Genomic DNA, 82485 nt, shown 5'->3' with positions numbered 1-82485 from the left:
ACTGGTCTAAACAAGGGTCTTTGCGCCGAAAATGTAACGGGGCTCAAGCCACGAGCCGAAGCTGTGGGCGCAGCAATGCGCGGTAGCGGAGCGTTCCATAGGCCTGTGAAGGGTGATCCGTGAGGACGCCTGGAGGTATTGGAAGTGCGAATGCTGGCATGAGTAACGACAAACAGTGTGAGAGACACTGTCGCCGAAAGTCCAAGGGTTCCTGCGTAAAGTTAATCTGCGCAGGGTTAGTCGGCCCCTAAGGCGAGGCTGAAAAGCGTAGTCGATGGGAACAAGGTGAATATTCCTTGACCAGTGGGTAGTGACGGATCTCTTCCGTGGTGTGTTCTTATTGGATTGAGCATGCCATCACGAGGTTCCAGGAAATAGCTCCCACATGAGACCGTACCCGAAACCGACACAGGTGGACTGGTAGAGTATACCAAGGCGCTTGAGAGAACTATGCTGAAGGAACTCGGCAATTTGCCTCCGTAACTTCGGGATAAGGAGGCCTCGTTTGTGGGCAACCACGGGCGAGGGGCACAAACTAGGGGGTGGCGACTGTTTAACAAAAACACAGGGCTCTGCTAAGCCGCAAGGCGACGTATAGGGTCTGACGCCTGCCCGGTGCCGGAAGGTTAAGAGGAGAGGTGCAAGCTTTGAATCGAAGCCCCGGTAAACGGCGGCCGTAACTATAACGGTCCTAAGGTAGCGAAATTCCTTGTCGGGTAAGTTCCGACCTGCACGAATGGCGTAACGATCTCCCCGCTGTCTCCAGCATAGACTCAGTGAAATTGAATTCCCCGTGAAGATGCGGGGTACCTGCGCTTAGACGGAAAGACCCCGTGCACCTTTACTATAACTTTACACTGGCATTCGTGCTTGCATGTGTAGGATAGGTGGTAGGCTTTGAAGCCGAGGCGCCAGCCTTGGTGGAGCCACCCTTGAAATACCACCCTTACGATCATGGATGTCTAACCGCGACCCGTCATCCGGGCCCGGGACAGTGTATGGTGGGTAGTTTGACTGGGGCGGTCGCCTCCCAAAGAGTAACGGAGGCGTGCGACGGTGGGCTCAGAGCGGTCGGAAATCGCTCGTCGAGTGCAATGGCATAAGCCCGCCTGACTGCGAGACTGACAAGTCGAGCAGAGACGAAAGTCGGCCATAGTGATCCGGTGGTCCGTTGTGGAACGGCCATCGCTCAACGAATAAAAGGTACGCCGGGGATAACAGGCTGATGATTCCCAAGAGTCCATATCGACGGAATCGTTTGGCACCTCGATGTCGACTCATCACATCCTGGGGCTGGAGAAGGTCCCAAGGGTTCGGCTGTTCGCCGATTAAAGTGGTACGTGAGTTGGGTTCAAAACGTCGTGAGACAGTTTGGTCCCTATCTGGCGTGGGCGTAGGAGAATTGAGAGGATCTGTCCTTAGTACGAGAGGACCGGGATGGACGTACCTCTGGTGGACCTGTTGTGGCGCCAGCCGCAGTGCAGGGTAGCTATGTACGGTCGGGATAACCGCTGAAGGCATCTAAGCGGGAAACCCACCTCAAGATGAGTTCTCCCTCGAAAGCCGTGGTAGACCACCACGTTGATAGGCCGGGTGTGGAAGCGGAGTGATCCGTGCAGCTTACCGGTACTAATAGCTTGATCGGCTTGATCGCTCTCATTTATCGATACTCACACAATGTGAGACAAAGTGACCTTATCGCGGCATGAAACCATGTCGATGCGGTCACGCGTAACGATCCCTTCGGGATCGCAAGGACCATCTTATGCGCTTCTCGTGACAGACCCTGCGGGCAACCCCCGCGGAGTTGTCACTGCGCATTGTCGACGGTTTGCAGATGCAAATCGCGACGGCTTCAATTGTCTTTCGCCGGCCTGGTGGCACTAGCGAGGAGCCTCAACCCGATCCCATCCCGAACTCGGCCGTTAAACTCCTCAGCGCCGATGGTACTATGTCTCAAGACCTGGGAGAGTAGGTCGTTGCCAGGCCTGCCAAAGACAATCTCGCATCACCATGAAAACAAACAACCAAACCCTTCGGACACAATGTCCGGTCACTTGCGCAAAACTCGACGACGCCACCGCGGCGTAACAAGCGCGTCCTTCGTCCCGACGCCCGTCAAGCACAGCGCACATTACCTCAACGCGGGGTGGAGCAGCCCGGTAGCTCGTCAGGCTCATAACCTGAAGGCCGCAGGTTCAAATCCTGCCCCCGCAACCAACGTTCCCTGCAAAAAACCCCCGCCCCCAAAATGGCGGGGGTTTTTGCGTTTGCGCGGCGCCAATTGGGAGATGCTCGCGGGGACCTCACGGAGCCGCGCCGATCAGATCCTCCAAGGTGATATCCGATACGCCGTCTTCAACGAAGGCACGGAGACCTGGGACCAGCGCGCGTACGACATGGACGTCCTCGACGGGGCCTGGCAAATCGAAGAGATAGATGTCCGGATATCCGGCATCCCTGAGCTTGCTCGCGACGATGTCGAGTTGCGCCCCGGAAGTGAGCATCCCGGTTCGCTGGGACGAGGGGGGACTGTAGCGAGCGGCGAATTCCGAAAGAAACTCCCCAAGGGGATCGGCGGGACGCAAAATGGCCTCGATCACCGACGGAAGGACCACAGCCAATACCACATGCAAGGCAAACCGATGCTGGTTCGGTTTGTTCCGTTTGCTAGCCGGCTCGCTAGCTGAACGATTTATCGCTCGCGATCTGCTCCGTAATCACCAGGAACTTTCGGAGATTGTGAGGGCCGAACGTGTGGAGCATGGGTATGTCCATAGCGTCACGTCCTCGAGCGACCAGGATGCGTCCAATACGCGGCATGTTGTGACGAGCATCGAACGTGTACCACTGCCCGCCGAGATAGGCTTCGAACCAGGCGTTGAAGTCCATCGGCGCCGGATCGGGTGGTACACCGATGTCGCCGAGGTAGCCGTTGCAGTAGCGAGCGGGAATGTTGAGACACCGGCACAGTGTGACCGCGAGATGGGTGAAGTCGCGACACACACCCACCTGCTCGTTCATCGCGTCGGCAGCAGTGCGAGTCGCCCGAGCGCTGCCGTAGTCAAACCGTAAGTGGCCGTGCACGAAGTCGCAAACGGCTTGGACCTTGGCCCACCCTCCCTGTACCCATCCAAACTGGTCCCATGCCGTCTGCATGAGAAGATCCGTTTCGCAATACCGGCTTGCCAGAAGATATGGCAGCGCGTCGGAGGGCAGATCGGGGATGGGTGTTTCCGATGCCCAAGGGAGCAGAGTATCGGGGGTCCCGTCAACTTGAATGATGCCTTCCGACATGATCCTAACGGTGCCGGGAAACCCTTGGATGCGTCGACAGGTATTGCCGAAAGCATCGGTATAAAGCTCTGCAGCGACACCGCACGAAACGGAGAGAGGCCGTTCTTCCACAATGTCGACGCGTCGCTCCGGGGCCACATCCATCAAAGTCACAAGATGGGTGGGCTGGGAGATGTCGATTTCTATATCGAACCCGTAGCGAATATGCATGCGTTTCTCCCTGTGGCGCTCTGCAACGTTGGGGGAGGCATGCAAGTTCCGGACCCTTCCGTGGGCTGAAGCAAACGGGGCGTCGGGACCTTTCCAGCCGTACGAGGCTATTAGGTCAGCACATCACGTGCTCGACCTTGGACTTGCCACTCCAATGTACCGATAGAGGCACGCGGCGAATCGGGAATAGGGCGCCGATGATCCTGTTCAGAAGGAACTAGGGAACACCAGCCGCGGTTGCAGCAATGCCAGGAGCTGACCTAAACCAAAAATATAAAGGCGCAAAATATGCCATTCAGGGAGATTCGGCTGATGACTGCTCCGCGCAGCCTAGTGGCTGGCCATCGGCTACACAGACATGCGGCGCGGCTTTCCGAGCCTAGCCGGGCAGGTGCAGGAAGTGCTCAAACGTGATCCGCTCAATGGGCATCTATTTTACTTTCGAGGGCGCCAGGGCAATCTAATGAAGGTGATCTGGCATGATGGCCAGAGTGCTTGTCTATTTGTGAAGCGTCTGCTCCGTCTTCCTGAATAGGTAGACAACTGATCCGGCGGCAGAATACTCAGCCTTGGATATGCCGAACTTGTCGACGAAATAGCGAAGCACGATGATCGCCGCTGCTGGCGAGAGCATTGGCTTCCACAGCCAGATATCTTGTTTTCGATCAATCGAGTGCGCCTCAAACAGTTCCACCTCAGGATCGGTGCCTGTGCCCACGCGCCACTCGTTCGTCGACCCTCCGAATTCCTTGATGTAGGATAGGAACTCGAACTTGATCTGCTGCACGCTGTAGACCATTGGCTCTACCCTGGTGCCGGCATGATGCGGGCGAGCCGTGAGGTGTCGGCCGTACGTGAGCGCCAGCGTTCCACCAACGCTGAGCCCTTGCGCTTTTCTTCGACCGACATCTGCCCAACGACGCCCTCAAGCGCATTCAGGGCACTGCCGATGCCATGCTGAGCGGCGAGAGAGAACCACACGAAGGCCTCGACGCGATCCTTCCCAACGCCGATGCCGTTGAGATAGGCGAAGCCAAGCCGCGCCTGGGAGGGGTAGTGTCCGGCTTCGGCCGCAGCTCGGTACCATCGGGCCGCCCCAGCCTCGTCGCGGGCGATGCCTTCTCCCTTTGAAAGCAAGGTCGCGAGGTTGTATTGGGCGAAAATGTCGCCCTGTTCGGCGGCCCTCTCCAGCCATGCGGCACCAGCGGCCGTATCTTGCGGCACGCCTTGGCCCATCGCCAGCATGGCGCCGATATTGGTCTGCGCCGGAGCGCGGCCGGCCTCGGCGGCGACGAGGTAACAGCGGAAGGCGTCGGCGAGGGATGTCGGAACGCCGTCGCCATGGGCGTACATGGTGCCCAGCCACATGCTGGCGTCGGGATCGCCCGCCTCGGCTAGCGCCAGCAAACGCTCGAAGGCCGTCTCGAAGGCACCCTCTTTGTAGGCGGCGATGGCATCGGCCAGCATGCCGGCATTCCCGACCTCGATATGCAGCGATAGCACGGCGTCACATCCTCGGATTTTGGAAGAGGGGCATCGCGATCTCCTGACCGGACATCCGCCGCACGCGACCGGCGAGAGTTCGCTGGAGGAAGATCCCCTGCGGGTGTGTCTGGCGCGGCAGCGGCGCGCCGATCGTGTCGGGGCGGGAGCCGGTCGCCCAGCGCGCTGTCTCGACGTGCTCTTGTTCGGCGCTGGCAGCGCGTATGGCGATCTCGGCCTGCCAGAAGGCGTCGTTATTCGTGCCCTCGCCATAGACAAGGACACGGCAGAGCGTCTGGTCGATTGCGGTCGGTTGCAGCACAACCGCGCAAGTTTCGGTGTCGGTTGCGATGAACACGAGGTTTGGAAACAGCCAGGCAGTGCGCGCTTCACGACCGTCGGAAAGAACGGTGCGTGCGAGCAGGAGGCCTCGCTCGGCGTCTTCCTCGACGGTGGTGCCTGCGCTGAGGTGCTGGGCGAGGAGCTTCCAGTTGGCTTCGAGCTCGATCCACTGTTCCGGGCGGTGGATCCGTTTGTGGTTGCCGAAGAAGGCGCCGGCGCGGTTCAACCGACACAGCATATCGTCGATGTCGGGCGGACGGACGTCGAGATTGACGAAGATCAGAGGTCCCCAACTGCGCACATGGGCGGTGAGCAGGCGCTCGGGCCTGAGGCCCAGATATTGGTGCATCTGCGGCGTGCCGTCGCCGAGCTCGCCGGCGGGAATGGCAGCGCGGTCGCGGCTGTAGCCGCAAGAGGTAAAGGAGCAACGTGTCTTGGCGCCGGTCTGACATTGCAACGGCACGACGCGGCAACCGCCATGCTGGGCCTTGTTGAAGCGCGCAGCAAGTCCGGTCTCCATGCGCTGGACATGCAAGCCGTGGGTGCCGACCGTGAAAGGCAGAAGGTCACCGATGCCTGGGATCGCCTCGTGCGCGCCGACGCAAATCCAGTCCCTCGTCCAGATCGCCTCATCTTCCAACTGTGTAAAGGTGAGGGAGCGGAACGCCGCGGGCGGCAGCACCGATGGTTCGACGTCAGCCGCGATGCTGGCTTCGTAAAAGGTCGCACTGGTGAAATCGTGGCCCTCATCATAGTAGCCGAGGTCGGGACGATGCAGCATGGAAACGCCTGTTCGCTATGGAAGAGCTACCCCGGGGGAGCCCCCCGGGGAGTGGTTCGGGCGAAGCTCAGGCCTTCGCGAGGGCAGGCGACTCGTAGTCCGCGCGGCCGCGGTGCTTGATCGCATCTGCCGGGGGGGGCGGCAGCGGCCCGTCCTTCGAGAAGCGGTCGAGCACGTTCTTCACCAGAGTGGAGACGTTGTTCTCGCCGTTGTTCCACGGCAGCGAGCCGCAAAAGGCGATGGACGAGAAGGAGAAGCACGCGCCGCCGTTTGGCGTTTCATGATAGGCGATGTCGCCGCGCACGCGCGGATGGGTCGTGCCGTCAAGGCCCTGCTGGTTGAAGCCAAAATCCTCCATGACGAGAAGATAGGCCTCGGTATGCCGTCCAGCGGAGGTGGCAACCGCCAGAGTATGCGGGGGCGAACCCAGCGTGACGTCGACAATATCAAGTTCCAGGCCGGCACAGCCGCCGCCGACCAGGCCGAAATTGCCGATCGGTTCGTCATAGTTGATACCCTCGAAGGCCCAGGTGACGCGGGGATCCAGGCTGTCGGGGGTACGGCTGTAATATGTCGAGATGTCGAAGCCTTCGTTGGTCATGCCGACGCCGGCCACCGAGTAGAGCGAGCGGCCACGATAGCGCCACATGCCACCGAGTTCCCCGGTGCCCTGATGATAGTACTCACCAGGCTCGGCGCGCCAGGTACGGATGCCGGATTCGCAACGCCGCATCTCGGTGAGCACGCCGCGGCCGAGGTCGTCATATGCCGGGTGGTAAGAATGCACCCAATACCAAGCATCAGCCCCCATATACATCAGGCGGCCACCCCTTTGGGTATAGTTGTGCAGCGCATCGAGTTGGGTACCCGAATTGTGCTCGGGATGTGAGCCGGTGATGATGACGTTGTAGTTCTCGAGCCGGGCAAGGCCATCATAGGTGACGTCCTCGTCGGTGATGACGTCGTATTCATAGCCCAACGTCTCCAGCCAATAGATGAGGTGGAGATCGGCGGGATATTGCCAGGGCGCCTGCGCGAGAAAGTGGTCGTATTTTGGCCGGATCGACAGGATTGGACGCAGCCGCGAGGACAGGCAGATACCGGAACCGTCGGTGTGGGTATCGTAGATCGAGCCACCATATTCCCGGTGCTCGGCCAGAAACATGTTCTGGTGCTGCATGATCGGCACGCGATAGACGAACAATTCCGCGCCACCGGCGTTGCAGGCCACGTGCTCGTTGGCATAGGCCATGTAGCTGATGGTCGGCACCATCATCGCAATCTTGGACTGCTCCTGGCCGACCCGGCACACGACCCAGAACGGGATGTAGTCCTCGTCGCCCTCGGCTGTAGTGATCTTCAGCGCATAGAAACGGCTCTTGATCTTTTCAGGAACGGTCCAAGTAATATCCGCTTTCCAGCGGGCATTATCGACGTCATCGTCGTGGAAGTGGATCGCGCCATATTCCTTTTCGGCATGTTTCCAGTCAAAATTGACGCCGCCCCAGTTGTAGCCGGTGAGTGCGCGGGTCGGGCAGTTCACCAGCGTGGCGTCGAAACGGTAGGGACCGTTATCCTTGGCGACGATGGTGCTGATGCCGTCGAAGAAGTCCCAGGCGGCGACGATGACGCTGGAAAGATCGCCAGTGGGTCCTGAATTGCGACGCTCGGTGAGACCAGGCTGTGCGCCTGCCTTCATCTGCTCGATCTCGAAGCGGTTGAGTGCGCGCTTGCAGATGCGGGGGCTGTCGATCTTGCCATTGTACTTGCCGGTAAACCAGACACCGGCTGGCAGCGAGGAATCGGCCAGAGGGTCATCGTCCATCTTCTCGACATAGGCCGCGAGCGCGATCGGGGCGGAAGTGTGGACGATCTTGGTCTTGAGCATGGTCTTTATCGGCTCGATGACCGGATCGAGCGCATAAACGATCTGCGGTTCGTGATACAGCACCACTTCGCCGGTTGCGGCGTCGAAAGTCGCAGCGACGAAGTGCCAGGCGTGATCCCGGATCGGTACGCCCGTCGTGATTTTATGCTCATTGATGCGCAGCTCGATCTGGCCCTCTTCATTGATGAAGAGGCCGTACCCTCTGCCATTTGTCCATTTGGTTACCAGGCCTTGAGCTCCGTGCTTCCAATAGCGCGGATGTGTCTTGGGTGTGGTCGGCCAGATCCAGCACTGGAGTGTAAAACTCTCGATGTGAAACTGTGGGGCATCCTCGACATAACCATAGGAGCCACTGTGGATAATCTGTTTGCGGCCTTTGTAAGGGCCGGCAATGTCGGATTCTATTGACTTCTCGATAAAGCCTGGGCCGCGGGGGTTCGTGTCGCCGTGGATCATCTGGACGATCTCGGCCTTGTACTCAGTCGGGCCGTCGCAATTGACATAGAATTTGATCTTGTCGCCGGGGTGGACACCGAATTTGTCGGCGTAGCCGGTCAGCCGCATGGCGCACATCGCGTTTTCTCCAGAATTTCGACAGGGGGCGAGCGGCAACAACTAGCCACTCGGCGCGGTGGCCGCTCATCAGGATCGGAATCAAGCGGCTTGGACCGCGTAGGTTGGAAGGGGACGATTCAGGTCACAGGCCAGTTATCGTCTCTGTGCTTCCAGCCCTCGTGATAATGTTCGGGCATGCCGGCATTTTCCGGCAGTTCGTCCAGCCGCATCAGAAAGATGTCATGCTGGATCTCCTGTTCGTCAGTATAGACCCTATCGTTGACGAGTTCGGGGGGCACTCCACGGATGCCGGACAGTCGGCCAATGCGCCACTCGGCATCGACTTTGGTGCAGATTACGACCAGCTTGCCTTTAGGGGACTCACCGCGCATGCGCAGCAACACGCGGCGCAGGTCAGGGTGCTCGTGCACCCCTCCTGTGACGACCGTGGTATCGCCAGGCGTCGCGCACTTCAGGACGGAAAATCCGGCGACGCCCTTCATCGAGTCGACGCATTCTCTATGTTCCTTGATCATAGCTTCGCGCTCGTGCGTGCCTTTCTTCGGAATTGAGATCATTTCGGTCCTCTCTGAATTAAATCAGTCTTGGTGGCAGTTTATTGAAATAATAAAAAAGTATTTTATGGCCACTCCGACTGAATTGTGGCGAGATTTACTTTTTTATTACTTCTAGGTTATCGCGAAATTGGTGATGGGTCAATGTGTTCAGATAAAATTATTAGATGAAAAATCTATATATCTAGATGGTTAGATGGCGTTCAACTAGTTCGTCTGTCATTTCTTCGATCGGTCCGCGGGCGACGACGCGGCCATTATCAACCATGATGAAGGCATCGCCGAGCTTACGAGCGACCTTTATGTGCTGTTCGGTCAAAAGCAGGCTGATACCGTGCTCCTTGTTGAGCATTTTCAGGATTTCACCGATTTCGTGAACAATGTTGGGCTGGATGCCTTCGGTTGGCTCGTCGAGCAGCAGGATCTGAGGGTTCACGGCGAGGGCGCGGGCGATGGCCAGCTGCTGCTTCTGGCCGCCGGAAAGCAGGCCGGCGCGCCGATCGAGATTCTCCTTGAGATAGGGGAATATCTTCAGGCAGATCTCCGGAATATCGGAGACCTTGTCGGTGCGGGCAAAGGTGCCGAGTAGAATGTTCTCGCGTACAGTGAAATCCGAAAGGATGCCGCGCCCTTGGGGAACGTAGCCGAGCCCGTAAGTAGCGCGCTGGTGCGGCGGCTTGCCGCCGATCTCCGTGCTGTTAATTCTGATTGCGCCTGTTGAGCGAGAGGTCAGCCCCATGATGGTGCGCATCAACGTCGTCTTGCCGACGCCATTGCGACCGAGAACGCAAAGACATTGCCCCTTTTTTATCGCGAAGGAGAAGTCCTTGAGGATGCGGGTCGCACCGTAGTAGGATGTGACGTTGTCGAAAGTGAGTACCGGGCTCATGCAGCCTCCTTCTCGCCGAGATAGACGTCGCGGACGCGGGAATTGGCTTCAATATCCTTGATTGAGCCATGAGCTAGCAGCGATCCCATGTGCATGACTGTGACGATGTCCGCGATCTCGCGAACAAAGCCCATGTCGTGTTCTACGACGACGAGGGTCGCTGTCTTGCGCAAATCCCGGAAGATGCGGGCGGTCTTCTCAATCTCGTTCTCGGTCATGCCCGCTATGGGCTCGTCCATCAGCAGAAGTCGTGGCTGTTGCATCAGCACCATGCCGATTTCCAGCCACTGGGTCTCGCCGTGAGAAAGGATCCCGGCGCGTTCATTCAGGCGATGGGTAAGGCTTGCGAGCGTCGCAATCTCGTCGAGCTTCTCCCTCAAGCCCGCTTTGTGGAACTTCAAAAGGTTCCAGAATGGGTTGGTCTGCCGACTATACGCAACCTCCAAGTTCTGGCGGACGGTAAGGTTGCGCAGTACGGCCGGAACCTGGAATTTGCGTCCGATGCCGGCGCGCGCGATGAGATGCTCGGTCTTGGCAGTGATGTCCTCACCGGCAAACAAGATCTCACCCGAGGTCGGCTTGATGCGGCCGGTAATGAGGTCCAACGTTGTGGTCTTCCCCGCGCCGTTTGGGCCGACCAGACAACATAAGGTGCCTTCGACGACTTCCATGCTGAAGTCGTTGATGACTTTGGTAGCCTCGAAGCTCTTCGACAGGTGGCGGATTTCGAGAAGTCCGGGCATCGTGTTCCTCCCTATTCCGCCGGCATCGACTTGGAGTCGCCGTTCGGCTCGCTGGTAGGGGCACTTTTCTGTGCAGCCGAAAGCAGGCCCAGCGCAGCTTCGACCAGACTGGCGAGACCGTTTGGCAGGAAGCGGACGACAAGAATGAAGAAGCCCCCAAGGATCAGCAGCCAGGTCGTGAGGAAGGTGTCGCCGAGATAGCTTTGCGCACCCTGGATCAGAAATGCGCCTATCATCGAGCCGAGCAGCGACAGCCGCCCGCCGATTGCAGCCCATATCACGATCGAAAGGCTGTAGCCGACGTCGAGCTGGGCGGGCGATACATACTGTACGAGCATGACAAGGCAGCACCCTGCGATCGCCGCAATCATGCCCGAAATCGTATAGATCACCGTCTCGTAGCCCGCGACGCTATAGCCCAGGAACCGGACGCGCTCGGCATCATCGCGGATCGCTTGGGTGACGAGACCGAACGCGCTCTGGGTGAGAAGCTTGGCGATTACCGTTGCGCCCGACAACAAGCCGAACACGATCCAATACGCGGTCGGGCTGTAAGGGTCGATTTCCACGCCACTGATCTGAAGCGGCGAGGGCGGCGTTATGCCATTGACGCCGCCGGTATAAGGCTGGCGATCGAGGATGATCGTGTAGAAGGCCGACAACATCGCAAGTGTCATGATCGCGAAGAAGGGCCCCGATACCCGCGCCCGGAACATGATGCCGCCGAAGACGGCGCAGAATAGGGTCGGTATCGCAACCGCGAGGAGGATACCGAGGGCCGTATTCGAGAACGGCTCCCAGAACCATGGCAGGTGGTTGAGGCTGTTGTTCAGCATGAAGGGCGGAATCGGATTGGACGCGTCCTGCGCCTGCATCTGCATCGTCATCGCCATGCCGTAGGCGCCTAGACCGAACGCAATGCCTTGTCCGAGGTTCAGGATGCCACCGAAGCCCCAGCACAAGCTGATAGACAGAGCCAGCATGCCGCAGACACCATAGGTCGCCAGTTGGTTCAGCAGGAAGGAGTCCGTGACCACTATCGGAACAATGGCGAGCATCGCGAAGAATACCGCGTAGGTGATCCATTGTGCGGTCTTGTTATGGTAGAGGTTTCCCATCGGGTCATCGGGCTCTTTTCGTGGGTTTCCGAAGATCTGGGCCGTTATTCATCGTCTGGTGCCTGCTTGCGCGAACAAGCCTTGCGGACGGAACCAGAGGAAAACGACGATCAGCACAAAGATGACAAAGCGGGCGAGGGTATCATTTGAAAAAAGGGCGAGCACTGATTGCAACTCGCCGGTGACGCCGCTCGCCGCAATGGAGCCAGCAAGAGACCCGCCGCCGACGACAACCATCAAAAAGGCCTGCACGACATAGCTTGAGCCCATGGTTGGCAGCACGATCGCAAGCACGCCGAACAGTGATCCGGCAACACCGGCCAGGCCGGCGCCGAGCGCGAAGGTCAGCATGTAGACGCGGCCGGCATTGATGCCGAAGGAGGCGGCCATCTCCTTGTTTTGCATCACCGCGCGAACCTGGACGCCGAAGCGCGTCTTGTAGAACAGGAGCCAGAGCGCGAAAATAAGCAGGGCCGTGACGGCCAGGATAATGACCCGAAAGGTCGAGATCGAGGCAATGCCAATCGAAATAGTCGTCGAAAAGATCGGTGAGACGGCAAGATATTTCGGATCACTGCCAAAGATCAGGCGTACACCCTGCATGAGGACCAGCGATACGCCATAGGTGGCCAGGAGCGTATCGAGCGGCCTATTGTAGAGGTAGCGTATCAATCCCCGTTCCAGTACGAGTCCGATCGCTGCTACGATAACGAAGGAGGCCGGAATGCATAGCGGATACGGCAGGCCGAAATAGGACTGCAGCATATAGGAGCTGTAGGCACCTAGCATGATGAACTCGCCATGCGCCATGTTGATGACGCCGACGGTGCCATAGATGATCGTCAGCCCTAGCGCCGCAATCAGCCAGATACTGGCAATGCTCACGCCGAGAATTACGGCGTTGAGGAGTGAGCCAAGATCCATCGTCTCATCATCCACTCGAGTTCTGAACGTCCGTCGCCATTTTTGGTCTGGCCACGAACGCCGATATGGCAATAGGGATTCCGCGCCACTAACGCGGCGCGGAATCGAACGACATCAGATGACGCTGGTGCGGACTTTGCCGTCAGGCGCCTTCAGGCCATCCTTGGTGCAGACGCCTGCGTCTGGATAGATCGAGTACGGATCCGGTGCGACTTGGGCGTCCGATGCCTTTACCACCTTGAAGGTGCCATCGGCCTGGCACTGGCCGATCTTGGGCTTGAGCCAGGTGTTGAAGTTATTCTCGTCGATCCAGATCAGACCTTCCGGGGAGATCGCGTCCTCAATGCGGATACCACCGGAGTTGTCGCGGATTGCTCGCGGCGTAACGTTTTCGAAGCCGACGGCAGCTGCGGCCTTCTCGAAGCCTGCCTTGAAGACATAGGCCGAGAGATAAGTTTCTTCCATGTTGTAGTGGGTGACGCCGTTCTTGCCGTATTTGCTCTTGAGGAAGCCTTCGACGAACTTGTTGTTGGTCGGATTGTCGAGAGTCTGGAAGTATGGCGCCGAGAGGAAATGACCGGCTCCGAATTCGGCACCCATGGCCCGGGTTTCGATCTCGCCCGTCGTCAGCGAGGCAATCGGCATCTCGTCGACCTTGAAGCCTTCCTGCTTGAACTGCTTGTGGAAAGCGATGTCAGACGCACCGACCACGGTCGAGAAGATAAAGTCCGGCTTCGCGTCACGAATTTTGCCGAGCACAGGTCCGAACTCGGAACTCCCAAGCGGGATGTACTCCTCGCCAAGAAGCTCGCCGCCGGCCTTTTCCAGCCAGACCTTGGCATTCTTGTTCGATTCCTTCGGCCACACATAGTTCGAGCCGACGAAGAAGACTTTCTTGCCGAACTTTTCAACCATGAAGGGAATGAGATCCTTCGAGTGCTGGTTGGCGAGCGGACCTGTACAAATGGTATTCTGTGTACACTCCGCACCTTCGTAGCATGTTGGGTAATATAACAGGTGATTTCTTTGCATTACCGTCGGCAATATCGCCTTTCTGCTAGCCGACGTATAACAACCAAAGAGTGCTATGACCTTGTCTCGGAGAATAAGTTCCTTAGTTTTTTCGGAATATACGTTAAAATCCGACTTTGCGTCGACGATTACCGGTTCGACTGGTACGCCGGCGACGCCGCCATTCTTGTTGATTTCGTCGAAGGCATATTGAAGGACAAGTGTGGAGTCCTCTTCCGGCACTGCAAGCGCGCCGGTTATCGAGAACAGCAAACCGACCTTGAGCGGTTCGCCTTTTTTCAAAGGCGCCGCATAAGCTTTGCTGGAGGTGACGATATTCGGGATGGCGAGTGCTGCGGTGGCAGCGGCGGCGCTTGCAAGCAAGCTGCGACGCGTGAAGTCCATGGGTCCAGTCTCCCCTGAGACAGCGATGGATGGATCGCTAGAGCAGCGATTTAATCGAAATTCGCAGTGGCGCCGCCGCGACATCTAGATGCTATGATAGGAGCGCGCGAACCGTCAATCACTTTCTCTATAGGCAGAAATGTTTCCCTGCAGGGCGGCCTTCGATTGCTTTCTTGCTGTGCAAGAGGCGAGTGATCTGGGCAGAAACGGCCTATATAATAAGCATTAAGCGAGATTGGCGACCATTCTGGCGGTTCCACTAGGCAGATTGGAGCGATCAAAAATATCCTACAATCCCTGGATATGGGGGCATGAGATCCGTCGAAGTGCCGATTTTAATCTAGACGTTTCGATTAGTTTGTTCCACAATTGACAAAGATTGTGGGGGATCATTCTTCCAGGCTCTGGAAAGAGGTGTGCAATTGGGAGATAAGGCTACGCGAACGCGAGGTAATGCGACCCTCGTTCCCCTTATTGCATCTAAAATGCGGCACATGCTCATATGAAGATACTAATCGCCGATGACCATTGGATCGTGCGAGAATCTCTCAAACAGGTCATGCGTCGTCTTCAAGAGACGCTAGACGTTTTCGAGGCTGAGACCTTCGCCCAGGCGGAAGCAATTTTGCATCGGCACCCGGACATCGATCTCATGCTTGTCGATCTGGTCATGCCGGGGTTTGAGGAATTCGATGGACTTCGCCGTTTACGCGCCTCCTTCTCGGACGTGCCGGTCGTCGTTATTTCCGTGCATGAGGACGTTGAGCACGTCATGCGATCTCTTGAACAGGGAGTCATCGGCTACATCCCCAAGTCCGCAGGCGGACCGGAGGTCGAGCGGGCACTCGAACGCGTATTGGCGGGGGAAGTTTCGTTTCCGCGAAAGATTCTCGAACGCTCCACGTCGCCGGCAAGGTCCGTCTCCCCGCCTGCACCACCCACTCCTTCCGTGCCCGAACGCGACGCCGACAGCCTTACCTTGCGGGAAAAGGACGTGCTGCTGCTCTTGGGGCAAGGCTACTCGGTGAAGCGGATCGCCGACGAGCTCGACTTGTCGAGCCAAACCATTCGTGTCCACCTCGGCAACGTCATGAAGAAACTGAATATGCGCGACCGCTCCGAAGCCGTGCACTACGCCATAAGCCACTACGGCACGCCTGCGGCTTCGGAACGTGGCTGACGACCCGGCAGAGGATCGCTCGGTGGGCCCACTCGACGACACGATCCGCGCCGGGCTTGATGCTCTACCCAACGGGATCGCGATTTGGGCGTCCGACCGCACGCTCGCCTATATCAACGAGACGCTGAGGCGCAGCCTCGACGTAACGCCCATGCCTGGCGAGCAATTCGACGACTTCATAGCCAGGGTCGCGCAATCGCGTGAACTCGTCTTGACTGAGCCCGACATTTGGATTGAGAGCGAAGCAAGCGATTTTGGCCGGGAGAAGTCGGTCGACTATGTCCTGGCGGCCGGGACCGTGATGAATGTGTCCCAACGTCCGACGCGCGACGGCGGCATGTCCGCCATTTACTCGGATGTAACGACGATCAAACGGAACGAGCAAGCACTGCGCGAGGCCAAGGAGAGTGCCGAGGCCACCGACGAAGCAAAATCGCGCTTTTTACGTGCCGCAAACCATGATCTCCGGCAGCCTTTAGCATCGCTGAAGATCCTCATTTACAGTTGCATGCGGGAAGAGGATGAGGCGCTTCGCGCCGAGATGCTTCATGCTATGAGTGTTGCAGCGCTCATCATGGAGGATCTGCTCGGGGCGTTGCTGCAGATCGGTCAGCTTGACGCGGGTCGAATCCAACCGCGCGTCACGAGTTTTCAGCTTTCTCAATTGTTTGAGCGCCTTGATATCCAATTCCGTCACCAAGCCGAGGAGAAGGGGCTGAAGCTGCGCTTTGTGGTCCCACGTGGAACGGTTGCAACGGACCGCGCGCTGCTGGAACGCATCCTGTCGAATTTCGTCGCGAATGCGATCCGCTATACGGAAGTTGGAACGGTGCTCATCGGATGCCGTAAAGAAGAACGGGGACTGCGTATCGAGGTGATCGATACAGGCCGAGGAATCCGTGAAGCTGATCAAGAACGTGTGTTCGATGAATTCTTCCGCGCGGCGGAGGAGCCGCGGGGGAAAAAGAGCGGCCTTGGTCTCGGGCTGAATATCGTCAAGCGCCTAGCCGAGTTACTCGAACACCCCGTGCAGCTTCGCTCCAAAGTCGGCAGGGGGTCGATATTCTCAGTCTCCGTACCGCTCGGAAACATCTGGCACAGCGAGGGAAGCGGCGTCGAAATCAGTGAGACGGTGGCGGGCGAGTTCGTGGGCACACCGGTTCTTCTGGTGGAGGACGACGATATCCTGCGTCGGAGCATGACGCAGCTGCTTCAGCGCTGGGGGATCGAAGTGCATGCGGCGTCGGGTGAAGCAGAGGCCGCGGAGCTCGCTCACGGCGGGCTGTCGGTCCGCCTGATCGTTGCCGACTACAATCTCAAGAGCCGAACCGGCATCGACGTCGTACGGGCGTTGCGGCACGAATTCGGCGCCGATACGCCGGCGATGATCGTGACGGCGGACGCCGAGCCGCGCGTCCTCCAGAGCATACGTGAGGCGAATCTCCCAGTCCTGATCAAGCCAGTCAGCCCTCCGAGGCTTCGAGTCTTGATGCACAATCTCTTGTTCGAGCCAGGATTAACCTGAACCTGGCGTGGTGATTTCGAAGTTAACATTGCGATATGGCGTCAGGAGCGACCATCGAGATCAAAACCACGCCAGAAATCAAAGAGGTAGCGGATATCCCGGTTCTGAGACCCGCAGTTTGCGTAATATCGGGCTCAAGCTCATCTCACGATCGGGACCGAAGTCCAAATTGCCATCCGAGGGGAGCTAAATTGACAGGCGACCAGACGACCATTCCGATCGGAAGCATGGTCCCGTTGACGGGACCTTCCGCCGCCGACGGCGCAGAGTTTCGTAAAGGCATGATTCTCGCCGTTGAGGAATTGAATGCACGCGGCGGATTGCTCGGCCGCAAATTCCAGCCGATCTTCGCCGATACCTGCAGACAAACGGCGGAGGAAGTGGTCGCTGCCGCGCGTAGGCTAATCGAGAAACACCAAGTTCACGCGATCATCAACGGCTATAATATCGGGCCACAAAATTCCGAGTACGAACCGATTGCGGATGCCGGCATCATTTACATCCATGCCAATACGCTGCTTCAGCACCACGACACGGTCATGAGCGATCCCGATCGCTATTTCGGCTGTTTCATGGCCGATCCGGCCGACTATTGGTATGGTCCCGGCTTCATCAAATTCATCTCATGGTTGAGAGATTCTGGCCAGTGGACGCCGAATTCCGATCGGCTCGCAATCATTTCCGGTTCAAAGCCTTATAGTATCGTCATTGCACAGTCGATGGCCAACGCGGCGTCCGACTATGGCTGGCGGCTGTGCTTTGGCCCGAAGATCGTGCAGACGCCCACCAATCAGTGGCGCGAGGTCATCGCGGAGGTCCGCACAACGCATCCCGCCGTGATTGCCAACACGCACTTCTATGCAGGGGATCTCGCATATTTTCAGCGGCAATTCATGGAGAACCCAATCGATTGCATCGTCTATCTCCAATATGGAGCAATGCATCGCACTTTCACCGACATCGCTCAGGAGAGCAGCACCGGCATCATCGTCTCCTCAGTGATCGGGCTGTTGCGGGACGAGATGGGAAAGCGCTTCGAGGCTCGCTACAATGCCCGCTTCGGTGAGGGCTCCACCGCGACGATTGGCTGCCAGTCCTACAGTCATATGCATCAATACGCCGTTGCCGCGGCCATGGCGGGCGGTTCCGGACCGCCCGGGGACTTTGAGCAGAATCGCAAGGTTGCCTTCGCGTTAAAGGGAATGATCTACCGCAGCGTGCATGGTACCATTCGCTACCATCCGGAGTGGCAGGCGGCAGTACCCTATCCGGTCGTCACGCATGACCCATCGCTCGGCATGCCGCATATTTTCTATCAGATCCAGGATCATCGAAAGCCCCTCTCGATGATCGCGCCGGAACCCTACAATACCGAGCGTTTCATCCTCCCGCCCTGGATGAGCGGCCGCAGTGCGCCTCGAAAAGCCACTGCGAGCAATTCGCGTGGGCTGACGAACCTCTGACCTGCGGGGAAGCTCGAAGCGGCGAGTTTGATCAGTGTTAAACGGTCGTTGCTGTCGCAAAGGCCATGGTGTCCATCAGTAGGGCCGCGTGGCTCTCCGGCACAGGCGCCGGTCCACGCCAGTTTTATTCGCCAGTGTCCAAAGCATCTCAGGATCCGGAGTGTCTGATGTCGGCAGATTTGCAAACCGTTCTAACCACCCACACGATCCGGGACGAGCCGTTCTACCGGCCGGTTGGCGGCGAGGTGGATCTTTTTGCTGCTGCCTATGCGGGCCGTCTGCCTGTCATGCTCAAAGGGCCCACTGGCTGCGGTAAGACCCGTTTCATCGAACACATGGCTTGGCGGCTCGCCAAGCCACTTGCCACCGTCGCCGCGCATGAGGATCTGACGGCCGCCGACCTCGTCGGGCGCTATCTACTCGCACCGGAAGGAACGGTCTGGCAAGATGGACCGCTGACGGCCGCCGTGCGTCTGGGAATGATCTGCTATCTGGACGAGATCGTGGAGGCTCGCCAGGACACGACCGTTGTCATCCATCCGCTGACCGACGCGCGGCGTGCCTTGCCCCTGGAACGGAAGGGCGAACTCCTTCAGGCCCATCCCGACTTTCAGCTGACCATTTCCTATAATCCTGGCTATCAGAGCACAGTGAAGGATCTGAAGGAGTCGACCAAGCAGCGCTTCGTCGCGATAGAGTTCAGTTATCCCGAGCCCGCCGTCGAAGCTGAGATCATCGCGCGAGAGGGGGGTGTCACACCATCGCTTGCGAGCGACCTGGTGGAAGTCGGACTACGATCGCGGCATCTTCGCGCCCATGGCCTGCTCGAAGGTGCCTCGACGCGCATGCTCATCCACGCGGCAAAACTCGTTCAGTGCGGTGCAAGCATCGACGCCGCGCTCCGCGCTGCAATCCTTCTGCCGATCACCGACGAACCCGATATTCGCGAGGCGCTCGGTGCCGCCATCGCGGCAGCGCTGCCGGAAGGGTTTCGCCTGCAATGACACTTGGCACGCTGGATGCTGCCGCGACAGGGCCTAATCGCACAGCGATCGAGCGACTGCTTCTCGATCGCACGGACGTTGGTCAAATAGTTGCGCAGACGCTTGCTCGGCTTGACCAGGGATGGGGTAGGGAAAGGGTTGAGATCTGGGCAGAGGGCGCTCTCGCACTCGCCCATGCCAATGTCGGCGGCCAGAGCCTTGCAGCCTTCTTCCGTCTGTCGGATGCCTTCTATCGTGACCAATCAGCCGAGGCACTTGCTGCCGATGCGCGCGGTGCAGCCGAAATCGCCCATTTTGCAGGCTCTGCCGCGGCGCTTGCCTGCCTTGAGGCGACGCCGGTTGTTGTCCGCAAACTTTCTCCATACCGAGATCGGACGCGCTGGTGGGCAGGCTTGGCACGGATTGCCCACGAGGCGCCGCACTGCGTGACGCTTGTGACCGCCAATATGTCGACCATTCTCGACATCGGTGGTGGCGAAGCGTTCGAGAATTTCGTTGCGGCGGGGTTGAAAGCCACCGGCAGCTCCCGTGCTCGACAATACTCGTTTTTCTCGCTTGCCGATCCTGGGGCACGAACGCTGTTGGAGCGGGCGAGCGGCACTGTCGGCTTCCAGAACGTGGAGCACCGCCTGAGAGTCTTTGGCCGCGCCCTCTGGGGCACATGCCCGAGGTTGATTCAGCTCGAGGGTATCGGCAATGCTCCTGCGGCCCAGCGTTGTTCAATCGTAGGCGATCTGGTGCGACTGCCGCATGTCTATCGAGGCATTGCGAAAGAGCGGGCGGAGGTGCTCTACCGCGCCGCGCTCGCCCATGCCCAGGCTCATCTCGCTTTCGGCACACGGCAGCGGGTTGGCGCGCTAAGGCCGCTTCAACTGGCTCTGATCGGCCTTATCGAGGATGCCCGGATCGAGATGCTCGCGATGCAGCGCTTTCCAGGGCTTCGTGCACTATGGATCCCATGGCACGAGGCGATGCCCAGTGCCGCCGTCACGGCCCCCGCCCTGATGGCGCGTCTCTCCCGCGCACTGTTCGATCCGAGCTACCAAGACGATGACGGGTTCGTGGTCAAGGGCCGCAGGTTATTTGCCGAGGCCGCGGACCACCTCGATGATCCCCTGTTGGCTCGGGCAATTGGTGGCCTGCTCGGTAACGATCTCGGCCAAATGCGACTGCGGTTCGACGCCAAGGCCTATGTCGTCGAGCCGCAGTACCGGGACGACAATCTGATGCTCTGGGAGTTCGAGGAACCGCCGGACCAGCAAGCCGAGGAGATCGACAAGGCGATCGAAGCCGCACGCCCAAAGCCCGAGGAGGGCGACGACGGCCGGCAGTCGAACGAGGCGCCGCAGGAGAAGGCGGGACGGGCACGTCAGGCCACGGCCGAAAAGCACAATTTGACGATCGCAACCTATCCCGAATGGGACCGTGCGGCAGGCGTCGAGCGAGCGAACTGGACCACGGTGCGCGACACGCTGGCTACGCACGGGGACGCTTCGGCACTTGAATCCCGTCTCGATCAACTCAATGGCTTCAGCCAGCGCATCGCACGGCTGGTGCGCGGCGCTCGGATCGGCCACGCCGTGCGGCTGAAGCGGCAGGTCGAAGGCTTCGATTTCGACCTGGACGCCATCGTGGATGCTGCAATCGCGATCAGAGCAGGCGACCTTCCCGACGACCGCATCCACCGTGCGCCAGGCAAACGCGCCCGAGACATCGCGACCACCTTGCTGGTCGATGTGTCGGAGTCCACTCGCGATCGCGTCGGCCCGTTCTCGGTGCTGGAGATGGAAAAGCTCGCGGTGGCAGCGATCGGTCGGGCGATGGATATGATCGGGGATGTTTTTTCGATTCGCGCCTTCGCATCCTGTGGCCGGGACGACGTCCGTCTCATCCGCATCAAGGATTTTTCCGATCCCTTCGACGGAACTGCGATAGCGCGGCTTGCCGGGACAAGATCGGGCTTGTCGACACGGCTCGGTGCGGCGCTCCGCCATTGCGGTGTGGAACTCAAAGCGATGCCAGTTCATCGCAAGCTTATCATCGCCCTCACGGATGGCGAACCTTCCGACATCGACGTTGCAGATCCTCTTGATCTTGCAGAAGATGCGCGCCGAGCGGTGCTTGATCTGAAGCGAGGGGGCGTCGACGTATGCGGCGTAACGCTCGGCCTTGCGCAAGCCCACCACGTGTTCGGACGCGCCAACACCATCGCTGTTCAGCAGCTCGAAGAACTGCCGGCCAAGCTATCGGAACTTTACTTCCGGCTGGCGCGGCTCTGAGCCAGGCTCATTTGCGACGCGGGGCAGGGCGAAAGCCAAGCATTGCTTCGACGCCGAGCGCAAACAGTAATTCCGTGCCCTGGGTGATACATCCGCCGTTCGCCGCGATCATGCGTACGCCGAGCCCGGACTCATTCGGTAGGGCCGAGACACCTGCACGGCAGGCGACCGCGTCGAGCGCGGTTTCGAGCGCCGCGCCCGACGGGAGCCTTGGCTTTGCCCCGAGCAGCATTGCCGAGCCATACGCTCCCCCGTTCAGGCCAAGAAGCGAACGCTCGCCGACCAATTCCGTCCCGTACACGGTGGAGTGGTCGCGAACCAGGATTTGGCCGTCCGCATTGGTCACGATGGTTGTCGTTGTGATCGAACCGAAAGGGCGATTTTCACCCGTGAAATCATGCCAGGCGATGCCGTCGGCAATGATGCAGGCTGCGCCGGCCGCGAGGTGGATCCTAGTCGAGACCGAGAGCGCCGCACCGGGGAACAATACCAGCGGGTCGAGGGTAAACGCAGCGAAAGCCCCCTCCGCAACGCCTATGACCGTTGTCTGGCTCGCCGGTTGTGTACCGGTGTCATGGACGATGGTTGCAGCCTGGCTCGTGACGTGCGCCGCGGCACCAGCCCTCACCATCAAGGTTAGACCAAGCCTGTCGGCACGGTATATCCCCCCGGAAGCCGACTGCAGATAGAGCGTCGCGAGCTCCGGGCGGGCACGATCGAGAGCGAAGGGCCTGGTGATGTGGAACGGGTAGGGTGTGATCTGCCGGACCAGCGTGGAGCGGCCGCCGCCCAGAGCGAAGACCAATTCGGCGTTGCGACGGCGCCCTCCAATGGGGTCGAGGCCGGCGTCATTCATCGTTTTCATGCGCGGAACAGCACAGCGCGCGAGATCACGTCGGCGACGGAATCGACGCCATCTCCTGAGCGGGCATTGGTGGTGAGCACGGGCCTGCCGGCGCGCACGCGATCCGCTTCTTCAAGCATGAGCAAAAGGTCGACGCCGACATGAGGGGCAAGATCGATCTTGTTGACGACCAACAGGTCGCTTTTCAGCACGCCGGGTCCCTTCTTGCGCGGAATGTCGCCGCCACCGGCGACATCGATCACGAAGATCCACCAATCGACGAGCTCGAGCGAAAAGGTTGACGCGAGGTTGTCGCCGCCGGACTCGAAGATCACAAGCTCGAGCCCCGGAAAGCTCGCCTCGAGGTCATCGCCTGCGGCCATGTTAAGCGTTGGATCCTCGCGGATCACCGTATGGGGGCAAGCGCCTGCTTCGACGGCAAGGACACGCTCCGGTTCGATCAGGCCGGAACGGCGCAGGCGCTCGGCATCCTCCTTGGTTACAAGGTCATTAGTGACGACGGCGAGATCGATACCGCGCCGGCGTAGCACCGGAATCAATTGTTCGATCAGTGCGGTCTTGCCGGAGCCGACCGGGCCACCGATGCCGATCCGCGCCGCGCTGCTGCGGGGTGCAGTGTTTAGCTCGGGGGAATGGACTTCCAACATTGGCCTCACCTCAGCATGTAGCGCTGCGCCAGCGGCAGCTCGGCGGCGGGTTCGCAGGTCGCAAGCTCTCCGTCCACGAACACATCAAAGGTCTGGGGGTCGACGCGGATATTCGGCAGGGCGTCGTTGTGAAGCATGTCGGCTTTTTTCAGATCGCGCGTGCCGCGGGCCGGCAACAACAGCTTCGATAGGTCCAGCTCTTCGCGTAAGCCTCGTTCCATTGCCAGCGGATGGACGAAACACGCCGAAAGGGCTGCAGCGGCCCTGCCGAACGCTCCCCATTGCGGGCGAAGCAACAACGGCTCACACGTCATCAGCGAGGCAGCGCTGTCACCCATCGCGCCCCAGGCGATAAAGCCACCTTTTATGACAAGTTCCGGCTTGATCCCGAAGAAAGCCGGTCGCCAAATCACGATGTCGGCCATTTTACCGTCTTCGAGAGAGCCGATATATTCGGCGATGCCGAATGTCTTGGCGGCGTTGATAGTATATTTCGCAATGTAGCGCTTGATGCGTTCGTTATCACCGAAGCCGGCCTTTTCCTCCGGCAGGCCCCCGCGTTGCTCTTTCATTTTGGAGGCGAGCTGCCAAGTCCGGCAGATCACTTCGTGGATGCGTCCCATGCCTTGGCTGTCTGAACCGAGCATTGCGATCGCACCGATATCGTGCAGGACGTCTTCGGCAGCGATGGTCTGTGCACGGATGCGGCTCTCGGCAAAGGCCACGTCTTCCGGGATCGCCGGATTGAGGTGGTGACAGGTCATGGTCATGTCGAGATGTTCATCGAACGTGTTGACCGTATAGGGGTTGGTCGGGTTGGTCGACGACGGGAGGCAATGGGCGATGCCGGCAACCCGGATAATGTCCGGCGCATGGCCGCCGCCTGCGCCTTCGGTATGATACATGTGAATTGTCCGCCCTCCGATGGCGGCCAATGTATCTTCCAAAAAGCCGCTCTCGTTCAGCGTGTCGGTATGCAATTGTACCTGATAGTCAAGCTCGTCGGCCGAGCGTAGGCAGGCGTCGATCGTTGCCGGCATCGCTCCCCAATCTTCGTGGATCTTCAGGCCGAGACAACCAGTCTCCAATTGTTCCTTCAACGAGCTGGGAATGTGGCTGTTGCCGCGACCGAGAAAACCGAAATTCATCGGCCACGCTTCCGAGGCCTGCAGCATCTTGCCCGTATTAAACGGACCGCCGGAGTCGATGCCGACCGTGATCGGCCCGAGTGAGCCGCCGAGCATGGTCGTGAGGCCGCTGGCGAGCGCGTGCTCCACCAGACCCGCCGAATCGAAGTGCACATGGACATCGATGCCACCGGCGGTGGCTATCAGGCCTTCGCAGTCGCGTACCGTCGTGCCGGCTCCGACAATGAGGCGTGGATCGACGCCAGCCATCACTGCCGGATTGCCGGCCTTGCCGATGCCGGCGATCTTGCCGTCCTTGATCCCGAGGTCGCCCTTGACGATGCCCAGGACGGCATCGATCACGGTGACATTGCAGAGCAGGAAATCCAGCGCTCCGTCGGCATTGGTAATCCCGGCCGCGAGACCCAGGCCATCGCGTAGCGTCTTGCCGCCGCCATGCAGGCATTCGTCGCCATAGGTTGTGTAGTCTTTCTCGACCACCGCGACGAGGACGGTGTCGGCGAGCCTGAAACCGTCCCCGACGGTCGGCCCATACATGCTAGCGTAGTCCCGGCGGGTGATCTTGACCATGTTTCCTGTCCTTCAGGCGCCGCGGAAGCCGCCAGCTCGGGCGTTTTCGAGCGCGGCTGCCTTTGCCTCATCGCTGGTCGTGTCTCCACCGAGACCATTGAGGCCGCCGACGAAACGCTTGCCGCCGAAGGCGACCAGCGTGACCTCCTTTGTCTGACCGGGCTCGAAACGCACGGCTGTGCCGGCGGGTACGTCGAGCCGCATGCCAAAGGCGATGGCACGGTCGAATTCCATGGCACGGTTGATCTCGAAAAAGTGGAAATGCGAGCCGATTTGTACCGGGCGGTCGCCGGTATTGGTGACAACCAGGTTGATGCGTGGCCGACCTTCGTTGAGTTCGATCTCGCCCTCGACCGTCATCGTCTCTCCCGGTTGAAGCGGATCGGAGGTTGAGCCTTCCGCCGGGCGGATTGGTTCATGCACGGTCACGAGCTTGGTTCCATCCGGAAAAGTGCATTCGACCTGCAGGATCGGTATCATGGTCGGCACGCCCGGCATCACCTCGTCGCTCGTCAGCACAGTTGCGCCAAAACCGATGAGTTCTGCGACCGAGCGGCCCTCGCGTGCGCCCTCCAGAATCTCATCCGTGATGATGGCGACCGCCTCTGGATGGTTGAGCTTCAATCTTTTCGCTCGGCGTTTACGGGCAAGTTCCGCAGCGGTGAAGATCGTGAGGCGCTCCAGTTCGGTGGGCGTCAGCAGCATGGATTCAATCGCTTCAATTCGAGAAAAGGCGAAGTTCGCCGCGAGCGTGGCGTGCGGCGGCGATGTCGAGCAGGGGCGCGAAGCTCTCAATTCGCTTTGGAACATCCCCTGCAGCGAGCTCGGCAACAACCGGCAAAAGCTGTCTGACAACCGATTGTGCGGCGATCGCACCGATGAGGCCGAGGCGGACCGCCGCGGTCGTGAAGCCCGACACGACCATATAGCCGGAAGCAAGCACGGCTCCGTCACGGCCGAGTTCCGCGCCACGCCAGACGACACCTTGTGTGGTTGCAAGGTGCCCGGGAGTTGCGCCTGCGTGGATCCGCGCCTGCCATTCGGCGGCGCCAGGTGTGAGAAGTCGGGCATGTGCTGCCAACAGGCCGGCACCGTTGCGTCGCGAGCCGGAACGAAAAGCTTCCGACAATGTGGTAGCCTCGACCTCATGATCGAGTTCGACAACGGTATCGAGATCGCGGGCATGATCGAACGCCCTGAGCAGTGCAACGCGATCGGCCGTCGCCCAGCGGCGACGAAGCGCTCCCTCGATCACGAACCCGAGCCGCACCGTGGTCATGCCGCCTTCGATCGCCGCCAATCCTTCAAGACCGTTGGAGAATGCGAACGTACCGCTCGGAAACGCTGCATCAGCCTGCCAGATGGCGAGCAATTCCGCGATCATGTGGCCGCGGCCTCGTCGACGAGCAAAGTTCTGACGTATCGCCCCGCAAGAATGTTGTCGAGGCGGGCTTGGTAGGCCTCGACTGGTCCCTCGAGCGCGATCATTATGCATTCGTTCTTGAAGCGGACCCGCCAGTGCAGGTTGCCGACATGGTAGCCCAGTTCGAGGGCTTGTGCGATGGAACCTGGCTGGATCTGCAGCCAACGCTCGATTTCCGCTCGCACCACGATGGCGCGCACGTTATCGATCATGAGCACGGCCCCATCGAAGAGTTTCTGGTCGCGGTGCAGGGCGATTGCAAGATCTACCCCCTTCGGCGTCGTGATCCGCAGCCGCCTGCGCGACATGTCGGCACGCGGAATCGTCACCTCGTCGACCGCGCCGTGGTGTTCGAGATGGTGGAGGCGCTCGTGAAGCGAGGGGTCGGCGCTGTCGCCGACCACGCCGTTGATCTGCAGCATGGGATATCCGCAAGAGAGGGGATGGCGTGGCTGAGAGGGTACGTATTTCGGTTAGCGGTGGGGCGTGGCGGCTGTCGGCAGACCTTCTATCGGGCATTCGCTGACGCCTATGGTCGGGCGCGTCATACTCTCGACCATCTCGCGCGTGCCTTCTGGGTCGGCAATCCAGCGCTTGTAGAAGTCGTAGGGGCATTCTGCCGCTCCCTTGTCCCCATCGCCGGAGTTGATCATACCCGTGTAGCCTCGGTGAAGCAGCTTGAAGAGATGGTTGTTGGACTGGCCGGTTCGACGCGCGTCGCGAATCAGTGAGGTGGAGAGCTGCGCATAGTTCACGCCGTTCTCCTCCGTTCCACATTCACCGAGCGTACGGCCGTCGAAGCCGACAATTGCCGAGTGCCCGAAATAGGAGTAAACGCCGTCGAAGCCAGTCGCATTCGCAACCGCCACATAGACGTTGTTTGCCCATGCCATGGCCTTTGCCATCACGACCTGCTGCTCTTTGGCGGGATACATATAGCCTTGGCAACGAACGATGAGTTCCGCGCCGCGCATGGCGCAGTCGCGCCAGATTTCCGGATAGTTGCCGTCGTCGCAAATGATCAGGCTGATTTTCAGACCCTTTGGGCCTTCCGACACAAAGGTGCAATTGCCGGGATACCAGCCCTCGATCGGCACCCAGGGCATGATCTTACGATATTTCTGGACGATCTGGCCCCTGTCGTTCATCAGGATCAGTGTGTTGTAGGGTGCCTTGTTGGGATGATCCTCGTGACGCTCGCCCGTAAGCGAGAACACGCCCCAGCATTTCGCCTGGCGGCAGGCGTTGGCGAATATCTCGGTCTCCTCGCCGGGAATAGCCGAGGCGGTGTCGTACATCTCCTTGCTGTCGTACATGATCCCATGGGTCGAGTACTCAGGGAAGACCACGAGATCCATGCCCGGCAGACCGGCCTTCATACCGACGACCATATCCGCGATCTTCCTCGCGTTCGCCAGCACCTCGGCCTTTGTGTGCAGGCGCGGCATCTTGTAATTCACGACCGCAACGCCAACGGTGTCCTTGCTTGATCCTATATCGCCGTGAAGCATTCTGAAGTCTCTCTCTCACTGGAGGGGGCGGTGGAGGGCAGCCGGCCTATGCACAACCAATCTCCTGGATCGGCGGAAGTCATTGGGCCTCATAGTCCTACGACATGCCGGTTGTGGCCGAGCCTCTCCACATGCGGCCTGTTTACCCGTCTGTAGGAACAAAAAACCGCCGCTTCCTCGTCCGAGGGTTTGTTGAACTGCGTCGCTGATCACATACGCCTCGATATCAACATATCATCTAGGTGACATATCTAGCTAAGCACTATTGATTTTGAAATTCAATAGTTGTTTCTCGGGCAGGGAGCTAGCGCTCTTGTCTATAAAAACGGGCTCCACGGGGATGCATCCTCACCCATATCTCCGGGTTGTCACCAACGGACCCAAACGGCGATGGATCTCACGGCTTAACCAACGCGCACGGGCATACCGTCGGATGCCCCTAGCCTAACAAGGCGGCACTAAAATTTCTCAGCACGTATTTGCAGGCATGCTGCGTCGAGGCGTAGACAATTGTTAAGTAATTTATATGTATATTTGTGATGAAAAGTCTACTTTTTTGAGAGTCTATAAAACAATAATTGCACTTACGGACGATTAATTTATAGTATGTGCTTCCTAAATGGCTAATTATATTGAATATTCGTCTCGGCGATTGCGTGCTCCTCGCAATCAATGATCCTTGCATAACCCCCACCTTTTTGGAGCGCGGGTTTTTGTCGTTCCGGCAGCCGGCACTCGTTGCAGTGTTACCAAACGCCGATGACCTGACCTTGTTTGTCCGCTTGTCAGGTCCTGATGCGCGCGGCACCCCAGTTGAGCCATTGCTCGGGCCGCCGGCGCAACAGGGCTTCGATGTGTCCCACCATGGCGTCTAGCGTTTCGGTTGAGCCGATCACATCAGGGTCCAGCAACGGGCAGGGCGTTATCATCAGGCGATCCGCTTCCCAGTCGTGCGCGATCGGCGCCAGCGGGATTCCCAGGTCATGAATCTTGTTCAGCAGTGTCGTCTTGATGCCGAGCCGCGGGCTGATTCCATCAAGAACGCGAGTGCCCGCAGCGCCGGGCGCCTGGGGACCATCGGCCAGTATCAGCATCCTACGGATCGAGCCCGCCCTCAGGCCGGCGAGCATCTCTCTTAGTCCCGCGGGGCTGGTGCCCAGCACTTTGACTGTTTCCCCGATCCAGCGGTTACCTTCTGTGCGTAGCCAGCTCAGATTACTGCGCGCGACTAGGAGATGCAGCGGACCGTCATGCACGTTCGCCCACGCCGCGCCGACCAGAATGCAGACCAACGGAAAGGCGGCCATGTGGAAGACGGTGGTCACCAATTGCGGCCGTGACTCCTGCTGCGCCAACGCTGCCCAAATTCGCGCGTAGGATAACGGAAAGTGTTCGCGTACAGCGTCGAAATCCCAGGTTCTGGTCCCCAAGGCAGACGGCAGATACAGATGCCATAGCGCCATCGGCTCGAGGCATTCCTGCATTCGTTGCTCGGACATGGCCATGTGGGCGGCCATCGATTGCGCGCTCTCGAGCAGGAAACGGGGTGTCGCCGGCGATCTTTCGTACGCCGCCTGCCGGCGGAGGCGTGCGCCGTGGAGCAACGCGGCCAAGGTGGCCGCCTCCCGCGCGTCGGCCGCTGCATCGACAAGGCCTTCGCTCATCGCCCGCGCTCCGGGACGATCAGGGTGAGCATTCGATCGACGGCGCTGGCGAGGGATGTCGTTGTGGCAAAGCTCTGCTGCAAACGTGTCGCCGCCGCATCGAATGCCGCTCGTTCGCTCTCAATGCGCGTGAGAGCGGCGGCCACGCTGTCGGCAGAGACCATGTCGCGCTCGATGACCACCGCCGCGCCGAGGTTGGACGTCTGCCTCGCAACGAAGTGCTGATCAACTGCTTGCGGGACGATGATCATGGGCACTGCCTGCGCTATCGCTTCCGAAACGCTGTTCATGCCCCCATGGGTGACGAACAGCCGCGCCTGGGAGAGCACGCCGATCTGATCGACGAAGGGGTGCACCTCGACATGCTCCGGCCATGGCCGCCGCTCCACGGCGGAGGCGTCGCCAAGCGATACGATTACCCGCCAACCGCGCGTTGCAAGCGCCTGGCTGATAACGCGCACGAGGGTCCGGTCGCGATTGAATATCGTGCCCAGGGAAACATACGCCAGCGGCCGTTGTCCCTCAACGCGGATCCGATCGCCGACGCGGGGACGCCGATCGAGCAGGGGGCCGAGGAAGAGATGGCTTTCGTCGAGGAAGCGACCGGCCGGCTGGAACGTGCGGCTGGTGTAAACGAGCTTCAGGTCCGCCCTCGGCGTCATGAGGTCCAACTGGTCGGTGAAGTTCGCGTCATAGTCCGCGTTGACCTGACGCAGGATGGCGTGTCCCCACTCCGGCATCGGTGGCGTGTTCAGCATCTGCAGCATAACCCGGGTCATGGCGAAGGTGGTGATCGACGCCACGCTTCGCCGGCCGAGCCGGCGCGCGATGACATCGCCCCATAGTGCCGAGCCGTCGAACATCACGAGGTCGGGCGCCTGGGCCTCGGCATCCGTCAGGAGCGTCGGCAGCAGGCTCCGCGCCGCCGCCAGGGTTCGAGCCAGATGCTCGCCCGTATCCGCTGGCCCTTCCAGCAGCCCGTGGGGATCGGGAGGATAGGCGGTGAAACGGGCGTCGGTATCCTCGATCAATCCTTGGAAGGCGCGGACGGAATGGTAGTTGACATCGACGCCGCGCCGCGCCAGTTCCGCCACGACAGCCAGGCTCGCAGTCGTGTGGCCGCGCACAGGAAAGCCATAGAAGACGACGCGAGGCATGGCCTGCTCCCGCTCGGATCAGAGGCCGGCGTCGCGGACGCAGCCGGCGGCCAGCTCGCCGACCGTCGGATTGGTGACGATCCGCTCGATGTCCAGTTCGTGACCCAGCAGCTGGTCGAGGCCGAACTTCAGTTCGACGATCTGGATCGAGTCGATCCCGATATCGGACAGCCGGCTCGAGGCGTTCGCCGCCGGGGTCGTGTTTTGGTGGAAGGCTGCAATCGAGGCGAGCAGATAGGCCTCGACAAGACGCACGCGAGCTTCTGCGGGAGCGGCGGTCAGTTGGGCGTGTGTCAGTAACGCGGGATCGTGGTTGCTCATGGGGGATCCTGGAGGAGTGACTAGGAGACGGTCAGTTGATCGCCGTATTGGGCGAGCAACTGCAGTGTGCCATCGAATAGGCGCTGCGCCGTCAGCCGGCGCTGCAGCTTGCCGCTGGTGGTGCGGCTGAGCTTGCGTGGAGAGACAAAGGCGATCGTGCGCACGGCGAGGGAATGGGTTGTGAAGAGTCTGTCGCGGATCGCCGACACGATATCGTCGGCCTCGGCGATTGCGAACGGCGGCAACTCGGCCACTATGGCGATGTGGGTCTGAGCACCGACATCGACGCCGACCGCCACGCAGGCCTCCGCGGACAGCAGCTTGTGGCTGGATGCCGTCGTCAGCTCCAGGTCATGGCACGCATAATTGTGGCCGTTGACGATGATGAGATCTTTTAGCCGATCCACGAACACGAACTCGCCCGTCTGTGTCACGAAGCCCAGATCACCGGTCCGCAGCCAGTGCGCGCCATCATCTTCGCCCAGGAGCGTGCCGAAGGGGTCGTGGTCGCCCCGCCGGTTCCAATAGCCGCGAGCGATCTGCGGACCAGCGATCCACACCTCGCCGATCCGGCCCGTCGGCAGCACCACGTGGCTTTCCGGATCCACGATGCGCAGCCTTGTGGCGGCGGTAGGATGGCCGCACCCTGTCAGCGTCAGGCTCGCCGGATCATCAGAAAGATCAACGTGGCCGCGTCCAGCAGCCTCGCGCGCCAGCCGGTAGGTGGCGGGCGCTACGCCGGCCCGTTTGCAGGTGACCAGCAAGGTCGCTTCGGCCATCCCGTAGCAGGGCGTCATCGCGGAACGGGCAAAACCCTCGCTGCGGAAGCGCTCGGCGAACGCATTCAGCGTAGCCATGCGGATAGGCTCGGCGCCGGCAAAGGCGCTCCGCCAGCAACTGAGGTCCAGGGCGGCGCGCTCGCCTCGATCCGCCCAACGTGTGCAGAGTTCGTAGGCGAAGTTGGGGGCGCCGCTGATCTCGGCGCGATAGTCGGAGATCGCCTGCAGCCAGCGCATCGGTCGGAGCAGGAAGGACCGGGGCGACATGAGGATCGACTCTCCGTCGCAGGTCATGGGCCCTAGCAGGCCCGTAACGAGCCCCATGTCATGGAAATGCGGGAGCCAGGAGACGATCCGGGCACCTGTCACCGGCTCGAACGCCTCGGCTAGCATATCCAGGTTGTGAGCGATGTTGGCGTGCGTCAGCGTCACACCCTTCGGCTCCGACGTCGATCCGGAAGTGTACTGAAGCAGCGCTATGTCTCTAGGAGACACCGGCGGGAGCGACGGAAGCAGATCGGTGCTGTCGTTTGAGGCGCCGGTGGCCTGCCACTCCAGCCGACGCAACGGGGAGTCGGCCGAAAGCTTGGCCAGGATTTTTGCCTGCAGGTCGCCGGTGGACAGGATCAGGCTTGGCGCGCAGTCGTCGACGACCCGGCCGAGGCGATCGAACTGGGCGGCGAACTGCGGCACGGGTACTGGGACGGCGATGGCACCGGCCAGCAACACGCCCAAGAATGCGAGACCGAATTCGGGCCCGGCCTCGTAGAGCAGCAGGATCGGGCGCTGGCGCAGGTTGCGGACGGCTAGCCGACCCGCGAGGTCGCAGGCGCCCCGCCAGGCCTGCCGGCGGCTGATGCGGACTGGCGGCTTGTCGTCGAACATGAGATGCGTGTAGAGGGTCTTATGCGGTTGCTCAGCTGCCATGCGCTCGAGGCGCTGGCCGACCAAAAGCGATAGCTGTTCGGAGTCTTGCACCGATCCGGACTCTAAAGAGGCCGTCATGCTCCGATGTCTCCACTGTAGCCGTATCGGTCCAGGAAGGGCCTGAAGGCGGCGCGGCGCGTCTCGTAGGCGGCCAGCACGTCCGCAGCGATCGCGCCGGCGCGGGGCCGCGGCGTCTGGGCGGGCGGCGGTAGCGCGGCGCCGAGGAAGTCACCGACGCGGGCGAAAGTCTCTACCTGCCGAGTGCACATGTCTTCGTAGCGCAGCGTCAGGATCGACATATCCGGCTGGCTATCCAACCAGGCCAGGAAGCCCAGATGCGCGTTGAGGATGTTGTCGGCGAGCAGGCCGACGCCGGCCGGAGAATGTAGGAACAGACCCGCGCGAATCCGGCGGGCCGGGTCGTCGAACAGCGCACGATAGCCACGTTCGAGTATGCTCAGGTAACGGTTCTCGCGCAGCACCAGGCGACGCCAGGCGTTCACCTGGGATTGCAGGGTGCGAAGCGGGTGCCGTTGCATGACGATGAGGCGCGCTCGGGGCCAAGTCGCGGTCAGCAGGGGCAGGGCTTGCGGATAGTCCGGCGGGGACTTCAGGAGCAGCGGCCGTTCACGCCCCTCCAGCAGCGCCTTTTTTGCGCAGAGTTCGCGCAACCGCGGCAGGGTGTCCGGCGTGGTGTCTGGCTGGCTACCGCGCAGGGCTCCGTCGCCGATCAGCAGCCCGTACTCTTCTGGTGTGTTCGAACCGGCCGGGATCGTGTCTATCCCGCGGTCCGTTTCCGATCCCAGGAGGCTGTCGTCGAATGCGGTCCGCGCTTCCTCGGCCACACCGCGCCGATGGTTGTGCACCCATTCCCCGCGAGCGTGGGCGCGGACATCGTAGGCGCTGATGAAGCGGAACGCACCGCTCTGGGCAAGTTGCAGGTGCAGCCATGTCGTACCCGACCGCTGGCAACCGACCAGGAAGACCAAGGCGCCAGGGTCGTCTTCAAACGGGCGCCATTGGTCACGGTACTCATCGTCAGCGCAGACGGCTGGTATCGGCGAGGTGATGGTCACGCCAAGCCTTTCAGCCGGAACAGGATCGGCTCGCGCGGATGCACCGAATAAGTCGCCGGCAAGACAATAGGCGCGTCGCCAATGGCCTCGAGTTCGAAGCGGGCCAACGTTGCGCAGGCGACGGCCGACATCTCCATCAGCGCCAGGCCGCGGCCGATGCAGGCGCGCATGCCGGTGCCGAAGGGGATCAGGGTCCGCGGCGTAACGGGAGGGTCTGCATCCGGCAGGAAGCGCTCCGGTCGATATTGGTCGCTGTCGGACCACAGCGACGGCATGCGATGCAGCACGTAAGGGCTGCAGATCACCCGGGTGCCGGCCGGGATGTCGATGTCGCCGACCCTCACGGCTCGTCGGGCGACCCGCCCCACCAACCAGACGGGGGGGTACAGGCGCTGGCTCTCGTTGAACGCCGCCGTCAGGAACGGCGGGGCGTCGATCGGCACGCCGCCCGCGCCGGCGTCGGTCTCGGCCAGGATTTCAGCGCGCGCCCGCGACTGCGCCACCGGGTGCTTGGCCAGCATATAGAACGCCCAGAAGATGCTCTCGCCCGTGGTGACGTAGCCGGCGGACAGCAGCGTGGCGATCTGGTCCGATATGAAGGAAAGCTGGCGTTCGCGATCGAAAGACTGGAATGCTTCCGTCGCGATCAGGTCGCTCATGACGTCGTCGCCCGGCGTGTCGCGCGCCAGACGCTCTTCGGCCGCCGCCCTGGCCAGGCTGTTCAGGCGCTTCAGGGACTCGCTGTGGGCGCTGGGCGAGAAGCCGCCTCGCACCTCCTTGCCGAAGCTCTTGATGAGATAGTTCAGTCGGACGGTCTCGGGGCTATCGACTTCGCCCAGGGTGTTGAACAGGCCTTGGGAGAGCGGCGTGTCGCCGATGCCCAGAAGGCCGATCGACACCACTTCGAAAGCCAGCCGGTTGGCCGCCGCCAGGATGTCGAGCGGCTCACCGGGGGGCAGGGCGGCCCACGTCTCCATCAGGCGCGTGACCAAGCCGGCGATCAACGGCTCCAGCCGACGGATGCGGCGGCGGGCGAACAGCGGTGCGAACATCGAGTGCTGCTCGATCCACTCGTCGCCTTCGACGCTGAGGATCCCGTCGCGCCAAAAGACACGGGGGATTTCCGTCAGGGCGCCTTTTTCGAAATCCTCCAGCTTACCGTTCATCACCGCATGGATCGACGTTGGATCTGAAAGGACCATGAAGGTCTCGTCGTTCATCCGGAACTGCGCAGCGGGACCGCTGATGGCCGTGTCCAGCAGGAATTGGTGCGGCGCCTTGCAGAACTGCATCACGCTATCTGGCAGCAGCGCGGTCATGCGTTTGCCGCCGCGCTCTGCTGGAAACTATGATTAAGGCTCAAGTCAAAACGGTAGGGCACGCAGGAATCCATACATGCGCAAGTACTGGGCCGGCGGCGCCCCGCGCCCGACCAAACGAGTCGGCAAGCTGAGCCTTAGCTGCACTGCACAATACTCTGTATTTCGCCGAGCACAAGGGCCCCCGCTTCATGTCACAGCGATGAATCGAGGTTAACGGCTGTTCCCGCCGCGGGTGATCTCTGATTCAAACCTCCTGAACTGCATGGATGCAGAGTTGTTCTCGGAAATCTTCTTTACCTGGGCGGCGGCGGTGCGGCCGGATGCCACGGGCTGCCGTCCCGGACAGGCCTCGATCGTTAACCCGGATTCACCGCCGTGGCCTCACATGGCGGTCGGTTTGACCCCCTAGAAGTGGTTCAGATCGTCTACGGTCAGGCTGCCAGATAGGCAGCCGCCTTGGCGCGGATCGCACGCAGATGGGTAAAGATGCAGGCGTGCTCACCAATCGGCAGCGCCATGAGTTCCGCCGGCACGATTCCCGCGGCGGCGGCAAGCGCATGGGAGAAGGGCACCACGGGGTCGTCCTGCGAATGAACGATCAGGGTGGGCGCGTTGACTTCGGCGAAGGGGGCGGGCGCCAAGGAAATTATCTGTTCCATATCGTTGATTGAACCCGGCAGGCGTTGACCCAGCCTGTCTATGGTGGTGGCCAGGAACGCGGTCAGCAGGGCGCCGGCTTCAGGGTCCGCGAGGGTCTGTTCGCACAGCGCCGCATCGGGGATCGTTCGGCTCAAGGCGTGTTGTGGATCGGCGAGGGTTTTTTGCCGGACCCATTCGATGGCGGCCGGATTGTCGGCCATGAGCTTCATCATGCGGATGCGTTCAGCCGCTTCCGGAGCTTCAGGCAGGTCGCGTGTGGCTGCCGACACCAAGATCAGCCTGTCGCAGAGGCGGTCATGACGCGCGGCGAGGTGCAGTGCCGAGGGACCGCCGGCCGACGTGGCCGCGACCGTGGCTCGCGATACACCGAGGGTTTGCAGGAGGGCAGCCAACAGATCGCCCTGCTGCTGGGCGCCGACGAGATCCAGCGCCGTGCCGAGATATCCGGGGCGTGACACCGCGATGACGCGGCGGGCGGAGATGTCCGGAGCCAGGGCCCGCGCAAAGAGCCAGGACTGGTCGCATCCGCCGGTCAAGCCATGGATGGAGAGGAGAACTGGCCCCTCGCCTTGATCGATGTACTCGACCTCGCCGAGCGCCGTGGTCGCGCGCCGTGGCGCCGGCACAGCGATCTTCTGCTCATCCAAGGCCATGAACTCCATAACCCGTAACTGGCTGATTGATCCAGGCAGCCGCACAGGTGTCCAGGAAACCCATGCCTAACACGTCGACGAAATTGGAGCAAAGCACTCCGATTGCGCGAGGTCGGCGGCATGCACTGTCGAACGCGTTGCCTGTCGACTCTGCAACGGTGGCTCGACAAGGCAGGCCAACCAATGGTCATTTTCGACGCCACGCGAGGATTGTGACAATCGACATTGGGCAAGGAGCAGTGATCTCGTCAAGCGAATGCCGGATCACGTCAGACGTGTCGTGCCTCCACATAAAATTCCGTGGGCTTGAGGATTCGGCCGTTCTCGGCCCTTAGCTGTAGTTTGGGGAGCGGCTGCCGGCTCGGTGCGTCGACGATTGCGTAGTTGAGCTCGCCCGGCAGGAAGCAGTTCTCCTCGCCCCACTGCCAGAGAGCGACAAGGATCACCCCCAGCTGTTGTCCTCGGGGGGTAAGAACATAGAAGTGGCTTTGCGCGGAGCCGGGATCAGGCTCAATCGTGAAGATTCCTTCCTCGACGAGCTTCCGGAGACGGATCGACAGGATGTTCTTCGCAAGGCCAAGGCTCTTCTGGAACTCGGAAAAGCGCTGACGACCTTTGAACGCGTCACGGATGATCAGGAGCGACCACCAATCTCCCACCACTCCGAGCGCTCGCGCGATGCCGCACGCCGACTTTCCGAGGTCTGTACGCTTGCCCTTCATCCAATCTTTCCGCCCTGAGACAAATCCAGTTGCAAATTTAAACTAACGGTATCACAAAGTCTAAGGGTTTCGAAATTAAACCTATTGGAAAACACCGTTACAGCCGACGGAGAAATCGTGCATGAGCGAGCTATTGGATCTTGCCGTCGAGGCGCATGGCGGCTGGAAACGCTGGCAAGCGACCAAGAGGCTAAGCGCCCATGTAGGGATCGCAGGCGCCGTCTGGGGTTTGAAGGGCTGGCCTGACGTTTTTGTCGACACGCGCGTTTCGATCGACACCCGTCGGCAACATGCCGAATATTCGCCGTTCGAACAGGCTGGCCGCCATACTCTCTTTGAGCCGGAGCGCACTGCAATCTTGACCGACGACGGTCAACTCGTCGACGAGCGCCGGTCTCCTCGTCAGGCGTTCGAAGGCCATATCATCCCGACACCCTGGGACGCACATCACCTGATCTATTTCACGGGCTATGCGATGTGGACCTATTTGACCACACCCTTTCTTTTGAAGCTTCCGGGCTTTGTAACCGAGGAAATCGCCCCCTGGGATGAGGACGGAGAGACATGGCGTCGGTTGAAGGTAACCTTCCCACCCAACATCCATAGTCATTCAGCCGAGCAGGTTTTTTATTTCGATAGCGCCGGGATTGTGAAGCGGCATGACTACAGTGTCGACATCATGGGCGGGACATCGAGCGCGAATTATGCAACCGACCCCGTCGCGTTCGGGGGGCTGATCTTCCCGACCAAACGGCGCGTACATCCGATCGGGCAAGGCAACCGTCCGATCCGCGACCGCGTATCTGTTGCCATCGATTTTCACAGTATCGAGGTGCTCTAGGCGTTTAGTCTAGGTCTCGCTGCTCTGCGCTGCCCTTCTGGTTGTCGATGAAGACAAGCCGTCTGAGATCGATCAGGCGAGCGTATTTGGCCCATTGCCGGCGGCGCCGGGCCACGTTGGGTCGTTCGCGCTCGCTGGCGACCAACGTTCTTTTTAAAAGTCGGCTTCTGCTGGTGGAGGAAGTTCCACATGCTGTGGAGGTCGACCTTCACCCCGCGCTCGGCCAGTTCCTCGATCAGCCTGGCGATCGTGAAATGGCTGCCATCGTGGCAGCGCTCGACCAACCAATCATGATGCTCGACCCTGATCGGGCGCGGCTTGTTGCCACCCATCTTTGCCGGAGCCGCGTACCGTCGCCTTCTCGCGTTGAAGCCAGAGGATCGCTGTCGAGATCGCAACGTTGATGCGCTTGGCCGCCTGATTGCGCGAAAGCCCTTCTTCCTTCACCGCTCGGATAACCCGCTCGCGAAATCCATCGAATAAGGACGTGCCATGCGCCGCGGCCTCCGCAGCTATCCTGGATCACTTCCTGACCGATTTGGGAAACGCCTGATTCAATGAAAATACACAACGCTCTAAGCGAATAAGGCAAGACTTCCGTGAACTGACCGCAAGCGGTCATCACTCAGCTCATCGCGCCGCGGGCGGCCACCGGCCACAGGCACTCGACCCGGCCGGATCGCACGCCGACATACCAGTCGTATCGATCCACGGTGGGATCGCAATGGCCGGGCACGAGCATGACGCGCTCGTCGAGCCTCGGGGGTGTGGCGTGGGGTTCGACGGCGAGCTTGCCGTGTTCGTCGGAGGCTCCGACATAGGCGATGCCGTCCCGTTGCCAGAGGAGGGGCAGGCCGCTGTCCGTCGCCAGGGCCTTGAGGCCGGCATCGACGACGGCCGTGTCCGGGCTCGGCACGCTCATCACCGTGCCGAGCACGAAGAGGGCCTGGCGGAACGGCGGCGCCGGGGCGTTGCGGCCGTAATCCGCGTCCATGAAGACATAGGAGCCGACCTGCAGCTCGTTGAAGACGCCGCTCGCCGCTTCGAGCGCGAAAGTGCCGGTTCCCGCGCCGCCCACGATGGGGCAGGGGAGACCGGCCCGGCGCAGATCCTCAACCATTTGTCCCGTGAGTTCGGCGGTGCGTCCGATACTGGCGCCGCGCTCCTCGAGGCTGCGCTGGTGCTGGGCGCGCCCGTGATAGGCCTGGAGGCCCCCGAAGACGAGATGAGGGCTCGCGGCGATCCGTTGCGCGAGGGCCAGCGCCTCGGGTCCCGGCGGCAGGCCGCAGCGGGTGGAGCCGACCTCGATCTCCATCAGCACCGGCATCCTGACGCCTGCGTCGGCGGCCGCTGCCTCGATCGCCGCCACACCGAGAAGGTTGTCGGCACAGACGGCGACGCGGGCGATCCTCGAGAGAGCGGCGAGGCGCGCCAGCTTCACCGGGCTGACCACCTCGTTGCTCACGAGGATGTCGGGCACGCCGCCCCAGGCGAGGATCTCGGCCTCGCCGACCTTCTGCACGCATTGGCCCACGGCGCCGCGATCCATCTGCAACCGCGCGATCACCGGCGATTTATGGGTCTTGGCATGAGGGCGCACCCGCACGCCCGCGGCGCCAGCGAGCTTCGCCATGAGATCGAGATTGGCTTCGAGGGCATCGAGATCGAGGACGAGGGCGGGCGTGTCGATCTCGTCGATCGACATTCCCGGCTCGGCGGGCGGGCGCTGCATCATGGCGCGGACGTTCCGGTCAATACGTTTCACCTTCAGATCGGCACAGCGGATCTTGACGAAGACGATGTCTCGCCCTGAGCGCCTTTTACCCTAGGCGGCGGCCGAATGGGTCGTACGGCTCAATTCCAACACGTTGTCACGGATATAGGCGGCAGCGCGCAGGGCCAGGGCGGAGATCGTCGGCGTCGGATTGACGACCCCGCCCGTCGTCAGCACGCTGCCGTCGACGATGAACAGGTTGGGTACGTCCCAGCTCTGGTTCCACTTGTTGACGACCGAGGTCGCGGGGTCGTCACCCATGCGGCAGGTGCCGATCATATGCCATGCGGGAGTGCGATAGACACCATCCTTGTCGCGGTAGTCCTGCAGCTTGTACTCGAACGCTCCCGCCGCCTTGGCGATGTCGACGAGACGGTCGAGCATGTAGTTCATCATGCGCTTGTCGTTCTCGCCGGGGAGATAGTGCAGACGGGCGATCGGGATGCCGTCCTTGTCGCAGACGTTGGGATCGAGCGAAACGCGGTTTTCGGGGTTTGGAAGGTCGTCGCCAATCGCGTGGATACCGATGCAGCGGCCGAAATGGCGTTCGAACCATTTGTGATGGTCTCGCCCCCAGGGCGCCTTGGTGTCGGTGATCCAGCCCGCCGCGACCTCGCCAGCCGAGGATGTCGAGGTGAGGCAGTTGAAGTTGAAGCCGTTGACGAAGCCCCGGCTCAGGTCGGTCTCGGCGAATTCGCGAGAAATGACGGAGGCGACGTAGCCCATATGGCTGTCGATCGGCTCATCGACCCACATTTCCGAACTGACCAGCGTGTGATGGAGCAGGTTGCGGCCGACCTGGTCGGACTGGTTGGCGAGATTGTCCGATGCGAGCAGGAGGCGCGGGGTTCCCACGCCGTTCGCAGCAACGATGACGATCTTCGCCGGCTGAAATTCCGTGATTCCCGTGTTCCGGTCGATGAAGAGGGCACCGGTGGCTCGCCCGTCCGTGCCTCTCTCGATGCGCAGCACGCGGGCATGGGTGCGCAGCTTCGCTCCGGCGGCCAGCGCCTTGGGCCAGATCGAAAGCGAATATTTGCTCATCGAGCCACGCGGGCAGCCATTGCAGATGCCGCAGCCATTGCAGCCGGGGCGTCCATCGTAATTCTCGGAGATGACACCGGCTTCGGCCGGCCACCAGTGCCAGTCGAGCTTGTCGAAGGCCTTTGCGAGGCTGCTGGCCGCCTTGGTGAAGGGCAGGGGCCTCGTGGGCGGCCTGTCGCGCGGCGGCATGGCCGTGTCGCCAGCAAGGCCGCTGACGCCGATCATGCGGTCGGCTTCCTCGTAGAAGGGGGCTATGTCCTCGTAGCCGATAGGCCAGTTCGGCTGCAGCCCGTGCTCGTCGTGCTTGCGGAAATCGGACGGACGGTAACGCGGCCAGATGGCGCCGTAGACATTGGTGGAACCGCCGACCCCGTTCCACATCAGGACCTGGGAGGAGTCGGAGATCACCGGATAGTCGTCGGGATGGCGCCGGCGATTGACGTCCGAATTCCAGTTGGTGCGGCGCTGCCAGGTCCAGTCGGAACTGTAATGCGGATGATCGCCCGCTTCGACCCACTCGCCCTGTTCGAGGCAGACGACATCGAGCCCGGCCCTTGCGAGGACAGTGGCAGCAAGCGAGCCGGTTGCGCCGGCCCCGATGATGAGGATGTCGCAGGGTTCATTCTTGGTCATCGTTTCAATCCCCAGGATTGCGTGCGTTCCGTGGCGAGGTCGAGGCCTGAAATGTCGAGGTGCCTTACGCCATCGGTCGGGATGTAATGCCCGCGGCCGTGGCGCGGTGTCTGCCGCTCGATGTCGAAGGGAGGCAGGGCATAACCTTTGAGGTGCGGACGCAGGTCGTAGGGATGCCCATGAGCATTGATGGCGGCGGCTACAAACGGGCTCTCGTAATAGGCGATGTAGGCGGCATCGCGGACCCAGCCGAACAGAGCAGGTTCGGCGGTTTCGAACGCCCTTGCGATGGAAACCTGCTCGTCTTCGCCATGGCCGGTGAACGGAGCTCCCGCCGCGAGAAGGGCGGTGAAGAGACGTTCGAACTGGACGCGGCCGAGTTCCTCGATCAGGCGGGTCGCCAGCAATGCCTGCACGCCCACGGCGGACGCCGATGGCCAGCCGGTGTCGCCCGGGATAAGGACGTTCACGAGGCCAGCGAGCATTTCGGCGGCATCGACGGGTGATGGCCCGATCCGGCTTTCGGGTTCGGCACGGAGGGTATCGATGGTCATGGAAGGAGCCTCTTCGGCATGTCGTTCTGGCTGCATGTCTTCATCAGGCACCCGTCCGGGTGATGGTGATCATCTTCAGCTCGGTCATGGCCTCCAGCGTGAGGCGTCCGCCGAGGCGTCCGATGCCGCTCTTGGTGCCCGATCCCCCGCCGAAGGGCAGATGGATCTCCCAGTAGGTGCTGCTGGCATTGATGTTCACGATCCCTGCGGGAATCGCTTCGCCGAAGCGCAGAGCACGGTCCATGTTCTGGGTGAAGATGCCGACGCTCAGCCCATATTCGCTGTCGAGGGCGAGATCGAGCGCCGCCTCGTCGTCATCGAAGGAGAGAATGGGGATGACGGGTCCGAACGTCTCCTCGCGATTGATCCGCATGTCGCGGGTGACTCCCGTCACTACGGTCGGTTCGAAGAAGAGATCGCTGCCAAGGTCCGGACGCGGTTTGCCGCCGGTGAGAACCGTGGCGCCGTTGGCGACGGCATCGTCGACATGCTCCCTCACCTTCGCCGCCACCTTGGGATTGTTGAGCGGCCCCATGGTGGTTCCCTGGTGCAGGGGATCGCCGAGGATCTCTCGCTCGGCCCGTTCCACGAGCTTGCGCGCCAGCGGTTCCGCGATCGCGCGGTGGGCGAGCACCCTGCCGGTCGCGGCGCAGATCTGGCCCGCATTGGAGAAGGCGCCGACAGCGGCGGCGTCCGCCGCCTTGTCGAGATCGGCGTCCTCGAAGACGAGCACCGGCCCATTGCCGCCGAGTTCCAGCAGCATAGGCTTGCCTGCACCACGTTCGGCGATGCGCCGGCCCGTCGCGGCGCTGCCGGTGAAGCCGATGCCGTTGGTATCGGGATGGACGACGATCTCGTCGCCCACCGTGGCGCCCTCGCCGATCACGAGATTGACCACGCCCTTGGGCAGGCCTGCTTCCTCGATGGCACGCATCAGTTCCACGGCCGCCATCGACGTGGTCGGTGCCGGTACCCAGACGATGGCGTTGCCTGTGGCGATACCCGGCGCGAGATATTCAGTGGGAATGTTGACCGGATAGTTCCATGGGGTGATCACGGCATAGACGCCGCGAGCTTGGCGGATCGTGATGACCAGCTTGCTCGGGTCCTCGGCCGGCGGTGTCTCTCCGCCGAGCTGTTTCACGAGTTCGGCGGCGAGACGAAATCCGTCGGCCGCCTTGGCGACTTCACCGATGGCCTGGGGAAGGGGCTTGCCCTGCTCCGTGCTCAGGACCCTGGCGATCTGCTCCCTCTTTCCATCGATCTTGTCGGCGATGGCGACACACATGGCCGCCCGGTCCCAAACGGGGCGGGAGGCCCACCCCTTTCTGGCCTGCTTGGCCGCGGCGATGGCGCGCCTGGCGGTCTCACGGCTGCTTTTGGGGAGCCAGGCGATTTTCTCGCCCGTGGCGGGATTGATCGCAGGCATCAGGTCGGGCTCGGCTTCCCAGGTGCCATCGATGAAATTGCGCAGGATATCGAGCTTGGTCTGTTCCATGGCCGTTTTCCAATGATGCGATGATCGAAATGACTCAGACGGGATGCCACCAGCGGCCCGCAACGACGACGCCACGGGCGAAGATGCGCCTTTCGGCGTTCACCACCTCGCCGCGCACGTCCTGCAGGGGGAAGGTTCCCTCGTCGACAGACAGGATGGAGGCATCGCCTACGCTACCCGGCTTCAGGCTGCCGAGCTCGGGACGGCGAAGCGCCCTGGCGGCGTTGACCGTGGAGGCGGCGATGATCTCGCCGAGCGGCATGCCGAGTGCCAGGAACTTGGAGAGTGTCGTGACCTGATCATAGGCGGGGCCGGCTATGCACAGCGCGTGCACGTCCGAGGAGATCGTATCGGGCTTGAAGCCCTTGGCCAACATGGCACGGGCCGTCTTCCAGCCGAAGGAGCCCATGCCGTGTCCGATGTCGAAGAGCACGCCGCGCTCGCGGGCAGCGAGGACCTCAGGCTTGATCTCTCCATTGCCGTCCACCGGGGCGTTCGGGAAGGGCCGGAAGCAGTGGGTGAGGACGTCGCCCGGGCGCAGGCGTGAAACGACGGCTTCATAGGAGGGAGGCGGCTCGTCGATATGCGCCATGAGGGGCAGGCCGGTTTCGTCGGCTACCTGCAGGGCGACGTCGAGGGGCGTGATCCCGGCCGGCCCGCTTGCCGTGCGGCCGATGCGGACCTTGATGCCGATGACGACGTCACGGTTGGCGTTGGCGACCTCCACTGCATCGCGGGCCGCCAGCAGGCGGATGTCATGGCCCTCACCGACCATGACACGGCTCGAAAAGCCGTAAATGCCGGCAAAGGAGACGTGGAGATAGGCCAGAATGCGGACCTGGCAGGGATCGATCACATGCCTGCGGAAGCCCGGAAAATTGCCAGGGCCGGCACTGCCCGTGTCGATGCAGGTCGTGACCCCGCTGACGCGCGCGAACTCCTCGGCATCGATGCCGAGAGAGGTGCCTCCCCAATAGACATGGGTGTGCAGGTCGATCAGGCCCGGCGTGACGATTCTTCCGCCCACGTCGCGGACCTCTGCGCCGCCGGCGTCCAGACTGTCGCCGATGGCCGCAACCTTTCCCTCCGCAAAGGCGACATCGGTTATGCGGTCGAGCCCCTGCGAGGGATCGATGACGCGGCCGTTTCTGAGAATGAGGTCAAAAGACATGAAAGCAGTACTTCTTGTTCCTGGAGAAAGAAGGGGCGCAGGCCCGCGAGGGTGATGAAACCTGTCAGATGCGGGCGCCGCTCTCCCGATCGAAAAGATAGACGGCGTTGGGCGGTGCGCCGAGGGTGAGGCGCTCGCCCAGGCGCAGCGACGCGGGATCGTTGCAGGTCGCCTTCACGATCTGGTCGCCCACGACCACGTCGAGATAGTGGACCGGGCCTGCGGGCTCGATCAGCGCCAGCTCGCCCGTCAGCGTGAAGCCGTCGGTGCCGCCGGCATCGGGAAGGGGTGTCAGGTCGTGAGGGCGTACGCCAACCAGGCGCCCGTCGCCATGTCCGCCAGCCGTCCTCGATCCAGGCAGGAAATTCATCTGCGGGCTGCCGATGAAGGAGGCGACGAACTGGTTGGCCGGTTCGCGATAGATGGTCATGGGCTCGGCGAACTGCTGGACGATGCCGTTGTTCATCACGGCGATGCGGTCGGAGAGCACCATCGCCTCCTCCTGGTCGTGGGTGACGAAGATGACCGTCATCCTGAGCTCGCGCTGCAGCCGCTTGATCTCCGTGCGTGTCTTGACCCTGAGGCCGGCGTCGAGATTGGAGAGAGGTTCGTCCATCAGCAGGGCGGCGGGATTGCGGACGATGGCGCGTCCGACGGCCACGCGCTGGCGCTGGCCGCCGGAGAGCTCTGCGGGCAGGCGGTCGAGCACATGTTCCAGGCCGAGCATTTCCGCCGCCCACGCGATTTGCCGCCGGATGGTCTCCTCCGGCAACTTCTGCTGGCGGAGAGGAAATGCGAGGTTGTCGCGCACGAGCATGTGCGGATAGAGCGCATAGTCCTGGAAAACGAGCGAGATGTTGCGGTCGCGGGCGGAAACGCCGGTGATGTCCCGGCCGTCGAACAGGATCGAACCGGAGGTGATGTCTTCCAGGCCGGCGATGCAGAACAGCAGGGTGCTCTTGCCACAGCCAGAGGGGCCGAGGAACGAGATGAACTCCCCGTCCCTGATGTCGAGATTGAGCCCCTTGAGCACGGCGTAGTTATGGTAACTCTTGGAGACATTCTTGATGTTGATCGACGTCATGCACGAACTCCAAAGCGGCCGGATCAGCCTTTGACGGCGCCCGATAGCGCGCCCTGGATGAGGTAGCGCTGGAAGACGAAGGCCACGATCACGGGGGGCGTGATCGAGAGCACGCTCGCCGCGAACATCGGACCGTATTCATAGAAGCGCGCCTGGCTGAGGAAGCCGGAGAGCACCACGGGTATGGTTTGCGCCCTCGGGGTGGAGGTGAGGATGAGAGCGAAGAGAAACTCGTTCCAGGCAGCCAGGAAGCAGAAGATGCCTGCCGCTATGACGCCCGGGCGGACGACGGGGAGCAGGATCTGCCACATCATCCGCATGCGCGTGCAGCCGTCGATCAAGGCGGCGCGATCTAGGCTTGCCGGTACGCCCTCGAAGTAGCTCTTCATCATCCAGGCGCTCAGGGGCAGCAGGAAACTGCAATAGGCGATCACGAGGCCCGTGCGCGTATCGATCAAGCCGAGAGTGCGAAAGATCACGAAGAAGGGCAGGACGATGGTGAGTGCCGGCGTCATGCGGGTGAGCAGCAGGCCCCAGAGACTGGCACCGAAGAAGCGGCTCCTGGCATGCCGCGCGAAGGCATAGCCGGCAAAGGTGCCGAGTACCACGCTGATCAGGGCCACGACGGCGCCGACGATGAAACTGTTGAGCAGCGAAAGCGGTACGCGCTGGGCCTGCACGCTTGTCGCGATGCCGCTTTGTATGTTGGGCATCAGCACGGCCTGGAAGTTCTCCAGGGTGAAGCCGCTCGGCACCAGGGTCGGCGGTGTGCGGATGAGATCGGAAGCGGGAGTGAGGCTCATGAGGAGGAGCGACACCACGGGCATGGCCGACCAGAGGAATAGGGCAATGGCGGCCAGGACGAAGCCGAGACGGGCGAGTGCCTTCTGCAGGGCCGGCGGGAGGCGTCTGCGCCGAGGGATCGGCGGAAGCGTCATCATCTGGTGGCGGCGGATGACGGCTTGTGTTTCCACCATCGGAACGGGGGATGCGGCGGACAGCTGGCGTGGCCGTCTGCGGGGACCGAGCACCACGAAGTACAGGATGGCGAGGGCGAAACTCAGCGCCGTGAGACAGTAGAGGATGGAGGCGCCTTCTCCGAATTTCAGGAACTGAAACGAGTAGAGATAACCGAGCCAGGCAAAGACCGTAGTAGCCGATCCAGGACCGCCGCGCGTCATGATCCAGACGATGTCGAAGGCCATCAGCGCATTGATCGTGGCGATGATGGAGATGAAGAGCAGGTTCGGTTTCAGCCACGGCAGGGTGATCGCGAAGAAGCGGGCAAGCGGTCCTGCTCCATCGAGCATCGCCGCTTTGTGCAGGTTGCCGGGCATGGACTGCAGGCCGGCGAGCAGCATGAGCGCCGTGAGCGGGGCCTGGTTCCAGACATGGGTCAACGCCACCAGATTCAGCGCCCGGAAGCCGTCGCCCAGCCATGGCAGCGCCAGGGAGCCCAGGCCGAGGTCATTGAGCAGGCCTGTGAGGACTCCGTAATTGCCGGCGAAGATGAAGGACCAGAGCACCCCCACCGAGACAGGGGCCATGGCCCAGGGCACGAGCATGACACTGCGCAGGAAGCCTCGGCCGGGAAAGCTTCGGTTGAGGATAAGCGCCATGGCCATGCCCAGCAGCGTCGTGCCGATGACCGAAAAGGCAGCAAAATACACGGTGCGCCCGAAAGCCTGCCAGAACTCGCCGCTGCTCAGGATGGTCGTATAGTTGTCGAGGCCGACGAAGATCCAGCGCTTGGTGATGGGATTGGTACGATTGAGGCTGAGGTAGAAACTGTAGACGAGCGGGAGGCCGACGACGGCAATCACGATGATCAAGGTTGGCGCCACCGCGCCATAGGCGAAGGCGGGCACGCCGGCGACGCGCTTTCGGCGGCGCTCGGCGACGGGCTGGGACTGGGCGATCGTTGTGGTCAATTACGGCCTCCGTCATGGGACTCGGCCACGAGCCCGACGATAGGATGCTCGGCCGGCACGGGAGAGATGCCGGCCGAACGCAAGGGAGCGACGGCGCGGCGCCGCCGATGCCCTTACTGGTATTGCTTCTTGAGGTCGGCGACCTTGTTGCTGAGTGCCTCGACGAGTTGGTCGGTCGTCATGTTGCCGCGGATATATTCCTGGGTCCGCTGCATCATGAACAGGTCCCATTCCGGGAACCAGATCATCTTGGCGACCTTGCGCGAGGTTGCCAGTTCGAGCTGCTTCTTGGTGATGTCGAGGTCGCGCCACTTGCTGAAGCTGGCGACGACTTCCGGATCGGCCATGACTTCCTTGTAGGCCGAGCCCAGGCCGAACTCGAGTGCCCAGCGCTTGATGACGTGGTACTGGCCATCCTTCGACTTGCCGCCGAAGAAGCGCAGCAGCTGCCAGGTCCGGTCGACGTCGACGGGCTGCTTGCCCATCATGTAGACGGCCGTCCAGGCAAAGGTGGAATGGGTCTTGCCCGGCATCAGGGCGTTCTTGACCTTGCCGGCCGCCTTGGAAAGCTTCGGATCGTTGGCGACCTTCTGGTCGTAGTCATGCAGCACCATGAAGGTGTGGCGACCAGTGGCGTAGCTCGGCACGCCTTCGTTCGGCAGCGTCATGATGTCGGGAGTGACGAGTTGCTCCTTGTAGAGGGTCTGGTGGGTTTCCAGCACCTTGCGCAGCGCCGCATCATCGACGAGATCGTTCTTGTCGTCGAAGACCGGGGCGCCCTCGGCATACCAGCAGGAGAACAGGCTCCACGACAGTTCGGGCCAGTTCTGGCCCCAGGCGCTGTTGTAGGGCGCATCCGAGATGCCGTCCTTCTTCAGCTTCCGGCATGCGTCCAGCAAGGCATCGAAACTGTCGGGCGGTGCGGAGATCCCTGCCTTCTGCAGATGTTCCTCGTTGTAGATGAAGGCATTGTGCCCGGCGTAGTAGGGCAGGCCCGCGAGCTTGCCGTCCGGCAGCGACATGGACTGCACGCTCACGGGAAACATGCCTTCCTTGATGGCGTCGAGATCGGGAAGTCCGTCGAGATCGCGGGCCCAGTCGGCGGCGCACCAGCGGGCGATGTGATCCTCTTCCGCGTAGAGCATGTCGATATGCTGGCCGCCGGTGAGCTTGGTTTCGGCCACGGGATGGTAGTCGCCGCTTACCAGCTCGTAGGTGACGTTCTCGTCATAGAGCTTCTTGAAGGTGTTGACGTTCTCCTCGACGATCTGGGGCTGGTACTGCCAGCCGATGAAGGTGAGGGGCGCGGAGGGCGCCGCCGAGGCGGAGCGGCCGAGTAGTGTGCTGGCCGAAAGCGCGGCTGCGCCCTTGAGCACACTGCGGCGGGACAACAAGAAACGTTCCAACGACTTGTTCATGCACGCGTTCCCGTTCTGGCTCTGGAGTTGTCGACGCCATTGGCTGGCGCTTCGATCGACGAACCTCACCACCGGATCGTTTCGGCAATGAAAGTCCGTCCCCCGGTTTTGTTGCCGGGGATGCCAACGCTTTGGCTGGACATGTTAGAGCGATGATGGACTGGGGAAGTCCCGCCGACAAGAGAAATTTTCATTTTCTTATCATTTTTGGAAGCGGCGGTGCCGGATTATCTAGATTGTGATCTAAAAATGATCAGTAAAGCAAAATTTCTGGTGAAGATATGAACAAGTCGTCCGAATTTCAGTCAGAAACCGGTTGGCTGTCATCCTCGTCGCGATAGGTCGTGAATTGCTGCTTGATGCGCCGCAGCTTCTCCTGGGCCAGCGGCCGGCTGCGGATGGCTGCTCCATAGGCGATGAGATCCACGACGGACAGGAATGCGTAACGCAGGCAGGTGGGGCCGATTACGTCGCCGTCGTCGGCCACGTCGACGGTGAGCGGCAGGTGCACGGCCTTGACGAGGGGGGTGTTCGCCACTGTCAGGCCAATCGTGGTGGCACCATAGTCGGCCGCGATGCGTACCGCCTTGATGAGTTCCTGGTTGTTGCCGCTCAGGGACGAGCACAGCACCACGTCGCCGCGTTCAACGGTTGCCGCCAGCATCATCTGCATCTGGTGATCGCTGCTGGTGCTGATACGAAGGCCCAGGCGAAACAGTCGGTTGTGCACTTCCTCCACCATCCAGCTCGACACACCGCCGCCGCCGAAGGCGTAGATCATGCGACTGTGGCTGACGAGTTCGATGGCGCGCTCGAGCGCCGCGAAATCGATCGTCCTCTGAGCTTCGAGGATTGCCCGTTGGGCGCGCATGGCAACGCGCTCGCTGACCTCGCGCAGCGTGTCGGGAGGCCTCACGGGTTCGAGATAGCGCGTGCCGACCCGCATGCTCGCCATGATCTTGAGCTTGAGATCGCGCAGCCCGTCGCAACCTATGACGCGGCTGAAGCGCGTAATCGTCGGCGCCGAGATGTCGAGCCAGGCGACGAGATCTTCGATCGGCTTTTCGACAAAGGTGGTGGGGTGTTCGAGAATCGCCCTGGCGATCTTGCGATGGGAGCGCGACAACTCGTTTTCGTGGTCGAGCATGAAGCCGATAATGTCATGGGCAGGGTATGCAGCCCCTGAAGGTGCCGCATCAGCCGGTTCCTCCCGGCCCCTGTGCTTCCTGGTATGCTCGTCCATGCAACCTTCGATCGCGTTGGAAACCTGATTTCCATCCATACTCCAGCCCAGCCTGAATTTACAGTTTCCGATCAGGGCCGCCGATGCGCGCCACTAGAGCAAAACGCGTTGAGTTCGAGACGGCCTTTGAGAGTAACTCATTGCTATCAAAGCAATTCATGGTTCTCGGCGGTTCGGGATGAAACTGGAATACACTAGGTCGCGTAGTCCGGTTCCTCCCGGTCGAGGATGCGCCGCCAGGCATCGAGATGGAGGCGGGCATCCATCTTGTCACCCCACGGACCTTCGTGATGCCGGCGCAGGCGTTCGGGCAGCACGTGCAGCTTCTGGCCGGTCTGCATGGCGGTCAGCTGGTACATGCAGGTGCGTTCGGCCATGTAGGTTTCGTCGAAGGCATCGTGCACCGTCGGGCCGGCGACGGTCAGGCCGTGACCGCGCATGATCATGATCGAGTGCTCTCCCATCAGCCCGGCGATGCGGTCGCCCTCCTCGTCGTGGCTGACCGGCTCGTCGCCGAGGGCATCGTAGACCGCGCGATCGTTGAGCAGGAGATTGTTGTGATGCGACAGCGACAGCTCCGCGCCGTCTATCAGGGAAAGCGCCGTGGACCAGCGTGGGTGCACATGCACGACGCAGGTTGCATTGGGGTTGCGGAGATGAATGCGCGCGTGGATGTGCATGGCGACCTTGCGCAGCTCGCCCTTGCCTCTGAGAACGCGGCCGGCGAGATCGCACACGATGAGGTCGCTCGCCCTCAATTCCTGGAAGAGGTAGCCGCGCGGGTTGATCAGGAACAGTGGCTCGGCGGTATCCGGCAGCATCACGCTGATGTGGTTGCCGATCTGCTCGTTCCATTCCAGCCGCGCGGCGATGCGGAATACCGCCGCCATGTCGCAGCGCAGCCGCCACTCGGCCTCGTCGATCGGGCTGTCGCGCAAATCTCCCGTCGGAGCAGTCATGGATCGTCTCCTTGCCGGTTCCATGCCGGCGCTGGACTGGATTCAGGCTGCCGGATGACGCCAAGAAAAGAGGCGACGGCTGCCTGATTTTTTCAATTTTTGATCAATTGTCGATCATTCACACGCATGTTGTCGTCATTGGCAATAGAAATGATAAAAAAATAAAAATTTTTCTTGGCAGCTGCCTCGACTTCGATCCATGATCCTTTCCCGGCGGATAACCGATGGCTTCTGCGCTCGGTCCGTATCGTTCGACGTATTTCCAGTTTCGCTTGACACCATGGCGGCGTCTCCGCGGCCAGGCAGGGAACCGTCATGCCCTGTCGGGACAGTGACCGCGGTCCGCATGCCGGATGCCCGCTCCCGATCGAAGGAAAGATGTCTACATGGCTTCGAAATTTGCGCGACTTCTCACCGGCGCTGCATGCGGACTGATTGCGCTTGCCTGTATCGGCCCCGTCCAGGCGGTCGATCTGCGCTTCACGGCCGGCGAATATTCCAAGCACACGCTGCCCTTCTTCCAGAAGGTCGCCAAGGATTACGAAGCCCTGCATCCGGACGTGCACATTCAGGTCGAGGTTGCCCCCTGGGACGGCTATCTCCAGAAGCTGACGACCGATGTGAATGCCGGAAACCCGCCGGATCTATCGATCGTGGCAACCATCTGGGTTCCCGATTTCGCCTCCCAGGGCGTGATCGAGCCTCTGGACGGCCTGATGACGCCCGAGTTCAAGTCTGCCTTCATCCCGTCCTTCTTTGCGCCCTCGACCATCGACGGCAAGCTGATGGGCGTTCCGGCGGCGGCCTCGGCACGCGCCATGATGGTCAATCTCGACCTGTTCAAGCAGGCCGGGGTCGAACCGCCCAAGACGTGGGAGGATTTCTATACGGCCGCGAAGAAGATCTCGGCCCTGCCCGGGGTCTACGGGTTCGGGCTGCAGGGTAAGGAGGTCGAGACGGATGCGTATTTCTATTACGCGTTGTGGTCGAACGGCGGCGACATCCTCAAGGACGGCAAGAGCGCGCTCGACAGTCCCGAATCCATCAAGACGGCCGCCTTCTACAAGAAGCTGATCGACGAGAAGCTCACGGAGCCTTCACCCACGGCCTATAGCCGCGAGGATATCTTCCAGATGTTCAAGCAGGGCAAGCTTGGCATGATCTTCACCTTTCCGATGCTGATCCCGCAGATCAAGGCCGAGGCTCCGAACCTCCACTATGCCGTGCTGCCCTTCCCAACCGACCTCAAGCCCAGCACGCTCGGGGTCACCGACGTGATGATGCTCTACAGCGCCTCCAAGGCCAAGAAGGAAGCATGGGACTTCGCCCAGTTCATGTTCCAGGACATGTATCGCTCCCAGTTCGACCATGACGAGGGTCTGCTGCCGGTCACCAAGAACATCGTGGCGCAGGACTACTACACCAAGAACCCCGATCTGAGCACCTTCGCCAGCGGTCTGAGCTACGCCAAGTTCACGCCTACCATCAAGAACTGGGCCGAGATGGCCGACATCACCACGCGGGCTCTGCAGGGCATCTATCTCGGCCAGGCCACTCCGGAGGCCGGCATGAAGGATGCGGCGAACCAGATCAACGGCATCCTGGCGGACCAGTGATCACGAGGGAACGGGAGGGACGAGCGTGAGAGCGATGCGATGAGCGCGGGCGAAGACGCAACGCATGCGGCGGTCGGTTCAGCTCGCTCGGCAGGTCTCCGCCCGCCGGCCTGGCTGGTGCCCATCGCCCTCATCCTGCCAAGCTTCCTGCTTGGCTTGTTCATCATCGCCTATCCGCTGTTCCAACTGGGCGAGATCGCCGTGCATCAGGTCAATCGCTTCGGTCAGCTGCGTGGTTTCGTCGGCTTCGACAATTTCGTCCACGTCTTGGCCGATCCCTTGTTCGCTAGCAGCGCAGTGCGGACCCTGGTATGGACGGCAGGCGTAGTGGTCGGCACCATCGGCCTGTCGGGACCCGTCGCCATCATCCTGAGCCGTCCCTTCATCGGCCGTGGCCTCGCCCGCGTGATCATCATGCTTCCGTGGGCGGTCTCGCTTACCATGACGGCGATCGTCTGGCGCTGGGCGCTCAATGGCGAGAGCGGTCTGGTCAACGTATCCCTCATGGAACTCGGCCTGATCAAGGAGCCGATCGTCTGGCTGGGGTCGGCCAATCTCGCCTTCGTCACGGAGATCGTCATCGGGGTGCTCGTTTCGATCCCGTTCTGCACGTCGGTGTTTCTCGGGGGGCTCGCCTCCATCCCCTCGGACATCTATGAGGCTGCCTCCCTGGAGGGAGCCGGGACCTTCGAGCAGTTCAAGTCCCTGACGCTGCCCCTCATGCGCCCCTTCATCACCATCGCGCTGGTGCTGAACATCATCTATGTCTTCAATTCCTTCCCGATCATCTGGGTGATGACGCAAGGCGGGCCAGCCAACTCCACCGATATTCTCGTCACCTATCTCTACAAGCTCGCCTTCGTCTTCGGGCGCATGGACGACGCGGCCGCCGTCTCGCTCCTGATGTTCCTCGCCCTGTTCGTGTTCACGCTCATCTATCTGCGTCTGGTCGTGAAGAGGTCATATGACGAATAGGGCCCTGAACCGCCGCAGCCTGCTCAACTGGCTCCTGCTGGCGCCGCTGGTGATCCTCAATCTGTTCCCCTTCGCAGTGATGTTCTTCACGGCGCTGAAGCCTGGCAGCGAAGTGGTCTCCAATGCCGGGGCCTGGCTTCCCAGCCATTTCGCCTGGCAGAACTTCGTCGACATGTGGACGACGACGCGTTTCGGCCCGGCCCTGCTCAACAGCGTCTATGTCGCCGTCGCCTCCTCTGCGGGCGCCATCGTCGTCAGCATCCCGGCCGCCTATGCGATGTCGCGCTTCAAGTTCCGCCTGAAGCGGCCCTATGCCGATTTCCTGCTGGTGACGCAGATGCTCTCGCCGATCGTGCTGGTGCTCGGCCTCTTCCGGCTGGTGGTCTGGCTGGGACTCATCGACTCCATCAACATGCTGGTGATGATCTACGCCACGTTCCAGATCGCTTTCGCGGTGTGGATGATGCACGGCTACTTCAACTCGATTCCGGTCGACTTGGAGGAGTCGGCCTGGCTGGAGGGAGCTTCCCGCCTGCGTTCGCTCGTCGGCATCTTCCTGCCGCTCTCGCTGCCGGCCATCGCGGTCACGGCGATCTTCACCTTCATCAATGCCTGGAACGAGTTCGCTCTGGCGCTGACGCTGCTGCGCAAGCCCGACAACTACACCCTGCCGATCCAGGTCTTCTCGCTGGTGGCCGGCCGATACGAAGTCGACTGGCACTACGTCATGGCGGCGACTTTGCTCGCAACATTGCCGATCGCCCTGCTCTTCGCCTGGCTGCAGCGCTACCTGATCGGCGGCATGGCGACAGGCGCAGTGAAATGACGGCCGCAAGCGATCTCTTTCCCGCCAACACCGGACAGGACCAGACTGATGGCTACATTGTCGTTCAGGAAAATCGCCAAGAGCTATGATGGCCATCCTGTGATCGAAGCCCTCAATCTCGACATCAGGGATGGCGAGTTCGTCGTGCTCGTAGGCCCGTCCGGCTGCGGAAAGTCGACGCTGCTGCGCATGGTGGCCGGCCTCGAGCCGATCAGCGATGGCGACCTGATCATCGGCGGCATACGCGCCAACGACCTGCCGCCGCAGAAGCGCAACATCTCCATGGTGTTCCAGTCCTATGCGCTCTACCCCCATATGACGGCACGCCAGAACATCGCCTACGGGCCGAAGCTGCGCGGGGAGCCGGCGGACATGGTCAACGCCAAGGTGGAAAAGGCGGCCGGGATCCTCAACCTGCATGGCTACCTCGACCGCTATCCACGCCAGCTCTCCGGAGGTCAGCGCCAGCGCGTCGCCATGGGCCGTGCGATCGTGCGGGAACCGTCGGTCTTCCTGTTCGACGAGCCCCTCTCCAATCTCGACGCCAAATTGCGGGTACAGATGCGGACCGAGATCAAAGGACTGCATGCCCGCCTTGGCACCACCATCGTCTATGTCACGCATGACCAGGTAGAGGCGATGACGATGGCTGACCGCATCGTCGTCATGAATGGTGGCCGGATCGAGCAGGTGGGGACGCCGGTCGAGCTCTACGATCGTCCGGCCAACATCTTCGTCGCGGGCTTTCTCGGCTCGCCGTCCATGAGCTTCATCGAGGCGAAGGTCGAGAGTGGTGATCCCGCCAGTGCCCGCACGACGGACGGAGGCAAGGTGCCGCTGCCGATCAGGGGAGTGCCCGGAAGCGATATCGTCGTCGGCCTCAGGCCGGAGATGATCGGCGTGACAGACGGGCCAGGTGACCTTTCGATGGAAGTCGGTCTTGTCGAGCCCACGGGGGCGGAGACGCTCGTCCATGGTTCGCTCGGCGGCCATCCGGTGATAGCGGTCGTCGGCGGACGCCCTGCGATCAGGCCTGGCGATCGCATCGGTGTCGCCCTCAAGGACGGCCTCCACATCTTCGACGCCATCACCAAGGCCAGACTCAACTGACTGTTCACATTCCCCGAAAGGTCCCCTCATGTCCGTACTCGATCGATTCAAGCTTGACGGCCGCCGCGCCATCGTGACCGGAGGAAGCCGCGGCCTCGGGCGGGAGATGGCGCTTGCCCTTGCCGAGGCGGGGGCGGATGTCGCTGTTACCGGTCGGGACGTAGGTCATATGGAGGATGCCGCGGATGCGATACGTGCTCGCGGGCGGCGGGCCTGGACGTTCCAGGGTGACATGTCGAAGCCGGAGGAATGCGAGGCGCTCTGCGAGAAGGCCCTGTCTGATATGGGACCCAGCGACATCCTCGTCAACAATGTCGGCGACCGCGGCATGAACATCAAGATCGAGGAAACCCCGCTCGACATCTGGCAGCATTTCGTCGACCTCAACCTGACCCACTGCTTCCTCGCCACCAGGATCATCGGTGGAGCCATGCTCAAGCGCGGCCAGGGCGGTAAGATCATCAACACGGCGTCGATCAGCGGCATGATCGCCAACAAGGGCATAGCGGGCCGCCACTACGAGACGACGAAGGCCGCTGTGATCCATTTCACGCGCTGCACCGCCGTTGACTGGGCGCCGTACAATATCCGAGTGAACGCCATCTGCCCCGGGCTGTTCATGACCGATCCGAACCGTCGCTGGGCGGAGAAGAACCCGGATGTGATCAAGACCTTCATTGCCTCCGTGCCCATGGGCCGGGCGGGTGAGCCGGAAGAACTGGGGCCGCTGGCCGTCTATCTGGCCTCGGATGCATCCTCTTTCGTGACGGGAGCCGCCTATGTCATCGATGGCGGCTATACGGTGTGGTGATCGATGAAAGTGCGGATGAGTGCCGAAATTCTTCGGCATTTTCATGCCTTTCAGAAGATAAGTGCGATTTTGATTGCCAATGAAGCGCTTCCCAGCCCGCTCGGCTAGGTTGGAGCGTACCACACCCAATGCGACGGCGACCGCCTTCACTGCGAACCGTCGTTGTCGAACGAGTTCAGACCCAAGACGGCTTTTTTGGCTCGCCAGATCGAGGACTTCCTTCAGGATCTCCACTTCCACCGTCTTGCGGCCGAGCATCCGCTCCAGACCGCGCGCGCTTCTTGAGTTCACGTATACGAGCCGCTGCCACGTGCCCTCGCGTTGCGCTCAAGGTGGAATCGGGAACTCTGCCTTACGCAGCGACGCCAGGAATCGTTCGCGATCCGCCGGCTGGACGTTCCTCAGGCCTGCCCAAGACCTTACATTCTTCGCGAATTCCGGTGCATGCGTCATCAACCATTGGCGCTGCGTCGCGGCATCATCGGCCAGTCCGGCTTCCGCGAAGATCGCAGCCGCAACCAGGTGATAGGCAGGATTGTCCATGACCGCGGCCTTCCTGATCAGGGTGGCTGCCTCTTTGTAATCTTTGCGAACATATGCGCAGATCGAGAGAATGGTTTCATAGTATCCCGAAGGCCCGGGATTGCGATCCAGCGCCTCCGTGATCAGTGCGCAACCCTCTTTCCATTGTCCGGAATCGGCCAGGCGGGCTCCGTATTCTCCCATGAGCTCGGTATCGTTTGGATTGGTCTCCGATGCGCGCTTGCCGACATTCAAGGCTGCGTCGAGCTGCCTGTCGAAATAAAGGGTCAACATCTTGGCCTGGAGGGCTCGCACATTCTGCGGATCCAACTCCATGGCGCGATTGGCCGCCGCAATGGCTCGTTCAAGCGAGGCCGGCGAGGTCGATGCATCAACTGGATAGCCAAAGCGCATTTCATCGATATAGGTCTGCGCGAGGAGCGCCCAGGCGGTAGCGTAGTTCGGAAAGCGGTCCACCGCGTCTTCAAGGCATTTTCGCACGTTCGGATGGGATTTGGCATCGAGATTGGCGCGATAGGCGAAATAGGAAAGGGTGCATGAATAAGCCGACCAATCGCCGGTCGTCGCCTGCATGCTGCGTTCGGCGTCCGCCTTGAAGATAATTCCATAAGGCTGCCCGAGGGCCGTCGCGACCCGTCGCGCAATCTCGGATTCGACGGCAATGATCTGCGAGGGCTCGAAAGCGGTTTCATAAGTCTGGGCCCAGAGAACCGCCGAGTCTTCGGCATCCGACACGCGGGCCTGCAAACGAAGCTTGTCTTCGGACACGCTGACGCCGCCTGCGAGAATGTAGCGGGCATTGCGCGATACGGGCTTGGTGCCGCCGTCATCCTCGACCGTCACTATGTCCTTGAATTTCGCCAACTGGCCGATGATCTCCTGGGTCAGGCCCTTGACGACCACGCGCGACGCACCAGAACCGGTGAGATCCTCAAAAGGCCGGATCATCAGGCGCGGAATGGCGGGTGCGACGGGAGGACCGGCTGCGAAAAGCGTCAGCAGCGCATAGGTGACGGAGGCTACCGCACCAAGCCCGGCGGCCAGCGCCAGCGCCACGAAGAGACGTCGCGACGGCCGCCTGGTTGCCGCCGCTGGCGGTTGATAGGGGACATGCGGCTCAAAGAGCGGGACATATCCGCCCTTTGGGATCGAGATCCTGATGGGGTCATCATGCCCGGCCGCCTCGTAATATTGCTCCAGCGCGCGACGGAGCCGGCCTGCCTCTATCCGCACGATCGGGTCGCCGTGGGCATCGAAGTTACTGTTGCGTCCGAAGACATCGGTTGCAATAGCGAAGGCCTTGATGCGCTCTGCACGGCCGGCCAGGGTCTCCTCGACCACATAGGCGAGGAAGTCCCGTGAGCGCTGGGTTGCTTCGAAATCGGGCGCTTCGAGTATCCGCTTCAGCTGCACGCGGACGCTTCCATCGGTGGCAGGAATCTCGGCGGGCAGGGGGACCATCTGCGAGGCCACACGCTCGCCGCGCGCAAATGGGCTCCCTAGCGCTCGGACAGCGGCGAACCACGAGCCCATGGCGTAATATCACCCCCTGATACGCGTAATGTTACGCTCGATCCACCCCCACTCATCCTACAATTATCCCATGAAGACGGCGAGAGGAAATCACATGGGCAGCTCGGACATTGAAGGGGTGAGCTCGGCGAAGCAGCATTTTCCCAACCGTTCTCAAGCAATCGAATTGCTCGTCCAGGAAAGCGAGAGCTTCCGCGACCTGTGTGGCGAATTGGCCGCCGCGGAGGCGGCGCTGGCCACCGTCGACCAGCTCGACGAAGCGTTGCGTGCGGAGCGGCGTCTCGAATGGCTCGCTTATATCCGGAGCGCCCTGACGGCGATCGAGGCCGAGCTGCAGCACGTCAATATCATTCCGATCGAGCGCGGCAGTCGAAGGCAGCCGTGAGCGGTCCATAGCGAGGTCATCAGGGGGAAAGAGGGATGAAACCGACATTGACCGCGGCCGCGGTCCTTTTTTGTGCTGCGGTGGGGATGCCGGCGATGGCGCAGGACGCGATCCAGGCACCCGCCCAAAAAACGATAGGCGGTGCCCAGAAAACCCGGGTTGAACCAGCGTTGATTGTCATGAACGCGGCCGGCGCCAAGCTCGAGGGCAATCAGCTGACGCTGGTCAGCGCCGCGCCCAATTCAATCATATTTGCCGACCGGCCGGTGCGGGCCGCAGGTCACGCGCTCACCGCGCATCTTCTCCAAGAATGGTCGGCCGGATCCGACAGCTTCGCCAAGGACCCGCCCAACGCCACCGTTTCGGTCTTCAGCAAGGATGGCTCCGCAGTGAAGGACGCCGTGGTGACGTTGAAGTCACCCAAGGCCGAGGGAGCCAACATCACATTCGAGGTCGCTGTCCTGGAAGGCGCGATACCCGCCGACGCCGACGGGCCCGCCTCCATTTTCATCGACATCATCGGCCTGCCGTTCACGCCCTTCTCCTTTGCAGGAGCAGCCAGGCGAACCGCATTCCGGGGGGCGTTCTACGCCGGCGCTGCAGCTGACGCAGCCTACGCTTATCCGCCGCCTCCCGACGCCTACCCGTACTACCACCCCTACTACCCCGCGTATCGGCCCTACCGGTAAGGACAAGATCATGACCGATATTACCCGACGCGCCGCCCTGGGCGGCCTGAGCCTCGCTGCTGCCCTGGCAGTTTCACCCGCACGGGCCCTCGATGGTCCGCTTGCCGATCTCGTTACCGGCGCGGACGATTTCTGGACGGCGGTCGATGCCTATATCTACGGCTATCCGCTCGTCACCATGGAAATGACGCGTCGCGTCATCACCAACGTCGCCGCAGTGAAGGGCACGCGGGGCCCGATGGGCCAGCTCATCAAGCTGCGAGAATACCCGAACGCGGCCTTCCGGGATGTCACCGCTCCCAATGCCGACACACTCTATACGACCTCGTTCATCGACGTAGGAAACGAGCCTTGGGTGTTCTCGTTCCCGGACATGGGCGACCGCTATTTCCTCTTCCCGATGCTCGACGGTTGGACCAATGTTTTCCAGGTCCCCGGCAAGCGGACGACGGGCGGCGCGGCGCAGGCTTTCGCCATCACGGGGCCGGGCTGGTCGGGCACGCTTCCCTCTGGCGTCACCCAGTATAAATCGCCCACCGCCATCGTCTGGCTCCTCGGTCGCATCTACTGCACGGGGACGCCGGAGGACTACGCCGCCGTCCACAAGCTTCAGGATGCCTGCAAGCTGCAGCCGCTCTCGACCTGGGGCAAGGATTATACCCCGCCGCCAGGCAAGGTTGACCACGCCCTCGACATGAAGACGGCCGTGCGCGAGCAGGTCAATCGGATGAGCGCCGTGGAGTATTTCACGGAGCTCTGCGAACTCCTGAAGCGCAATCCGCCCGCAGAGGCCGACGCGCCGGTGCTGGAGCGCTTTGCTTCCATCGGCATCGTGCCGGGCCAGTCCTTTGACAAGTCAAAGCTCGACAGCACCTTCGACAAGCGCGTTCCGGCGATAGGCTTCGACCGCATCATGCTGCACTTCAAGTTCAGCGATGGCGACGTGCAGCAGGTCAATGGCTGGGGATTTACGACGAAAACCGGCCTTTACGGCACGAACTATATTCAGCGCGCCCTCGTCACCGCCATTGGACTTGGCGCCAACCGGCCGCAGGATGCCGTTTACCCGACCTCGCTGAAGGACGGCAACGGCCCGCTTGCCCGCAGCTACGACGGCGCCAACACCTATGTCGTGAACTTCAAGAAGGGCCATCTGCCACCGGCGGCCGGCTTCTGGTCGATCACGATGTATGACGAAAATTATTTCTTCGTCGCCAATCCGATCGACCGCTACTCGATCAGCGCGCGCCAGAATCTCAAGGCCAATCCCGACGGATCGGTCGACATCTTCATCCAGAACAAGTCGCCGGGCGCGGACAAGGAATCGAACTGGCTCCCTGCGCCCAAGGGCAAGTTCTATCTGATGATGCGCCTCTATTGGCCGGAAGAGAGCAATCCGTCGATCCTGGATGGTTCCTGGGTCATCCCGCCTGTCAAACGCTTGGGCTGACAGCCCGAGCCAGCAGCCATATTCAACAAACGGAGATGCCGCGATGCGGATATGCAGATTGCTTGTTGTCGGTGCCATCCTGGGCTTCGGCATGGCGGGCGCGCGCGCCCAGGAAGCGACGCCCCTTTCTAAATATGTCGACGCCAACGGCTTCCTCGATGTGCAGGCCCTGACCTGCGCCCAACTCGCCGATACATACCAGGAGGATGCCGACGCCCTCACGACCTGGTACAGTGGCTGGTATAACGGGCTCGCGCATAAGCACTTCCTGGACTTTAAGAAGGGAAAGGAAGCTGAGCACGAGGTTATCGTCTACTGCAAGGCTCATCGTGACAAGAAGATCATCGAGGCGATTGCCGTCGTCTTCAAGGACGAGCGGGCGAAGCTGGGTATCGAAATGAAGTGAGGCTGCCCGGAAGACGCCGGCGCATGCAGCACCGGCGTCTCCGACCATCGAGAACGCTGGGGATCGTGGCGCATCATGATAAGCGACGTACCGACGCTTTCACAAATCTCGCGGGTCATGTTGCAGGCGACGGCCCCGGCTTTCATGCTGGGAGCTACCGGCTCGTTCATCGGCATTCTGGTGGGACGCCTGAACGTGATCATCGATCGCAGCCGCTCCATTCATGGCATCAAGGACAAGGACGAGGACAGGTCGCCGCTGAAGTCGGACAAGCCGCGCCTGCGGAAGCGTGCGCAATTGTTGCAGCGTGCACTGGCCTTCTCTGTGGCGAGCGCGATCTGCACCACGCTTCTCATCATGTGGGGTTTTGCCGTCGCCGTCATGGGCTACGACCACGAAATGGGCGCCGCCCTGTTCTTCATCGCCTCGCTGCTTCTCTTCTGTGCCTCGCTGCTAACCCTCGCAAGGGAGGTCCGGATCGGCCTGGTCGATCTCGATCATCTGCCCTGACGTGTTGGAATGTCGTTCAATACAATCGGTGACCATGTCGAACTGTGGGGATTTCGTTGCATGAAACGCGTCATGGTTTCCGTAGGCTCTCTATTTCTCGCCGGACTTGTGGCGTCTGCGGCAACGCCGTCGCAAGCGGCGGATGTCGGAACCACACCCATGTCGGCCCAGGCGGTGCAGGGCACGATCGGAGGTTGGTCGTACGCCGTCAGTCCCTATTTTTGGGCGGCGGGTCTCTCGGGTGATGTCGCGCAGTTCGGCTTGCCCGCAGTGCATGTCAATGCCGATTTCAGCAACATCTTCAAGAATCTGGACTTTGCCGCCATGGCGATCGGAGAGGCTCGCTACGAGCGGTTCAGCGTCTTCGGAGACGTCATGTACACCAAGCTGTCCGTGGGTACGGCAACGCCGCGCGGCATCGTCGCGGGTAGCGTTTCACTGGAGACGAGCACCTTCGCAGGCTTGCTGGGCGCCGGCTACGCGGTCTTCCAGGACGGCGACAGTCATCTCGACGTCGTGGGCGGTGGGAGGCTGTGGAATGTCAACAGCGAACTCGGCTTCCACGGAGGCCTTCTGGCCGGACGCAGTGGCAGCGACAGCGCCACCTGGGCCGATGCCATGGTCGGCGCCCGCTTTCGCTATGCCATTACCGACAATTGGTATCTGACCGGGTGGGGCCTGATCGGCGCGGGGGGTGCTTCCGTCGACTGGGATGTCGCGGCTGGACTCGGCTATAAGTTCAGTGACGCCATTTCGGCGGTCGGCGGCTATCGCGCGCTCGGCGTTCGATACGACCACGATGGTTTCGTATTCGATGCCATCCAGCAGGGCCCCGTCCTGGGCCTGGTCTTCCACTTCTAAGCCCTCATCTCGGGCACTCGCAGGGCCTCCGCGAGCATCCGCCGGCTTGTGCTTGCGACGGTAGCCGTCAGCAAGGGTACGCCAAGGTTCCAAAGGTCAATAGCGTGTGGTTCCCGCACGCTGCTATGGTCAAGGCATCCCCGGCCTACAATCGGAGCGGCGCGGCATGGCAAACTCGCTGTTGAGCGACGGGCTGATATCGGTGGACGCTTCTTGCCGCGCGTCGAACCATCTGCCGGTCGGAGAAATCCACCCCAACGAAAATCCATTTCCCATCATTCACCAAAGATAACGTCAAACCGCCGCTGCTCGGCCAGCGGCCGTGAAGATCTGGCGTGGGGCCCTCGCCGGCGAGCCAAGGCGGCGACCTCGCGACCGTAACGCCGCTAGGGGGGACGACGTCATGTGCAACGGCGCGGGGATTGCTGCCACCGGAAAGCAGCAGGTGACAACGGGGCTCGCGGAACTTCTGGAGCGCTACGGCTGCGGCCCGGTTCGGTTCAATGGCACGAGCGATGCGCTCTATGAGCGCCATCTCATGTTCGACAACGTCATCAATCAGGCTTCGGCAGGGCCTCGCGAGCGTTACGAGGCGCTCTCGCGTTCCCTGCGAGACGTGCTGTCGCAACGCTGGCTGCGCACTGACGAGACCTACGCACGCGTCAATCCCAAACGTATCCACTATCTTTCCATGGAATTCCTGATCGGACGCTCGCTGTCCAACAATATCATGAACCTCATGCTCGATCCCGTCATCGGGCGCGCCATCGAGGAAAAGGGTATCGACTGGACGGCACTCATCTCCGAGGAGCCTGACGCGGGTCTCGGCAATGGGGGACTAGGTCGGCTCGCCGCTTGCTTCATCGAATCCATGGCCAGCATGCAGCTCCCCGCCATGGGCTATGGGCTGCGCTACGAATATGGCATCTTCAGACAATCCATCGTCGATGGCTGGCAGGTCGAGCAACCCGACAACTGGTTGCTGCGTCCCGATCCGTGGGAGGTGGCAAGGCCGCAGGACAAGGTCGAGGTTCAGCTCGGCTGCTCCTTCGAGGTTCGGGGCGGAAGTCTCGGCCTGGTGGCTGGCCAACCCTCCAGCCTCATCGGCTTGCCATTTGATCGCCCCATGGTCGGCTATGGCGGCAAGACCATCAATACCCTCCGGCTATGGGCTGCCGCCACGCCCGATCAGTTCGACTTCCAGGCCTTCAGCGCCGGGGCCTTCGTCAGCGCGTTGGCCGAGCGTCTCGCGGCCGAATCCTTGACCCGGGTTCTCTATCCCGACGACTCCACCAGCCAGGGACAGGGTCTGCGCTTCGTTCAGGAGTATTTTCTGGTCGCGTGCTCGATCGCCGATCTCGTCCGGCGTTTTCGCCGCAGCAATGCGGACTGGCGCACTTTTCCACAAAAGGTCGCCATACAATTGAACGACACCCACCCAAGCCTCGCCGTGCCTGAGCTTGTTCGGATTTTGCTCGATGAGGCTCAACTCGGCTGGGACGACGCCTTCGACCTGGCGCGGCGGACATTGGCCTATACCAATCACACCCTCTTGCCGGAGGCGCTGGAGAGATGGCCGCTGCGATGGTTCGAGCTGTTGCTGCCGCGGCAATGTGAAATCATCCTGGAGATCAACAGGCGCTTCCTTGCCGATGTCCGTACGCGATTTCCCGGCGATGAGGGGCGGGTCGAGCGTGTGAGCCTGGTCGAGGAGGGGCCTGAGCGGAAAATCCGTATGGCAAATCTCGCGATTGTCGGTTCGCACAGCACCAACGGGGTCGCTGAGATCCACTCCGAACTCCTGCGGAGCGTGACGGTTAGAGACTTGGCCGAACTCTTCCCGCAACGCTTCAACAACAAGACCAACGGCGTGACACCGCGCCGCTGGCTCCTGCTGGCGAACCCGGCGCTCGCCGCGGCCATCACCGGGGCCCTCGGCGAAGGATGGGTTACCGATCTCACCGAACTGACGAAACTGCGCCCGCTTGCCGAGGACGAAGACTTTCGTGATGCCGTTCGCCGGGCCAAGCGTACGGCCAAGGTCCGTTTCAGCGATTGGCTGCGATCGACGGCCGATGTGAGTGTCGATCCAGACGCGATCTTCGACTGCCAGATCAAGCGCATTCATGAATATAAGCGCCAGCTTCTGAACGGGCTGAGAGTGGTCGCGCTCTACAATCGGCTGCGAGAAAATCCGAACCTGGACGTAGCGCCGCGTACCTTCTTTTTCGCCGGCAAGGCTGCACCAGCCTATCAACTGGCCAAGCTCATCATCAAGTTTCTCAGCAATCTTGCCGGAACGGTGAACGGCGATCCCGCCGTAAAGGGGCGCCTCAAGGTCGTGTTCTTGCCTGACTATTGCGTCTCGCTGGCGGAGCGCCTGATCCCGGCGGCGGACGTTTCCAACCAGATCTCGACCGCAGGCTACGAGGCAAGCGGGACGAGCAACATGAAGTTCATGATGAATGGAGCGCTGACGATCGGCACCCGCGACGGGGCGACGATCGAGATGGCGCAGGCCGCCGGCGAGGAGAACTTCTTCCTTTTCGGCCTGACGGCAGACCAGGTGGCAGCCAGCCGTGCCTGGTACAGGCCGCAGTGGCACTACGAGAACGAGCTGGAGACGCGCGCCGCCCTCGACCTGATCGCCTCGGACCACTTCAGCCGCTACGAACCCGGCGTCTTTTCGCCGCTACGCGATATGCTGCTCCAGCATGATCACTATATGCATCTTGCGGACATGAGGGCCTATCTCGAAGCGGACGAACGTCTGCTCCAGCTCTACGCGGACCCGGACGCCTGGGCGAGAAAGGTGATTTCCAATCTGGCGGGCTCAGGGAAGTTCTCCAGCGATCGAACCATTGCCGAGTACGCCTCGGAAATCTGGCACGTCGAGCCTTGTCCGGTGCCGTGAGTGGCCACGTATCGCCCTGGCAAACTCGGGCAGGGAGACATCAGGAGAGAATCTCGCCCAGCTTTCTGCCAAGCACATCCAGCGCGAAGGGCTTGCCGACCATGTCCATGCCGGGACCCAGAAACCCGGTCTTGCTGTCGGCGCCCTGGGCGTAGCCGGTTGCGAAGAGGATGGGCAGGGTCGGACGGTGTTGCCGGGCCATATCAGCGAGTTGACGCCCGTTCACCCCCGGCAGGCCCACATCTGTCAGCAGCAGATCGACGGAGCGCGGACTTTCGATGACAGGCATGGCCGATTGAGCATCACTGGCTTCGATCACATCGTAACCGAGCTCCTGCAGGTAATCGACAAGCAGTACCCGGACGATCGGCTCATCCTCCACAATCAGAATGGTGCGGCGACTGGTCGGCGGATCGACTTGCCGCACCACCGAAGCCTTCTGGCCCTCATCGAGGTGATCCCCGCGCGGAAGTTGGAGAATGACGCTCGTACCCTCTCCCGGACAGGATTCGATACGAACTGTCCCGCCGGTCTGGGTCACGAAGCCATAGATCATGGAAAGGCCCAGTCCCGTACCCTGGCCGATGGGTTTGGTAGTATAGAAGGGTTCGAAGGCACGCTCACGCGTTTCCCGTGTCATGCCGACCCCGGTGTCGGACACACGGAGCTCGACATGGCCGCCCACCTCTCCCCCTGTGCCGTCAGCAACTCCCTCCGTAGCCGGCAGGTTGCGCGTTGCGATGGTGAGCCGGCCACCTTCGGGCATGGCGTCCCGGGCATTGATGGCAAGGTTGAGCAGGGCACTCTCCAACTGGTGGGCGTCCGAAGCCGCCAGCCACAATTCTGGCGAAAGCTGCAGGTCGAGCGTTATCTCCGCGCCGAGCGTTCGGGCGAGCAGATCATGGAGCGAGCGGATGGTCGCGTTCGTATCGATGCTGGAAATGTCGAGCGTCTGGCGGCGCGAGAAGGCGAGAAGGCGGTGCGTCAAGGACGCGGCGCGATTGGCCGAGGCCAACAGAGCTTCAATGTAGCGGTCGCACTCTCCATAGCGGCCATCTCTCAGCCGGCGCTTCAAGAGCTCGGCGCTGCCCATGATGCCGGCCAGCATGTTGTTGAAGTCGTGCGCTATGCCACCGGTGAGTTGGCCGATCGATTCCATCTTCTGCGACTGCCGCAGGGCCTCGTCCTTTTCCCTGAGCTCGCGGGTACGCCGCTGCACAAGCTCTTCCAATTGCTCCCGGGCGAGCTTGCTGTCGGTGATGTCGACGCCGCAGCCGGTATAGCCCAGGAAGTTGCCGGAGTCGTCGATGCGCGGATTGGCCTCGCAGCGTAGCCAGCGCGTCAGGCCGAGGCGATCGCGTACCCGAACCTCGCGCCGGAAGGCATCCCGCTGCGTGAAGGCGGTTTCGAAGGCGCGCGCAAACTCGGCCTGGTCTTCCTCGGCAATGATCGAAAGCCAGCCCTGGTCGAGCAGTTTCTCCCGGGCCAGGCCATGCTCGCTCTCGAAGCGGGTATTGGCGAAGTCGATCCGCCCGTCGATACCCACGGACCAGATCAGTGCGGGGGTGGAATCGGCCGTGACGCGGAAGCGTGCCTCGCTCTCGCGCAACGCCTGGACGGCTCGCTGGTGCGCGCGGCGCTCATCGGCCTCCTTGAGGGCGCGGCCCACCACTGCCGTCACGCGCTCGATGTCGCGCTTGGTCACGTAGTCGGTGGCTCCCGCACGTAGCGCTTCCGTTGCAAACTGTTCGCCCAGCACACCGGAAATGAAGATGAAGGGCGTAAGCGGCGCCCTTGCCTTGGCGATGTCGAGCGCCTCCAGCCCGTCGAAGTCGCCGAGGGAATAGTCAGAGAGCACGATGTTGTATCTGTCGGCGGCGATGGCTCGCTCATATTCGCCGCGCCTGGCAACACGCTTGATAAGCAACTTGCCCGGCAGCTTGCGCAGATGATGCACGATCAGGTCTGCATCGATCGCACTATCTTCAAGCAACAATACGCGGGTCGAGCCGCCATTCACCATAGCTTCAGCGCCCCGGGTAAGGCTCATTGAGGACCGCCCACATCACGCCAAGCTCCTGAATTGCCTGGAAGAACGCCTTGAAGTCGACCGGCTTGACCACAAAGGAATTGACGCCCTGCTGGTAGCTCCGCACCACATCGCTCTCCTCGCGGGAGGAAGTGAGCATCACCACGGGAATGGTGCGGTACAGGTCGTGGCTCTTGATCCGCTCCAGCACCTCCAGGCCGTCGATCTTCGGAAGCTTCAGGTCGAGCAGAATGACGGCCGGCGGCTCTGGCTGGCGCGACGCGTACTCGCCCTCGCCAAAAACGTAGTCGAGCGCCGCCGCGCCGTCTCGCGCCACCACGATCTCATTGGCGAGCTGGGTGCGCTTGAACGCGGCCAGTGTCAGCTCGACATCGGCGAGATTATCCTCGACCAGCAAGATTGGCCTGAGGCTAGCCATTCTTGGTGTCCTTTGCTCGATTGGGTAGCGTGAAGCTGAAGGTCGCTCCCTTGCCCAGCGTTCCCTCGGCGCGGATCATCCCGCCATGGCGATCGATGATGCGCTTGGTGAGAGCCAGGCCGATACCCGTGCCCTCGAACTCTTCTGCCCGGTGCAGGCGCTGGAACACCTGGAAGAGCTTGTGGGCATAGGCCATGTCGAAGCCGACGCCATTGTCCTCCACGGTGTAGAGGGTGTCCCCGGCCCGCGCCTCGCCGGATATCGATATCCGGGCGTTCGGGCGTGTCTGCGTATATTTCACGGCGTTATCCACCAGATTGTAGACCACCTGCCGGATCAGGGAAGGGTCCCCCCAGCCTGCGGGAAGCTTGGCGACGCGCCATTCGATCCTGCGCTTGTCGGCCTCGCTCTCGAAACTGTGCCGGATTTCGGCGGCGATCTTCTGCATGTCGATGCGCGACATTTTCATGCTGGTGCGCCCGAGATGGGAAAAGTGGAGGAGATCGTCCACCAGCTTTCCCGCAGACACCGCAGCCTGCGATATCCCGTCGAGATAATGGCGGGAGATTGCCTTGATCCCCGGCTCTTCCTCAGTCAGGAGCTGCGCATAGCCCGCTATGTGCCTGAAGGGTGCCCGCAGATCGTGCGAGATGGAATAGGAGAAGGCCTCGAGTTCGCGGTTCGAGCGCTGGAGTTCCTCCGCGAATTGCGCGCGCTCTTCGGCGCGTTGCAGGACGAAGTCCACGATCGCCACCCGGAAATCGGAGGCACTGTGGATTTCCGCCATGTTCCAGGGCTCGGCTCGTCGGCGCACCGTCTCCTTCCAGACGTCGAAGGAGCTGCGCGGGTTGAGCTGGCCGGTACTGTCGGGAGCCTTGTAGGGGTCGCCACCCCATTTGACGGTACGCACGACCTCCGGGCGGAACCAGAACAGATAGCCTGGGTGAAGGCGTGCAATCGGAGTCGCGATCACTCCACTGGCCGCCGCCGCAATAGCCTCTCCCTCCGGCCAGACGGAGGCGAGATGGTCTGTGGCGAAGCTCTCGCCGCGTCTCTCGCGATGCAGCCAGCCGGCGAGGGCGCCGATGGACTCCGCAGGCGGAGCCTGCCCGGCCGTGAGAACGATGCCGTCGAGGCTCACGGCGGCTCCTTCTGCATTGGTAAGCCCAAGCCATTGTTGTGGCTTTTCGACCAATCCGGCTTGGAAGCCCGTGCTGCGGGACAGATGCGCGACCAGGCTCGTCTCCATGGCCTTGAGAGCGAGGCGTTGCGCCGTCTCGGCGCTGCGTTCGCGCGCGCCTATGGCTTGGGCCAGGACACGTCCCAGGAAGTCGCAGGCGGCCCGGGTGGCAGCGCTGACAGGATGCCTCTCGGCATGGTGGCAGGAGACGAGGCCCCATAGCTTGTTGTCGACCACGATGGAGATCGACATCGAGGCAATGGTGCCCATATTGCGCATATATTGCAGGTGGATCGGAGAGACGCTGCGCAAGGCTGCCAAACTCATGTCGAGTGGCGCGTCGTCGAACGGGCATCGCTCAGGCGTAAGACGAACGGCCTGGTAGTTGGCATCCGGAATGAGTCGAAGGCGGTTGATGCGGTAGAGCTCTCGGGCCTGGGCAGGGATGTCGGACGCCGGAAAGCGCAGGTCGAGGTAGCTCGGGAGCTTTCCATCACCGTCCTCGGCCAAGACGCGGCCGTGCCATTCCGGATCGAAACGATAGACCAGGACGCGGTTGAAGCCCGTGAGGTTGCGGACCTCCTGAGCACCGGATTCACACAGATCCTGCACGTTCTCCAGCCCGTCCAGACGGTCGACGAACGCGCGAAGGCGGGGGTAGTTCTCCTCCAGGGTAGCGCGCCGGCCCTCGACCGGTTCGAACTCCACGATCAGGCCCTGCGGGGTGCGATGGGCCGAGACATCGAAATGCCCGCCGGCGTGAGTGTGGGAGCCCAGAAACTGGGCGTCCTGCGTCAGCACCCATCGCGTCAACGCCTCCGCGAGCGGCTTTGCATCGGGCAGTTCAGCCAAGCATGCAGCGCCCGGCTCCCGGGGAGCAAGACCCAACATGGCGGTACAGTTGTCGCTCCACTGGTGAATGCGCAGGTCCGCGGGTGCCAGCAGCATGAGGCAGCCATGGGGCTGCACCGCGCCGGGCACCCTGATAGGCTCGCGCGCGCAGGCCTCCAGGTCCACGAGAGCCTCAGTCTGCCGGCCTTGCTGTTCGGGAGCGTCTTGTGCGTGGGTCACTCGCGGTCCTTCTTCATTCTCCGTCCGGTCCGTCAATTCAACGGCGTGCGCTCGGGGAGGTCGCTCCAGCAGGACTGCGGCGTTGCGTTTCGGGCGGAACGTGCGAAGAGCTCGAAAGTCATGGCAGCGGCGGCGACGGCTCGCTCGGTTTCCCCACGCGTGAAAGGCTGTTCGTCCAGAAAGGCGAGGAAGCTCGTCCACAGGCCATGCCCCATCCCGTGGGAGAGATAGCGCGTGGCGGCACAGCACAGCAGGCCGTCGCATTCGACGACGCTGCGCAGCAGAACGCGCGACCCCAGCCTCGAGCCCTCCAGCACGTAAAGGCAACCGACCACGTCTGCCCGGATCGCGAGTCTCGGCACGGCCGCCGGCTGAAAAGCCCCGCGCAGGGCTGCCAGATCCGCGAGCAGGGCAGGCGTACGCCGACGTTGCGACCAGTCCGGGAGAATGGCGGCAACACCGGCGGTCTCCATTCTCGCTTCGAGAGGGACTACCACGCTGGCATGCCGCGACAGGAATTCGCGATAGTGGGACCTCTCACTCAAATCATGCGCTGAGTAGAGCAGATCGACCACCTGATGGGCCTCCGCGGTACGAGCACGTAGTTCTTTCCTGATTGTCATCCGTCCGTCCAACACTGATGAGGCGTAACGTGCCGGGTGCGAATTGGTTCGAGACGGCTGAAAAAATCTTCCTCCGAACGCCGCGGCAAGGAACTCTTCAGACTCGTAGGCTCGCGTTGGCGAACTGCCGAACATCGAGCCGCCTGATGAGGCGGGTTTGCTGAAAGGAAAAGGCATTGCCGAGGAGCCGACGCGTTGCTCAGTCGTCGATCCGGTTGTTCCGGCGCTACTCCACCGGCCAGCCGCACAAGATCAGTCGACGGGGTAAATTCCGTGCAGGACTGTATCGAAGTGATCCTCGATCAGCGCCGTGCAAGGGCAGGAGCGTTTGCGAAGCGCTTCCTCATCCTCGATGACGAAAACGCCTCGTCTGGTCGAGATCAATCCTTCGTCTCGCAACTTGTGAACAACTCGCGTTACGAATGTTCGCCCCACACCCAGCAATTGTGCGAGATTCTCCTGCGTCATGGCGATCTCCTTGCCTTGCGTGCGGGCAATGCCGGCAAGCAGCCATTTGGCTGTCCTTTGCGATATTGTGTGCGTGGCGTTGCACGCCGCCGTCTGAAATATCTGAGCAAGCAGGCAATCGGAGTATCGCGAGAACCAATGCCGCAAAGCGATCGAGTCCAGCTTGGCTTGTTCCAGCGCTGACGTTCTTATCCGCAGGAACTTTCCCGGCGATCGAACGAGGGCGGTTGCGTAAGCGGGAATATGTCCGTTGGAAACTATGCCGCCGACGGCACCTTCATTGCCGATCACGCCAACCTCGACGCTGTGATCGTCGTCGTCGATCCAGATACTGAAAGCCGCGAGTGCCGAGCCGCAGGGAAACCAAGTGTGTTCGACATCCTCCCCCGCCTTTTGCAGAACATGATTGGCTTCGAGCTCGAACCGATGGAAGTGGGGTGCGAGACGGCTACGGTCGTCGTCTCGAAGCTGGGCCAGAAGCCGGTTCTGTATCAACTCGCCAGCAAGGGGTAGGCTCATCGTTCTCGCCTCACAATTCAGGAACAAAGGGTCCACAAGTAGACGGACGACGCAAACTCGCATGTGTTACTCGTGAACATAACTCGCGTCGTCAGCGGGGAGGGTGGATGTCAGGATGGTAAACCTGACAACCGCCAGAGCGTTCCATCGATGCTGCGTCTACCGCTTTGTAAAGGCCCGCAGGCCTTCCCGCCTTCAGGCGCTCGAACCGCAAAAGAGCCGACATGAGTGAGCACCATCCAAACGGTCCCGAGCGCGCGTCGGTCTATATCACTCACGAATTGCTCAACCGCCCGGTGGGGAATATCGATTTGACCCTGGAGAAGGCCTCGCTCCTGGACCTAGCGCACCAGATGGCCAATGCTCCGGACCAGTTGCTGCCTCGCTTCGTCGAACGAGCCATGGAAATCGCCGGAGGCAGGGCCGCCGGTCTCAGTCTGCTCGAAAATGCAGCCGGCGAGATCTTCGTCTGGAGGCATGTCAAAGGCGAGCTGAGGCAATTCAGCGGCACGCGCATACCGCGCAGCGACAGCCTCTGTGGCGCGGCGCTCAACCATAATGCGACCGTGCTCGCGCGCCATCCTGAGAGGCTCTACCCTTGGCTGGCCGAAGCGGGACTTTCAATTCCAGAAGTCCTCCTCGTCCCGCTGTACTTTGGCGACGTCGAGCCGATCGGCACCCTGTGGATTGTCGCGCCCGCAGAAAGGCACTTTCATGGCGGCCATGTCCGCGCGCTGGTGGAGATTGCGGCATTTACGACCCTGGCCTTGCAACTCACGTCTGGGCGAGACAGGCTGGCAAGTGCCTTTGACCAGCAGGTTCTCATAGCGCGCGAAATGGGTCATCGGTTGAATAACTACTTCACCATTACCGATGCGCTGATCCGCATGAGCGCCAGGCACTCCCAGACGCCGGCTGAGATGCAGGTCAATCTGTCCCAGTGCCTGCACGCTCTTGCACGCGCAAACGCCCTGGTCACCCCGGATCCCGACGCAATCACCTCAGAGCCATCGCATCTCGATCTCAAGAGCATCATTGGTGCAATCCTCGCGCCCTATCAAACGGGTGAAGCAGACCCGAGCCGTTTCTCGCTCCGCGGTCCCGACGTGTCTTGCGGCAATCATTCGTTGAATAGCCTCGCCCTGCTGTTTCATGAACTTGCGACCAACGCCGTCAAATACGGAGCCCTGCGCGATAAGGGCCGGATCGAGATCACCTGGCACGTAAATGGAGAGGAGATCGTCCTGGTTTGGGCCGAGCATTGCGATACTGCCGATACTACGGCGCCGGAAAGCCATGGCTTTGGATCGAGGCTCCTGGAAACGGTCGTGAAACAGTTCGAAGGAGACATCGAACGTGAGCTGGCAGGGCAGGGGATGCGGGTCGTCATCACATTGAAAACGGCGCGACTTGCGGGCTGACACAGCGGGCCTTTCGACAAGGCCGATCTTTCCGTTGAACACCGCCAGCGTGATCCTTGCGCCGCAGCGGACAAGAAGCTTCCCCACAGCCGGGTTGTCCGAAGCCGATTGGTGCGGGTGAACTGCGATGACGCTCGGCAAAGCGTCACCGTCCGCAAGCGGGCCGTGCTCAGGTCTTCAAGGGAGCGATATCAATCACCAGCTTGCCCTTGGGCGAGCCATCCTTGATCGCGCCGTATGCCTGGATGACCGTGTCCAGCGAGAATGTTCGACTGTCTAGGATCGGAGCGAGGAGACCGCGCTCCGCAAGCCTTGCCGCCTCTTCCAGGATGGTGCCGAAGTGCCGGCGTTCCTGTCCCGAGAGCAGCGGCATCAGGGTGAACACGCCGGAATAGGTCGCCTGCTTGAAGGAGAGCGGCGCCAAGGAATGGGTTCCCCAACCCAAGGCGCTGGCGACGCGGCCAAGCCGGCGGACAGCCTGGAAGGATGCATCCAGGGCGACCCCGCCTACCGTATCGAGGATCCGGTCGAAACCCAGTCCGTTCGTCAGGCGATCGACATAGCTTGCAGAGTCCTCGGAGCGGTCGATGAAGACGGCGCCCAACCGTTCGATGGTCTCGCGGCTCGAGGCCGACCCCGTGGCATAGACTTCAGCGCCGATCGCCCTTGCGATCTGGATCGCAACGTGGCCGACGCCACCGGCACCGCCCTGGATCAGCACCTTGTCGCCAGCCTTGACATCCATGCGATCGACGAGGCCTTCCCAAGCGGTGATCGTCACCAGCGGCAGCACCGCGCTCTCTCGCATGGAGAGATTGGCCGGCTTGAGCGCCAGCAGATCGGCATCCACCGCCGCATACTCGGCCAGCGTCCCCTGCAGTCCGCCGACGCCGCCCACCATGCCGTAGACCTCATCGCCATGCCTGAAGCGGGTGACGTCTGCACCGACCGCCGCGACCGTGCCCGCGAGATCCATGCCCAGCACGGCGGGGAGCGGATGGCGGGCGTGAGCGGCAGCCCCCTCATGGATCTTGGTATCGAGCGGGTTGACACCGCTGGCAGCGATACGAACCAGGACCTCGCCGGGACCGGGCTGGGGGACAGAGACACTTGCGATCCGGAAATCACCTCCATGCGCTTCCAGGACCGCCGCCTTCATCGTCTGGGTCATTGCATTCTCTCCCTTCGACCTGGACACACGGTGGGCCTTTACGAAGCGTATGAAAATCGACGATATTGCACGAATTCCATACATTTTTGTTTGGGTGGCCTATGCCCGAATGGAGCGATCTTCGTATCTTCCTGGCGATCGCGCGGGAGGGCACGCTCGGCGCGGCCGCCCGTCGTCTCGGGCAGACGCAGCCGACGATGGGCCGGCGACTGCGTGCTCTCGAAGCTGCGGTCGGCCAGACCTTGTTCCAGCGCACCGCCGATGGGTTTGTCCTGACGGACGAAGGCAGCGCCGTTCTGGGACATGCCGAGCGGATGGAGGAGGAAGCTCTCGCCATGGAGCGGCAACTGGCCGGCAGCGGGGCGCAGCTTGAGGGGCTGCTGCGGCTGTCCTCGTCCGATTGGTTCGGTACCTACATGCTTGCACCCGTGCTTGCGGAATACGGGCGCCGGTATCCCAAGGTGTGCGTTGAGCTTCTGACCGACGCGCGTCTCTACAGCCTGCCGAGGCGCGAAGCGGACCTCGTATTCCGCATCAGACCCTTCGATGAGCCCGAGGTCATATCCCGTCGCCTCGTCCATATTCCCTACGCCGTCTACACGGCCGAGGGGACCGAACCGGCGTCCATCGGTGACGGTAAGGGCCTGCGGGTCATCACCATGGACGGTGCCTTCGCCGAAATGCCCGATGCAGTCTGGTTGAAACGGATGCTGCCGAGGGCAGAGATTGCGATGCGTAGCAACAACAGGGAAGTGCAGGCGGAATTGTGCCGCCAGGGCGCGGGCCTTGCCGTCCTGCCCCGACCTCTCGGTGATCGCATGGGCGGGATCATTCCGGTCGACCTTGGAGATGCGCCGCCCGGTCGCGATACCTATCTGGGGTACCATCGCGATCTACGCAGGCTGACGCGCCTGCGGGCAATGCTGGACCTGGTCATCGCCAGATTGGCGAATTGAAGATAAAGCCTGGGAGAAGCTGCGCAGGGTCATCGTTCGTGGCGCACTGCCTCGCTGTCGCGGAGCAGAGGTCATCGGCGAGGGTTCTCGATCGGGCGAGAAATCGGCTCGCCAATTCCGATGCTCCGTATGGTAACTGTGCTCACCTCTGACTGAAAATCCGGAGATTGTTGCAATTGACCCGTAGCCTCAAAGCGTCCCCCAGTTGAGGTAGCATCGTAGTCTCCGGACGCAGGCGCACATCAAGGTCTTCACCCCAGGGTGTCGACGTGGTGAGCTGAACGACATCGCCCAGGTAGGTCGCATTTTTTACGGTTACGGCAATGCTCGCCATCTCCGAGGAAGAGTCGGCATGCGACAGGGCGAACGCATCCGGGCGGATCATCACGGCGACCGCATCGTCGTCACTCCTAACTTCCGAACTGAAGGCCGGAAGCAGTGTTCCGTCTGGCAGGCGCACCGTGTGATCCTTGCCGCTTCCCCTGACGAACATGGCCGAGATGAAATTGGAATGCCCGATAAAGCTTGCGACGAAACGGTTCGCCGGCTCCTCGTACAGGTCGCGTCCACTGCCCAGCTGTTCAATTCGGCCATGATTGAAAAGCGCGATGCGATCGGACAGGCGTAGCGCCTCTTCCTGATCGTGGGTGACATATAGGATGGTCACACCGGTTTCGAGATGGACACGCTTGATCTCGTACTGGATCTCCTCGCGCAGCTTTTTGTCGAGTGCCGCCAACGGCTCGTCCATCAGCAGGATGGGCGGGTCATAGGCGAGCGCCCGCGCCAGCGCGACACGCTGCTGCTGTCCACCGGAAAGCTGGGCCGGCATGCGGTCGGCATAGGCATCGAGGCGCACCAGCTTCAACATGGCCTTGACCTTGGCGTCGATGTCGGCGCGCGAACGGCGCCGCACGCGCAGCGGAAAGCCGACATTATCGGCGACGCTGAGATGGGGAAACAGTGTGTAGCGCTGGAAAACCATGCCGATATTGCGTTCGTTCGGCGGCACATGAAGCATGGACTTGCCGTTGAGCAGCACGTCGCCGGCCGACGGATCCTGGAATCCGGCGATCACATAGAGCGTGGTGCTCTTGCCGGAGCCCGAGGGACCGAGGAAGGTGACGAACTCACCTTGGGCAATGTCGAGCGTGACCTGCTCGACGGCGGTGACGCTGCCATAGGTCTTGGCGAGGCCCCGGACGGCGAGGAAAGGTTCCGTCATCTGGAAGTATCCTTTCGCAGCAATGTGGCGAGCAGCAGCAGGAGAGCCGAAAACCCGACAAGCAACGCCGAGACTGCGGCTATGACGGGCGAGAGGTCCTGCCGCAAGGTGGTGTAGATGCGGACGGGCAAGGTCTGCAGGTCCGGACTTGCCATGAAGATGGCGATAACCACCTCGTCCCACGACGCCAGGAACGAGAAGATGGCAGCACCGAGCAGGCCGAGGCGGATCGCCGGAATGGTGACACGCAGCCTGGCCTCGAACGGTGTCGCGCCGCAGAGGATGGCGGCATTCTCGATGGCGCTATCGAAATGGGAGAGTGCATTCGAGATCGAGATGATGGCGAAGGGCAGCGCGACCACGAGATGGGCCATCACGAAACCGACGAACGTCCCGTTGAGGTGCAGCCGCAGGAAGAAGGCGTAGAGCGACACGGCCATCACCACCACCGGCATGACCATCGGGGTCAAAAACAAGGCGCGCAGTACCTCTCGCCCGGGAAATCGGCCTCGTGTCAGCGCCAGGGAGGCCATGAAGCCGATCACCACCGAGAGGATGGTCACGACCATGGCGATTTCGAAGCTGGTGAGCAGGGAGGCGAGCCAATCGGGATCGCTGAACAGGGCACGATACCATTTCAGGGTCCAGGAGGGCGGCGGGAACTGCAGCCATTGGGAGGAGCCGAAGGATAGCGCGACGATGAGCAGAATCGGCAGGAGCAGGAAAAGGCCGACCAGCACACTGATGCCGATGAGAAGCCAGCGCAGCCATCCGAGGCGGGAGAAGTCGAGCAGCATCTAGTGCCCTCCCTGCCGCTCGCCGAAGCCGAACCAGCGGATCTGCACCGCGTACAGACCGAGTGTCACCACCAGCAGAACGGTGGCGGCGGCACCGGCCAGGCCCCAGTTCAACAGCGACTGCACCAACTGGGCGATGAGCTCGGCCAGCATCATGTTGGAGGTTCCGCCTAGGAAGGACGGCGTGACGAAATAGCCGAGCGACATCACGAACACCATCAGCACGCCAGCGCCGATGCCCGAGGCGACCAAGGGCAGGAAGACCTTGGTGAAAACCTGCCAGCGGTTCGCCCCGCAGAGCGATGCCGCCTGCAACACCGAGGGATCAAGGCTGCGAATGGTGGCGTGCAGCGGCAGGATCATGAAGGGCAGCATGATGTAGGTCATGCCGATGGTGACACCGGTGAGATTGTTGATCAGGGGCAGGGGCTGCGAGATCAGTCCAATTTCGATCAGAGCGCGATTGATCACGCCTGTCCGTTGCAAGAGCACCATCCACGCATAGGTGCGCGCGAGGAGATTGGTCCACATCGAAAGGACGATGATGCCGAACAGCAGATCGGCCCAGCGGCCGGGAACGATCGCCATCAGCCAGGCGACAGGAAAGGCAAGCAGAAGCGTCACGGCCGTGACCACGCCCGCCACCAGGAAGGTATTGGCAAAGACGCGGATATAGGTAGTGGAACCGAAGACCTCGGCGTAATTCTGCAGACCCGGCTGCGGTTCCAGGATGCTGCGCAGCAACAGCACCAGCACCGGCACGACGAAGAAGAGCATGATGACGGCGAAGGCTGGAGACATCTGGCCGAGGCCCGAAAGCAGCCGCCGGCGCTCCAGCGCCTTGTTGCGTTGACCGGGGCCGGCTTGGGCCGGCCCTTCCTTGAGGCGGGAAATCGCCGTCATGGCTTCACCGTCACTCCGCTCTCGGCCTATTTGGCCTGCCAGTCATACCAACGCTTGCCGATCTCGTCGCGATGCTCGGCCCAGTAGGACATGTCGAGATTGATCTGCGAGGAAGTGAACTTGTCCGGCAGGCCGGCGGCGGCCTTGCCATCCATCATCGCCGCCGATTTGAGGTTGGTAGGCGCGTAGTTCGTCGCAGCCGCCATGTCGGCCTGGCCCTTGGGGCTGGTCGCAGCCGCGAGGAACTTCATCGCGGCTGCCTTGTTCTTGCTGCCCTTCGGCACCACCAGCACGTCGGCCGCCGTCAGATTCTGCTGCCAGGAAATGCCGATATTGGGGTTGTCGCCCTGCAGTGCGAAGATGCGCCCGTTCCAGAACATGCCGATCGGCGCCTCGCCCGAAGCCAGCAACTGCTGGGATTGCGCGCCGCCTGTCCACCAGACGATATCGGACTTGATCGTATCGAGCTTCTTGAAGGCGCGATCGAGGTCGAGCGGATAGAGCTTGTCGGGTGCCACGCCGTCGGCCAGCAGTGCGATCTCGATCACACCCGGGGCCGACCATTTATAGAAGGTGCGCTTGCCGGGAAAGTTGGCGGTATCGAACAGATCCGCCCAGCTTTTCGGTTCCTTGCCGCCGAGTGCGTCCTTATTGAAGCCGAGCACGAAGGAATAGTAGAAGCTGCCGACCGAATGGTCCGTCACGAAGCGCGGATCGAGATCCGACTTGTTGACGATCGAGAAATCGATGGGCTCGAGCATCCCGGCCTTGGCTGCGGCAATGGCGAAGTCGCCCTCGACGTCAACCACGTCCCAATCGACGTTGCCACTGTCGACCATGGCCTTCAGCTTGCCGTAGTCGGTTGGGCCGTCCTGCTTGACCGTGATGCCGGTCGCGGTGGTGAAGGGTTCGGCCCAGGCCTGCTTCTGGGCATCCTGCGTGGTGCCGCCCCAACTGGTGAACACCATGCTGTCGGCAGCATGCGCAAGGCCGGCGCCGAGCGCCAGGATGGACAGAGCGGCGAGCCCGGCCGCGGCGGAACAAAAGCGTGTCATGGCATGGTTCCCTTGGTTGCTTGGATGGTCGTCTTCTTTTGTCAGACTTGTCCCGCCGGCCTCAGGCCAGGGGAGAAAAGCGGGTAGGCTTCAGGATCTTGCTTTCCATGGTCTCGATGAGAGCCTGAATCTTGGGCAGGAAGGCCAGCCAGGCCGGATCGGCGATGAGGGCATCGCGCCGTCGTTCGCGATCGTTGAGGTCCGCAAAGGCCCAGATGTGCACGATTTGGTTGAGCGGGCCGATCTCGGAGAAGAAATAGCCAACCAAATGGCCGAGATGCGCGCGCTGGATGGCGATGCCTTCCTCTTCGACCAGCTTCAGGTAGGAAGGAACCGTCCCGGTTCGGAGGCGATAGGTCCGCATCTCGTAGATCATCGCCCGGTTCCTCAGCGCATCACGAAAGGGTCGGGAATGGGATCGTCGCTGGTGCGGATCCACACGGATTTGGTGCGCGTGTAATCGAGGATCGACTCTCGCCCGCCTTCGCGGCCGAGGCCCGAATGCCCATAGCCGCCGAAGGGCACGATCGGAGACACGGCTCTGTAGGTATTGACCCAGACGATGCCCGCCCGCAGGCGCCTTATGAGGCGATGGGCGCGGGTCAGGCTGGCGGTGAAGACGCCCGACGCAAGGCCGTAGCGCGTGTCGTTGGCAAGCCGCACCGCCTCGTCTTCTCCGTCAAAGGCGAGAACGCTCAGGACGGGGCCGAACAGCTCCTCGGCGACGCAGGCCACGGTATTGTCGCGTGCGAGCACGATCGTCGGTTCGAAGAACCAGCCATCCTCCCGCGCCGGCGGGGAGCGGCCGCCGCAGACGAGCTCCGCGCCCGCTGCCAGGCTGGCGGAAAGCACCTTCTCGATACGATCACGCTGCTGTCGAGTGGCGAGGGGGCCCATTTCGGTGGCGTTATCCTGGGGATCCCCGATACGGATGGCGGCTGCCTTGCTCTTGAGGATGGACAGAAACCGGTCCTGCACCGAACGTTCGACATAAAGCCGAGAGCCGGCGACGCAGCTTTGCCCTGTCGCAGCGAAGATTCCGGCTACGACGGCATTAGCCGCACTGTCCAGATCGGCATCAGCGAAGACCAGGATGGGTGACTTGCCGCCGAGTTCGAGCGTGGTGTGGGCGAGGTTCTCGGCAGTGTTGCGCACGATGTGCCTGGCGGTGGCTGGGCCTCCCGTGAAGGCGACCCGGGCGACGAGCGGATGGCTGGTCAACACACGCCCGGCAGGCTCGCCGAAGCCGGTGATCACATTGACGACGCCGTTCGGAAAGCCAGCCTCGTGCACGAGCCGTGCGAATTCGAGCAACGGAGCCGGCCCTTCCTCGGAAGCCTTCAGCACCACCGTGCAACCGGCCGCAAGGGCCGGGCCGAGCTTCACGGCGGAGAGGAAGAGTTGGGAATTCCATGGCACGATGGCGGCAACCACGCCGATCGGCTCGCGGCGCAGGTAGACTTCCATGTCCGCCTTGTCGATAGGCAGGTGAGCGCCCTCGACCTTGTCGGCGAGGCCTCCGAAATAGCGGTAATACTCAGCGACATAGCCGATCTGCGCCCTGGTCTCGCGAATGATCTTGCCGGTGTCGCGGGTTTCGAGCTCGGCCAGCCGTCCGGCGTCTCGCGCGACGAGATCGCCCAGCTTCATCAGGAGCTTGCCACGCTGGCTCGCCGTCAGATCCGCCCAGCTCGGATCCAGGAAGGAACGGTGCGCGGCGCCGACCGCGCGATCGACCTCTTCCGCGCTCGCCGCGGGCATGTCCGCCCACGCACGGCCGGTCGAGGGATCCAGGCTCTCGAAGCTTTCGGCCGCATCGATGAAGGCGCCATCGATATAGAGCTGGAAACGGGGGCGGGTCATCCGGCGCCCCCTCAAGCGAAAGCCGGCATGACGTGCCGGATGAAGAGTTCGAGGGACTTCTTCTTGCGCGAATGCGAGATGCCGGAGTCGATCCAGATCGAGAACTGGTCATAGCCGAGCGCCTCATAACCCTTCAGCCGGGCGATAACCTCAGCCGGTTCGCCGATGACGAGGTTCTTGCGCACGGCCTGCGGCGAATAATGCGGCATGGCCGCTCTCTCTTCGGCCGAGAGCGGTGCCATGATGGCCTGGTGGATCGCTCGCTTGTTGAGGAACCAGGCGCCGAAGAGACAATAGAAATGGCTGAGGTCGTTGGAGAGCCGCTCCACCTCGTCCGGCGAGTCGGCAACGAACGTGTGCTGCAGCAACATGATTTTCGGCCGTGGCACTTCCGGATGATTGGCGACGGCGGTCTTGAAGCGCTCCATCAGGCTTGCCACTTCTGCGTCCCCCGAGGCAAGCGGCGTGACCTGAACGTTGCAGCCGTTGGCGACGGCGAAGTCATGGCTGTTGGGGTCGCGCGCGGCGATCCATACCGGCAGTTCGGCCTGCATCGGTTTGGGCGACGAGGTGGTGCTTGGAAAGCTCCAATATTCGCCCTGGTGGGCGTAGTCGCCCGCCCAGAGCTTCTTCACGGCCGGCACCAGCTCGCGCATGCGCAGGCCCGCGCCCATGGCGTCCATCCCCGGCACCAGCCGCTCGTACTCGAACATATACGCGCCGCGCGCGATACCGAGATCGAGCCTCCCGTTGCTGGCGACGTCGGTCATAGCCGCCTCGCCCGCGAGCTTGATCGGATGCCAGAACGGCGCGACCACGTTGCCGGTGCCGAGCCTGATGCGCGACGTCCGTGCGGCAAGATGGGCGAGC

The 82485-nt window shown here is 61.7% G+C and carries 72 protein-coding genes, 1 tRNA gene, 2 rRNA genes and 1 pseudogene (2 of these 76 cut by a window edge); 24 read left to right on the top strand and 52 right to left on the bottom strand.

Going from position 1 to position 82485, the window contains the following annotated elements; translation table 11 throughout:
- The 3 genes from AC6H34_RS02800 to AC6H34_RS02790 form a co-directional block, all read left to right on the top strand.
- Positions 1-1654, top strand: a 23S ribosomal RNA gene (locus AC6H34_RS02800); it begins 1152 nt to the left of the window's first position.
- 219 nt (positions 1655-1873) lie between these two features.
- Positions 1874-1988, top strand: a 5S ribosomal RNA gene (gene rrf / locus AC6H34_RS02795).
- A 155-nt stretch (positions 1989-2143) separates the two neighbouring features.
- Positions 2144-2220: transfer RNA gene (locus tag AC6H34_RS02790), tRNA-Met, on the top strand.
- 86 nt (positions 2221-2306) lie between these two features.
- On the opposite strand, the gene AC6H34_RS02785 is transcribed toward AC6H34_RS02790, so the two are convergent.
- Positions 2307-2624, bottom strand: coding sequence for a hypothetical protein (locus tag AC6H34_RS02785; protein WP_497537837.1), 318 nt, complete (start codon positions 2622-2624; stop codon positions 2307-2309).
- Positions 2625-2682: 58 nt separating this feature from the next.
- A complete protein-coding gene (locus AC6H34_RS02780) occupies positions 2683-3507 on the bottom strand; it encodes a transglutaminase-like domain-containing protein (protein WP_497537836.1) in 825 nt (274 codons plus the stop codon).
- A gap of 358 nt (positions 3508-3865) precedes the next feature.
- On the opposite strand from AC6H34_RS02780, the gene tnpB reads away from it, so the two are divergent.
- Positions 3866-4042, top strand: a complete 177-nt coding sequence (gene tnpB / locus AC6H34_RS02775; RefSeq protein WP_497537835.1) for an IS66 family insertion sequence element accessory protein TnpB — start codon at positions 3866-3868, stop codon at positions 4040-4042.
- Here tnpB and AC6H34_RS02770 read toward each other — a convergent pair.
- From AC6H34_RS02770 to AC6H34_RS02725, 10 genes are all read right to left on the bottom strand, one after another.
- Complete coding sequence (locus AC6H34_RS02770) at positions 4007-4306, bottom strand: hypothetical protein (protein WP_497537834.1); 300 nt, start codon at positions 4304-4306, stop codon at positions 4007-4009. The two genes, tnpB and AC6H34_RS02770, sit on opposite strands and share 36 nt — an antisense overlap.
- 5 nt (positions 4307-4311) lie before the next feature.
- Positions 4312-5010 carry a tetratricopeptide repeat protein gene (locus AC6H34_RS02765; RefSeq protein WP_497537833.1) on the bottom strand — a complete coding sequence of 233 codons (699 nt, stop codon included), beginning with the start codon at positions 5008-5010 and terminating at the stop codon, positions 4312-4314.
- A 4-nt stretch (positions 5011-5014) separates the two neighbouring features.
- On the bottom strand, positions 5015-6112 hold the full coding sequence (locus AC6H34_RS02760; protein WP_497537832.1) for a Rieske (2Fe-2S) protein: 1098 nt from the start codon (positions 6110-6112) through the stop codon (positions 5015-5017).
- Positions 6113-6179: 67 nt separating this feature from the next.
- Entirely contained in the window at positions 6180-8573 is a 2394-nt protein-coding gene (locus tag AC6H34_RS02755; protein WP_497537831.1) for a N,N-dimethylformamidase beta subunit family domain-containing protein, read from the bottom strand.
- A gap of 119 nt (positions 8574-8692) precedes the next feature.
- Positions 8693-9133, bottom strand: a complete 441-nt coding sequence (locus tag AC6H34_RS02750) for a N,N-dimethylformamidase alpha subunit family protein (protein ID WP_497537830.1) — start codon at positions 9131-9133, stop codon at positions 8693-8695.
- A gap of 181 nt (positions 9134-9314) precedes the next feature.
- The gene (urtE, locus tag AC6H34_RS02745; RefSeq protein WP_497537829.1) at positions 9315-10019 is read right to left on the bottom strand and encodes an urea ABC transporter ATP-binding subunit UrtE; all 705 of its coding nucleotides are present in this window, start codon (positions 10017-10019) and stop codon (positions 9315-9317) included.
- Entirely contained in the window at positions 10016-10762 is a 747-nt protein-coding gene (urtD, locus tag AC6H34_RS02740) for an urea ABC transporter ATP-binding protein UrtD (RefSeq protein ID WP_497537828.1), read from the bottom strand. The genes urtE and urtD overlap by 4 nt, the downstream gene beginning before the upstream one ends.
- A gap of 11 nt (positions 10763-10773) precedes the next feature.
- The gene (gene urtC, locus AC6H34_RS02735) at positions 10774-11880 is read right to left on the bottom strand and encodes an urea ABC transporter permease subunit UrtC (protein WP_497537827.1); all 1107 of its coding nucleotides are present in this window, start codon (positions 11878-11880) and stop codon (positions 10774-10776) included.
- A 48-nt stretch (positions 11881-11928) separates the two neighbouring features.
- Entirely contained in the window at positions 11929-12804 is an 876-nt protein-coding gene (gene urtB / locus AC6H34_RS02730; RefSeq protein WP_497539842.1) for an urea ABC transporter permease subunit UrtB, read from the bottom strand.
- Positions 12805-12918: 114 nt separating this feature from the next.
- On the bottom strand, positions 12919-14220 hold the full coding sequence (locus AC6H34_RS02725) for a transporter substrate-binding domain-containing protein (RefSeq protein WP_497537826.1): 1302 nt from the start codon (positions 14218-14220) through the stop codon (positions 12919-12921).
- Between the two features lie 502 nt (positions 14221-14722).
- On the opposite strand from AC6H34_RS02725, the gene AC6H34_RS02720 reads away from it, so the two are divergent.
- From AC6H34_RS02720 to AC6H34_RS02700, 5 genes are all read left to right on the top strand, one after another.
- Positions 14723-15400 (top strand): response regulator, encoded by a 678-nt coding sequence (locus AC6H34_RS02720; RefSeq protein WP_497537825.1) that lies wholly within the window; start codon positions 14723-14725, stop codon positions 15398-15400.
- Entirely contained in the window at positions 15393-16925 is a 1533-nt protein-coding gene (locus AC6H34_RS02715; protein WP_497537824.1) for a hybrid sensor histidine kinase/response regulator, read from the top strand. The genes AC6H34_RS02720 and AC6H34_RS02715 overlap by 8 nt, the downstream gene beginning before the upstream one ends.
- A 191-nt stretch (positions 16926-17116) precedes the next feature.
- Entirely contained in the window at positions 17117-18388 is a 1272-nt protein-coding gene (locus AC6H34_RS02710; RefSeq protein ID WP_497537823.1) for an ABC transporter substrate-binding protein, read from the top strand.
- 167 nt (positions 18389-18555) lie between these two features.
- Entirely contained in the window at positions 18556-19392 is an 837-nt protein-coding gene (locus tag AC6H34_RS02705; RefSeq protein ID WP_497537822.1) for a CbbQ/NirQ/NorQ/GpvN family protein, read from the top strand.
- Between the two features lie 392 nt (positions 19393-19784).
- Positions 19785-21671, top strand: coding sequence for a nitric oxide reductase activation protein NorD (locus tag AC6H34_RS02700; RefSeq protein WP_497537821.1), 1887 nt, complete (start codon positions 19785-19787; stop codon positions 21669-21671).
- Between the two features lie 7 nt (positions 21672-21678).
- On the opposite strand, the gene AC6H34_RS02695 is transcribed toward AC6H34_RS02700, so the two are convergent.
- The 15 genes from AC6H34_RS02695 to AC6H34_RS02625 all read right to left on the bottom strand — a co-directional run bounded on the left by AC6H34_RS02695 (position 21679) and on the right by AC6H34_RS02625 (position 37116).
- Positions 21679-22527: an urease accessory protein UreD gene (locus tag AC6H34_RS02695; protein ID WP_497537820.1), complete on the bottom strand. Its 849-nt coding sequence runs from the start codon at positions 22525-22527 to the stop codon at positions 21679-21681.
- Positions 22528-22532: 5 nt separating this feature from the next.
- Positions 22533-23183 (bottom strand): urease accessory protein UreG, encoded by a 651-nt coding sequence (ureG, locus tag AC6H34_RS02690; protein WP_497537819.1) that lies wholly within the window; start codon positions 23181-23183, stop codon positions 22533-22535.
- Between the two features lie 5 nt (positions 23184-23188).
- Positions 23189-24901 carry an urease subunit alpha gene (gene ureC / locus AC6H34_RS02685; RefSeq protein WP_497537818.1) on the bottom strand — a complete coding sequence of 571 codons (1713 nt, stop codon included), beginning with the start codon at positions 24899-24901 and terminating at the stop codon, positions 23189-23191.
- Between the two features lie 12 nt (positions 24902-24913).
- Positions 24914-25606 (bottom strand): urease subunit beta, encoded by a 693-nt coding sequence (locus tag AC6H34_RS02680; protein ID WP_497537817.1) that lies wholly within the window; start codon positions 25604-25606, stop codon positions 24914-24916.
- 13 nt (positions 25607-25619) lie between these two features.
- Complete coding sequence (locus AC6H34_RS02675) at positions 25620-26285, bottom strand: urease accessory protein UreF (RefSeq protein ID WP_497537816.1); 666 nt, start codon at positions 26283-26285, stop codon at positions 25620-25622.
- The gene (gene ureE, locus AC6H34_RS02670) at positions 26282-26746 is read right to left on the bottom strand and encodes an urease accessory protein UreE (RefSeq protein WP_497537815.1); all 465 of its coding nucleotides are present in this window, start codon (positions 26744-26746) and stop codon (positions 26282-26284) included. The genes AC6H34_RS02675 and ureE overlap by 4 nt, the downstream gene beginning before the upstream one ends.
- A 51-nt stretch (positions 26747-26797) precedes the next feature.
- Positions 26798-27835 (bottom strand): aliphatic amidase, encoded by a 1038-nt coding sequence (locus tag AC6H34_RS02665; RefSeq protein ID WP_497537814.1) that lies wholly within the window; start codon positions 27833-27835, stop codon positions 26798-26800.
- 785 nt (positions 27836-28620) lie between these two features.
- Positions 28621-29499: a lysophospholipid acyltransferase family protein gene (locus AC6H34_RS02660; protein ID WP_497537813.1), complete on the bottom strand. Its 879-nt coding sequence runs from the start codon at positions 29497-29499 to the stop codon at positions 28621-28623.
- Positions 29496-30656, bottom strand: coding sequence for a nucleotide disphospho-sugar-binding domain-containing protein (locus tag AC6H34_RS02655; protein ID WP_497537812.1), 1161 nt, complete (start codon positions 30654-30656; stop codon positions 29496-29498). The genes AC6H34_RS02660 and AC6H34_RS02655 overlap by 4 nt, the downstream gene beginning before the upstream one ends.
- An 18-nt stretch (positions 30657-30674) precedes the next feature.
- On the bottom strand, positions 30675-30977 hold the full coding sequence (locus tag AC6H34_RS02650; protein WP_497537811.1) for an acyl carrier protein: 303 nt from the start codon (positions 30975-30977) through the stop codon (positions 30675-30677).
- Positions 30978-30997: 20 nt separating this feature from the next.
- Complete coding sequence (locus AC6H34_RS02645; RefSeq protein ID WP_497537810.1) at positions 30998-32761, bottom strand: fatty acyl-AMP ligase; 1764 nt, start codon at positions 32759-32761, stop codon at positions 30998-31000.
- On the bottom strand, positions 32758-33759 hold the full coding sequence (locus AC6H34_RS02640; RefSeq protein ID WP_497537809.1) for a sulfotransferase: 1002 nt from the start codon (positions 33757-33759) through the stop codon (positions 32758-32760). The genes AC6H34_RS02645 and AC6H34_RS02640 overlap by 4 nt, the downstream gene beginning before the upstream one ends.
- Positions 33756-35078, bottom strand: a complete 1323-nt coding sequence (locus AC6H34_RS02635) for a cytochrome P450 (protein WP_497537808.1) — start codon at positions 35076-35078, stop codon at positions 33756-33758. The genes AC6H34_RS02640 and AC6H34_RS02635 overlap by 4 nt, the downstream gene beginning before the upstream one ends.
- Before the next feature lie 434 nt (positions 35079-35512).
- Positions 35513-36388 (bottom strand): alpha/beta fold hydrolase, encoded by an 876-nt coding sequence (locus AC6H34_RS02630; RefSeq protein ID WP_497537807.1) that lies wholly within the window; start codon positions 36386-36388, stop codon positions 35513-35515.
- Positions 36389-36663: 275 nt separating this feature from the next.
- Positions 36664-37116 (bottom strand): winged helix-turn-helix transcriptional regulator, encoded by a 453-nt coding sequence (locus tag AC6H34_RS02625; protein WP_497537806.1) that lies wholly within the window; start codon positions 37114-37116, stop codon positions 36664-36666.
- A gap of 121 nt (positions 37117-37237) precedes the next feature.
- Between AC6H34_RS02625 and AC6H34_RS02620 the strand changes: the two genes are divergently transcribed.
- Entirely contained in the window at positions 37238-37957 is a 720-nt protein-coding gene (locus AC6H34_RS02620; RefSeq protein ID WP_448146265.1) for a hypothetical protein, read from the top strand.
- A gap of 625 nt (positions 37958-38582) precedes the next feature.
- On the opposite strand, the gene AC6H34_RS02615 is transcribed toward AC6H34_RS02620, so the two are convergent.
- The 10 genes from AC6H34_RS02615 to AC6H34_RS02570 form a co-directional block, all read right to left on the bottom strand.
- On the bottom strand, positions 38583-39692 hold the full coding sequence (locus AC6H34_RS02615; RefSeq protein ID WP_497538101.1) for a DSD1 family PLP-dependent enzyme: 1110 nt from the start codon (positions 39690-39692) through the stop codon (positions 38583-38585).
- Between the two features lie 90 nt (positions 39693-39782).
- Complete coding sequence (locus AC6H34_RS02610; protein WP_497537805.1) at positions 39783-41408, bottom strand: GMC family oxidoreductase; 1626 nt, start codon at positions 41406-41408, stop codon at positions 39783-39785.
- The gene (locus AC6H34_RS02605; protein ID WP_497537804.1) at positions 41405-41962 is read right to left on the bottom strand and encodes a hypothetical protein; all 558 of its coding nucleotides are present in this window, start codon (positions 41960-41962) and stop codon (positions 41405-41407) included. The genes AC6H34_RS02610 and AC6H34_RS02605 overlap by 4 nt, the downstream gene beginning before the upstream one ends.
- A 43-nt stretch (positions 41963-42005) precedes the next feature.
- Entirely contained in the window at positions 42006-43460 is a 1455-nt protein-coding gene (locus AC6H34_RS02600; RefSeq protein ID WP_497537803.1) for an aldehyde dehydrogenase family protein, read from the bottom strand.
- Positions 43461-43494: 34 nt separating this feature from the next.
- Positions 43495-44631 (bottom strand): amidohydrolase/deacetylase family metallohydrolase, encoded by a 1137-nt coding sequence (locus AC6H34_RS02595; RefSeq protein ID WP_497537802.1) that lies wholly within the window; start codon positions 44629-44631, stop codon positions 43495-43497.
- Between the two features lie 64 nt (positions 44632-44695).
- Positions 44696-45715, bottom strand: coding sequence for an ABC transporter ATP-binding protein (locus AC6H34_RS02590; RefSeq protein ID WP_448146272.1), 1020 nt, complete (start codon positions 45713-45715; stop codon positions 44696-44698).
- Positions 45716-45738: 23 nt separating this feature from the next.
- On the bottom strand, positions 45739-47646 hold the full coding sequence (locus AC6H34_RS02585; protein WP_448146273.1) for an ABC transporter permease: 1908 nt from the start codon (positions 47644-47646) through the stop codon (positions 45739-45741).
- Between the two features lie 113 nt (positions 47647-47759).
- The gene (locus AC6H34_RS02580; RefSeq protein ID WP_448146274.1) at positions 47760-49064 is read right to left on the bottom strand and encodes an ABC transporter substrate-binding protein; all 1305 of its coding nucleotides are present in this window, start codon (positions 49062-49064) and stop codon (positions 47760-47762) included.
- A 301-nt stretch (positions 49065-49365) separates the two neighbouring features.
- The gene (locus tag AC6H34_RS02575; RefSeq protein WP_448146275.1) at positions 49366-50307 is read right to left on the bottom strand and encodes a MurR/RpiR family transcriptional regulator; all 942 of its coding nucleotides are present in this window, start codon (positions 50305-50307) and stop codon (positions 49366-49368) included.
- 194 nt (positions 50308-50501) lie between these two features.
- Positions 50502-51266 carry a class II aldolase/adducin family protein gene (locus AC6H34_RS02570; RefSeq protein WP_448146276.1) on the bottom strand — a complete coding sequence of 255 codons (765 nt, stop codon included), beginning with the start codon at positions 51264-51266 and terminating at the stop codon, positions 50502-50504.
- A gap of 386 nt (positions 51267-51652) precedes the next feature.
- On the opposite strand from AC6H34_RS02570, the gene AC6H34_RS02565 reads away from it, so the two are divergent.
- Genes AC6H34_RS02565 through AC6H34_RS02545 form a run of 5 tightly spaced genes read left to right on the top strand, consistent with a single transcriptional unit; the run spans position 51653 to position 56604 of the window.
- Positions 51653-52882 (top strand): ABC transporter substrate-binding protein, encoded by a 1230-nt coding sequence (locus tag AC6H34_RS02565; protein ID WP_497537801.1) that lies wholly within the window; start codon positions 51653-51655, stop codon positions 52880-52882.
- A 39-nt stretch (positions 52883-52921) separates the two neighbouring features.
- Positions 52922-53857, top strand: a complete 936-nt coding sequence (locus AC6H34_RS02560; protein ID WP_497537800.1) for a carbohydrate ABC transporter permease — start codon at positions 52922-52924, stop codon at positions 53855-53857.
- On the top strand, positions 53847-54683 hold the full coding sequence (locus AC6H34_RS02555) for a carbohydrate ABC transporter permease (RefSeq protein WP_448146279.1): 837 nt from the start codon (positions 53847-53849) through the stop codon (positions 54681-54683). The genes AC6H34_RS02560 and AC6H34_RS02555 overlap by 11 nt, the downstream gene beginning before the upstream one ends.
- A 48-nt stretch (positions 54684-54731) precedes the next feature.
- Positions 54732-55793 (top strand): ABC transporter ATP-binding protein, encoded by a 1062-nt coding sequence (locus tag AC6H34_RS02550; protein WP_497537799.1) that lies wholly within the window; start codon positions 54732-54734, stop codon positions 55791-55793.
- Positions 55794-55821: 28 nt separating this feature from the next.
- Positions 55822-56604, top strand: coding sequence for an SDR family NAD(P)-dependent oxidoreductase (locus AC6H34_RS02545; RefSeq protein WP_497537798.1), 783 nt, complete (start codon positions 55822-55824; stop codon positions 56602-56604).
- 96 nt (positions 56605-56700) lie between these two features.
- On the opposite strand, the pseudogene AC6H34_RS02540 reads toward AC6H34_RS02545, so the two are convergent.
- Together AC6H34_RS02540 and AC6H34_RS02535 are read right to left on the bottom strand one after the other, a co-directional pair.
- A pseudogene (locus AC6H34_RS02540) lies at positions 56701-56914 on the bottom strand (IS3 family transposase); the annotation flags it as partial.
- 17 nt (positions 56915-56931) lie between these two features.
- Complete coding sequence (locus AC6H34_RS02535) at positions 56932-58608, bottom strand: hypothetical protein (RefSeq protein WP_497537797.1); 1677 nt, start codon at positions 58606-58608, stop codon at positions 56932-56934.
- A gap of 166 nt (positions 58609-58774) precedes the next feature.
- Between AC6H34_RS02535 and AC6H34_RS02530 the strand changes: the two genes are divergently transcribed.
- The 7 genes from AC6H34_RS02530 to AC6H34_RS02500 all read left to right on the top strand — a co-directional run bounded on the left by AC6H34_RS02530 (position 58775) and on the right by AC6H34_RS02500 (position 65895).
- Complete coding sequence (locus AC6H34_RS02530; protein ID WP_448146284.1) at positions 58775-59065, top strand: hypothetical protein; 291 nt, start codon at positions 58775-58777, stop codon at positions 59063-59065.
- 35 nt (positions 59066-59100) lie between these two features.
- A complete protein-coding gene (locus AC6H34_RS02525; protein ID WP_448146285.1) occupies positions 59101-59754 on the top strand; it encodes a hypothetical protein in 654 nt (217 codons plus the stop codon).
- A gap of 10 nt (positions 59755-59764) precedes the next feature.
- A complete protein-coding gene (locus AC6H34_RS02520) occupies positions 59765-61204 on the top strand; it encodes a DUF1254 domain-containing protein (RefSeq protein ID WP_497537796.1) in 1440 nt (479 codons plus the stop codon).
- Between the two features lie 91 nt (positions 61205-61295).
- Positions 61296-61610: an HdeA/HdeB family chaperone gene (locus tag AC6H34_RS02515; protein ID WP_448151233.1), complete on the top strand. Its 315-nt coding sequence runs from the start codon at positions 61296-61298 to the stop codon at positions 61608-61610.
- Positions 61611-61727: 117 nt separating this feature from the next.
- Positions 61728-62120, top strand: a complete 393-nt coding sequence (locus AC6H34_RS02510; RefSeq protein WP_448146287.1) for a DUF2721 domain-containing protein — start codon at positions 61728-61730, stop codon at positions 62118-62120.
- A gap of 72 nt (positions 62121-62192) precedes the next feature.
- On the top strand, positions 62193-62981 hold the full coding sequence (locus AC6H34_RS02505) for a hypothetical protein (protein ID WP_497539841.1): 789 nt from the start codon (positions 62193-62195) through the stop codon (positions 62979-62981).
- 445 nt (positions 62982-63426) lie between these two features.
- Positions 63427-65895: a glycogen/starch/alpha-glucan phosphorylase gene (locus AC6H34_RS02500; protein WP_497537795.1), complete on the top strand. Its 2469-nt coding sequence runs from the start codon at positions 63427-63429 to the stop codon at positions 65893-65895.
- Between the two features lie 40 nt (positions 65896-65935).
- Here AC6H34_RS02500 and AC6H34_RS02495 read toward each other — a convergent pair whose 3' ends face one another.
- From AC6H34_RS02495 to AC6H34_RS02475, 5 genes are all read right to left on the bottom strand, one after another.
- Positions 65936-67945, bottom strand: a complete 2010-nt coding sequence (locus AC6H34_RS02495; RefSeq protein ID WP_497537794.1) for a response regulator — start codon at positions 67943-67945, stop codon at positions 65936-65938.
- On the bottom strand, positions 67923-68363 hold the full coding sequence (locus tag AC6H34_RS02490; RefSeq protein ID WP_448146290.1) for a response regulator: 441 nt from the start codon (positions 68361-68363) through the stop codon (positions 67923-67925). The genes AC6H34_RS02495 and AC6H34_RS02490 overlap by 23 nt, the downstream gene beginning before the upstream one ends.
- Positions 68356-70614 carry an ATP-binding protein gene (locus tag AC6H34_RS02485; RefSeq protein ID WP_497537793.1) on the bottom strand — a complete coding sequence of 753 codons (2259 nt, stop codon included), beginning with the start codon at positions 70612-70614 and terminating at the stop codon, positions 68356-68358. Before AC6H34_RS02485 ends, AC6H34_RS02490 begins: the two co-directional genes overlap by 8 nt.
- Positions 70615-70646: 32 nt before the next feature.
- Positions 70647-71237 (bottom strand): biliverdin-producing heme oxygenase, encoded by a 591-nt coding sequence (locus tag AC6H34_RS02480; protein WP_448146292.1) that lies wholly within the window; start codon positions 71235-71237, stop codon positions 70647-70649.
- A 252-nt stretch (positions 71238-71489) separates the two neighbouring features.
- A complete protein-coding gene (locus tag AC6H34_RS02475; RefSeq protein WP_448146293.1) occupies positions 71490-72224 on the bottom strand; it encodes a Crp/Fnr family transcriptional regulator in 735 nt (244 codons plus the stop codon).
- 224 nt (positions 72225-72448) lie between these two features.
- On the opposite strand from AC6H34_RS02475, the gene AC6H34_RS02470 reads away from it, so the two are divergent.
- On the top strand, positions 72449-73645 hold the full coding sequence (locus AC6H34_RS02470; RefSeq protein WP_497537792.1) for a sensor histidine kinase: 1197 nt from the start codon (positions 72449-72451) through the stop codon (positions 73643-73645).
- A 169-nt stretch (positions 73646-73814) separates the two neighbouring features.
- Here AC6H34_RS02470 and AC6H34_RS02465 read toward each other — a convergent pair whose 3' ends face one another.
- Complete coding sequence (locus tag AC6H34_RS02465; RefSeq protein WP_497539840.1) at positions 73815-74804, bottom strand: zinc-dependent alcohol dehydrogenase family protein; 990 nt, start codon at positions 74802-74804, stop codon at positions 73815-73817.
- Positions 74805-74917: 113 nt separating this feature from the next.
- On the opposite strand from AC6H34_RS02465, the gene AC6H34_RS02460 reads away from it, so the two are divergent.
- Entirely contained in the window at positions 74918-75772 is an 855-nt protein-coding gene (locus AC6H34_RS02460; protein WP_497537791.1) for a LysR family transcriptional regulator, read from the top strand.
- A 142-nt stretch (positions 75773-75914) separates the two neighbouring features.
- On the opposite strand, the gene AC6H34_RS02455 is transcribed toward AC6H34_RS02460, so the two are convergent.
- The 7 genes from AC6H34_RS02455 to AC6H34_RS02425 form a co-directional block, all read right to left on the bottom strand.
- The gene (locus AC6H34_RS02455; protein ID WP_497537790.1) at positions 75915-76997 is read right to left on the bottom strand and encodes an ABC transporter ATP-binding protein; all 1083 of its coding nucleotides are present in this window, start codon (positions 76995-76997) and stop codon (positions 75915-75917) included.
- Positions 76994-77794 (bottom strand): ABC transporter permease, encoded by an 801-nt coding sequence (locus AC6H34_RS02450; RefSeq protein ID WP_497537789.1) that lies wholly within the window; start codon positions 77792-77794, stop codon positions 76994-76996. Before AC6H34_RS02450 ends, AC6H34_RS02455 begins: the two co-directional genes overlap by 4 nt.
- Entirely contained in the window at positions 77795-78595 is an 801-nt protein-coding gene (locus AC6H34_RS02445) for an ABC transporter permease (RefSeq protein WP_497539839.1), read from the bottom strand.
- A gap of 128 nt (positions 78596-78723) precedes the next feature.
- On the bottom strand, positions 78724-79752 hold the full coding sequence (locus AC6H34_RS02440; RefSeq protein WP_448146298.1) for an ABC transporter substrate-binding protein: 1029 nt from the start codon (positions 79750-79752) through the stop codon (positions 78724-78726).
- A 61-nt stretch (positions 79753-79813) separates the two neighbouring features.
- Positions 79814-80128, bottom strand: coding sequence for an NIPSNAP family protein (locus AC6H34_RS02435; RefSeq protein WP_448146299.1), 315 nt, complete (start codon positions 80126-80128; stop codon positions 79814-79816).
- Positions 80129-80139: 11 nt separating this feature from the next.
- A complete protein-coding gene (locus tag AC6H34_RS02430) occupies positions 80140-81615 on the bottom strand; it encodes an aldehyde dehydrogenase (protein WP_497537788.1) in 1476 nt (491 codons plus the stop codon).
- A gap of 11 nt (positions 81616-81626) precedes the next feature.
- Positions 81627-82485, bottom strand: partial view of an LLM class flavin-dependent oxidoreductase gene (locus AC6H34_RS02425; protein WP_448146301.1) — the 3' portion only. 176 nt of this gene lie beyond the right edge of the window; 859 of the gene's 1035 nt are visible here — the last part of the coding sequence; the start codon falls outside the window, past its right edge — the gene reads right to left on this strand; its stop codon occupies positions 81627-81629.

The sequence above is a fragment of the Labrys sp. ALF-8 genome (genome assembly GCF_059699065.1).
Note: the sequence above shows the minus strand (reverse complement) of the source record. Positions and strands in the feature narration are given on the sequence as shown.

Excerpts from the sequence above, each read along its gene's own strand:
- AC6H34_RS02750 (WP_497537830.1), bottom strand. The coding sequence starts at position 9,133 with ATGATCTCAATTCCGAAGAAAGGCACGCACGAGCGCGAAGCTATGATC.
- urtB (WP_497539842.1), bottom strand. The coding sequence starts at position 12,804 with ATGGATCTTGGCTCACTCCTCAACGCCGTAATTCTCGGCGTGAGCATT.
- AC6H34_RS02655 (WP_497537812.1), bottom strand. The coding sequence starts at position 30,656 with ATGCCTCGCGTCGTCTTCTATGGCTTTCCTGTGCGCGGCCACACGACT.
- AC6H34_RS02780 (WP_497537836.1), bottom strand. The coding sequence starts at position 3,507 with ATGCATATTCGCTACGGGTTCGATATAGAAATCGACATCTCCCAGCCC.
- AC6H34_RS02445 (WP_497539839.1), bottom strand. The coding sequence starts at position 78,595 with ATGTCTCCAGCCTTCGCCGTCATCATGCTCTTCTTCGTCGTGCCGGTG.
- AC6H34_RS02620 (WP_448146265.1), top strand. The coding sequence starts at position 37,238 with ATGAGCGAGCTATTGGATCTTGCCGTCGAGGCGCATGGCGGCTGGAAA.
- AC6H34_RS02440 (WP_448146298.1), bottom strand. The coding sequence starts at position 79,752 with ATGACACGCTTTTGTTCCGCCGCGGCCGGGCTCGCCGCTCTGTCCATC.
- AC6H34_RS02470 (WP_497537792.1), top strand. The coding sequence starts at position 72,449 with ATGAGTGAGCACCATCCAAACGGTCCCGAGCGCGCGTCGGTCTATATC.
- AC6H34_RS02615 (WP_497538101.1), bottom strand. The coding sequence starts at position 39,692 with ATGATGCAGCGCCCGCCCGCCGAGCCGGGAATGTCGATCGACGAGATC.
- tnpB (WP_497537835.1), top strand. The coding sequence starts at position 3,866 with ATGCGGCGCGGCTTTCCGAGCCTAGCCGGGCAGGTGCAGGAAGTGCTC.
- AC6H34_RS02510 (WP_448146287.1), top strand. The coding sequence starts at position 61,728 with ATGTTGCAGGCGACGGCCCCGGCTTTCATGCTGGGAGCTACCGGCTCG.
- AC6H34_RS02595 (WP_497537802.1), bottom strand. The coding sequence starts at position 44,631 with ATGTCTTTTGACCTCATTCTCAGAAACGGCCGCGTCATCGATCCCTCG.
- AC6H34_RS02665 (WP_497537814.1), bottom strand. The coding sequence starts at position 27,835 with ATGCTTCACGGCGATATAGGATCAAGCAAGGACACCGTTGGCGTTGCG.
- AC6H34_RS02695 (WP_497537820.1), bottom strand. The coding sequence starts at position 22,527 with ATGAATGACGCCGGCCTCGACCCCATTGGAGGGCGCCGTCGCAACGCC.
- AC6H34_RS02560 (WP_497537800.1), top strand. The coding sequence starts at position 52,922 with ATGAGCGCGGGCGAAGACGCAACGCATGCGGCGGTCGGTTCAGCTCGC.
- AC6H34_RS02435 (WP_448146299.1), bottom strand. The coding sequence starts at position 80,128 with ATGATCTACGAGATGCGGACCTATCGCCTCCGAACCGGGACGGTTCCT.
- AC6H34_RS02550 (WP_497537799.1), top strand. The coding sequence starts at position 54,732 with ATGGCTACATTGTCGTTCAGGAAAATCGCCAAGAGCTATGATGGCCAT.
- AC6H34_RS02650 (WP_497537811.1), bottom strand. The coding sequence starts at position 30,977 with ATGAGCAACCACGATCCCGCGTTACTGACACACGCCCAACTGACCGCC.
- AC6H34_RS02705 (WP_497537822.1), top strand. The coding sequence starts at position 18,556 with ATGTCGGCAGATTTGCAAACCGTTCTAACCACCCACACGATCCGGGAC.
- AC6H34_RS02515 (WP_448151233.1), top strand. The coding sequence starts at position 61,296 with ATGGCGGGCGCGCGCGCCCAGGAAGCGACGCCCCTTTCTAAATATGTC.
- AC6H34_RS02720 (WP_497537825.1), top strand. The coding sequence starts at position 14,723 with ATGAAGATACTAATCGCCGATGACCATTGGATCGTGCGAGAATCTCTC.
- AC6H34_RS02475 (WP_448146293.1), bottom strand. The coding sequence starts at position 72,224 with ATGAGCCTACCCCTTGCTGGCGAGTTGATACAGAACCGGCTTCTGGCC.
- AC6H34_RS02465 (WP_497539840.1), bottom strand. The coding sequence starts at position 74,804 with ATGAAGGCGGCGGTCCTGGAAGCGCATGGAGGTGATTTCCGGATCGCA.
- AC6H34_RS02555 (WP_448146279.1), top strand. The coding sequence starts at position 53,847 with ATGACGAATAGGGCCCTGAACCGCCGCAGCCTGCTCAACTGGCTCCTG.
- AC6H34_RS02530 (WP_448146284.1), top strand. The coding sequence starts at position 58,775 with ATGGGCAGCTCGGACATTGAAGGGGTGAGCTCGGCGAAGCAGCATTTT.
- AC6H34_RS02600 (WP_497537803.1), bottom strand. The coding sequence starts at position 43,460 with ATGGAACAGACCAAGCTCGATATCCTGCGCAATTTCATCGATGGCACC.
- urtC (WP_497537827.1), bottom strand. The coding sequence starts at position 11,880 with ATGGGAAACCTCTACCATAACAAGACCGCACAATGGATCACCTACGCG.
- AC6H34_RS02770 (WP_497537834.1), bottom strand. The coding sequence starts at position 4,306 with ATGGTCTACAGCGTGCAGCAGATCAAGTTCGAGTTCCTATCCTACATC.
- AC6H34_RS02680 (WP_497537817.1), bottom strand. The coding sequence starts at position 25,606 with ATGCTGCTGACGCCCACCGAACTGGAGCGCCTCACGATCTTCACCGCT.
- AC6H34_RS02525 (WP_448146285.1), top strand. The coding sequence starts at position 59,101 with ATGAAACCGACATTGACCGCGGCCGCGGTCCTTTTTTGTGCTGCGGTG.
- ureG (WP_497537819.1), bottom strand. The coding sequence starts at position 23,183 with ATGTTGGAAGTCCATTCCCCCGAGCTAAACACTGCACCCCGCAGCAGC.
- urtE (WP_497537829.1), bottom strand. The coding sequence starts at position 10,019 with ATGAGCCCGGTACTCACTTTCGACAACGTCACATCCTACTACGGTGCG.
- AC6H34_RS02755 (WP_497537831.1), bottom strand. The coding sequence starts at position 8,573 with ATGTGCGCCATGCGGCTGACCGGCTACGCCGACAAATTCGGTGTCCAC.
- AC6H34_RS02580 (WP_448146274.1), bottom strand. The coding sequence starts at position 49,064 with ATGAACAAGTCGTTGGAACGTTTCTTGTTGTCCCGCCGCAGTGTGCTC.
- AC6H34_RS02455 (WP_497537790.1), bottom strand. The coding sequence starts at position 76,997 with ATGACGGAACCTTTCCTCGCCGTCCGGGGCCTCGCCAAGACCTATGGC.
- AC6H34_RS02490 (WP_448146290.1), bottom strand. The coding sequence starts at position 68,363 with ATGGCTAGCCTCAGGCCAATCTTGCTGGTCGAGGATAATCTCGCCGAT.
- ureE (WP_497537815.1), bottom strand. The coding sequence starts at position 26,746 with ATGCTGCAGATCAACGGCGTGGTCGGCGACAGCGCCGACCCCTCGCTT.
- AC6H34_RS02725 (WP_497537826.1), bottom strand. The coding sequence starts at position 14,220 with ATGGACTTCACGCGTCGCAGCTTGCTTGCAAGCGCCGCCGCTGCCACC.
- AC6H34_RS02520 (WP_497537796.1), top strand. The coding sequence starts at position 59,765 with ATGACCGATATTACCCGACGCGCCGCCCTGGGCGGCCTGAGCCTCGCT.
- AC6H34_RS02460 (WP_497537791.1), top strand. The coding sequence starts at position 74,918 with ATGCCCGAATGGAGCGATCTTCGTATCTTCCTGGCGATCGCGCGGGAG.
- AC6H34_RS02575 (WP_448146275.1), bottom strand. The coding sequence starts at position 50,307 with ATGGACGAGCATACCAGGAAGCACAGGGGCCGGGAGGAACCGGCTGAT.
- AC6H34_RS02430 (WP_497537788.1), bottom strand. The coding sequence starts at position 81,615 with ATGACCCGCCCCCGTTTCCAGCTCTATATCGATGGCGCCTTCATCGAT.
- AC6H34_RS02675 (WP_497537816.1), bottom strand. The coding sequence starts at position 26,285 with ATGATCGCGGAATTGCTCGCCATCTGGCAGGCTGATGCAGCGTTTCCG.
- AC6H34_RS02605 (WP_497537804.1), bottom strand. The coding sequence starts at position 41,962 with ATGACCATCGATACCCTCCGTGCCGAACCCGAAAGCCGGATCGGGCCA.
- AC6H34_RS02565 (WP_497537801.1), top strand. The coding sequence starts at position 51,653 with ATGGCTTCGAAATTTGCGCGACTTCTCACCGGCGCTGCATGCGGACTG.
- AC6H34_RS02610 (WP_497537805.1), bottom strand. The coding sequence starts at position 41,408 with ATGACCAAGAATGAACCCTGCGACATCCTCATCATCGGGGCCGGCGCA.
- AC6H34_RS02495 (WP_497537794.1), bottom strand. The coding sequence starts at position 67,945 with ATGAGCCTTACCCGGGGCGCTGAAGCTATGGTGAATGGCGGCTCGACC.
- AC6H34_RS02635 (WP_497537808.1), bottom strand. The coding sequence starts at position 35,078 with ATGACCGCGCTGCTGCCAGATAGCGTGATGCAGTTCTGCAAGGCGCCG.
- AC6H34_RS02480 (WP_448146292.1), bottom strand. The coding sequence starts at position 71,237 with ATGACAATCAGGAAAGAACTACGTGCTCGTACCGCGGAGGCCCATCAG.
- AC6H34_RS02590 (WP_448146272.1), bottom strand. The coding sequence starts at position 45,715 with ATGACGTCGATCAACATCAAGAATGTCTCCAAGAGTTACCATAACTAC.
- AC6H34_RS02660 (WP_497537813.1), bottom strand. The coding sequence starts at position 29,499 with ATGAGCGAAGGCCTTGTCGATGCAGCGGCCGACGCGCGGGAGGCGGCC.
- AC6H34_RS02645 (WP_497537810.1), bottom strand. The coding sequence starts at position 32,761 with ATGACGGCCTCTTTAGAGTCCGGATCGGTGCAAGACTCCGAACAGCTA.
- ureC (WP_497537818.1), bottom strand. The coding sequence starts at position 24,901 with ATGGTCAAGATCACCCGCCGGGACTACGCTAGCATGTATGGGCCGACC.
- AC6H34_RS02535 (WP_497537797.1), bottom strand. The coding sequence starts at position 58,608 with ATGGTCCCCCTGCCCGCCGAGATTCCTGCCACCGATGGAAGCGTCCGC.
- AC6H34_RS02450 (WP_497537789.1), bottom strand. The coding sequence starts at position 77,794 with ATGCTGCTCGACTTCTCCCGCCTCGGATGGCTGCGCTGGCTTCTCATC.
- AC6H34_RS02570 (WP_448146276.1), bottom strand. The coding sequence starts at position 51,266 with ATGACTGCTCCGACGGGAGATTTGCGCGACAGCCCGATCGACGAGGCC.
- AC6H34_RS02545 (WP_497537798.1), top strand. The coding sequence starts at position 55,822 with ATGTCCGTACTCGATCGATTCAAGCTTGACGGCCGCCGCGCCATCGTG.
- AC6H34_RS02760 (WP_497537832.1), bottom strand. The coding sequence starts at position 6,112 with ATGCTGCATCGTCCCGACCTCGGCTACTATGATGAGGGCCACGATTTC.
- urtD (WP_497537828.1), bottom strand. The coding sequence starts at position 10,762 with ATGCCCGGACTTCTCGAAATCCGCCACCTGTCGAAGAGCTTCGAGGCT.
- AC6H34_RS02505 (WP_497539841.1), top strand. The coding sequence starts at position 62,193 with ATGGTTTCCGTAGGCTCTCTATTTCTCGCCGGACTTGTGGCGTCTGCG.
- AC6H34_RS02625 (WP_497537806.1), bottom strand. The coding sequence starts at position 37,116 with ATGAAGGGCAAGCGTACAGACCTCGGAAAGTCGGCGTGCGGCATCGCG.